The sequence below is a fragment of the Luteimonas rhizosphaerae genome, from assembly GCF_002849595.1.
Classification (GTDB): Bacteria; Pseudomonadota; Gammaproteobacteria; order Xanthomonadales; family Xanthomonadaceae; genus Luteimonas; species Luteimonas cellulosilyticus.
In genome coordinates, this window is the sequence record NZ_NRQR01000026.1 from 1 (window position 1) to 112,465 (window position 112,465).

Sequence of the window (112,465 nt, forward strand, 5' to 3'; positions counted from 1 at the left end):
GCGCCCGGCGCGCCGCCGGCACGCAGCCAGCCGTTGGTGTTGTCGCGGAACGCCGGCGACGCCTGGGCCTGGGGCGCGGCGCCGGCGCGGTTGCCGCCCATCATCTGCGACAGGAAGAAGCCCGCCATCATCGGACCGATGAAGGAATGCCCGGTCGAGGTGCGCTGTTCGGCGCACTGCTCGGCCGGATAGTCGCGCTCGCATTCGGCGCGGCTGGCGTACTGCGGTGCGGTGTCGGCGGCCTGCTGCTGGGCGTGGTCCGACGCCGCGCGGCAGGTCGACGCATCGCCGGTCGCATCGGCGCAGCGCTCCACCGAGGTGTACAGGCCTTCCTGCACCAGCTGCGACGTCGGCTGGTCGCCCTGGCAGGCGGTGAACAACAGCGGCGCGGCGCCCATCAGCAGCAGCGCGGTGGTTTTCGATCGCTTCATGTGCGTGACCCGTTCGAGATCTGCCGTCCATGATGCCCGCCGCTGCCTGTACCGGCAAAGCGCGCACGCGCGGCGGGTCCGCGTCGAGACGCGGCGCGGGCGGCCTACACTGGCCGTCGATTTCCGACGGAGACGCCGCGATGCGCCGACTGCTGAGCTGCCTGCTGATCGTCGCGGGGTCCGCGTCCGCGCAGACCCCGCCGCCCGACGAGGCGCACACGCGTGCGGTGGCGGCGGGCTACAAGGCGCTGACCCTGTGCAGCGCGAGCTTCAATGCCGCCGGACGCCCCGAGGCCGACATCGCCGCGCTGGAGCTGCGCGGCATCTATCCCGAGTACGACGCACTGGTGCAGGCCTTGCCGGCGACGATCGATGCGCAGGCGCGCGCGGTCTCGGTGCCGTTCGATGATGCGCTGCCGCCGCGGATCGCGGCATGGCGCCCGGCGCTGGGCTGCGCGCAGTTGCCGATCGGCGCCGATGCCGCCGCGATCGCGGCGCTGCCGCGGCTGGCGCAGGCCGCGCCGGATCTCGACGCGCGGCCCTGGCCGCTCGGCGAGCGCGATGCGACGGCGACGCCGTCGGGCGATGCGCCGGCGCTGGACGCGGTGATCGCCGCGGCACTCGACGCCTCGCAGTTCGGGCGCGGCCATGCGACGACCGGCGTCGTGGTGCTGCAGCGGGGCCGGATCGTCGCGGAGCGCTACCGCGACGGCTTCGGTCCGCACGTGGCGCAGCGCACCTGGTCGGTCGCCAAGAGCCTCGCCGGCGCGCTGGTCGGCGTGGCGACCGGTGAAGGCAGGCTGGACGTCCACCAGCCGGCGCCGGTGCCGGAGTGGCAGCGGCCGGGCGATCCACGCGCGGCGATCACCACCGACCAGCTGCTGCGCATGGCGAGCGGTCTGTACAGCGACACCGCCGGCAACCGCACCGATGGCCTGTACTTCGGCGGTGCCACGGTCGCCGAAGCGGCGGCCGGCTGGCCGCTGCAGGCGACGCCCGGCACGCGTTTCCGCTATGCCAACAACGACAGCGTGCTGGCGGTGCACGGCCTGCGCGCGGCGACCGGCGACGAGGCGCGCGCGCTGGCGCGGCCGTATACCGATCTGTTCTGGCCGCTGGGCATGACCCGCACCTACGCGGAAACCGACTGGCAGGGCGGCTTCGTGCTGTCGAGCCAGGTCTGGTCGACCGCGCGCGATCTCGCGCGCTTCGGCCTGCTGCTGCAGGGCGACGGCGTGTTCGCGGGACGCCGCGTGCTGCCCGACGGCTGGGTGCGCGATGCGACCACGGCGACCGGCCCGCAGCCCGAGGGCGCGTTCGGTTACGGCGCGACGCTGTGGCTGCTGCAGCGCTCGCCCGGCGTGCCGGCCGATGCGTTCGGCGCGTTCGGCAATCGCGGGCAGTACGTGATCGTGGTGCCGTCGCGCGACGTGGTGATCGTCCGCCGGGGCGAGGATCCGGCCGGGCAGCGCTTCGATGTGGCGGCGTTCGTCGCGGCCGTGCTGGCGACGCTGGACGGCGCCGGCTGAGGGCACATCCGCCGGTCGGCCTGCGCGTTGCGGGCCGCAGCGCCGGGGGTGGCCGGCACGGGCGAGGCCCGTGGTACGGACACGCGCACGCCGGCCATCGCCATTACGGCGCGGCCGGCGTCGCGCGTCGGGTCATTCCGCGGCGTCGGCGGGCGGCGGCGTGTTCGCCTTGGCCGCTTCGCGCTCGGCCTGCTTGGCCGCGTCCTTCTCGTCCTTCTTCTTTTTCTTGGCAAGTTCGCGCTGACGCTTTTCGAATGAATAGTTGGGCTTGGCCATGGGACCTCGTGGGTTGGGAAGGCGACCAGTGTAAGGAGCTTGGCCGCGAACGCGTAGCGACGCGGTCCTGCGAGCGACCGTGGCGACCCGGCGCGATGCGGCGCGCACCGCCTTCGACGGCGTCGCGCAGGCCGCGGAATCGCGTCTTGACGGGCGCCCGATCGCGCGCCTGCTGCGGGCCGATGTACCCGTCGCATCGGGCCTGGTCGCAGCGCCCGGGACGGCGGGTTGACCGTCGTCGCTGCGCCGACAGCGACGAATCCGCATCGCGCCTCGCGCCGATGCGAGCCCGGTCCAACGCGCGCGCGGACGCGTGGCACGGTTCGATCCGGCGCGCGCGCGCCGCCAGGAACGTCCGCGCATCGGCGCGGGGTGTTCGCGATGAACACGGCGCAAGGCTGGCCGCGAGCGTCCGGCCGGGGCGAAAACCCCTTGAATCCAAGCTTGAATGCGCTGCCGCTCTGAACCCGGGCTGCACGCGGACCTCCAATCGCGTGCCTTTCACTGCCTGCCAGCACCGGAGCGCGTAGCGTCCCGTGCATCGAAAGCCGTATCGCGATCCACGCGCCGCCGCGCCCACGATCAGGAGACGACGATGACGACGCGCCCGCCCGCGCAGTACGAACAGTTCGACCGCAGCAATCACCCCGACGATGTCACCGACTCCCACGCCATGTATCCCGATTTCCAGTCCCTGTACCAGGAAGCGCCCTACTACTCGGTAGGCCGCAGCTGGGACGACTACGAGCCGGCCTTCCGCTACGGAGGCGACAGCCAGCGCCAGCACGCCGGCCAGCGCTTCGAGGACGTGGAAGACGAACTCTGCGAAAACTGGGACAACGTGCGCGGCAGCTCGCGGCTGGGCTGGGTGGAGGCCCGCGGCGCGGTCGAGGACGCCTGGCACGCAGCGGCGAACGTCGCGCCGGCCGCCGGCGACGATGGCGGCCACCAGACCGGCTGAGCCGGGCGAAGATTCCGGTCGCCGCGCGATGCGACGATTCCGCGCATGACACGGCACCCACGGGCCACACCGGGTCCGGAGCGGCCGGCGCGTTAAACTGGCGGTCTTTGCGGCGTCGCCGGGGAAGTCCAGATGAGCAATCGCGATCAGCGCCACGGTGTGGACCGGGCGCAGGCCGAAGAAGCCGTGCGCACGCTGCTGCGCTGGTCCGGTGAGGATCCCTCGCGCGAGGGCCTGCTCGACACGCCGCGCCGGGTCGCCGACGCCTACACCGAGTGGTTCAGCGGCTACGCGATCGATGCCGACGCGTATCTCGCGCGCACCTTCGAGGAAGTCGCCGGCTACGACGAGATGATCGTGCTGCGCGACATCGAATACGAAAGCCATTGCGAACACCACATGGCGCCGATCATCGGCAAGGTCCACGTGGGGTACCTGCCGCGCGGCAAGGTCGTCGGCATCAGCAAGCTCGCCCGCGTGGTCGAGGCCTACGCCAAGCGGTTCCAGGTGCAGGAGAAGATGACCGCGCAGATCGCCGGCTGCATCCAGCGTGCGCTGTCGCCGCTGGGCGTCGGTGTCGTCGTCGAAGGCGCGCACGAGTGCATGACCACCCGCGGCGTGCACAAGCGCGGCGTCAGCATGATCACCTCGACGATGCTCGGCAGCTTCCGCGACGACGCGCGTACGCGCGCCGAATTCCTGCAGTTCATCGAAGTGGGCGGCGGTCGCCGCTGAGCCGGGCCTTCATCGCATCGGTGGGCCAGGGCGCGACGGCAGGGGCGCTCAGGCGAACGTGTCCCAGCCCATCTTCGCGATCAGCACGACCACCAGCACCAGGAACAGCTTGCGGATCACCGGCGTACCGCCGCGCAGCGCCAGTCGCGTGCCGAACACCGCGCCGGTGATGTTGGCGAGCGCCATCGGCACGGCGAACGCCAGCAGCACGTGGCCCGCGGGCAGGAAGAACGACAGCGCGGCGAGGTTCGTCGCCAGGTTCACGACTTTCGACGCCGCCGAGGCGCGCAGGAAGTCGAGACCGAAGAAGCGGATGAACAGGAAGATCAGGAAGCTGCCGGTGCCGGGCCCGAACAGGCCGTCGTAGAAGCCGATCGCCGCGCCCATCGCCAGCGCGATCGCGAGGTCGCCGCGGCCCAGCGTGCGTGGCCGGTGCAGCGCGCCGAAATCCTTCTTGAGCAGGGTGTAGGCCAGCATCGCGACCAGCAACGTGAGGATCAGCGGCCGCACCGCATCGCGTGGCAGCAGGCTGACCGCGGTCGCGCCGAGGAACGAGAATGCGAACGCCGTCGCCGCGGCGAGCAGCACCGGCGTCCACGGGAACCGCACGTTGCGCGCGTAGCGCCAGCCGGCCACCGCGGTGCCGAACACGGCGCTGAACTTGTTCGTGCCCAGCAGCGCGGCCGGCGCCTGCTGCGGCAGCGCCGTGAACAGCCCCGGCAGCTGCACCAGGCCGCCGCCGCCGACGGCGGCATCGACGACGCCGGCCATGAACGCCACCGCCAGCAACCACAACAGTTCGGGAAACAGCGCGTCCAACGGCGTCCGGCGGCAGGCGAGGGCGCGCAAGCATACGCGCCGGCACGCGCCGGCCGGAGAATGGGCGGTGTCGTGCCTGCGTCCGGTCGGTCGCGATGACGGGGCCGCCGCGGCGTGCGCATCGCCCCGGCGCGCCGGCAGCAGGCTCGAACGGCCTGGCCGTCGTCGCCCCGAACGCGCCTGCGTGGAACGCACCCGTCCCTGGGTCGTCCTTGCGCAAGCGGAACCCGGCGACGTTCGAGAGCCGCGGGGCGCCGGAGCACCGAGCGCCGCGTCGATGCGTACCCGCGCGGATGACGGCGCGCGATCCGCACCATGCCCGCACCATCGCGATGCGCACTGCCGGTGCGGACGTCACGCCGGACGACGCCGGAACCATCGGCCACGCAGCCACCCCCGACCGCGGCACCGCGTCGCGTTCCCACGGCCGGTCGTGGCTGGCACTCTGGCGTCCCGGCCTCAGCGTCCGTTCCGCCACCATCGTCACGCCATGTCGTCATCCAACCCCTGTCCCTGCGGCCTGCCGTCGTCCTATGCCGCGTGCTGCGGGCGCTATCACGCCGGCGTGCCCGCACCGGATGCCGAAGCGCTGATGCGCTCGCGCTACAGCGCCTACGTGCGGCGCGACGCGGATTACCTGCGCGCGACCTGGGACCCGACGACGCGGCCGGCGACCCTGGACTTCGACGGGCCGCAGCCGGTGTGGCTGGGCCTCGACGTGCGGTCGCACCAGGACACCGGCGACGACCGGGCCGAGGTCGCCTTCGTCGCCCGCTACCGCGTCGGCGGGGGCAGCGTCGTGCGACTGCGCGAGCACAGCCGCTTCCGGCACGACGGCGGCCGCTGGTGGTATGTCGATGGCGATGTCGCATGACGACGCGCGGCACGCGCACCGGCGCTGAGTCGACGATGAAGCCGCGGGCGCCGTCGACCCCGGACGGCCGACGCTTCGGGCACAGTGCAGGCCTGCCGACTGCTGGAGTGACCCGATGCCCGTGACGCGCCCGACGCTGCGAACGACCCTGACGACCCTGGCCCTCGCCGCCGCCGCGCCCGCCGCGTTCGCGGCCGAGCCCGCGCCGGTCCCGCCGGCGGATCTGGCCGCGTACGCCACGTGCATGAGTGGCATCCGCGCCGACGCGGCGACGCAGGGCATCACCGGTGCGAGTTTCGACCGGCTCACCGCCGGCCTGCAGCCGGACATGACGGTGCTCCCGCTGCTCAACGCGCAGCCCGAATTCACCACGCCGTTGTGGGATTACCTGGCGGGTCTGGTTGACCAGCAGCGCGTCGACGACGGCAAGGCGTTGCTGGCCGAACATCGGGAGCTGCTGGCACGCGTCGCCGCGCAGTACGGCGTCGATGCGGAAACCGTGGTCGCGGTCTGGGGCGTGGAGAGCGACTACGGCCGCGTGTTCGGCAAGCGGCCGCTGCTGGTGTCACTGTCGACGCTGGCCTGCAACGGCCGGCGCCAGCCGTTCTTCCGCGGCGAACTGCTGGCGACGCTGAAGCTGCTCGACGCCGGCGACCTGCGCAATCCGGGCATCACCGGCTCCTGGGCCGGCGCGTTCGGGCATACCCAGTTCATGCCGAGTACCTACGCGCGGATCGCTGTGGATTTCGACGGCGACGGCCGCCGCGATCTCGTCGACAGCATTCCCGATGCGCTCGCCTCGACCGCGAACTATCTCAAGCGCTCCGGCTGGCAGACCGGCCAGCCCTGGGGCTACGAGGTGAAGTTGCCGGCGGGCTTCGACGTGTCGCAGGCCGGACGCACCAGCCGCCGGCCGGTGTCCGACTGGACCGCGCGCGGCATCACCCGGATCGATGGCAGCGCGCTGCCGTCGGGCAGCACGCGCTCGGCGCTGTTGGTGCCGACCGGCGTCAACGGCCCGGCCTTCGTCGTGTTCCGCAACTACGACGCGATCTATTCCTACAACGCCGCCGAGAGTTACGCGTTGGCGATCGCCACGCTGGCCGACCGCCTGCGCGGCGGCAGCGGCCTCGTCGCGGGCTGGCCGACCGACGATCCGGGCCTGTCGCGCGCCCAGCGCCGCGAGCTGCAGACCGCGCTGCTCGCACGCGGCCACGACATCGGCGAGGTCGACGGCATGATCGGCACCAATACGCGACGCGCGATCCAGCTCGAGCAGCGCCGGCTCGGCCTGACGCCCGATGACGGGCGCGCCGGCACGAAGATCCTGCGCGCGCTGCAGTCCACGCCCTGAGGTCGTGACGGCAGGCCGGCCGGCGGATCAGTCGCTGCGCCGGTCGTAGCTGCCGTTGAGATCCGCGCGCATCGCGCACAGCGTGAAGTCGGTCGCGACGACAGCGGTGTCGCCGTCCAGCGTGACCGTGACCGTCGCGGGCGTCGTCGCCAGCTCGGCTGCGGTCACCGCCATGCGGTCGGTCTCGAACGGCACGACCACGGCGTCGATGCGGCCGTCCTCCAGGGGCCCTTCGGCCTGGAGGTCGCAATCGGCCGCGACGCCGGCGCCGTCGGACGGGGTGGTGCCGCCCTGCAAGGTGATCCGCCAGACGCCGTCCGCGTCATCCAGCGTCAGCGTGCCGCTGCGCGGCGCACGCAGCGCGTAGCGGCCTTCGGGCGACGGGTTGGCCGCGACCGCGGCGGTATCTGCGGTCGCGACAGGCAGAGCGGCCGGCATTGCGGCATCGGCGGGCGGTGCACCCTCGCAGGCGGCGAGGGCGCAGGCCAGCGTCAGCGTCGTGAGACCGATGCCGACTCGAGTCCCGGCAGCGTGGGCCGCCACCGGCATGCCCCGCGGGTGCGCGGACTCAGCGCCCATCGAGCATCGCGAGCGCATCGGCGCGTTCGTCGACGAAACGCTGGGCGACGCCGGCCTGGACCGCCGCCGACGAGCTGCTGAAGTGGACCAGGGTGCCGTTGGCGTCGGTGCGACCGCGCTCGGCGTAGACGGCATCGATTAACGCGCGGTCGTAGGCGATGCCGTCGTCGGGCGTCAGGCCCTGGTCCTCGACCACGCCGAGCGCGCGATTGACCAGGTTGTTGGCCGGTCCGTGCTGCACGGACGTCGACCAGACTACGTCCTGCACCGCCGGCGAACGCGCGGAAAGATCCACGCCGACCGTCGTCTGGACATGCGCCACCTGCACGTCGTAATGCGTGCGCTGGATGTAGTCGTGCTGCGCATCGCCGAAGGCCTGCGGCTCGCGCGCGGCGATCTCGCGCCAGGTCGCACTGAAGGCCGCGGTGCCAGGCGCCGCATTGCCGAACTCGGCCGCCCACTGGCTGCCCTCGTTGGCCAGGAACTGCTGCGGACGGCCCATGTTGGTCGCCAGCTGGTAGCTGCCGTAGGACACGCCACCCCGATCGCCGTTGCCGGTCGACACCGTGCCCGGACCGCGTCCGCCGGTTTCGTACTGCGACGACAGGCCACCGGGCACATGGGTGCCGTCACCGGCGACCGGCGCGGGCTGCTCGGGTGTCGGCGCGGGCGTCGGCGCCACCGGCGGGGTGCCGACCGGAGCCGGATTGCTGCCGGCGCCCGGCAGCGTCAGCGTCTGCCCGACCGAAATGAGATCGGGATTGCGGATGCCCGGATTGGCCGCGAGCAGCGCCGGCAGGCTGACGCCGTTCGCATGCGCGATGCCCGACAGCGTATCGCCGGACCGCACGGTCACCGTGTCGCGCGCCGGCACCTGCAGCGCATCGCCCGGATACAGCACATCCGGATTGGCGATGCCGGGATTCAGCGACAGCAGCGCCTGCACGTCGGTGCCGTGGCGCTGCGCGATCGCCGACAGGGTGTCGCCGCGTTCGACGGTGTACGCCGCGGTGCGCTCGTCGGTGCCGGTCGACGACGGCAGCTCGGAGGGCGATGAAGACGAGAGGGAAGAGACCGTGCTCATGACGTCACCTGGAGTGCGGGGTTCCGGGCCAGTGTCGCGACGCCCGCACCGCATGACATCCCCGGGCAGACCCTAGGCGGGCGCCGCGACCGCGCGGATCGCGTGAGGCCCGGGCCGTCGATGGCCGTCGATGCCGCGAACTGTGATCCGGCGCACACGGATGCATCGCCGACCTCGGGTCGGCACCAGCTGTGGCGGCGCGTCGGTGCTGCCTACAGTGGCGCCACGCAGACTTCTTCCGGAGATTCCGCATGAACGATAGCAGCGACGGCGTCGGTGGCGCCGGCAGTGGCAGCGGCGGCAACGCGGCAGGCAGTGCGACCTCGGCCAGCGATGCGCTGGGTTCCGCGGCCGATGCCTTCGGCGACACCGTCGACGCGGCAATGGATGCGCTGGGCAGCGCGATCGGCGCGGCGCTCGGCACGACGACCGACGCGCTCGGGCTCGACCGCGCACTCGAGGGTCTGGCGAACGCGATCGGCATCGACGCCCGCGACCTGCAGGGCATCGTCGGCGCCGCCGTCGTCGGCGCACTGACCGGCGGCCTCGCGGGTGCGGTCATGGGCGTGGTCAACGGCCTCGTCGGCGGCAGCCTCGGCGACGCCGCGCGCGGCGCGGTCGCCGACAACCTGCCGGCGGCCCTGCAGCCGCTGGCGAATCTCGCGATCGATCGCTTCACCGGCGGCATTCCCGGCGCCACGACGTCGGTGCAGGACGCGCTGACCAGTTTCGCGAGCGGCGCGCTGACCAGCGGACGTGCACCGGACATCGGCGACATCGGCGCGATCGCGCGGTCGCTGACCGAGGTGCAGAGCGCCGCCCGCGGCCTCGTCGACGGCGTGACGCGTGGCGACATCCGCAGTGCCGCCGAGGCCGCCACGACGCTCGACCGCACGCTCGGGACCGGCCTGGAACAGGCGACCGGCATCGCCCGCGGTGTCGCGAGTGCGCTGGCGCAGGGCCAGTCGACCTACGCCGCTGGCGGTCACGACGCCTTCGGCAACGCGGTCGAACGCCTGGCCGTCGACGTGACACGCCTGATCGGCAGCCGCTGACCGGTCGGCGTGTCCGAATTGCAGGCGCCGCGCGCGTCTGCAATCCTCGAACGCCCTCTGCCGCCGAGCACGCTCATGTCCCGGATCCTTGCTGCCGTCGCCGCGCTCGCGCTGCCCCTGCTGCTGTGCGCATGCCAGTCGACGGACTACCGCGATACCAACGCCGCGGTGGACGCCAATCCCCTGTGTGCGAGCCGGCCCGATCGCCCCGGCGAGCCGGTTTCACGCGATTGCGAGCGCGTCCGCGAAGGCCGTATCAGCACCGAGCGCACGTCGCAGCCGATTGACTTCACGCCGCGTCGCGACGACTGACCCCGCGCGCATCGACCGATCGCGTGGCGCACCAGGGCCGTGCGCTAGATCCGGATCGCGTCGCGCGAACGCTGCATCCTCGATCGCCGCCCACGCGACGCCCGCGTGGACCACGTCCGCCCCGCGTGTCCGCCCCCTCAAACGGGAACGCCCGGTACGCCCGGGCGTTGCGTGTCGCGGCTACCGCGGCGTGTCAGCCGCAGCGGAACCCGGTGATCTTGCCGTCCGCGTCGAGATCGATGTTCAAACGATCCTCGCGGAAATCCATCGTCGCCATGTCGGTCGGGCCGAGGGCGCGGAACTGCTTGGCACCGCTGTCCTGCTGCGCCTTCTGGTACAGCGCCTCGTTGCCGGTCTCGCCGATCAGGCTCTGCACGGTTTCGGTGTCGCAGGGGGTCGCGCCGGGGGGCGTGGCAGCGGGCGGCGTGGCATCGGGGTTGTCGGCGATCTCGGACCGGCTGGCATCGGTCTCGATCGGGCTGCCTGCGCCGGTGTCGGCGTCGGTCGCGGTGTCGGTCACGGGCGGCTCTTCCTCGAAACCTTCCTGGTCGGCGGGTGCGCAGGCGGCGAGCGTGAACAGCGACGTCAGCGCGGTGGCGAGCAGGGCACGCGGCAACGTGCGGGGGAAGCGTGGGGACATGGGGTTCTCCGGGTCGGGCACCGTCGCACTGTAGCCAATCCGAGGCGCACGTTGCCAGTTGCGGCATCATGCGGAGCCCTGCTGCCGACGGAAACCGCGATGCCTGTCTCCCGCCGTGTCCTGCTGTGCACCTTGGTGCCGGCGCTCGCCATCGCCGCCTGCGCGCACCCCGTGGTCGACGTGCCCGCGTCTCCGGACGCGGCCGCGCCCGCCGCGGGCGGAGCGCCGATTCCCGGCGGCGGCATCTCCGCCGACAACCTCGCGCACCATCTCTCGGTGCTGGCCTCGGACGAATTCGAAGGCCGTGCGCCGACGACCGACGGCGAGCGCCGCACGATCGACTACCTCAGCGCCGAGTTCGCGAAGGCCGGCCTGCAGCCCGGCGGCGATGCCGGCGGCTGGACCCAGGCGGTGACGCTCGAACGCAGTGCGATCGAGGGCCCGGTGACGGCGACGCTGCACGTCGGCGGCACATCGCGTGCGCTGGCCAACGGCGACGACATCGCCGTCGAGACGCTGCGCCCCGGCGACGCCGTCGACCTGCGCGACACGCCGCTGGTGTTCGCCGGCTACGGCATCACTGCGCCCGAGCTCGGCTGGGACGATTACGCCGGGCTCGACGTCGCCGGCAAGATCGTCGTCGTGCTGGTCAACGATCCCGACTTCGAGACCGAAACGCCCGGCAGGTTCGGCGGCCGCGCGATCACCTGGTACGGGCGCTGGACCTACAAGTACGAAGAAGCCGCGAAGCGCGGCGCGGCGGGCGTGCTGATCGTGCACGAGACGGCGCCGGCCGCGTATCCGTGGGCCACCGTGCGCAACGGGCGCAACGGGCCGCAGTACGACATCGTGCGCGCCGATGCGACGACGCATCACCTGCCGATGCGCGGCTGGATGCAGCGCAGCGTCGCCGAGCAGTTGTTCCGTGATGCCGGCCGCGACTTCGACGCCGAGAAGGCGCGCGCACAGCAGGCCGGGTTCCGCGGCGGCGCCATCGACGGCGCGACGCTCGACATCGCCTTCCGCGTGCAGCGCGACCGCATCGTCAGTCACAACGTCGTCGGCGTTCTGCCGGGCACCGCGCGCGCGGACGAGACCGTGATCCTGTCCGGCCACTGGGACAGCTTCGGCGTCGGTGCGCCCGATGCCAGCGGCGACGCGATCATCAACGGTGCCGTCGACAACGCGACCGCGGTGTCGTCGCTGATCGAGCTGGCGCGCATATTCGCAGCCGGACCGCGGCCGGCGCGCACGCTGCAGTTCATCGCCCTGACCGCCGAGGAGAACGGCCTGCTGGGCGCGACCTACTACGCGGCCAATCCGCTGCGTCCGCTTGAGACCACGGCAGCGGTACTGAACATGGAAATGTGGAGCCCGGATGGCGAGACCCGCGACATCTCGTCATGGGGCATCGGCCGGGTGTCGCTGGAGCGCGACCTCGCGACGGCGGCGGCGCAGGACGGTCGCACCTGGTCGCCGGACCCGAATCTCGAGGCCGGCTTCTTCTACCGCGCCGACCATTTCGCGTTCGCCCAGGCGGGCGTACCGGCGATCACCATCGGACCCGGCATGGACCAGCGCGACGGCGGCGTCGAAGGCGGCAAGGCCGCACGCGCCGATTATTTCGCGCAGCGCTATCACCAGCCCGGCGACGCGTTCGACGCCAGCTGGGACATGGCCGGCCCGGCCGCGGACACGCGCACCGTCTACCGGCTGGCCGCGGCGCTGGCCAACGGCGACGGCTGGCCGCAGTGGGACGCCGACAGCGAATTCCGCGCCCGACGCGACACGAGCGACGCGGCGCGCCGCTGATTGCGGATCGATCCCCGCCGCGCCCGGAAACTGCCGGGCGACGGCCCGCGCGCGCGATGTGTCGCCGGCCGGACGCCAGGCTTCGGTGCGTCCGCAGCGGGCGGCTGCGCCGCGTCGATGCGGTCGCCGTGGCGTCGCCATTCCGCTCCGCATCGTCCAATAAAAAGCCGCCCGCTCCTGGAGAAGAGCGGACGGCAAGGTGTCACGGGAGAGAGATGAATCGACGCGCTCGCGCGCGGTGCAGCGTGGATCAGGTGTTCGTCATCGTCGGCGGCGTATCCGGGGTGCTTTCGGTGTCCTGGGTGCCATCCACCGGCGGCGGCGTGGTCATCGGGTCCGTGGGTGGCTGCGTCGGATCGGTCGGCGGCATGGCGGGATCGGTCGGCGGCGGCATCGTGTCGTCCATCGGCGTCTGGCCCGGCGGCGGAGTCATCGGATCCGTCGCCGGCGCCGCGGTGTCGGTGGCCGGCACGTCGGGCGGCGGCGGCTCGTTGCTGCAGGCGGTGACGGCGAAGGCCATGGCAGCGACCAGCGGAAAGGCGATACGGCGCATCGGGGACTCCTCGTGTGTCGTACGTTGCGGGGTTGAGGGCCAGTCTCGACGCGTGGATGTAAGCGGCATGTCGTTTTTGCGCTAGCGCGGCATGACGGCGCCGGCATCCCGCCGTGGCGCGAGCGGAGGGTTCACCGAGTTGCCGATGGGGTGAGGACGGACGCGGTCGTAGGACCGCCGGGCGTTCGACCCCACGCAGCGCGTTCCGCCATGGACGATCGATCCACGGTGAGAACACCAAGGAGGCAGGGCCTTGGGCATCGGGTCGGTTCCGACATGCGGGCCGTTCGCACGCGCATCGAAACGAGCCGCGACGAAAACAGTGCGTTCGACCCGTCGCGCCAATGCGGTGGCGACCGCATTCGACGCATGCTCGGATAACACCGCCATCACGACGGTTTCTTAAGCTTTGCCGATGTCATCCCGCATGCCTGCGAACGCGTCGGTCGCATCCGACGACCTGCCCGGACGCACCGCAGCACTGCGGACGCGTTTCGACGACGTGCGCGCGCAGTCGCGCAGGCTGGCCGCGCCGATCGGCCCCGAAGACGCGATGGTCCAGAGCATGGACGACGCCAGCCCGACCAAATGGCATCTGGCGCACACGACATGGTTCTTCGAGCGTTTCGTGCTCGGCGCAGACCCCGGCTACCGGCCGATCGATCCGCAATGGGACTACCTGTTCAACAGCTACTACCAGAGCGTCGGTCCATTCCACACGCGGGCGCATCGCGGGCTGATCTCGCGGCCGTCACTGGCGCAGGTGCTCGACTATCGCGACGCGGTCGAATCGCGCGTGCGCGCGCGTCTCGACGCCGGGGCACTCGACACCGCGACGCTCGAGATCCTCGCGCTCGGCCTGCAGCACGAGCAGCAGCACCAGGAGCTGCTGCTCACCGACATCAAGCACGCGTACTGGTCCAACCCGCTGGCGCCGGCCTACCGAGACGACCTGCCGTCTGCAGGCGGCACCGGCGCGCCGCTGCGCTGGATCGCGCGCGACGAGGCGATCACCGAGATCGGCGCGCCGGCGTGGCCGCAGCACGACGCCTTCGCCTACGACAACGAATCGCCGCGGCACCGCGTGCTCGTGCCCGCGCATGCGCTGGCGAGCCGGCCGGTCAGCAATCGCGACTACCGCGAATTCGTCGCGGACGGTGGGTATCGCAAGGCCGGCCTGTGGTTGAGCCCGGCCTGGGATCTGGTGCGCAGCGCCGGGTGGCAGCACCCGCTGTACTGGGACGATGACGCCGAACGGGAATTCACCCTCGCGGGCTGGCGTGCGCTGGCGCCCGACGCGCCCGTCTGCCATCTGAGCTATTTCGAAGCCGACGCCTTCGCGCGCTGGGCCGGCGCGCGCCTGCCGACGGAGGCCGAGTGGGAGCAGGCCGCGACGGGTGTCGCCATCGACGGCAATTTCGTCGACGACGGCCTGCTGCAGCCGCGTGCGGGCGCCGATTGCGCCGGCCTGCAGCAGATGTTCGGCGACGTCTGGGAGTGGACCGCGAGCGCCTACACCGCATATCCGGGCTATCGCCCGTGGCCCGGTTCGCTGGGCGAATACAACGGCAAGTTCATGTGCGGCCAGTGGATCCTGCGCGGCGGAAGCTGCGCCACGCCGCGCTCGCACATGCGCGCCAGTTACCGCAATTTCTTTCCGTCCGATGCGCGCTGGCAGTTCGCCGGCGTGCGTCTCGCTCGAGATACCGAATGAATGCCGCCCTTGCCGTCGCCCGCGCCGAAGCGGCCCTGACCGACCTGCAGCCGCAACCCGATGACATCACCGCCGACGCGATCGCCGGCCTGTCGCGCACGCCCAAGCAGCTGCCGTCGAAATATTTCTACGATGCGGAGGGCTCGCGGCTGTTCGAGGCGATCACCCGCCAGCCCGAGTACTACCTGACGCGCACCGAGCTCGCGCTGCTCGAAGCGCGCATGCCGGCCATCGCGCAGGCCGTCGGCAGCGGCGTGCATGTCGTCGAATTCGGCAGCGGCAGTGGCCGCAAGACCGAGCTGCTGCTCGAGGGGCTCGATGCGCCGGTCGCGTACACGCCGATCGAGATCTCGCGCACCGCGCTGCTCGACAGTGTCGGGCGCCTCGCGCCGTCGTTTCCGCAGATCGAGATGCTGCCGGTCTGCGCCGACTTCACCCGCCCGGTGCCGCTGCCGGCGGCCGCGCGCCACCCGCGCCGCACGCTGGTGTTCTTCCCCGGTTCGACGCTCGGCAATTTCGCCAACGACGACGCCGTGCGTCTGCTCGCCTCGATGCGCCGCACGATGGGCGACACCGGCTGCGCGCTGGTCGGCATCGATCTCGACAAGGACCCGGCGCTGATCGCCGACGCGTACAACGATCGCGCCGGCGTCACCGCAGCCTTCACCCTGAACCTGTTGACGCGCCTCAACCGCGAGATCGGCAGCGATTTCGAGCGCGACGGCTTCCGCCACCACGCCGTGTACGTGCCCGAGCGCATGCGCATCGAAACCGCCCTGGTCAGCGCGCGCGCGCAGACCGTGCATCTGGCCGGACGCGCCTTCGAGTTCGCGGCCGGCGAGGCCATGCAGGTCGAGACCAGCCACAAGTACACCGACGAATCCTTCGCGACGCTCGCGGCGATGGCAGGGCTCAAGGTCAGCCATGGCTGGAACGACGCGCAGGACTGGTTCGGCCTGCGGCTGTTGCAGCCGGCGTGAGCGGCGGCGCACCGGGGGACGCGCGGATCGCTGCGGAGATCCGCATGCTGCTGACGGCGCGCGCGGTGGACGCGTCGATCTGCCCGTCGGAGGTGGCGCGGCGGTTGTGGCCCGAGCCCGGGTGGCGCGACGCGATGCCGACCGTGCGACGCGTCGCCTGTGCCCTGGCCTCCGACGGCGTGCTGCGGATCACCCGGGGCGACGCCGAACTCGATCCGCGCGCGCTGTCCGACGGTCCGATCCGCCTGCGACGCGGCGCGGACTGGCGGGATCCGGCGCCGGACGGTCCTGCGCCCTGAGCAGGCGCGCGCGCCGACGCGATGCGCGCATCGGCGGCCACCCGGCACGGCGCCGGCGGTCCTGCCGTATGGTGCGCCGATGACGACGTTCTCCCAGGTGCCGCACGACCGGCCGTACTCGCCGGCGTGCGAACGCAATCGCGACCCCATTCTCGAGGTGCTACGGACGGCCTTCGCGCAGCGCCGCCGCGTGCTCGAGATCGGCAGCGGCACCGGACAGCACGCAGTGCATTTCGCCGCGGCGCTGCCGTGGCTGCAGTGGCAGTGCTCGGATCGCGCGGCCGCGTTGCCGGGCATGGCGCAGTGGCTGGACGCCGCGGCGCTGCCGAACACGCCGGAACCGGTCGAACTCGATGTCGCGACCGGGCCGTGGCCCGCCGCCGCCGACGGCGCAGGCTTCGATGCCGCGTTCACCGCGAACACGTTCCACATCATGGGCTGGGCGGCCGTCGAGGCCTGTTTCGCCGGTCTCGACACCGCGCTGGCGCAGGACGCGAGCCTCGTCGTCTACGGTCCGTTCAACATCGGCGGCGCCTGCACCAGCGACAGCAACCGCGACTTCGACGCGATGCTGCGCATGCGTGATCCGCGCTCGGGCCTGCGCGATCTCGAAGCGGTCGACGCGCTCGCCGCCCGCATCGGCCTGCGACTGCAGGACGATATCGCGATGCCGGCGCACAACCGCTGCCTGGTCTGGCGGCGCCGGCGCTGATCCCGCATCGCGCGTCCGCGGACGGACGCGCGTGTCGCAACCGGGGCGTCGGCCTCAGGCCGCCTGCACGATCCGCAGCGGATTCGCCCATTCCTTGAGCAGCTCGGCCTCGCGGGCCTTCGCCGCGTGCAGGTGGGCCTCCTTGACGTGCCCGTAGCCGCGGATGTGTTCCGGCACGCTGGCGATCTCGGCCGCGAGGTCGACGTTGCCGCCGTCGAGCCCGTCGAGCAGGCCGCCGACGGTCGCCTCGTACTCGTTGATCAGGCGGCGCTCCATCTTCCGCTCCTCGGTATAGCCGAAGACGTCGAAGGTGCCGCCACGCAGGAACCTCAGCTTCGCCAGCAGGCCGAAGGCCTTGAACATCCACGGGCCGTATTCGCGCTTGACCAGCTCGCCCTTGGCGTTCTTCTTCGCCAGCAACGGCGGCGCGAGATGGAAGCGCACGGTGTAGTCGCCCTCGAACTGCTGCTCCAGCTTCCGCTTGAAATCGCCGCTGGTGTACAGGCGCGCGACTTCGTACTCGTCCTTGTACGCCATCAGCTTGAACAGGTAGCGCGCGGCGGCTTCCGACAGCGCGGTCGAACCCGGCGCTTTCGTCTGCTCGACGCCGCGCACGCGCGCGACGAAGTCGCTGTAGCGCTTCGCGTAGGCCGCGTCCTGGTAGTCGGTCAGGAAGGCGCTGCGGCGCGCGACCAGTTCGTCGAGCGAGCGCGACAGGCGCACGTCGTCGAGCGGCAGGAAGGCGACGTTGTCGCCGGCGCCGTGCGCGGGCACGTGGCGCAGGTCGGCCTCGTTGCGGGTCACGCGCGGCGCGGACGTCGCGCCCCATTCGCTGGTTTCCCACTCGCCCGGCGGCAGCACCGGCAACTCGTGGACCACGCGCTCGGCATCGGTCGGCGCATTGCGCACCAGGCCGGCCGCGGCACTGACCGCGTCGAAATCGACGACCGCCAGGCGCCCCCAGGCGAACGCGGTCTTGTTCATCTCGACCGCCGCGCCGTTGAGCTCGACCGCGCGCATGATCGCGTCGAACGAGATCGGCACGAGGCCGCGCTGCCAGGCATAGCCGAGGATGAAGAGATTCGCCGCGATCGCATCGCCCATCAGCGCGGTCGCGAGCTGGGTCGCGTCGATCTGCAGCGGCGCCTTGCCGCCGAGCGCGTGCTGGATCGCGGCGACGATGTCGGCCGCCGGGAACTGCATGTCCGGGCGCGTGGTGAACGTGCCGGGCATCGCCTCGTAGGTGTTGAGCACGACCTGCGAACGGTCGCCACGGATCTTCGACAGCGTCCAGTAGTCGTTGACGACGACCATGTCGCAGCCGAGCACGAGGTCCGCTTCGCCGGCGGCGATGCGCACCGCGTGGATGTCGGCCGGCGTCTTGGCGACGCGGATGTGCGTGGTCACCGCGCCGCCCTTCTGGGCGAGGCCCGTCTGGTCGAGCACGCTGGAGCCGCGGCCTTCGAGATGACCCGCCATGCCGAGCAGCGCGCCGATCGTCACGACGCCCGTGCCGCCGACGCCGGTGATCAGGATGTTCCAGGGCTGCGAGAGATCGCTGGCGAACGTGGGATGCGGCAGGTTGGCGAGCTTCTCGGCTGCCGAGACCTTCTTGCCCTTGCGCGGCGCACCGCCGTGCACCGTGACGAAGCTGGGGCAGAAGCCTTCGACGCAGGAGTAATCCTTGTTGCAGTTGCTCTGATCGATCTCGCGCTTGCGGCCGAACTCGGTGTCCTTGGGCAGCACCGACACGCAGAACGACTTCTTGCCGCAGTCGCCGCAGCCTTCGCAGACCAGGGTGTTGACCATGACCCGCTTCTGCGGGTCGGCGATCTTGCCGCGCTTGCGGCGGCGGCGCTTCTCGGTCGCGCAGGTCTGGTCATAGATCAGCACGCTGGTGCCCTTGACCTCGCGCAGCTGCTTCTGCACGGCGTCGAGGTCGCGGCGGTCGTGGAACTCCACGCCCGACGGGAACAGCTCGCGCTTGGACCACTTGCCGATGTCGTCGCTGACCAGCGCGATCACGTCGACACCTTCGCTGCGGACCTGGTGCGCGATCTGCGGCACGGTCAGCGTGCCGTCGACCGGCTGGCCGCCGGTCATCGCGACCGCGTCGTTGTAGAGGATCTTGTAGGTGATGTTGACGCCGGCCGCGACCGACTGGCGGATCGCCAGCGAACCGCTGTGGAAATAGGTGCCGTCGCCGAGGTTCTGGAACACGTGCGGCGTCTCGGTGAACGCCGACTGGCCGCACCAGGTGACGCCTTCGCCGCCCATCTGGGTGAAGGTGTCGGTGTCGCGGTCCATCCACGTGACCATGTAATGGCAGCCGATGCCGGCGAGCGCGCGCGAGCCTTCGGGCACCTTGGTCGAGGTGTTGTGCGGGCAGCCCGAGCAGTAGTGCGGCACGCGCGGGAACTGCGCGCGGGGCAGGGCGAGTTCGCCCTCCTTTGCCTCCATCCACTGCAGCACGTCGTGCATCTTCTGCCGCTCGCTCCCCTCGTCGGGCAGGTAGCGCAGGATACGGCGGGCGATGACGCCGGCGATGGTCGCGGGCGTGAGTTCGCCGGTGCTCGGCAGGATCCACGCGCCGCTCTCGTCGTACTTGCCGACGATGCTCGGACGCTCGCCTTCGAAGTTGTAGAACAGTTCCTTCATCTGGCCTTCGATGAAGCCGTGCTTCTCCTCGACGACGAGGATGTCCTGCAGCCCGCGCGCGAAGCTGCGGATGCCGACCGGCTCCAGCGGCCAGGTCATGCCGACCTTGTAGACGCGGATGCCGAGCGCGCGGCACGCGGCTTCGTCGAGGCCGAGATACTCGAGCGCGGTCAGCACGTCGAGATAGCTCTTGCCGGTGGTGACGATGCCGAAGCGCGCGTCGGGCGTGTCCAGCACCATGCGGTCGATGCGGTTCGCGCGTGCGAACGCCTGCGCGGCCTTGACCGCATAGCGGTGCAGGCGCATCTCCTGGTCCATCGGCGGATCCGGCCAGCGGATGTTGAGGCCACCCGACGGCATCTCGAAATCATCAGGCGTGACGATCTCCAGCGCGAACGGGTTCACGTCGACCGACATCGACGATTCCACCGTTTCGGCGATCGTCTTGAAGCCGACCCAGCGGCCGGTGTAGCGCGACATCGCCCAGCCGACCAGGCCCATGTCGAGGATGTCCTGCACGCCTGCCGGGTTGAGGATCGGCATCATCGCGCTGGTGAATTCGCCTTCGCTGCCGTGCGGCAGGGTCGAGCTGCGGCACGCATGGTCGTCGGCCGCCAGCGCCAGCACGCCGCCGTGCCGGCCGGTACCCGCGGCATTGCCGTGCTTGAACACGTCGCCGCAGCGGTCCACGCCCGGGCCCTTGCCGTACCACATGGCATAGACGCCATCGACGTTCGCGCCGGGGAACAGGTTGGTCTGCTGCGTGCCCCAGACCATCGTCGCGCCGAGGTCCTCGTTGAGGCCGGGCTGGAACTTCACGTTGGCCTCGGCGAGGTACTTCTTCGCGCGCCACAGCTCCAGGTCGAAGCCGCCGAGCGGCGAGCCGCGATAGCCGGAGATGAAGCCGCCCGTATTCAGGCCGGCGGCCGCGTCGCGCAGGCGCTGCATCAGCGGCAGCCGCACCAGGGCCTGCACGCCGGACAGGTAGATGCGTCCCTCGGTCCGCGTGTACTTGTGGTCGAGCGTGTAGTCGGTATCGAGCACGCCGTTGGTCAGACCGGTATCGGCCGAGGCGGGCGAGGAGAGTTCGGCGGTGCTGGTCATGGCGTCGGGCTCTGGCTTGCGACCGGGCGGTCGCTGGCGGGCCCCGGCACAGAGGGGCCGGAGCGCGGAAACGGGGGAAACGGCCGAAAATTGTAGCAGTGGCCCTCGCATCGCCCGCGGCGCGCCTGCACGGCCGGCCGCGCGGCGCCCGGTCCGGGGCCAGCGCACAGGTGCCCCGGACCGTGACCGGCGTCCCGGAATGCGCGCGACCGGGTGCCCTTAGAATGGGCCGGGGCTTTTTCGATAGCAGGGGACAACATGAAGTACTTCCGACACGGCATCGTTGCGATGCTGTTGGCCAGCGCGTCCGCGGTCGGCGCACAGACACTGCCGGCGCCGGCCGAATTCTATTTCGACACCGACGAGCGCGTCGCCGCGCCGATCGTTGCGATCGAAGGCGACGACGAGGCCACCTACGCGAAGCTGCGCACGGCGATCGAGCGCAACGCCCGCAACGCCGACCAGGCCACGGCCCAGCTGGCGCACGTGCTGATGCGTACCGGCCGCACCGACACCGGCCGCGCGCTGTACGACCAGCTGCTCGGCGCACTGGCGCCGCGTTCGCCGTTGCGTGCGTCGGTGCACTGGAACTACGGCTGGGACCTGTCGCGCAACGGGGATGCCGAAGCGGCGCTGGCGCAGTGGCTGCAGTCGCTCGACGGTCGCCTGGTCAAACCATCGTGGGTGCCGCCGACGCTGGCGTTCGCGCTGTGGCGCCTGGACCGCAAGCAGGACGCGGTGCGCTGGTACGCCGCCGCGGTGCGGACCGAACCGCAGCTGTGGAACGATCCGGCGCGGTTCGAATCGCTGCTGCCGGGCTGGCGCGACGACGAGCGTGCCGTGCTGGCCGAAGTGTTCGCCGCGTGGCAGGCGGATCCGACCGCCTGGCCCTGAGCCGGTAGTCGGGACCAACGCGCGACGCCCGGTGCGTCGCGCGACATGGGCGCGCGGAGATGCAGTCGCCGGGCGTCGCACGCCACGACACATCGTGAGTCTTTATCGGGGTCAGGCTGGCCGGCGCACCGGGCTGGCCGGCAGGTCCCGCCCGTCGACGCACGGAGCGTCAGTCGTTCCGCGCTTCGACCGGAATTCCGCGCTCGGTGAGCCAGGCGCGGACGGTCGCGCGATCGCGCTTGGCGTCGCCCGACAGCACCGCGTCCCGGGCCCGGAAGAACGACGGCTGGAACGTCACCCCGACACGGTCCTTCGCATTCGGATCGACGCCGGCCTCGAGCAGGCGCACGACCCAGTCGGTCGCATTGATCCGCGCGGCCTTGTGCAGCAGCGTGCCGCCGTGGGCATCGGCCGCATCGACGCGCGCGCCTGCATCGATCAGGCGCTGCATGTTGGCGTCGTTGCGCGCTTCGAGCGCGGCGTAGAGCGGGGTTTCGCCGTTCTTCGTATTCGGCGTGTCGGCATCGGCCCCGCGTGCGAGCAGGGTCTCCAGCCACGCGCCATCGTCCTGCATCGCCGCGACGTGCACCGCGGTATTGCCGCTGTCGCTGCCTGACGCGGGGTCGGCGCCCGCATCGAGCAGGGTCTCGAACCCACGGCGGTCGCCCTGCAGGATCATCCGCTGCAGCAGCGGCGTGCCGTCGGCATTGGCGGCATTGGGATTGGCGCCGTCGGCGATCAGCCGTTTCGCCTCCGCGGCGTCACCGGCGCTGGCCGCCTGGGCCAGGCGGGCGGCGGCGGGATCGGCGAACTGGTCGGAACTCATGGCAGGTCCTTGTCGGGCGCAGGCGCCACCGGTGGCGAGGAGCAGCACGGCGCAGGCCAAGGCGCGCCAGCGGTGCGAATGGGGGAACGGGGCAGCGGAATCCATCATGGTGTCGGCCCGGAAACGGCACAAGGCGACAGGCTAGCGCGCATCGCGCACGCCGGTCGTGAGCGCAGGGCGGCCTCGTGATGGACCGGTACGGCCATCAGCGAAGCGCGCCGGCTGCACCAGACGCGGCACGCACCGATCAGCGGAACCAGTTCATGGGGTTGGCCTTCTCGGCGACCCAGCTGGCGCCATCGGACACCCGGTCGCCCACCCAGGCTGCGCCCTCGGTCGCCTTGTTGCCGGTCCACTGCGCGCCCTCGACGATCCTGCCGCCGGTCCAGGCCACGCCCTCGACCACCTTGTCGGTGGTCCACTGCGCACCCTCCCCGACCTTGTCGAGCGCCCAGCCTGCGCCGTCGCCGACCTTGTCCAGGCCCCACTGCGCACCATCGCCGACGGTATCGGCGACCGTGTCGACGCTGCGGCCGGTCCATTCGACGCCACTCGCCACCGCGTCGAACGGGGCGTCGAAGCCGACCCGGTCGCCCACATCGCGCAGGACGCTGCCACCGAAGTTGGCGACGTTCTCGACCACGTCGCCGGCGGTGCCGACCGTGTTGGAGACGACGTCGCCGCCCAGCCCGACCACGCCATCGACGACATCGCCGGCGATGCCAAGCGTGCCGGCGACGTAATCGCCATTCGCGTAATCCCGGGTGACGTGGTCCGAGATGCCGTCAACGGCCCCGGTGACCGTGGCGCGCCCGTCGTTGAACAGGCTGACGCCGCCGTTGACGAGGCTGCCCAGCTGGTTGAGGTTGTGCTCGCCGATGTTCTCGACGGTACTCAGGGTGAAGCCCAGGCCGGTGCCGGACCGGTCGGTCGGTGCGTGCGCGGTGTTCTCGCGCAAGGCTTCGACATAGGAGGGGTGATCGGCGCCACCGCCGTGCAGCGCGGCCAGATCGAAGCGACCCACATCGGCCGGCGGATCGATCCGCAGCTCGTGGCCCACGGCATCCGGCGGCGAGACCGACACGATGGGCAGGATCGGCAGATCCTGCTGGGCGGCGGTCAGCGGGTCGCCGTCGACGACGTAACGCCGGATCTGGCCGCTGTCGGCGAGGTCGCCGCGCGCGCCGTTGGGGTTGAAGCCCAGCGTCGCCAGGGTCTGGTTGCTGAGGCCCGACGCGTTGAACGTGACGCCCGGCGCGCCACTGGCCAGCATCGCCGCCGAGGCGAGGCCGCCGCCCAGCGAATGGCCGGTGATCGCGACGTTGCCGTCGCCGAAGGTGTCCATCGCCAGATTGGCCAGCTCCATGGCCTGCGAGTACTGCGCGGTGTCCATGCCGATGCCCTGGCCGCCGTTTGCGCGCGAGTCGCCGCCCGGGCCGGTCAGGCCCCAGTTGTCGGTGCCGCGGTACGCGACCACGTACTGGCCTTCGGCATTCTGGAAGATCGCCGCATCGAAGCCGGTCTCGGCATCGTGCAGCTGGTCGGCCGAAATCGGGATCGCATTGCCCTGCGCATCGATCAGATGGCTGCCGTCCTCGCTCGGCGTCAGGCGGTTCCAGCCCGCAGCCTGCAGCTCGGCTTCGGCCGCGGTGCCGGTGACGCCGTCCGCATCGGCCAGCGTGTAGCTGTCGTTGGCCATCAGCGAGAAGTGCAGGTCGCGCTCCGGCTGCGGCGTCGTGCCCTGGACCGAATCGGCGAAGCTGCCGTCGCCGCGCGGCCAGCCCGCGCTGGTGTCGACGGGCGTCATCGGTGACGTGGTCGTGGCCGCCGTCCGCAGCAGCGGATCGAGCGCGGTGTCGCGGTAGGCGTCGACCGGGATGCTGTTGCCGGAAACCGGGGAAAGGCTCATGACGCGGACCTTCGAAACGTCGGATGCGTCGACCTTAAGGCGCCGCGCGCCGTGGAACAGCTGGTGCCGACCCTAGGTCGCCGGACGGCGTGGCCGTTCGCCGCGGCTCAGGCGCCGGGCGTGCCCGCTTCCAGCGGCACGTCGTGGGCCCGCAGCCAGGCGATGACGGCCGTGCGCTCGGTGCGGGCACGGTCGTTGAGCACGTTGTCGGGCACGCGGAAGTAATACGGCTGGAAGCTCGCGTCCTGGGCGTTCTTCGCCTGCGGATTCGCGCCCGCCTGCAGCAGCGCCAGCACGTGGCTGCCGGCGTTGACCATCGCGGCGCGGTGCAGCGGCGTGTTGCCGGTGCGGTCGGCGAGGTCGGGATCGGCGCCGGCGGCGAGCAGGCGGTGGAACTGCGGCGCGGTGCGGGGTCCGACGGCCTGGGCCAGCGGCGTCTCGCCGGTCCCCGCGTGGCGGGCATCGGGATCGCCGCGATGCGCGAGCAGCAGGTCGAGAAACGCGGGGTCGTCGACCAGCGCCGCGGTGTGCATCGCGGTGCTGCCGCCGTAGCCGGGCACGTTGGGGTTGGCGCCCGCCTGCAGCAGCGTTTCGAGCGCCGCGGGGCTGCCCTTGAGGATGGCGTGCTGCAGTAGCGTGAGGTCGCCTTCGCCGCGGGCGTCGGCGTTGCCGCCTTCGGTCAGCAGCGTGCGGACGACATAGGCATCGTCGCGCTCGACCGCGTCGGCGAGGCGCGCGGTGTCGGCGTTGGTGAACGGTCCAGGCGACATGGAACTCCCGTGGCAGGATGCGCAGGCGATGGCCAGGGCCGAGGCCAGCAGGACGGACAGCGGCGTGGGCGCGCTCATCGCCGGATCATGGCACGCATCGCGGCAGGCCCCTCAGGCGCGCCATGCCGCCGCGGCTCAGCGACGGAACAGCCCGGCGACGAAGTCCGCGGCCGATTCCACGCCCTGGCCGAGCGTGTCGCTGACCATCTCGACGCCGTCGCCGACCCGGTTCACGCCACCGGCCAGCAGGTCGCCGCCGCCTTCGATGACGTCGCCGGCCAGGTTGCCGATGCCGCCAAGTCCCAGGGTGCGCACGTCGGCGCCGAGTTCCGCGCTGCCGCGGTCGAGGCCCCCGGCCGCGGTCTCGGCCAGGCCGTCGACCGTGTCGCCGAGCGACTGCAACGCGCCCTCGCCGACGTCGCCCGCCAGCGCCGCGACGCCGGCCGCCACGTCGCCGTTGGCGAAGTCGCCATCGAGCGTCGCGAACAGGTCGCGCGCGAAATCGCCGACGTTGCGCGCGTAGTCGTCCTGGATCACGTCCGGAATCGCGGCGATCGCATCGCGGGTCGGGGTGGTCGGATTCTCGTAGCCGGCCTGCCACGGCTGCTGCTGCAGCATGGTGTCGATCATCAGTTGCTGCTCGTGGCTGATCGCCGCGCGCACCACGTCGCGCACGACGGGGATGCCGTCGACGATCGGCGCCAGCCACGGCGGCGCATTCGCGTAGTCCATCGCGCGGTCGACGAGGCCCGTATCGAGATCGCCTTCGGGCCGTACCACGATCGGCGCGCCGAGTGCATCGGGCAGCAGCGGCGCCGTCGCCGGCAGCGCCTCCTGCAACTGCGTCAGCACGTCTTCGAACATCGAATAGCGGCGGATCTGGCCGTCGCCGGCGATCTCGCGCGCCGCGGTCATGTCTAGGCCCAGGCGGTCGAAGGTGTCGGGATGGAGGCCCGACGCATCGAAGGTCACGGCCGGGATGCCGGTCATCAGCGAGCCGACCGTGGCCAGGCCGCCGCCCTGCGAATGGCCGGTGATCGCCAGGTTCGTCGGCGCACCCGCGGCATCGAACTGGCCCAGCGTCTGGGCGAATTCCTGCGCGACCTGCGGTGCCAGCCGGTCGAACTCGTCGGTCTCCAGCCCGCTGCCCTGCGCGTAGTTGGTCTCCCAGTCCGGACCGGTCAGCGGCGCGCCCTGCGATTCGGTGCCGCGGTAGGCGAGCACGTAGTTGCCTTGGCCGTCGGTGAACACCTCGGCGCGGAACTGGCTGCCGGGCACGTCCAGCTGCACGTCGGGATTCCAGCCCAGTGCTTCGAGTTCCTGCTGGCCGACCTCGGTCCAGCCGCAGACCGTCTGCGGGCCGTCCTCGTAGGTCGCGTAGGACATGCGCATGAAATCCACGTCCAGCGGCTGCGCCTGCGTACCGGCGACGTAGCTGGAAAATTCGCCGGGGCCGTAGGGCGTCGCGACGACCGGCCCGCACTGGGGTGCATTCGCCGCGGTCAGGGCCGCGAGCTGGGGATGCCATGCCGGTTCCTGGCGGAACGGCGTCGCCGCATCCGCCTGCCGCGGCGTGGGCACCGGGCGGGCGCTCTCGTCGACCGGCGAGCGGGTCGGGGCACCACCATCGGAAAGACGCGCGATCTGCATCGGGGTCGCCAACGCGGGAAGTGGTGTTCGAGTCTGGCGTCGCCGGCGGTGGCTGCCAGTGGGGCAGACCCTAGGCGATGGGCGCGGTGGACGGCATCGCGGCCGCGAGCAACGAAGCCGGACGCGCGTCGCGTGCGCGGCGAACGTCGCGGAACCCGAGCGTCGCCGCGAGCGCGGCCAGGCGATCGCTGGCGGCCAGCACCTGGGCCGCGCGCAGTCGCTCGCGCAGATCCGCCGGCAGCGCGGCATCGATCCGCTGCAGCGCCTCGCCGCTGCTCAGCGGCAGCAGCCAGGGACCGTCGCACCCGCGCAGCGCCGCAATGCGGGCCGGCGACAGCGTGAGCGGTTCACGCAGGTAGACATCGGCGCGCCGCAGCGACGCGCCGGCCTCGCGCACGGCATCGGCGATGCGTCCACGCCCGCCCGGCGCCGTGACCAGTCCGACCCGCAGGCCGGCGAGCGACTGCAGCGCCGGCAGCGCGAGCAGGCCGTCGCTGTCCATGCGCGTCGGCGCTTCGACCTCGCCGATGCCCGCGCGGCGCAGCGCGCGCGCGCTGCCACTGCCGACCGCGAGCCAGACCTGGCCGGCGCGCGCGCGCAGGGGCCGCAATGCCGCCGCCGCGGCGACTGCCGCAGGACTCGTGAAGACCACCCGTTCAGCGTCGAGCGCTGCATCCAGATCGCGTCGCGTCGACGTAGCGTCGAGATGCACGACGCGCCACGGCGACAACGCGAAAAGCCGCGCGCCATGCCGCGTCACCACACGCCGGAGTACGGCGTGTTCACCGGCCGGCCGCAGTGAGATCACGTAGTATCCCGCCAGAATTGGGCAGGCAGGCGCGGGTTTCATGCGTGCAAGCTTGGTGGCTGCCGATGTGCGGTGCAAGCCACGCCCGCTCACTCCCCCGAGGATGTCGCATGACGTTGGACCAATCCCTGCGTGCGCTCGAAGCGCACTACCGGTCGATGCCGCCGGTCGCCGTGATGCAGTTGCGCGTCGACGACTACGACGGCGAACGCCTGCGTCTGCACGCGCCGCTGTCGGCCCACGTCAACGACAAGGGGTCCGCGTTCGGCGGCAGCCTGATGTCGTTGATGACGCTGGCCTCGTGGGGCCTGGTCACGCTGCGGGTCGAACAGGCCGGTCTGGACGCCGACGTCTACGTCGCCGATTCCGACGTGAAGTACCGCGCACCGCTGCACACCGACCTGCTGGCCGAATCCACGCTGGCCGACGAAGGCTGCTGGGAGACCTTCAGCACGACGCTGCGCAACCGCGGGCGCGCCCGCGTGTCGCTGGTCTCGAAGATCGCGCTGCCCGACGGCGGCGTGGCGACCGAGTGCCGCGCCCGCTACGTGGCGATCGCGCGCCGCTGAACGCCGGCACGCGGCGCTTGCGCGCGGCCCGGACCGGCCCAAGAATGCGCGCCTGATTCGCCATGCCTGCAGGTCGGTTCCGATGCGTCACCCGTGTCGTTCGTGCGGTGCCTGCTGTGCCCACTACCGCGTCAGCGTGCACTGGATGGAGACCGACGCCTCGCCCGGCGGCCTCGTCCCGCAGGCGCTGACCGAAGCCTTCGGCCCGCACATGGCCGTGATGCGCGGGACCTGGGCCGCGTCGCCGCGGTGCGTGGCGCTCGATGCCGACATCGGCACGCATGCGACCTGCACGATCCACGCGCAGCGGCCGGCGCCGTGTCGCGACGTCGAGGCCTCGTGGGAATCGGGCGCGCGCAGCGACCAGTGCGATCGCGCGCGTCTCGCGCATGGGTTGCCGGTCCTGACGCCGGCGGACTGGCTACCGGTTGTCGCGATCGCGGTCACCCTGGTCGACCGGATCGACGCCCCGCTGGCCGCGGCGTTCGAGCCGGAGCGCGTCGCGAGCGCGCCGACGCGCTGAGCTCAGTCCGGCGTGTGCGGGCGCTCGTCGACGGGCGCTGCGTCCGCATCGTGCAGCGGATTGCGGTCGAGGAAAGCGCGCATTGCCGGCACCAGCACCTCGTGCTTGTCTTCCAGCACGTAGTGCGCGGCGTCCTCGAACGCATGCACCTCGGCCTGCGGCAGCGCCGCGCGGAAACCGGCGAGGAAATGCCGGTCGAACACGAAATCACGCAGGCCCCAGCCGATGAACGCCGGCCGGTCCGCGTAATCGGGCAGACGCCGCCCGGCGGCTTCCAGCAGCGGCCAGGCGCGGTCCTTCGGTCCCAGCGGAATGTCCTGCATGAAGCGGATCGTGCTGATGCGATTGGCCCAGCTGTCGTACGGCGCGACGTAGGCACGGCGTACCGCGTCGGGCATCCGTCGCGCGACGCCCTGGTAGGAGGCGCCGGCCGAAAAGGCATTGAAGCCGCGGATGATCCATTCACCGACCGTGTAATCGCGTCCGAGCGCGATCTGCCACGGCATGGGCTTGTCCTGCGGCAACGGGAACGCGGCCGTGTTGGTGATGATCAGGCGGCGCACCTGCGGCATGTGCGACAGCGCCCAGCCGAAGCCGATCATCCCGCCCCAGTCGTGCACCGCCAGCGTCACCGGGCCGGTGATGCCGAGATGCGCGAGCAGGGTCTGCAGATCCTCGACACGCGAGGCCAGCGTGTAGTCGTAGCGCGGCGCCGCGCGCGGCGCGTCGTCGGGCTTGTCGGACAGGCCCATGCCGATGTGGTCGGGCACGATGCAGCGGTAGCGGTCGCGCAGGCCCAGCACCAAATGGCGCCAGTAGTAACTCCAGGACGGGTTGCCGTGCAGCATGACGACGATCTCGCCGTCGCGCGGACCTTCGTCCAGATAGTGCATGGCCACGCCGGGACGCACTTCCAGGCGCTGCGGATTAAAGGGATAGTCAGGAAACTGCACGGCGGTTGACGCCCGGGTTTGGCGAAAATGAGCCGGCATTGTAGTCGCGGCGGAATTCGACCACTGGATATGGGGTCTGGCGCCGCGTGGCCGGCAGATAAATGCGCCGGACGTAAGCGGGAAAATGAACAGACGCGTCGCCGGGGGAAGGATATTCTGAGCGCTTGAATATGAATGCGCCAGCTCAGCGACTCCCCCGCGCCAGCGCCACCGGCGACGTCCGCCAGTATCTGCGGACCGCGACGGCCTCCCTGCATGCAGGCGTGGACGGCGCGTTTCCCGATGGCCTGCGCGATGCGCCGACGTATGCTCGATATCTGATCGGCATGCATCGCTTCGCGCTGGATTTCGAAACCGCGACCGGTGTGGTGCCCCGGCATTCGTACTGGCTGTCGCGCGACCTCGCCGCGTTGTCGCTGGCGCCGCTCGCGCCCGTCGGCATCCAGCCGACGATCCAGGACGGCGCCGAGCGCGCGGGCTGGGATTACGTGATGGCCGGCAGCAGCGTCGGCGCGCGCCACCTGGTGCGCGGTGTCCGCGCGCTCGGCCACGACGGCGCGCACGGCGCGCGCTTCCTCGAAGAACATGGCCGCAGCGACGACTGGACGCGGATCCAGGCACGGCTCGCCGCCTTCGATCTGCACAACGCGCCGCAGCTCGCGCGCGTGGTGCGGGGTGCCCGCGACGCGTTCATCAGCGTCGCGTCAAGCTTCGACCGTAGTGTTCAGACGACTCCCGCCCCCGACAAGGAGCGCCCATGAATCCAGCCCTTGAACGTGCCCTCCAGGAGTGTGCGCGCGAACCGATCCATCTCGCCGGCGCGATCCAGCCGCACGGCTACCTGATCTCCTGTCAGCTGCCGGACTGGACGATCCGTCACGTCTCGGCGAATGTCGAAGCGCTGACCGGCGCGACGCCCGACGAAATGCTGCGGCATTCGCTGCGCGAGTTCCTGACCGACGATCTGATCCAGGCCGTGGCCGAGACGATCGGTTTCGGCGAGCCGGGTGCGCCGCCGCAACGTGCGGCCGTCGGCAACATCGGTCCGATGGCGAACCTGTGCGACATCAGCGTGCACGTCGCCGACGGCCTGGTGCACATCGAGATCGAACCGCAGCCGCGCAGCACCGGCGAGCGCTCGCCGACGGTCGTCGCGCAGACGATGATCGCGCGTGTCGCCGGCAGCGACGACATCGCCGATTTCCACCAGCGCGTCGCCGAACAGGTGCGGCTGCTGACCGGCTACGACCGCGTCATGGTTTATCGCTTCCGCCACGACGACGCCGGCGAAGTGGTGGCCGAGTCGCGCGATTCCGCGCTCCCCGCATACCTCGGCCTGCGCTATCCCGCATCCGATATTCCGGTGCAGGCGCGCACGCTCTACCTGCGCAACCGCATCCGCGTGATTCCGGACGCGAGCTACGTGCCGGTGCCGATCCTGCCCGACCGCGACGCGCGCGGCGCGCCGCTCGACCTCAGCCAGCATGCGCTGCGCAGCGTGTCGCCGGTGCATCTCGAGTATCTCGCCAACATGGGCGTGGCTGCGTCGATGTCGATCTCGATCCTGTCGGGCGGTCGCCTGTGGGGTTTGATCGCCTGCCATCACCGCAGCAGGCGCACGGTACCGCCGGGCGTCCGCGCCGCGGCCGATCTGTTCGGCCTGTTCGTGTCGATGCGCGTCGCGGCCCGCGAGCAGCAGCACGCCGCCTCGCTGGAAGAGGAGGCCCGCAACATCCGCGACACGCTGGCACTGCGTCTCGACAACGCCAGCGATCCGCGGCTCGCACTGGCCGGCGAACTCGACCTGCTGGTGCGCGCGGTGGATTGCGACGGCGTCGGCCTGCTGCAGGCCGGTCACTGGCACAGTGCCGGGCGTGCGCCCGGCCCCGACCGCGTGCCGGGCCTGCGGGCCTGGCTGCAACGCGACAACACCGGCACCGGTGCGGTCAGCACCGAGCGCGCCGAGGACTGGGCGGGTTCGGTCGAGGCGGCGGACGGCATCGCCGGCGCGCTGGCGGTGCCGATGGATCTCGGCCGGGACGAGTGGCTGTTCTTCTTCCGCTGCGAAGAGATCGAGGAAGTGCGCTGGGCCGGCAGTCCCGAGACCCCGATGCTGATCAACGAGGACGGCTCGCGGATCGGCCCGCGTGCGAGCTTCGCCGCGTGGCACGAGACCGTGCGCGGCTGCAGCGCGCCGTGGCGCGACGCGGACCATCGCGTCATCGGTCGCCTGCATCTGATGCTGCGCGAGCGCTATCGCCGCAGCGTGCTGGCGGCGTCGGACGTCGGCGATATCCGCGCGCACCGCACCCGGCTCGACGTCCGCGCCCAGCGCGAGCGCCTGCTGCAGCTGTCGGAGCTGCTCGATGGCCTGGTCCATGTCAGCCCGCAGGATGCGGTGCAGCTGTCGAACCGGATCAACAAGCTCGAATCGGATCTGCAGTCGCTGATCGGCACGGTGCACGTCGCCAACGAGTGAGTTCCGGCTGCCACTGCGGCGGGTGGGTGAACAAAACAGAAGGGCGCGCATCCTGCGATGCGCGCCCTTTCCGTGTGCGGCTGCCGCGCTGCGCGCGGCTGGCCGGCGTTACCAGACCACCTCGGCCATCGAGCAGTTCAGGCCCGAGCCGATGCCGAGCAGGGCGACGCGGTTCCCTTTCTTCAGGCGACCCATCTCGCGCAGCTTGCTGAGCACGATCGGCACCGAAGCCGGGCCGATGTTGCCGTGCTCGCCGAAGATGGTCAGGACCTTCTTCGGGTCGATGCCGAACGACTGCACGAAGGCGCCGGTGTGGACCTTGCTGACCTGGTGGATCACGAACTCGTCCATCTCCTCGACGACCCAGCCCATCGCCTGCCGGGCGGCGACGAAGGTCTTCTCGGCGAGCTTCATGCCCTCGATCAGCAGCATGCGGGTGTCGGTGACCATGCGGTCGAGATTGCCGCGGCACAGGGTGTTCCACTCGGTCGCCGAGCGGGTCACGCCACCCTTGTAGCGCGGCGCGTCGGGGGCGAGGTCGGCGCGCGACAGCACCATCGCCGCCGAGCCGCAACCGAGCGTCAGCGTCGCCAGCTCGTTGCGGAAGTCCTCTTCGGTGGTTTCCGGGCGCAGCAGGCGCTCGATGGTCTTCTCGTAGGCGAGGTTCGCGGTCTCGCCATCGACGATCAGCGCGTAGTCGATCTCGCCGCGTTCGATCATCCGGGCGGCGACGTCCATGCCGTTGATGAAGGCCAGGCACGCATTCGCCAGATCGTAGTTCTGGCAGGTGTCGGCGACGCCGAGGTTGCCGCTGACAATGCTCGCGGTCGACGGTTCGAGGTAGTCGCGGCTGACCGAGGTGTTGACCAGCAGGCCGAGCTTGGTGGCGTCGATGCCGGCGTCGTCGAGCGCCTTGCGGCCCGCGAGCGTCGCGGCGTCGGACGCCAGCACGTCGTCTTCCCACAGGCGTCGGGCATGGATGCCGGCGATGTCCTGCAGCACGTCGGTCTTGATGTCGAGGCGGTCGAGCGTGGGCTTGAGGCGGGCGTTGATCTCGTCACTGGTCACGCGTCGCGGAGCATCGACATGAGCGAGGCCAGCGATGGCGACGTTGTCAAAAAGCATGGGCAGGCCGCCGAATCTGGCAAGAGAGCCGCATAGAGTACCCGCTTCGCCGGGTCGACGCATGCCGCCACTGCCCCAAAAACGGCGCAGCAGCGGGGTCGGGCGCCGGGTGCGACCCGCGGTTCAGCGTGCGCAGCGCCAGGCGCCGAAGCGCTGGCTGCCGCCGGCAGGCTCGGCGAGCGGGCTGATCGTGTCGGCGCCGAGCGCGGGGGCCTCGTTGCGCGCGAGCGTCTCGAGTTCCTCGCGGACCCGCAGTGGATTGCGGTCGACGAAGGCGATGTTGTGCTTGACCGCGACCTCGACCTCGCCGCGCTTGTCGCAACCCGTCGGCGCCGCGCTGGCGACACGGACCGCGCTCGCGCCCGGGGCCATGTGCACCCAGGTGCAACCGGCGGCGGACAGGGACAGCAGCAGGATCAACGGGAACTTGCGCATCGGGACGGCTCCAGGAACGAGGGGGGCAGGATGGCGCGGATCGCGGGACGGCGCGCCACACCGGTGCCGGGACGAGCACGGGGCCGCCATTGTGGCGGGCCCCGGCTGAGCGGGCCAACACCGGTCCGCGTGGTGCGTCACTCGGCCGGCGGCACCGGCGCGCCAGCCGCGTCGATGACCTGCACCTCGCCCAGACCCAGCGCACGCACCGGCGCCTCGATCTGGTCGAGGTCGCCGACCACGACCCAGGTCAGGGCCGACGGGTCCAGCGTCTTCGCCGCCTCGGCGATGGCCGCGGGCGTCATCGCCTCGATTTCGGCCTTGCGCCGGAACACGTAGTCGTCGGGCCGGCCGAAGCGCACGTTGCCGCCGATGGTGCTCATCACCGCCCACGCGGTCTCGTAGGCGCCGGGCAGGCTCAGCGTCTGGATCGCCTGCGCGCGGGCCAGCTCGGCGTCCGTGGCCGGGCGCGTGCCGTCGGTGAACGCCGTGAGCTCCTTGCCGATCTCGGCGATGGCATCGGCCGTCCGGTCGATCTGCACCGGCGCCGAGACCGTCCACGGCCGCTGGCCCAGCGTGCCGCTGGCCGAGCTGCGGGCGCCGTAGGACCAGTGCTTGTCCTCGCGCAGGTTCATGTTGAGGCGCGCGGTGAAATCGCCGCCGATCACGGTGTTGGCCATGTCGAACCGGGTCGAGCTCGGATCGCCGGTCGGCGGCACGACCTGCGCCGCGAAGATGTTGGCCTGGACCGCGCCCGGCTGGTCGAGCAGGAACACGCGCGGTGCCTGCGGCCGCTCGACCGGGGTGACCGCGATCGGCGCCGGGGCCGGCGTGTCCGCCCGCCAGTCGCCGAAATGGCGTTCCAGCAGCGGCACGATCTCCGCCAGCGTGGTGTCGCCGACGACGATCAGCGTCGCGCCATCGGGGCGCACCCAGTCGCGGTGGTAGGCGACGAGGTCGTCGCGGGTCAGGGCGGCGATCGACGCTTCGTCGCCGCTGCCGCTGAAGGGAATCGCGTAGGGGTGACCGGCGCCGTAGAGCAGGGGCGGCAGCACCCGCATCGCCGCGCTGGCCGGACGCGCCTTCTCCTGCGCGATGCCGGCGATCCACGTGGCCTTGATGCGCTCGATTTCCTTCTCGTCGAAGTTCGGGCGCCGCACCATGTCGGCGAACAGCGCCAGCGACGGATCCAGGTGCTCCTTGAGGGCCGACACGTAGGCGTTGCTGCCGTCGAGCGACGCACCCGCGCCGAGGCTGGCGCCGAGCGATTCGACCCGGTCGGCGAAGTCGAGCGCGCCGATGCCGGCGGCGCCCTCGTCGAGCACGCTCATCGCGAAGCTGGCGGTGCCGGGCGTGCGGCCCTGGTCGGCGGTGTAACCGCCCTGGAATTCGTAGCTGACCTGCACGACGGGAATGTCGTGGCGCTCGGCGAGGATCACCTGCGTGCCGTTGGCCAGCGTCGCGCGCTGCTGTTCGGGGAACTTCAGTTCCGGGAACGTCGTGGTCTCGGGCACGCCGGCGCTGCGATCGATCGCGGTCGGAGTGGTGCGGAACGCCGGGTCCGGGGCGGGCGGGGTGAACGGCGCCGGCGTCGCCGCGGGGGCTTCGGCCAGCGCGGTGCGCGCGCCCGGGGTGACGACGATGGTGTGGCTGCCGACATCGAGCCAGCGCGCGCCGACGCTGCGCACGTCCGCCACGGTGGTCTCCGCGATGTTGCGCAGCGAGGTGCGGAAGCAGCCGGGGTCGCCGGCGTAGACCGCGCACTCGGCCAGGGCATCGGCCTTGCCGCCGAAACCGCCGATGCGTTCGATGCCGCGCACGAAACCCGCGCGGAACGCGGTCTTGGCGCGGTCGAGTTCGTCGGCGCTGGGACCGTCCGCGATCAGGCGGGCGAGCTCCTCGTCGATCGCGGCTTCGACGACCGCCGGGTCCACGCCCTGCTTGACGGTCGCGATGATGCCGAAGCTCGAGCCCAGCTGCGACGCCCAGGCGCCGGCGCTGATGTTGTCGACCAGCTTGTCGTCGTGCAGCAGCCGCCGGTCGAGCCGCGAGGACTTGCTGCCGCCGAGCACGCTGGCCAGCACCTGCAGGCGGTCGATGTCGCCCGAGCCGATCTCGGCGACGTTCCACACGCGGTAGATGCGCGACTGCGGCACCTGGTCTTCCATCGTCTCGCGCGTGTCCGCGGGACGCCTGGCGACGTCGACGGCCGGCTGCGCCATCGTCGGGCCGGCGGGGATGTCGCCGAAATACTGCGCGACCTTCTGCTTCGCGGTCGCCACGTCGATGTCGCCGGCCAGCACCAGCACCGCGTTGTTCGGTCCGTACCAGGTGCGGAACCACTGCTTGACGTCGTCCAGCGAGGCCGCGTTGAGATCGTTCATCGAGCCGATGACGCCGTGGTGGTAGGGGTGGCCTTGCGGATACAGCGCACGCGTGAGCCTGTCCCAGACCTGGCCGTAGGGCTGGTTCTCGCCCTGGCGCTTCTCGTTCTGCACCACGCCGCGCTGCTCGTCGAGCGCGGCCTGGTCGACGGCGCCGAGCAGGTGGCCCATGCGGTCGGATTCCATCCACAGCGCCATGTCGAGCGCGGTCGTCGGCACGTTCTGGAAGTAGTTGGTGCGGTCGGTATTGGTGGTGCCGTTCTGGTCGGTCGCGCCGACCATCTTGAAGGGATCGAAGAACTCGCCGTCGTGGTGTTCGGTGGCCTGGAACATCAGGTGTTCGAACAGGTGCGCGAAGCCGCTGCGGCCCGCGGGCTCGTCCTTGCTGCCGACGTGGTACCAGACGTTGACCGCGACGATCGGCGCCTTGCGGTCGGTGTGCACGACGACGCGCAGGCCGTTGGGCAGGGTGAAGGTCTCGAAGGGGATGTCGACGCGCGCGGCGGTGCGTTCCGCGGCCGGCGCCTGCGCCAGGGCAGGCAGGGCGAGGCCCGCGCCGGCCAGTGCCAGGCCGGTGGCCAGGGCGAGCAGGGCGCGACGGGGGGCGGAAACGGTCGGTGCGCGACGGGCAGCGGTCATGGAAATCCTGGGGCGACGGAAGTGCGGACATCGTAGCCAGCGCCGCGCGGAGGCGCACCGGCCGCAGGTCATGGTCGGCGCCGTGACGGACCGCGGGCTAGAGTCGGCGGATTCCCGGACAGGCAGGAGAACGACGATGACCGACTGGACCCTCGTGACCGGCGCCAACCGTGGCCTCGGTCTGGAATTCGTGCGCCAGTCGCTGGCGGCGGGCCGCCACGTCGTCGCCACCTGCCGCCAGCCGGGGCGGGCGACGGCCCTGAATCCGCTGGCCGGCGAACACCCCGGCCGGCTCAAGGTGCTGCCGCTGGACATCACCGACGCACGTTCGCGCGCCGAGCTGGTGCGCGAGCTGCCGCTGGTGCTCGGCGCCGGCGATCGCGTCGAGCGGCTGATCAACAATGCCGGCGTGCTGCATTCCGGCGAACGCTTCGGCCATCTGTCGGCCGAGGTGCTCGACCACAGCCTGCAGAGCAACGCCGTCGGCCCGCTGCTGCTGACCGAGGCGCTGGTGGCGTCGCTGGCCGACGGCGCACGCATCGCGAACATCTCGTCGCAACTGGGTTCGATCGGCTCGACGACGCGCTTCGGCACGCCGAGCTACGCGATCAGCAAGGCCGCGCTGAACATGGCGACGGTGCTGCTGGCACGCGCGCTGGCCGAGCGCGGCATCGTCGTCGTCGCGCTGCATCCGGGCTGGGTGCGGACCGACATGGGTGGCGCCCAGGCCGATCTCGATCCCGCCGACGCGGTGGCCGGACTGCTCGCCCGGATCGACGCGCTCGGCGCCGACGACAGCGGGCGCTTTCTCGACGCTGCCGGCAAGACCCTGCCCTGGTGACGCGCGCGCCGGCGAAACCCCGGACAATGCCCGACCCGGCCGCGCCCGCCGCCGTCACCTGCGACGCAGCATGTTCGACGTCATCCTCCACCAGCCCGAGATCCCGCCCAACACCGGCAACGTGATCCGGTTGTGCGCCAACACCGGCGCGCGCCTGCACCTGGTGCGCCCACTGGGCTTCGATCTCGACGACCGCAACCTGCGTCGCGCCGGGCTCGACTACCACGAGTACGCGACGCTGCAGGTCCACGACTCCCTGGACGCCGCGCTCGCGGCCATCGCGCCGCGGCGGCTGTTCGCGCTGAGCACCCGCAACAGCGTGCGGCTCGATACGCCCGCGTTCGTCGAAGGCGATGCATTCCTGTTCGGCAGCGAAACCCGCGGCCTGCCCGATGCGGTGCTGGCGACGGTGCCGGACGGGCAGCGGCTGCGCCTGCCGATGCGGCCGGGCAACCGCAGCCTCAACCTGTCGAACGCGGTCGCCGTCGTCGTCTTCGAAGCGTGGCGACAGCAGGGGTTCGCGGGCGGCCTGTGACCTGAACGGCGCGCAAAAGTTCCTGAACTCGCCGGTTCACTATTCAGCGCGTGTTGGCCGCCGGTGCGGATGATGCACCTCTGCCGGCCCGGATGGTCGTGCTTCCCCTCCCCCTCGAAGCATCCCCTCCCTGCCATCCGGACCGGCCTCTTCTTCTTCCCTCGAACGACGATCGCAACGCCCGATGATGCGCACCCTCACGATCGCGGCCCTGACCGCCGCGCTGCCCGTCACCGCCAGCGCGGCCGAGGGCCTGTCCTACAACTACGTCGAAGGCGGCTACGCGGCCAGCAACTCCGAGCTCGCCCTCGTCGGTCGCGACGTCGATGCCGATGGCTGGGCGCTGCGCGGGTCGGCGGCGTTCCTGCCCAACTTCCACGCGTTCGGCGACTACGCCCGCGAGAGCTTCGACGACAGTCCGGTCGATCGCGACCAGTGGCGTCTCGGCATCGGCTACAACCACGAAGTCACGCCGCGGACCGACCTGCTGACCCGCGTCGCCTACCAGAGCGTCGATTTCGGTCAGGGCATCGATGCCGACGGCTATGCGGTCGAAGTCGGCGCGCGCAGCGCGCTGCTGCCGGCGCTGGAAGGCTATGCGCTGGCCGGATACGAGGATTACGGCAGCGACTTCGACAGCGAGTTCTACGGCCGGCTCGGCGCGCAGTGGAAGTTCAACGCCAACGTCGGCGTCGCCGGCGACATCAAACTGATCAAGGGTGGCGACACCCAGTGGTTCGTGGGTCCGCGTCTGACCTGGTGACCACGCAGCGCTCGTGCGGCGTTCGGCGCTTCCCCTGGCGTCTCTCTCTCCCCTGAACGTCGCACCGACCCGGCCGGAAACGGCCGGGTTTTTTTATGGCCGCGCGTCGCGACCCCGGTGTGCGGGCGGGTCGTCGCCGCCGCGCCGATGCGCGCCAAGCCGCCCGGCGCGTCGCGATTCATCCGGCCCTGCGATCGCAGGCACGCGGAGGGTCGGCGTTCCTGCCGGTCGAACAGGACATTCACGCCTGTGTGGGCTGCTGCGGCCGGACAGGAAAGGGCGCCCGGCATGGAGCGACACGAGGCGAGGTCCCCAGCGGCGGGTCGACGGGCAGTGCAGGATCTCGACGCGGACCAGCGGCGCGCGCCGCAGGCCTCAGCCGAACAGGTTGTCCGGGTACTCGGGCTTCTGTTCGCGGGCCATCAGGCGGGCGAGGCCTTCCTCCGGCGAGATCTCGCCGTGCAGCACCGCGCGGACGTTGCTGGAGATCGGCAGTTCGATGCCGTGCCGCTCGGCGAGGCGCATGACCTCGTCGGCGGTCTGCACCGATTCGACCACCTGACCGATCGCGCGGACGGCGTCGGCGAGCTGCTCGCCGCGTCCCAGCGCCAGGCCCAGGCGCCGGTTGCGCGACAGGTCGCCCGAACACGTCAGTACCAGATCGCCCAGACCGGCGAGCCCCATCAGGGTTTCCGGCCGGCCGCCGATCGCGTGGTTCAGGCGCAGCATCTCGTTGAGGCCGCGGGTGATCAGGCCGGTGCGGGCGTTGAGGCCCAGCTCCATGCCGTCGGCCGCGCCGGTGGCGACGGCCAGCACGTTCTTCATCGCGCCACCGAGTTCCGCGCCGCGCATGTCGTTGCCGGTGTAGGCGCGGAACGTCGGCCCGTGCAGCACGTCGGCCACGGTCTGGGCGAAGGCGTCGTCGTCGGACTGCACGGTGATCGCGGTCGGCAGGCCGGATGCGACTTCCTTCGCGAACGAGGGACCGGTGACGACCGCCAGCGGCACGTCGTCGCCGACGAGGCCGCCGGCCACTTCATGCAGGAACCGGCCGGAGCCGGGCTCGAAGCCCTTGGTCGCCCACGACACGCCGACGCCGTCCGGGCGCAGCGGCGCGAGCAGCTCGAGGGTTTCGGTGAAGGCATGCGACGGCACGACGACGAGGATCAGGCCGACACCCTCGAGGGCGGCGGCGAGATCGGTCGTGGCCCGCAGGGTCTCCGGCAACGCGATGCCGGGCAGATAACGCGGGTTCTCGTGGCGCTGGTCGATCGCTTCGATCTGCGCCGCGTTGCGACCCCACAGCATCGTGGGGTGGCCATTGCGTGCGATCAGCGAGGCGAGCGCGGTGCCCCAGGAGCCCGCGCCCAGCACCGCGACCGCGGGCTTGCGATCCGTCACGCTCAGGCGTTGCCGATCTGGTCGGTCGTCGGCTGCTCGCCGGCCTGCTGGCTGCGCTGGCGCACGCCTTCGGCGTAGAGCGCGTCGAAGTTGATCGGCTGCAGCAGGAACGGCGGGAAGCCACCGGCCTGGATCAGCTCGCCGATCAGCTGGCGGGCATACGGGTACAGCACGTTCGGGCACTGGGTGCCGAGCAGCGCGTCGAGCGTGTTGCCGTCGAAGCCGGCCAGGCCGAACACGCCGGCCTGCTTCACTTCCGCCACGTACACGGTGCTGCTGTCGTCGTCGCCCGAGGTGCAGGTCAGCGTGATCGCCAGGACCACTTCGTAGGCGTTGTCGCCGACGCGCTGCACGCTCTGGTTGAGATTCATGTTGAGCTGCGGCTGCGCCTGCTCGCTGAAGATCATCGGCGACTTGGGCGACTCGAACGAGACGTCCTTGACGTAGATCTTCTCGACGCTGAACTGCGCGCCGGTCGGCTGGGCCGGGGTCGCGCCATTGGCGCCGTTGGCGGCTTGGTCTTCGGACATTGCTTCAACTCCAGGAATTTGAATGAGGCGACGGGCGCCCGCACGAGGCGCCGATTATGGCATTGCGCCGGGATCGGGCCGGATCAGCCCTTGCCCTTGACCAGCGGCAGGTCGGCCTGCTGCCAGCCGCCGATGCCGCCATCGAGCACGTAGACGTTCTCAAAGCCGGCTTTCTTGAGCCGCTTGGCGGCGTCGGAGGCCGTGCTGCCGGTCTTGCAGACCAGCACCACCGGCAGCGCCTTGGCGGGCGCCAGCTGCTTGCTCTCGGGATCGAAGTGGCTCATCTGCACGTTCTTCGAACCCGGGATGTGGCCCTTGCCGAAATCGGCGGCGGGCCGCAGGTCGACCACCAGCGCGTTGTCGCGGTTGACCAGCGCGGTCAGCTCGGCCGGACGCAGGGTCTTGAACCCGCGGAACAGCCGGGAAATCTCGTTGAAGACGATCGCGACCGTGATCACGACAAGGATCAGCGACAGCACCTGGTTTCGGCCGAAAAAGGCCAGAAGTTCTTCGAAGTTCACGGATGGATCGCGGGTGGGCAGCGGGCGGCGATTGTCGCATACCGCGCGCGGGCGGACCTATCGGGCCCGGGGAGGCCCGGACGGCGCGGAGCCCGCACGCGGGCCGGACCTATTCGCCCGCCCAGAAATCCGGCAGACCGCCTTCGACCCACCAGGTCTTGGCGGCCGGGTCGTAGCGCCAGCGCTCGGTGTGGCGCAGGGTGCGCTCGGCCATGGTGTGGCGGTTGACGACGCCGATGTCGATCTCGCGCGTGGCGGTCTCGGGACCGGCGACGCTGCCGCGGTCGGTGTAGCCGGTGACCTGGATCTGCTTGTAGCGCTCGATCTCGACCTCGTTGCGCGGGTGCGCGGCGCGGTAGTCGGGATCGACCAGCTGCCAGGCGGTGTCGAAATCGTTCCAGCGGATCGCGGCCGACCACGCGGTCTGGGCGCGATCGAGCGCGCTCATCTGCGACCCGGTGCTCGCGCAGCCGGCCAGCAGACAGAGCAGCAGTGAGCCGGCGAGCCAGCGCAGGCGTGGTGCGTGCATGTCGTCCCCTTCCGGCCCCCTGGCCGGTACGGCGGTCATCCTAGCCCAGGCGCCGGCGTCGGCGCCGCGGAACGCGCGGGTATCCTGTCGCGGTGACCGAATCCCCGACCTCCGCGACCGCCGATGCGGTCAACATCGCCGCCGCCCTGCCGCGCCTGGCGCGCGAGCATCCCGACCGGATCGCGATGCGCTGCCCGGGCCGCGACGGCGGTTATGCCGACGCGCACGCGCTGACCTACGCCGCGCTCGATACGCGCAGCGATGCGATCGCGGCCGGACTCGCCGCGCGCGGCATCGTCCGCGGCACGCGCACGGTGCTGATGGTGCGGCCGACGCCCGAGTTCTTCCTGCTGATGTTCGCGCTGTTCAAGGCGGGCGCGGTGCCGGTGCTGGTCGATCCGGGTATCGACAAACGCGCGCTGAAGCAGTGCCTGGACGAAGCCCAGCCCGAGGCGTTCATCGGCATTCCGCTGGCGCAGGTCGCGCGCGTGCTGCTGCGCTGGGCAACAGCGGCGCGCGTGCGCATCACCACCGGGCGTCGGGCGCTGTGGAGTGACGCGACGCTGGCCGAGGTGGAACGCGCGGGCACCGGCGCCGGCCCGCAACTCGCCGCGACGGCCGGCGACGATGTCGCCGCGATCCTGTTCACCAGCGGTTCGACCGGCGTGCCCAAGGGCGTGGTCTACCGGCACCGCCATTTCGCCGCGCAGATCGACATGCTGCGCGAGGCGTTCGGGATCGGTGCCGGCGGCGTGGATCTGCCGACGTTCCCGCCGTTCGCGCTGTTCGATCCGGCGCTGGGGCTGACCTCGATCATTCCGGACATGGATCCGACCCAGCCGGCCAAGGCCGATCCGCGCAAGCTGCATGCGGCGATCGAGCGGTTCGGCGTCGACCAGCTGTTCGGATCCCCTGCATTGATGGGTGTGCTCGCGACGCATGGTCAGCCGCTGCCGACCTTGCGCCGCGTGACCTCGGCCGGTGCGCCGGTGCCGCCGGACACGGTCGCGAAGATTCTCGAACTGCTGCCTGACGACGCACGCTTCTGGACGCCCTACGGCGCGACCGAATGCCTGCCGGTCGCGGTCATCGAAGGCCGCGAGCTGCTCGACCTGCGTACGCGCACCGAGCACGGCGCCGGCACCTGCGTGGGCCGCCCGGTGCCGCCGAACGCGGTGCGCATCATCCGGGTCGACGACGCCGCGATCGCAACCTGGTCCGACGCGCTGTGCGTGCCCGGCGCCCAGGTCGGCGAGATCACCGTCGCCGGACCGAGCGCGACCGACGCCTACTTCAACCGCGACGCGCAGACGCGACTGGCGAAGATCACCGAGACATTGCCCGACGGCAGCACGCGCATCGTCCATCGCATGGGCGATCTCGGTTACTTCGATTCCGAAGGCCGGCTGTGGTTCTGCGGCCGCAAGGGCCACCGTGTGGTGACCGCGACCGGCACGCTGTGCACCGAACAGGTCGAACCGGTGTTCAACGTGCACGCCGAGGTGAAGCGCACCGCGCTGGTCGGCGTCGGTCCGAAGGGCGCGCAGACGCCGGTGCTGTGCGTGGAGCTCGAGGCCGGTGTCGCGAAGACGGAACAGGCGCGCATCGCCGACGAACTGCGCCACATCGGCGAAGGCTTCGTCCACACCGGGCGCATCACGCGCGTGCTGTTCCATCCCGGCTTCCCGGTCGACATCCGCCACAACGCCAAGATCGGCCGCGAGACCCTCGCCGTGTGGGCGGCGACGCGTGTCGGCTGACCCTGCGCCTGCGCAGTACCGGCTCGACGATCTGCGCATCGATGTCGCGCGGCAACGCGTGGTCCGCGATGACGGACAGGTGCTGGATGTGTCCGGCCTCAGCTTCCGGCTGCTGCATGTGCTGCTGGGGCAGGGCACACGCGTGGTCGGCTTCGACGAACTGATCGATCGCGTGTGGGCGCCCGCGCACGTGGGCGAGGAAACCGTCACCCAGCGCGTGCGCCTGCTGCGCCAGGCGCTGGGCGACGACGGCCGCCAGCCGCGCTATCTGCGGTCGGTACGCGGGCAGGGCTACCAGCTGTGCAGCGAACCGCGGATCGAAGCGCCGGCAACGCCGACGGCCGTCAAGTTCGAACGGCGACCGCATGCACCGCGCATCGCCGTGCTGCTGATGCTGACACTGTCGACGTCCGGCGCGCTGCTCTGGTGGTTGTGGCCGCGATCGGAAACGCCGGTCGTCTCGCCGTTACTGGAACGTGCGGCGTACTACGCCGCCATCGGCCAGCCCGCGAACAACGAGCGCGCGATCGCGCTGTACCGGCAACGCCTGCAGGAAGCACCGGACGACAGCACCGCGCAGCTCGGCCTGAGTCGCGCCTACAGCGCACGCCTGTGTCTCTACAGCGGCAATGCCGAGGATGCAGCGCAGGCGCTGGCGCTGGCAGACGCCGTAGTTGCGCGACAGCCGGAATCCTCCGCTGCACATAACGCGCTCGCGTATGCACACGATTGCCGCGGCGAAGTCACCGCCGCGCTGGACGGCTACACGCGCGCCGTGAAGCTGGATCCCGCGGCCGACGGCAGCCGTGCGTCGGCCGCGTACCTGCAGGCACGACAGGGCCACATCGCCGAGGCGCTGGCCGCGAACCTGGATGTGCGCGCACCGGAGCGCGTGCGTTTCCTGGAGTTGCAGATCGCGTCCAACCTCGACCTGCTCGGCTACACCGCCGCAGCCGAAGCGCGGTACCGGCGCAGCTTCCAGCTGTATCCGGACAACGTGTTCTCCAATCTCGCCTGGCCCACGTTCCTCTACGAACACGGCCGTCCGGACGAAGCGCAGGCCGCGTTGAATGAAGCGATCTCGCGCGGCACGGATCACGCCGGCCTGCATCTGCTGGCCACGGAACTCGCCCTGTTGCGCGGCGAACACATCGCGGCGGGTGAAGCTGTGCAGCAGGCGCGTGCGCGCAAACCCCACGCCAGCCTGCCCGAGACGATGGCGTGGCGCATCGGTGCAGTGCCGCCGCCCGACGTCGCCACACTGCGCGCACGCGCCGATGCATTGCGCGCCGGACTCGCCAGCGGCTCCGATCCGTTCGACGGTGTCGAAGCCGCCCTGCTGCAGGTGCAGGCCGGCGACAACGCCGCCGCGTTCGGTGCACTCGATGCCGCGATCACCGCCGGCTTCCGCAATTCCGGCTACCTGCGCGTCTCACCGCTGTTCGCCGAACTGCGCACCGCGTCGGCGTTCGATGCCGCGCTGCGTCGCATCGACACGGCGCTCGCGGCCGAACGCGCTGCGGTGCAGGCGTCCGGCCGGCTGCCCGACGATGCGGTCACGGCATCGCGCTGAGCACGTAATCGGCGAACAGCTTTTGCGACTCGGCATGCATGCCGCGCTGGTTGTAGCGGGTGCGGGTGATCACCACGACCAGCTGCGATTCCGGCACCACGAACACGTAGTTGCCGCCGTTGCCGGACATCGCCCACGCGTGCACCTGCCGGTCGCCCGCCTTGAACGGGAAGCGCCACATCTGGTAGCCGTAGTCGGCATCGAACGGCGTCTGCGCGTGCACCTGCGCCATCGCCCGCACCCAGTCGGCCGACACGATCTGCCGGTCGTGCCAGCGACCGCCATCGACGATCAGCTGTCCGAATTTCGCCAGATCCCGGCTGCGGTATTCCGTGCCGCCACCGCCCATGCCGGTGCCGTCCGAGGAACGATGCCAGCTTGCGGATGCGATCCCCAGCGGGCGCTCGAGCACGTCGGCAGCGAAGCGTTCCAGCGACATGCCACTCGCGCGCTCGACGATCGCGCCGAGCAGGAACGCGTTCGCCGTGCAGTAGGCGAACGCGCGGCCGTGGGGACTGTCAGCCGGACGCTTGGTCCAGGCGGGATAGCCGCGCTGCGGCAGATCGAGCGCGAACTGGATCCAGTCGGCACTGACGTACATCCGCTCTTCGTGCCCGGACGAGAACTCGTTGTTGTCGTCGCACTCCCACTGCGCGCTCATCGTCAGCAGGTCTTCGACCGTCGTGGCGGTCTTGAACGCGCCCGGATGGGCCGGCGTGCGGTCGGGAAAGAAGCCCAGGACCGGCGCATCGACGCCGTCGATCAATCCGCGGTCGATCGCCGCCCCGACCAGCAGCGCGGTCACGCTTTTGGCCAGTGAGCGGGTGTTGTGCAGGGTGTCGCGGTCGGCCCCGTTGAAATAGGCCTCGTGGATCAACGCGCCGCGGTGGACGACCAGCACGCTGGTGGTATCGGGCGCTTCGCCGCCGGCGATGGCGGCATCCAGCGCGGCGAGCCGGTCGGTGTTCCAGCCACGTGCACCTGCGTCGGCGACCGGCCAGTCGGTGACGGGCGAGGGTGAAGCGGCCGCAAGCGGCGCGGCGGACAGAGCAAGCAGCGCGGACAGTGCGAGGCGGGACAAGGACTGCATGGACGGACTCCGGTCGAGGGAGCCGCACTGCACGCCATGTCCGTCTGAAGTGCCTGATAGGGGAATGAAGAATTCTGAAGTGCAGGCGGATCAGCGACTTGCAGCCGTCAGTGCCATGGGCGCGTCGCCAAGCCCGGCGGGCGTCGCTATCGTGTGCGGCCCTGCAACGTGTGGAGTCGGCAATGCGGATCCTGGTTACCGGTGGCGGCGGCTTCCTCGGCCAGGCCCTGTGCCGCGGCCTCGTCGAACGCGGTCATGACGTCACCAGCTTCAATCGCGGGCACTACCCCGAGCTCGATGCGATCGGCGTGCGCCAGGTGCGCGGCGATCTCGCCGATGCGGACGCGGTACGCGCTGCCGCGCTGGGCATGGACGCAATCTTCCACAACGCGGCCAAGGCCGGCGCTTGGGGCAGCTACGAGAGTTACCACCAGGCCAATGTCGTCGGCACGCAGAACGTGCTCGATGCCTGCCGCGCGCATGGCATCGGCCGGCTGGTCTACACCTCGACGCCCAGCGTGACCCACCGGGCGACGCATCCGGTCGAAGGCGGCACCGCCGACACCGTGCCTTATGGCGAGGGCTTCAAGGCGCCGTACGCGACGACCAAGAAGATTGCCGAACAGGCCGTGCTCGCCGCGAACGGCCCGGACCTCGCGACGGTCGCGCTGCGTCCGCGGCTGATCTGGGGGCCCGGCGACCAGCAACTGCTGCCGCGCCTGGCCGAGCGGGCACGGGCCGGGCGGCTGCGCTTCGTCGGCGACGGTGAGAACCGCATCGACACCACCTACATCGACAATGCGGCGCAGGCGCATTTCGACGCCTTCGACCATCTGGCGCCGGGCGCGGCCTGCGCGGGCCGCGCCTACTTCATCAGCAACGGCGAACCGACGACGGTGCGCGAGATCGTCAACGCGCTGCTGGCCGCCGCCGGCGCGCCGCAGGTCGCGAAGACGATTCCCTTTGGCGCCGCCTACGCGATCGGTGCGATCTGCGAATCTGTGTGGCCGCTGCTGCGCCTGAAAGGCGAGCCGCCGATGACGCGGTTCCTGGCCGAGCAACTGAGCACGACGCACTGGTACGACATGGCGCCGGCGACGCGCGATTTCGGCTACGTGCCGCGTGTCACGCTCGCCGAAGGCCTGCGCCGGCTGGCGGCGTCCCATGTGGGCGGCACCGCGGCGCGGGCCTGATCGACGCCACGGTCCGGCGGCCGGCGGTTTCACGCATCCATCATCCTGCTGAAGAACATCGCGGCGAATCCGTCGCGCCGTCACCTGATCGCGACCTGACCGGGCATACCGTGACCCCACGCCGCTTCCGGCCGGAGCCCCAACGGAGACTCAACAATGCTCAGGTATGCCGGCCATCATCGCCGGCGTGCTCGGCTTCAGTGGCGTCGCAGGCGCCGCGACCAATATCGCGTGGATCCTGTTCGTCGTGTTCCTGATCCTCGCCGTCGTTTCGATGCTGCGTGGTCGACGGGTCTGACGATCCGTTCCGATCCCAGGATCGAACGCGAAAAGCCCGCCGCAAGGCGGGCTTTTTCTTTGCCTGGCGACGCGGCTGCGGGCGCGGGGCGGACGCTACAATGCCGCATGGTCGACCGTCCGTACTCTCCGTTTTCGATGTTGAAGCCGATCGCCGGGCGCGCGCTCGAGACGGCGCTCAATCGCGCGCTGGCACTCGACGCCGACACCTGCGCCGCGCTGCGCGGCCTCGACGGCCAGCGCATCGCGCTGACCCTGTCGTCGCCGCCGCTGGCGCTGGAACTGCGCGTCGACGGCGAACGTCTCGTCGTCGGGCCGGTGGATGCGGCCAGCGAACCGGACCTCGCGGTCCGCACCTCGCTGGCCGGCGTGCTGTCGCAGCTGCCGTTCCTGCGCCGCGACGACGCCCCGCCGATCGGCAAGGTCCGGGTCTCGGGCGATGCCGAACTCGCGCGGCGCCTGCAGAAGCTCGCCAGCCGTTTCGATCCCGACTGGCAGCAGCCGTTCGTGGCCGTCTTCGGCGAGGTCATCGGCGTGCAGGTCGCCAACGCGTTCGCCGCCGCGCTGCGCCAGGCGCAGGATCTCGGCCGCACGCTGGCGGGCAGCGCGGCCGAATACGTGACCGAGGAATCGCGCGACGTCGTCGCGCGCGATGAGCTCAACGCCTTCCACGACGACGTCGATGCGATCCGCGACGATGTCGAACGCCTCGCCGCGCGCGTCGCGCGCCTGGCGCCCGACCGCGGGTCTGCGGGATGAGGGGGCTGCTGCGCGCCTCGCGCATCGGCCGGGTCCTGCTGCGCTACCGGCTCGACGATCTGCTCGACGGCACGCCGGTCGAACGCTGGCTCAGGCTCGCGCGCCCCTTCGTGCCCGGCGCGTCGCACGATATCGCCGGCCGCTCGCGCGGCGCGCGATTGCGGCTCGCGCTGCAGGACCTCGGGCCGATCTTCGTCAAGTTCGGCCAGATCCTGTCGACCCGCCGCGACCTGGTGCCGGTCGACATCGTCGACGAGCTGGCGCTGCTGCAGGACAACGTCGCGCCGTTCGACGGTGCGCTGGCGCTGGCGATCATCGAGCGCGAACTGCAGATGCCGATCGCCGCGGCGTTCGCGGACTTCGACAGCACCCCGCTGGCCTCGGCGTCGATCGCCCAGGTCCACGCGGCGACGCTGCCTGCCGACGACCGCCATCCGCCGCGCGAAGTCGTGGTCAAGGTGCTGCGGCCGAACATCGAGAAGCAGATCGCGGCCGACATCGCGCTGCTGAAGAACCTCGCCGCGCTGGTCGACCGCACCCATCCCAATGCCGACAAGATCCGGCCGCGCGAAGTCGTCGCCGAGATCGAGAACACACTGGCCGCCGAGCTCGACCTGCAGCGCGAAGGCGCCAATGCATCGGTGCTGCGGCGGTTCTGGGAGGCGTCCGCGGATCTCTACGTGCCGGCGCCGATCTGGGAGCGCACCGCGCAGCGCGTGCTCACCCTGGAGCGCGTGCGCGGCATTCCCAGCGACGACATCGCCGCGCTCGACGCGGCCGGCATCGACCGCAAGGCGCTGGCGGCCAAGGGCGTGCGCGTGTTCTACACGCAGGTGTTCCGCGACAATTTCTTCCATGCCGACGCGCACGCCGGCAACATCTGGGTCGATCCCACGCGTCGCGACAATCCGCGTTTCATCGCGCTCGATTTCGGAATCATGGGCCAGCTCTCGCGCGAGGATCAGTACTACCTCGCGGAGAATTTCATGGCGATCTTCCGCCGCGACTACCGCCGGATCGCCGAGCTGCACATCCAGGCCGGCTGGATGCCCGCGCATCTGCGCATCGACGAACTCGAAGCGGCCGTGCGCTCGGTCTGCGAGCCGTACTTCACCCGGCCGCTGTCGGAGATCTCGCTCGGCGAAGTGCTCGGCAAACTGTTCCGCACGGCGCAGCGCTACCAGCTCACGCTGCAGCCGCAGCTGATCCTGCTGCAGAAGACCCTGTTGAGCATCGAGGGCATCGGTCGCCTGCTCGATCCCAAGCTCGACATCTGGGCCGTCGCGCGGCCGGTGCTCGAGCGCATCCTCGTCGAGCGCTACAGCCCGCAGCGCCTGGGCCGCGAATTCCGCGACCGCCTGCCGGAACTGATCACCCAGGCGCCGGACATGCCGCGCCTGCTGCATGCCTGGCTCAAGCAGCAGGTCGAGGGCGGCCACGAGCTCAAGATGCGCTCGCACGATCTGGCCGAACTCAACGCGACGATGCAGGGCATGCAGCGCCGTGTCGTCGCGGCGATCCTCGGTGTCGGTCTGCTGATCGTCGCGGCGGTGCTGTTCGCGCTGGAAGCGGGCGGTCCGTCGCTGTTCGGCCTGCCGGTCGCGACCTGGGTCGCGGGTGTCGGCGGGCTGTGGGCCCTGCTGGCGTCCTGGCCGCGGCGCTAGCGCGCCCGACGTCGCCCGGCGGGTGCGGGCGATGTCCTCCGTCGACTTTTTGCGTGTGTGACGGGCCGCTCGGGCCGTGACGCGGCATGTCGCGCGCGAGCGCCTTCCTATGACGGGCAGCAACTTGCGCTGCCGCTGCGGTCGGCAGCGCAGTCGACGCCCGACGAGTCCGTCGCGTTCGGACGGCGTGTCGGTAGGCGCGTGTTTGCGCGAGAACCGGGACGGCAAGAAGGCCCGTCGCGCGCGAGCGCCCTCCATTACGACGCGTGGAGGTCGGGCCGGACCATGCGGCGCGCAGCAGGCGAGGGGCGCCTGCGCAGGTTCCGCATCGCCGTTCTCTGAGAACGTGCTTGCGCGCGGGCCAGGCGGAACGCACGACCCGCGCGAACCGGCCTGCCCCCGCCGTGCGTTTCTCCGATTTTTATGCCGAACCGGCGTCGGCGTCCTGCACTGCGGACAGTCCGAAGAACGCCAGCGCCGTCGCCGTCGTCGCGGCGGCGGTCACGTCGACGGTCTCGCTGCGATCCCGCGCCAGTTCCTCGACGATATGCGGCAGGAACGCCGGTTCGTTGCGACGGTCCTTGGGCATCGGCTTGAGCGTGCGCGGCAGCAGGTACGGCGCGTCGGTCTCGACCATCAGGCGGTGCGCCGGAATGTTCGGCACCAGTTCGCGCAGATGCTGGCCGCGGCGTTCGTCGCACAGCCAGCCGGTGATGCCGATGTGCCAGTCGCGGTCGAGGTAGTCGAACAGCTCCCGCCGCTCGCCGGTGAAGCAGTGCACGACCGCCGGGCCGAGCCGGCCGTCGAACTCGCGCATGATCGCGATGAAGTCGTCGTGCGCGTCGCGCTGGTGCAGGAACAGCGGCTTGCCGGTGTCGACGGCGATCTGCAGCTGGCGCTCGAAGGCCTTGCGCTGTGCCGGGCGCGGGGCGAAGTCGCGGAAGTAATCGAGCCCGCATTCGCCGACCGCGACGACTTGCGGATGCGCGTGCAGCGCCCGCAGCTCGGCATCGCATTCGGCGGTGTATTCCACCGCGTGGTGCGGATGCACGCCGGCCGTGGCGTACAGAAATCCGGGATGCTGCTGCGCGAGTGCCAGGGCCTTGGGCGAATGTTCGCGGCTGGCGCCGGTGACGACCAGCGCCGACACGCCGGCCGCGCGAGCGCGTTCCAGCACGGCGTCGCGATCGCGATCGAAGCTGTCGTGGGTCAGGTTGGCGCCGATATCGATCAACTGCATGGCGGGGCGTGCACGGCTGCGGGGCGTGCATTGTAGAGGCTGCACCGCGCGGCGATTTCGGATCGGCGCCTGCCACTGCAACGCGCGGTGACGGGAATGGAGGCGATCGTGCAGGAGCGCGCTGGCGCGCGACAGGCGTTCGATCAACTGCCCATCGCGCGCGCGCTCCTGCAGACGCAGGCGCCGGGAATGCGGTGGTGTGCGGAACGCGCCGGCGGCGTCAGTCCGCCAGCTGGCAGCTCGCCGGCGACGTGCTGCCGAACAGCGCCGCGCTGGCCCACTCGGGATGGTCGATGAAGGGATTGCGGTTGCCCTGGAAGCTGTAGACGACTTCGTTGCGCGCGCGTTCGCGGGCATCCGGCGGGTCGGCCTGGTGCCAGGCCAGCAGCGTCGACAGCAGGCCCATGTAGGCCGGCGACGACGACGTGCCGACGATGCGGCTGCGGTCGTCGGTCAGTTCAAGGTCCGGTTCCGACTGCCCGGTCTGCGGGTGGGTGCCGCCTTCGTAGCGGATCGCCATGTACAGCACCGCGCGCGCCATGTCGCCTTGGCGGTGACGCCAGGTCTGGAAGCCGCTGGCGTTGGTCCAGCTGGAATTGCCCGGGAACTGGCCGCTGCCGCCGCCGACGCCGGCGTTGGCTTCGGTGACCAGCTCGCTGCAGTTCGCCTGTGCGGGGCAGTTAGCGTACGGCTTGTTGCCGCGCGCGGAATTGTGGCTGGTGTCGCTGAGATGCAGCATGTGCGCATCGGTATGCGGCGCGTTCGGCAGGCCCCTGTCGCCACTGGTCGACGGGAATCCGAGCGACTTCGGCCACGTGTGCTCGCGGTTGTAGGTCAGGCCGCTGCCGGTGCCGGCCCGCGCGCTGCCCTTGGCATAGCTGCGGTTGCGGTAGACGTCGAGCACGCGCCCGCCGTCGGCCGGATCCTCGTCGGCGATCTCCAGGATCGTCCAGGTATTGGTCGTGCCGCCGCTGTAGGGATACGCGGTGTGGCCGCGGATCGTGGCGTGCAGCGAGCAGCGCAGCTGCGGCGCGCTGCTGGTGTTGACGCGGCTGTAGTAGCCGGCCCCACCACCGCCGCTGCTGGCGACGGAGAACGCGATGACGGTGTCGGCGGCCGGAGCGCGTCCGTCGGTATCGCGGATCGACGCCGCGCGGATCGTCAGCGTGCAGGCTTCGCCGCCGCGCAGCGCGGTCCCGGTGCCGATGGCGAAGACGTCGCCGCTGGCGGCATGGTCGAGCGTGACCGTGCCGGAGACCGCGCATTGCAGCGCGAACGCGCCGGCGCCCAGCGTGACCGGTTCGCTGAAGCGCACCGACAGATCGCCAGCCGCCGGAAAATCGTCCTCGCCGGCGACGGGCGTCGTCGCGGCGATCGTGGGCGCGGTGTCGTCGCCGCCTCCGCCGAAGGTCTGGCCGGTGTTGCACGCGCCGAAGGTCTGCGTCGACGACGCGGCCCAGTCGAAGTCGTCGGCCGACGTGCCGCTGCCGGTCCGCTGCAGCGAACTGCCGACCGGGGCGGCGGCGCTTTCCGACACCGGCAGGCTCTGGCTGCTCATGCCGGCGGCGGCGCCGTTGCCGGCGACGAGCGTGCCTTCGTAGCTGAGGAACTGCACGACGCGGCCCGCGCCATCGACGAGGGCGATGCCGTCGTTGGGTCCGTTCTGCAGGCCGTCGCGCGGCCAGGTCACCGTCGCGATGCCGACCGCGGCGCCGCAGGCACGCGGTTGCGCGGCCGGCACGGCGACGTTGCCGTAGCTCGTCGCATTGCCCGGGGCGTTGCTGCCGTTGTAGAGCCACACCCGATACGTCGACAGGTCTTCGCCCGCGGTCGCGACGAGTTCGATCGCCTCGCCACTGTCGGCGCCGGCATTGTCGTAGTGCAGCTCGTTGATGAAGACCTCGGCCAGCGCCGCGGGGGCGACCGCGAGGCCGCAGGCGAGCAGCAGCGCGCGGGAGAGAGCAACGGCACGACGGGACATGGCGGATCCGGGCAGCAGGGACCGCACGAATCTAACGGCCGCAGATGACGCTCGATACCGGGGCAAACCCTTGCACGCGTGCGCGCGCATCGACGCCGCGGCGGCACCTCGCTAGCCTGTGCGCCGTGACCGCCGCCGCGCCCGCTCCCGTCTTCCCCATCACGCCGCTGCTGCCCGAGATCCTCGGCAGCCTCGCCGCGCATCCGCGTCTCGTGCTCGAGGCGCCGCCGGGCGCGGGCAAGACCACGCAGGTGCCGCTGGCGCTGCTCGCCGCCGACTGGTTGCAGGGGCGCCGCATCGTGATGCTGGAGCCGCGCCGCGTCGCCGCACGTTCGGCCGCGGGCTTCATGGCCCGGCAGCTCGGCGAGGAGGTCGGCGGCACCGTCGGCTACCGCATCCGCTTCGAGAACCGCACCTCGGCGCGGACCCGCATCGAGGTCGTCACCGAAGGCATCCTGACCCGGATGCTGCAGGACGATCCCGCGCTGGACGCCGTCGGCGCGCTGCTGTTCGACGAATTCCACGAACGCCATCTCGCCGGCGATCTCGGCCTCGCGCTCGCCTGCGACGTGCAGTCCGGCCTGCGCGAGGACCTGCGCCTGCTGGTGATGTCGGCGACGCTCGATGGCGCGCGCCTGGCCGACTGGCTCGACGCGCCGCGGCTGTCGAGCGCGGGGCGCAGTTTTCCGGTCGACATCCGCCATGCACCGGCGCGGCGCGACGAAGCGCTGGAGCACCAGGTCGGGCGCGTGGTTGCCGAGGCGCTGGCGACATTGCCCGGCGATGCGCTGGTGTTCCTGCCGGGGCAGCGCGAGATCGCACGGTGCCGCCAGCTGCTCGAAACCGCGCTGCCGGCCGACGTCGAACTGCTGGCGCTGCACGGCGAGCTGCCGGTCGACGCGCAGGCGCACGTGCTGCAGCCGTCGGCGGACGGGCGCCGACGCGTGGTGCTGGCGACCAACGTCGCCGAGAGCAGCGTGACCCTGCCGGGCGTGCGCATCGTCGTCGACAGCGGGCTGGCGCGCGAGCCGCGCTTCGATCCCAACAGCGGCTTCTCGCGGCTCGATGTCGTCGCGATTCCGCAGGCCTCGGCCGACCAGCGCGCGGGCCGCGCGGGCCGCGTCGCGCCCGGAGTCGCCTTGCGTCTGTGGCCGGAATCGCAACGGCTGGAACCGCAGCGGCGGCCGGAAATCGCCCAGGTCGAACTCGCCGCACTGGCGCTGGAACTCGCGGCCTGGGGCGACGTGTCGCTGCGGTTTCCGGATCCGCCGCCGGCCGGTGCGATGGCCGCGGCGCGCGATCTGTTGCGCCGCCTCGGCGCGTTCGATGCCGGCGATACGATCACGCCGCTCGGCCGGCGCATGCTCGGCCTCGGCACCCATCCGCGGTTCGCGGCGATGCTGCTCGCCGCCGGCACGCCCCATGCGCAGGCGCTGGCCTGCGACCTGTGCGCGCTGATCGAGGCGCGCGATCCGCTGCGCCCGTCGCCGGGCATGCCGCGCTCGGACGCGCTGGCCGCGCGCTGGCAGGCGCTGGCCGCGTTCCGCGCCGGCCGCACGCCGCCGGATGCGCAGCGCTCTACGCTCGCCGCGATCGACGCGGCGGCGAAGCAATGGCGACGGCGCCTGCGCACCGATGCGCTGCCGCCCCGCGACGCGCCGGCGCACGCGCTCGGCGACCTGCTGGCGCATGCGTTCCCGGATCGCATCGGGCACCGCCACGCGCGCGAGACCTACCGCTATCCGCTGAGCAACGGGCGCATGGCGAAACTGTTCGACGACAGCACCCTGGTCGGCGAGCCGTGGATCGTCGCCAGCGAGCTGCGCTTCGATGCCAAGGATGCGCTGCTGCTGCGCGGCGCGCCGGTCGACGAGGCGCACCTGCGCGCGACCTGGCCCGAGCGCTTCTCCGATGCCGACGAAACCCGCTGGGACGCGCAGAAACGCGCGCTGGTCGGCGAGCGCGTGCGGCGCTTCGACGGCATCGTGCTCGACGCGGTGGCCAGCGGCCGCGTCGATCCGGCGCAGGCCGCGCAGGCGCTGAGCGATGCGGTCGGTGCGCTCGGGCTCGAGGTGCTGCCGTGGCGCGACGGCCTGCGGCAATGGCGCGCGCGCGTGCAGGGCCTGCGCGAGTGGATGCCGGAACTCGGCTTGCCGGACCTGTCCGATGCCGCGTTGCGGGACACGCGCGACGCCTGGCTGCGTCCCGCGTTCGCCGGCTGCACGCGGCTCGATGCGCTCGACGCGGAGACGTTCGCGCAGGCGCTGCAGGCACGCCTCGACTGGACGCAGCGCCAGCAGCTCGATCGCCTCGCACCCGTGCGCCTGACCGTGCCCTCGGGGCAGGCGCGCGCGATCGACTACGCGATCGACGGCGACGGCAGCGCGCAGCCGCCGGTGCTCGCGGTCAAGCTGCAGGAACTGTTCGGTCTCGCCGAAACCCCGGCGATTGCCGACGGCCGCGTGCCGCTGACGATCCATCTGCTGTCGCCGGCCGGGCGGCCGCTGCAGGTCACGCGCGACCTGCGCGGCTTCTGGGAGCGGACCTATCCCGAGGTGCGCAAGGAAATGAAGGGGCGCTACCCCAGGCATCCATGGCCCGAAGATCCCTGGAACGCGTCCGCAACGCATCGCGCAAAGCCGCGGGGCACCTGAGGCTCGACGACCCGCATCCGTGGCGACGGTGGCCCATGGCCGGGGTCGTCGCGGGCGTGCGGGGCGCGGCCGGACGATCCCTGGAACGCATTCGCGACACACCACGCGACACCGCGCGGTACCCGGGACCCGTCGATCGGGACCGAGGTGTCGAACATGACAGGGCGCCGCCGCGCGTGTTCCGCCTGCCGTTGGCCGCCCGCCGATGCGAAACGGCGCTTGAACGCGGCGCGGCACGGCCGCAGCTGTCACGTCCGGTCGACCTCACCGGCCGCAGACTGGCTCGCCTCCCTTACCGGACTTCCAAGGAATCCATGATGAGCAAGTTCGAACAGCTGTCCGACAAGGCCATTACGCTGGTCGGCCAGGCCGGCGACAGCCTGCGCCACGCCATTCCGGATTCGGCCGAGAAGTGGCTGCAGACCGGTATCGCGATCGGAGCGGCCAAGTCGGGTGCACGCGTTGCCGGCGGCTTCCTGCGCCGCAATCCCGCGATCCTCGCTGCCAGCCTCGCCGGCGCCGGGCTCGTCTGGCTGGCCGCGCGCCAGTACAAGAAGAAGAAAGAGAACGGCACCATCGAAGGCTCGTCGCGCCGCATCGAGGCCAAGCGCGCGCCGTCGCGTCGTCGCACGACGACCCGTCGCGGCCCGGCGGCTGCGTCCTCGAACCAGGACTGACGCACCGCAGGCGTTGCCTGCAGCCCAACGAAAACGCGCGCCCCGGGGCGCGCGTTTTTTTTGGGTCATCTCGAACCCGCGAATCAGGCGTGGGCGTCGTCGTCCTGGTCCGCCTCGAGCCGTTCGACCGTGCCGTCGGCCTCGGCCGTGGCCAGGTCGCCGGAGATTTCCGGCAACTCGATGACGAACCGCGAGCCGCCGCCCTCGCGGTCTTCGTACCAGAGCTGGCCGCCGAGATTGACGACGATCTGCTTGGCCAGCGACAGGCCCAGTCCGCTGGAGCGGCCGTCGTCCTTGCCCGCATGCGCGAGGCGCGAGAACGGGCGGAACAGCGCGTGCTGCAGATCGCGCGCGATGCCCGGGCCGCGGTCCTCGACCAGCAGCTGCCAGAAGCCGACGCCGCCGCCGCGCATCGACAGGTCGACGTCGCTGTCGGGCGCGTACTTGATCGCGTTGGTGATCAGGTTCTCGGCGACCTGGCGCAATACCAGCGCGTCCACCGCGACCAGCGGCGACACGTCCGGCGCACGCATCTGCAGCGCCACGCCGCGGTCCTCGAACTGCAGGCCGTAGCGGTCGACCAGCCAGTCGAGCACGTCGCGCAGCGCCGTCGCCTGCGGCGCGTCGCCTTCCTTCTTGCGGTCCTGGGTTTCCAGGTAACGACGGATGTAGCCCAGCGCGTCTTCGGCGCTGTCATGGATCATCTTGTGATAGCGCGGCACGCGCTCGGGCTTGGTCTCGCCCTTGATCAGCATGTCGCTGGCGAACCAGATGCTCGACAGCGGATTCTTCAGATCGTGCGCGACCAGGTTCACCAGCTCCTGGCGCTCGCGCGCGATTCGCTCCAGCCGGTCGCGGGTCTGCTTGAGGCCGACGTGCGCGTTGACGCGCGCGAGCAGCTCTTCGGGCATGAACGGCTTCGTGACGTAGTCGACGGCGCCCGAGTCGAACGCGCGCAGCAGCAGTTCGCGGTCCTGGGCGACGGTCAGGAACACCACCGGCAGGCGCAGCAGGTCCGGGTTCTGCTTGATCTCGGCCAGCAGCGCGAAGCCGTCCATGTTCGGCATCAGCATGTCGAGCAGCATCAGGTCCGGCTGCAGCGTCGCCAGGATCGACAGGGCCTCGGCGCCATCGCTGGCAGTGGCGACCTCGTAGCCGTGCCGGCTCAGCAACGAGCTGACCACCCGCAGGTTGGCGGGCTGGTCGTCGACGACAAGAATGCGTCCGCTGGCGTTGATCGAAGTCGGCATGTCTCTGGCTGCGTTGCCCCATGGCGGTGATGGACATCGCGCGCGCACGCGTCCGGCGCAGACGGTAACAGAAATCTCACGATCCCCGCGCACGCTCCCAACAAGTGGCGTTAACTGAACGCAACTCCCGCCAACGTCGGACACGGAACGCGCACCTTCGCCGGGCTCATGCCGGCAACGCGCGCCACGCCCCGGGGCCCAGCGTGTCGAGCGCCCAGTCGCCGATCGCCACCCGCACCAGGCGCAGGGTCGGCAGGCCGACGGCGGCCGTCATCCGCCGGACCTGGCGGTTGCGGCCTTCGCGGAGCGTGATGGCCAGCCACGCATCCGGCACCGACTTGCGGAACCGCACCGGCGGATCGCGCGGCCAGAACACCGGCGCGGGATCCAGCAGCGCGACCGCGGCCGGGCGCGTGGGACCGTCGTTGAGGGCGACGCCATCGCGCAGCGCCTGCAGCTGCGCCGCGTCCGGCGTGCCTTCGACCTGCACGTGATAGGTCTTGGGCAGCTTGTGCCGCGGATCGGTGATGCGGTGCGCGAGGCCGCCGTCGTCGGTCAGCAGCAGCAGGCCTTCGCTGTCGTGATCGAGCCTGCCGGCAGGATAGACGCCGGTCGGCAGGCCGAACCCGGCGAGCGTCGGACGCGGCGGCTGGCTGCGGTCGGTGAACTGGCACAGCACGCCGTGGGGCTTGTTGAACGCGATCAGCATCGAGGCGGCGACAGGACGAGAGACGCGCGACGCGCATCGCCGCGACGAGCGCGCGCGGTCCGGTCGCGACGACCGGGCCCGCGCCGCGTGCCGGAGCCGGCTTACGGCTTGACGAAGCGCAGCGTCATCCGGTCGCTCTCGCCGATCGCCTGGTAGCGCGCGGCGTCGGCAGGCTCGTGGTTGTTGCCGGGCGGCAGCATCCACACGCCCTTGGGATGGTCCTTGGTGTCGCGCGGGTTCGCGTTGATCTCGCTGCTGGCGTCGACGCGGAACCCGGCCGCCTGCGCCATCGCGATGACCTGCGCCTGGCCGACATAGCCGCTGCGGTCATCCGCCGGCACGTCGTTCGCGGCGCGGTGTTCGACGACACCGAGCACGCCGCCCGAACGCAGCACGTCGTAGAAGCCCTTGAACATGCCCTCGGCCTGGCCGGCGCCGCGCCAGTTGTGCACGTTGCGGAACGTCAGCACCACATCGGCCGAGCCGTCCGGCCCGAAGCGTGGTGCGGCCGGGTCGTAGGCGGCGATGCGCGTGCGGTCGAAGCGCGTCGGCGCGTCGGCGATACGCTTGTCGAGGTTGGCGCGCTGGGTCTGCTGGTAGGTGCGGCCGCGCCCTTCCGGCAGCGCCGCGGGATCGACGATCGCGGCGACGTACTGGCCGTCCTCGCGCAGGTACGGCGCCAGGATCTCCATGTACCAGCCGGCGCCGGGCGTGATCTCGATGACGGTCTGTTCCGGACGCACGCCGAAGAAGGCCAGGGTCTCGCGCGGATGGCGGTAGACGTCGCGCGCGGTGTTCTCCGGGCTGCGCCAGTCGCCGGCCAGCACGGTGTCGAGTCGCGTGAGGTTGGCGGTATCGAGGTCGGTGGCGGTGTCGGCCTGCGTCTGCGGACCGGAGGCGCAGCCGGCGAGGGCCAGCACGAGGGTGGCGCACAACAACATGGAGCGTTGCATGGTCGGAACTCCGGTTCGCGAAAGTCGCGCAAGGGTGCCACAACCGCCGCAGCGCCGCGTGTGCAGGCAGGTGCCGGCCTGCGCGGCGATCGGCGCGCGCATCCGGAACACTGTTTCCGCCGCGGGCCATGCGCGCTGTCGTGCACGCGTGCCTATGCTGGCCGCCCTGCACAGAGGAGTGGACGATGGCGGACCGTGAACTCGGACGCTCGGGCCTGCGGATCTCGCCGCTGGCCTTCGGCGGCAACGTGTTCGGCTGGAGCGCCGACGAGGCGACCTCGTTCGCGCTGCTCGACGAATGCGTTGCGCTGGGTCTGGACCTCGTCGACACCGCCGACGTCTATTCGGCCTGGGCCGACGGCAATGCCGGCGGCGAGTCCGAAACGCTGATCGGACGCTGGCTGCAGCGCAGCGGCCGGCGCGACCGCGTCGTCATCGCGACCAAGGTCGCGAAATGGGCGTCGCGCAAGGGACTGGCGCCGGCCAACATCCAGGCCGCCTGCGAGGACTCGCTGCGGCGGCTGCGCACCGACGTCATCGATCTCTACCAGGCACACGAGGACGATCCGACGGTGCCGCTGGAAGACACCCTCGGCGCGTTCTCGCGTCTCATCGAGCAGGGCAAGGTGCGCGCGATCGGCGCGTCCAACTACAGCGCCCCGCGCCTGGCCGAAGCGCTGGACGTCGCCCGGCGCCACCGCCTGCCGCGCTTCGAGACGCTGCAGCCCGAGTACAACCTCGTGGACCGGTCGGGATACGAAGCGGAGCTCGCGCCGCTGGTGCGCGAGCACGGCATCGGCGTCATCAGTTACTACGCGCTCGCCAGCGGCTTCCTCAGTGGCAAGTACCGCAGCGAGGCCGACGGCGCGAAGAGCGCCGCGCGTGGTGCGCAGGTCGTGCAGCGGTATCTCAATCCCCGCGGCAAGCGCATTCTCGCCGCGCTCGACGATGCCGCCTGCCGGCATTCGGCGACCGTCGCCCAGATCGCGCTGGCCTGGTTGATCGCGCGCCCGGGCATCACCGCGCCGATCGTCAGCGCGACCAGCGTCGCGCAGCTGCGCGAACTGGCCGCCGCGCGCACCCTGTTGCTGACGAAGGCCGACATCGCCGCGCTCGACGGCGCCAGCGCCGGCTGAGCCCGCGCTGCGTTGACGCGCCGCCACGGGCGCGGCGCGCATGCTGCACGGCGTCGGCCTCTTTCCGACTGGAGCGTCCGTCATGAACGACACCCTCAATACCCGCATCGTCCTCGCCGCCCGCCCCCGGGGCGCCCCGACCGACACCGACTTCCGCCGCGAGCAGGTGCCGCTGGCGTCGCCGCGCAACGGCCAGGTGCTGCTGCGCAACCGCTGGCTGTCGCTCGATCCCTACATGCGCGGGCGCATGAATGCCGGGCGTTCCTATGCGGCGCCGATCGAGGTCGGTGACGTCATGGACGGCGCGACGGTGTCGGAAGTGGTGGAGTCGCTGCATCCCGCGTGGTCGCCCGGCGATCTGGTGCTCGCGCATGCCGGCTGGCAGACGCACGCCGTCGTCGATGGCGAGGCGCTGCGGCGCAAGCTCGATCCCGATGGCGTGCCGCTGTCGACCGCGCTCGGCGTCTATGGCATGCCCGGTTTCACCGCGTACGCGGGCCTGCGCGAGATCGGCAAGCCGCAGCACGGCGAAACGCTCGTCGTCGCCGCGGCCAGCGGCCCGGTCGGCGCCACGGTCGGCCAGATTGCCCGGCAGGCCGGCGCGCGCGTGGTCGGCATCGCCGGCGGCGCGGAGAAGGTCGCGCACGTGCGCGACGACCTCGGTTTCGACGTTGCGCTCGATCACCGCGCCGACGATTTCGCCGCGCAGCTCGCAGCCGCGTGCCCCGATGGCATCGACGTCTACTTCGAGAACGTGGGCGGCAAGGTGTTCGACGCCGTGCTGCCGCTGCTCAACGACTTCGCGCGCATTCCGGTCTGCGGCCTCGTCGCGCACTACAACGACACCGCGCCGCCGGCCGGCCCCGACCGCGTGCCGCAGCTGATGGGGTTGATCCTGTCGCGGCACCTGACGGTGCGCGGCTTCATCCAGCACGATTTCATCCAGCTGTATCCCGAGTTCCTGCGCGAGATGGGACGCTGGCTGCAGGACGGCAGGATCCGCTATCGCGAGGACGTCATCGACGGCCTCGACAACGCGCCGGCGGGCCTGATCGGGCTGTTGCAGGGCCGGAACTTCGGCAAGCTGCTGGTGCGCATCGCGGACTGAGGCAACGCGTCCCGGGGCGCCGGTCGACATCGTGTCGGAGAACGCGGCGCGCGCGATCGACCTCCACGTCGCGTGCTGCGGGCGTCGCTGCGTAAACGCCGCTCCCGTAACGCAGCGGGCCCGCCGAAGCGGGCCCGTGCAAAGACGTGGGACGACGCGTTTACGCCGTCAGCGTCTTCAACGCCTGATTGAGCGTCGCGCTCGGCCGCATCGCCTCACCGACCTTCGCCAGATCGGGATGGTAGTAACCGCCGATCTCCACCGGCTTGCCCTGCGCGCCGTTGAGTTCGGACAGGATCGCCGCCTCGCCGTCGGTCAGCGCCTTCGCCACCGGTGCGAACGTCGCCTTGAGGTCGGCATCGTCGTTCTGGTCGGCCAGCGCCTGCGCCCAGTACTGGGCGAGGTAGAAGTGGCTGCCGCGGTTGTCGAGTTCGCCGACCTTGCGCGCCGGCGAGCGGTTCTCGTCGAGGATGCGGCCGTTGGCGACATCGAGCGCGGCGGCCAGCACCTTGGCCTTCTTGTTGCCGTAGGCGTTGCCCAGATGTTCGAGCGACGCGGCCAGCGCGAGGAACTCGCCGAGCGAATCCCAGCGCAGGTAGTTCTCTTCGACGAACTGCTGCACATGCTTGGGCGCGCTGCCGCCGGCGCCGGTTTCGAACAGGCCGCCGCCGGCCATCAGCGGCACGATCGACAGCATCTTGGCGCTGGTGCCCAGCTCCATGATCGGGAACAGGTCGGTCAGGTAATCGCGCAGCACGTTGCCGGTGACCGAGATCGTGTCCTCGCCCTTGCGGATGCGTTCCAGCGAGAACGTCGTCGCCTCGACCGGCGGCAGCACGCGCAGGTCGAGACCGGCGGTGTCGTGATCCTTGAGATACGTCTCGACCTTGGCGATCACCTGCGCGTCGTGCGCGCGGCTCTTGTCGAGCCAGAACACGGCCGGCGTCTCCGACAGGCGCGCGCGGTTCACGGCGAGCTTCACCCAGTCCTGGATCGGCGCGTCCTTGGTCTGGCACATGCGCCAGATGTCGCCGCTCTCCACCGCCTGCTCGAACACCACGTTGCCGTCGGCATCGGTGACGCGCACGGTGCCGTCGCCGGGGATCTGGAAGGTCTTGTCGTGGCTGCCGTATTCCTCGGCCTTCTGCGCCATCAGGCCGACGTTGGGCACCGAGCCCATCGTCGTCGGATCGAGCGCGCCGTGCGTCTTGCAGTCGTCGATGACCGCCTGGAACACGTCGGCGTAGCAGCGGTCCGGGATCACGGCCTTGGCATCCTGCAGCTTGCCGTCGGCGTTCCACATGCCGCCCGAGTCGCGGATCATCGCCGGCATCGAGGCGTCGACGATGACGTCGCTCGGCACGTGCAGGTTGGTGATGCCCTTGTCGGAATTGACCATCGCAAGCGCGGGGCGCGTGACGTAGAGCGCATCGATATCGGCGCGGATCGCGTCCTGCTGGTCCTGCGGCAGGGACGTGATGCGCGCGTACAGATCGCCGATGCCGTTGTTGGCATCGAAGCCGACCTGCGCCAGTGCATCGGCGTACTTCGTCAGCACGTCGCGATAGAACGCCTGCACGACGATGCCGAACATGATCGGGTCGGAGACCTTCATCATCGTGGCTTTCAGGTGCAGCGAGAACAGCACGTCCTGCGCCTTCGCGTCTTCGATCTGCGCGTCGATGAAGCTCGACAGCGCCTTGCGCGACATCACCGCGGCATCGACGATCTCGCCGGCCTGCACCTTCACCGCGTCCTTGAGCACGGTCGTCGCGCCGTCGCTGCCGACGAGTTCGATCTTCAGCGCGCCGGCCTTGTCGAGCGTCGCGGAGCGTTCGCTGCCGTAGAAGTCGCCTTCGCTCATGTGCGCGACGTGCGACTTCGAATCGCTGGCCCACTTGCCCATGCGGTGAGGATGCTTGCGCGCGAACGCCTTCACCGACTTCGGTGCGCGGCGGTCCGAATTGCCTTCGCGCAGCACCGGGTTCACCGCGCTGCCCTTGGTGCGGTCGAAGCGCGCCTTGATGTCGGTTTCTTCGTCGGACTTCGGCGAATCCGGATAGTCCGGCAGATCGAAGCCCTGGCCCTGCAGTTCCTTGATCGCCGCCTTGAGCTGTGGCACCGAGGCGCTGATGTTCGGCAGCTTGATGATGTTGGCTTCGGGCGTGGTCGCCAGCTGGCCGAGTTCGGCGAGGTGGTCACCGATCTGCTGCGCGTCGGTCAGGCGTTCCGGGAACTGCGCCAGGATGCGGCCGGCGAGCGAGATGTCGCGCGTCTCGACCGCGATGCCGGCGGTGCGCGTGAACGCCTCGACGATCGGCAGCAGCGACTGCGTCGCCAGATACGGCGCTTCGTCGGTCAGGGTGTAGATGATCTTCGGGGTAGCGGACATGGCAGGCGTGTCTCGCAGGAAGGCGGGCGGGGGAAGGCGCCGCGGGGCGGGTCGGCGCAGCCTCCAGTGGCTGCGCAGGGACCGGGCGTCTCCGCATGCGGGATGGTCGCCGCGCGGCGCGTCGGATCGCGCGGCATTGTCGCGCGTTTGCCGGAGGGACGAAAGCCGACGCCGCCTGTCGCACGTACCGGCGGGTACGGCGTGGATGCGGACACGCACGGAGACGACATGCACCGTTGCGCCCGATCTCCGCGCGGGCGATGCGGCGCGAGTACGGAGGGCAGCGGATCGCGTTCCGCGGGTGATGCGAGGCGACCCACTACGCGTCGGTTGGTCCCGCGCGAGACGCGTTCGCGTCAGCGGATCTGGAACACCGTGCGGCGCATGCTGACGCCGTCCAGCGAGATGTCGACGCGGTAGCTGCCGGTCGGAAAGCCGGCGGGATCGCGGATCTCGAAATTGGTCCTGCCCGGCCCGCTGAAGGTGATCTGCCTGCGCTCGTCCTCGATCACGGCGCCATCCGGCCCGGTCCAGGTCGCGGCGAGTTCGCCGACCGCGGTGACGTCGCCGGTCGTGTGCGTGGACACCGACGCGATGATCGTGTCGCGCGGCGCGAAGGCGGTTGCGGGCGTGGCGATCTTGCGGTCCGGGCCGAGGTTGGTGCCGAGCTGGACCGAGGCCACCGAGACGATCGCCGGCGCCGCGGGTCTGTCGCGCGCGGCCTCGGCCGGCGTCGCCTCCGGCGCGTTGGGCGCCGTGCCACCGCAGGCCGCCAGCGCGAACGTCGCGGCGCAGACGGCGACGCGCAGCCGGGATCGCCACACGGCGCGTCGTGGGGTGTCCATCACGGCGGCGGCGGCGTCGTCGCCGGCAGCGCGGGAATCCGCAGGACCTGGCCGGCCGCGATGCGGTCGGGATCGTCGAGCTGGTCGCGGTTCGCGTCGAGCAGCGCGCGCCAGTGGCGCGCATCGCCGTAGCAGGCCTCGGCGATCGTCGACAGCGAGTCGCCGCGCCGCACCGTGTACCGGCGCGCACCGTCGGGCGTGTCGCGCGGCGGATCGAGCGGAGTCGGACCGGTCATGCCGGCGTCGCCGGCCACGGACGCAGGTCCGCCGGCCGTTCCGGGAACCGCCGGCGATGCGTCCCGGCGGGTGGCTGGATCGGGCGCAGTGCGTGCGCGGACACGGCGGCGGACGCGTCGATCAGCGGACCGCGAATTCGCGGGTCTCGACGACGGTGCCGTCGAGCAGGACTTCGATCCTGTACGCGCCGACCGGCCAGCCTTCGGGATGCTGGATGTCGAACGCGATGACCTGCGGGCCTGCCGGCACGTCGGCCTCGGTCTCGTGCACCAGCCGGTCTTCGCCGAACGTCCAGCGCGCCCCGATCTTCGCCGCGCTGCCGCCGTCGGTGGCGACCGAGGCGTAGATCGTGTCGCCGGTCGCGAAGGCCGAGGCCGGCGTGGCGACACGGTTGTCGGTGGTGACCTCGTTGCCGAGTTCGACCGCGGTCACGACCGCCGGCGCAGGCGCTTCGGGTTCGGGCGCTTCGACCGGCGCGCTGGCGACCGGCGGCGCGGCCGGCGCCGGGGCGGGCGCATCGTCGCGGCAACCGGCGAGCGCGCCGGCGCCCAGCAGCGTGGCGACAGTGACGAAACGCAGGGCGGAAGAGGTCATGGCAGCTCCGGAACGGAAGGGAATCGGGACGGACCGCATGCGCGCGCTCGCGCGCCGCGTCGCGAGGGGAAGGACGGGCGCATCGCGGGGGCGCGTGGCCGCGCGACGATGACAGGAGCCGATGGCGTCGTCATGTCCGGAATCTCGGCGAAGAAGCAGGGCTGCAGGCTCCCACGCGCCCTGTTAAGAATCCATCGCGGGTCACTGCCGCAGATCGCGACCCGCCGCCGGTGCCGGCGTACCCGGCGAGGCGCGCCAGGGATTGATGTCGAGGCCACCGCGGCGCGTGTAGCGCGCGTCGACCGACAGCCGCTCGGGCCGGCAGCGGGCCAGCACGTCGACGAAGATCCGTTCGACGCACTGCTCGTGGAATTCGGCGTGGTTGCGGAACGACACCAGGTAGCGCAGCAGGCTGGCGCGGTCGATGCGCGGACCGCGGTAGGCGATCGTCACGCCGGCCCAGTCCGGCTGGCCGGTCACCGGACAATTGGATTTCAGCAGCGCCGAGTGCAGGCGCTCGTCGACGGGTTCATCGGGATCTGCCGACAGCAGCGTGGCGTCGGGCGGGCCGTAATGGTCGATCGCGATGTCGAGGCCGTCGATCGAATCGGCGTCCGGCGCCGCGTCGAACGGGGGCAGGCCGAGCACGACGTCGACATCGGCGCCCGCCACCTGCGACAGGTCCGCGGCGATGCGCGTGCGCACCGCGTCGGCCGAATCGAAGCGCGTGTGGTTCAGCGCGTTCAGGTAGAGCTTCAGCGATTTCGACTCGACCAGCTGCGCCGACGTCGCCGGCACCGTCAGCGTTGCGGTCGCGACCACCAGCTTGCCGCGCGCCTCGAGCCAGCTGAGCTCGTAGGCATGCCAGCGGTCGTGACCGACGAAGGGCAGCGCCGCGCCGATGCCGATCTCACCGCGGCCCAGCGTGCGCGCGATCGGAAACAGCAGGCCCGCGTCGTAATGCCGGGGATAGGCGACCTCGCGGCCGAGCGGAATGCGCGGCGCGGCCGCGTCTTGAGGGGAAGACGACATGCGGCGATTTTACGCCGGTGCGACGGATCGCCGTGGGGTGGGATGCACGTGCGGTGGATTCGGGCTCCAGCACACCTGGAAGCGATGCCGTGCTCGTCCACCGCTTTTCGCACCAGGACCCCGTCGTCCCCACGCAGACGGGGACCCAGCGTCCTGCCGCATGCGAGCTGCGATCAGTGCCCCGAGTGGGCGTCGCTCCGGAACGAGTGCGGAAGCCCGTTTCCCGGACTTGTTCGACGAATCCTCGTGCTCTCGCTGGCTGGAGGCGCTTTCCAGCGGCCCAACGGGCGGATCACCCATTGCCTTGGATCGGAACCCGCCGCTGCAGCCGGCCTGTCCGCGACCGGCCATTACCCCTGCGGCCGCCTGCCCGACTTCGACGCCATCGCCCCTGCTGGCCGACCGATCCAACCCGGACCGGAATGCCCGTCATCAGCCCGCGTCGGCGTCCAGATAATCCAGGCTCACCTGCAGCAACGCGCGCATGCCGAGGTCGAGTGCGGACTCGTCGAGGTCGAACTGCGGCGAATGGTTGCTCGGCGCGGTCGACGGATCCTTGCCCGCCGCGGTCGCGCCGACGAAGAAGAACATCGCCGGCACTTCCTTCGCGTAGTACGCGAAATCCTCGGCGCCCATGTTCAGCGGCGTTTCGACGACCTGGTCGGCGCCGGCGACGGCCTGCAGGCTCGGCAGCATGCGCGCGGTCAGCGCGGGGTCGTTGACGGTCACCGGGTTGCCGGTGGTGTCGGGCACCTTGGCCTCGACGGTCGCGCCGTGCGCGGCGGCGACATGCTCGGCGACGTTCTTGAGGTCGGCGAAGATGTCGCTGCGCACGGTCTCGTCGAACGTGCGGATGGTGCCCACCAGCTCCACCCGATCGGGAATGATGTTGTAGCGGATGCCGCCCTTGATCGCGCCGAAGGTCACGACCGCCGGCAGGTCGGAGATGTCGGTACGCCGGCTGACGATGCTCTGCGCCGTGCCGATCAGGTCCGCCGCGGCGACGATCGGATCGATGCCGCCCCAGGGCCGCGAGCCGTGCGTCTGCCGGCCGATGACCTCGATGCTGAACCGGTCCGACGCGGCCATCAGCGGCCCGCCGCGCACGCCCAGCTGGCCGGCCTGCAACGTCGAGAACACATGCAGGCCGAAGATCGCCTCCGGCTCGAAATCACGGAAGAGGCCTTCGGCCAGCATCATCGAGGCGCCACCGTCCTCGTCGTCGGGCGGGCCTTCCTCGGCCGGCTGGAACACGAACAGCACTTCGCCGGCCATCTGCTCGCGCATGCCGACCAGCGCCTCGGCCACGCCCATCAGGATCGCGACGTGCGCGTCGTGGCCGCAGGCGTGCATGACGCCGGTGGTCTCGCCGCGATAGGTCGCCGTCGCGGTCGACGCGAACGGCAGGCCGGTCTGCTCGGTGACCGGCAGCGCGTCCATGTCGGCGCGCAGCGCGATCTTCGGGCCGGGGCGTCCGCCCGTCAGCACCGCAGTCACGCCGGTGTGGGCGACGCCGGTCGTCGGCTCGAGGCCGAGGCTGCGCAGATGCTCGGCGATCTTGGCCGCGGTCCGCGTCTCGCGATTGCCGAGTTCGGGGTGCTGGTGGATGTCGCGGCGCCAGTCGACGAGCTTGGCCTGCAGCGCGGTCGCGGCCTGCGCGACTTCCGGGCGCTGCGCGTCCTGGGCGAACGCGGCGGCGGGCAGGACGGAACAGGCGCACAGCAGCGCGGCGGCAAGACGTGGCATCGGTGTGGCTCCCCAGCGAGATGAAGCCCGATCCTAGGCCATTTCGCCGATGCCGGCCGACGTGGTGGCCCTGATCCCCCTGGATGGCGACAATGGTCGCGCGCGCCGGCTGGTGCGTCTTCCTTCCGCCATCCGAGGTGCCCATGTCCGATGCCGCTCGCGGTCCATCCAAGCTGGAACAGCTGCGCGACCTGTCGGTCGTCGTCGCCGACACCGGCGACGCCGAGGCGATCCAGCGCCTGAAGCCCTACGACTGCACGACCAATCCGACGCTGGTGCGCAAGGCGCTGGACCTGCCGATCTACGCCGAGCTGGTCGCCGAGGAACTCGAGCGCGCCCGCGATCTCGACGGCGATGTCGACAGCGTCGCGCGCCAGGTCGTCGACCGGCTGACGGTCGGTGTGGGCCGCAAGCTCGCCGCGCTGGTGCCGGGCCGGGTCTCGACCGAAGTCGACGCCGACCAGGCCTACGACACCGACGCGACGATCGCCAAGGCGCGCCAGTTCATCGACATGTACCAGGACGCCGGCGTGCCGCGCGACCGCGTGCTGATCAAGATCGCCGCGACCTGGGAAGGCATCCGCGCGGCCAGGGAGCTGCAGCGCGAGGACATCGACTGCAATCTCACGCTGATCTTCAACCGCACCCAGGCCATCGCCTGCGCGGAAGCGGGCGTGTTCCTGATCTCGCCGTTCGTCGGCCGCATCCTCGACTGGCACGTCGCGCGCGGCGACACGCCGGCGACCATCGATGCCGATCCCGGCGTGCGTTTCGTGCGCGACGTCTATGCCGAGTTCAAGCGCCGCGGCTCGCCGACCGTGGTCATGGGCGCGTCGTTCCGCTCGGCCGCGCAGATCGAAGCGCTGGCCGGCTGCGACCGCCTGACGATTTCGCCCGACCTGCTGCAGGCGCTGGACGCGGACCATGGCCCGCTGCCGCGCGCGCTGCATCCGGGCGACAGCGACGGCGCCGCGACCGTGCCGGTCACCGAAGAACGCTTCGCCGCCGATCTCGCCGCCGACCCGATGGCCGACGAGAAACTGCGCGACGGCATCGCCGCGTTCGCGGCCGATCTCGCCGCGCTGCGCCAGACGATCACCGATCGCCTGCCGCCGCGGTAAGCCGTTCCGCGGGTCGCGTGCGTTGCGCGCGACCCGCGCTGCTCCAGACGGGCGCGCGCGTGGAACGACATCCGCCGTCTCTTGAACCACCTTTGCCGCCTTGATCCGCGTGGACGTGGAGGCGAGCGAAGTGAGCTTCACGGCTGAGCTGCGCGACTACACCACGTAAATGATCGGTGCCGCCAGACGGCTTCGGTCTCCCGCTTTGTGAGCCCGATCTCAGGCGAACTGCAGTGTCGTCGCTGTGCCTTGCCGCGATGCCGGTGTGGATGACTGCGGTCCGGATCGAACAGGAACGCTGACCAGGAGCGCGCCGCATTCCCCTGGGTTGCCGGCATGACGAACCCGGCTGCGTCGCGTATCGAGCCGACGGAGCGTGCACTGCGAGCAAGCAGGCGGCTGTCTGTCGGAGGCGCGCCGGTCGGCGCGTGCGTGCGTGACCGCGATCACGCCGACTTGCGCGTGCAAATCGCGTGTCATCAAACATGCGGTTTCGTTGCCCAGGATGACGCGCTCCACGCGACGCCCGTGCGTCGCTGCGTTCCCCAGCAGGAAATCCCTCATGCCGAATCCTTCCCGCCTTCATGGCGCTATTGGTCGTGTCCTGATTGCCGGCAGCTTTGCTGTTTCAGTGATTTCGCCGGCGTCGGCGCAGACCGTCGGCGTCGACGATGAAGCGCGCGACCGTGCGACCGAACTCGACACCGTCGTGGTGACCGGACGCGCGGGCACGGGCCTGCGCACCAAGGCCGAGACGAGTTACTCGCTCACCAACATCGAAGAGGAAACGTTGCGACTGCAGGCGCCGACCAGCGTGACCGAAGCGATGAAGTCGGTCCCCGGGTTCTGGGTGGAGGCGTCAGGCGGCGAGGCCAGCGGCAATATCCGGGCACGCGGCATTCCGGTGGACGGGTTCGGCTCGGTGACCCTGCTCGAGGACGGCACGCCGGTCGTGCACGATCCGGCGCTCGGCTACCTCAACGGGGATCAGGCCTTCCGCCTGGACGAGACCATCGAGCGCATCGAAGTGGTCCGCGGCGGTCCGTCGTCGGTGTTCTATTCCAATGCACCGGCCGGCGCCATCAACTTCATCCCGCGCCAGGTCGGCGACGAGGCCAGCGGCATCGTCAAGTACACCGTCGGCGACTACGGCCTGAACCGCCTGGACTTCTATTACGGCGCGCCGCTCGGCAACAACTGGAAGCTGGGGATGGGCGGCTTCTACCGCGTCGACGACGGCATCCGCGAGCCGGGCTTCCATGCCAACGAAGGCGGCCAGTTCCGCCTCAATCTGGCGCGCGAGTTCGAGCGCGGCCGCATCGCATTCGACTACAAGCGCCTCGACGACAAGGTGGCGCTGTATCTCGGCATACCCATGCGGACCGATGAGGACGGCGAGATCCGCGGCGTGCCCGGTTTCGATGCCCATTACGGCACGGTCTCCGGACCGGAGACCCGCCGCCTGCAGCTGACCCAGGGCGACGGCAGCCTGTACGACTTCGACAACACCGAAGGCACCCACGTCGAGCGCGACCAGTTCACGGCCAAGCTCGACCTCGACCTGGGCGGTGGCTGGCGGCTGGCCGATTCGATGCGTTACAGCCAGACCGACACCACCCGCAATGGCGTCTTCGCCAACTCGCTGGGCAGTGCGACTGCATTCCTGGGCGCTGCCAGCCAGCAGGCGCTGCTGGCCGGGACGCCGGGCGCCACGGCGCTGCAACTGCGCTATGCCAACGGCGGGACCGTGTTCGACACCGCCAACCAGAACGGCAACGGCCTGATGATCGTCGGCGGTCTGCGCGGCCTGACCCTGCCAGTCACGGAGTTCACCAACGATGCGCGCCTGATGCGCCCGTTCCAGCTCGGCGGACAGCATGACCTGACGCTCGGCTACTACTACGCCAACTTCCGCCAGGACTACGACCGCTATTCGTCCAGCGTGCTGCTCGACGTCAAGGACAACGCCTCGCTGCTGGATCTGGTCGCGGTGGATGCGGCCGGCAACGTGCTGCGGACCTTCTCCGACAACGGCATCTGGCGCGAAGGCTACGAATGGGACCACGCCAGTGGCGAGTCCACCACGCACGCGGTGTACGTCGCGGACGAATGGCAGGTGGGTGAGCGCCTGCGCATCGATGGCGGCCTGCGCTGGGAACAGGTGGAAACCAACGGCTGGGCGGAGATCCGCGACACGGTGGATCTAGGCACGCTGCCGACATCGACCATCCTGACCGGGTCGGGCCAGTACATCCGCCACGACGAGCGCTCCAGCAAGACCGGCTGGACGATCGGCGGCAACTGGCAGTTCGACGCCCGCTCGGGCATGTTCGCGCGCTGGACATCGGCTTTCCGCCTGCCGTCGCTGGGCAACTACCTGACCCGTGGCAGCAACTGCAACCTGGCCAGCCCGGAAGCGCTGGCGTCCTGCATCGCCAGCAATACCGGACCCGCGATCACCCAGACCATGGATCTGGGCGAGGTGGGGTACAAGTTCGCCAGCGCGGGGTTCAGCGCCTACGCGACGGCCTTCTACACCAAGTACGACAACGTCGGCTTCAGCAACTACGTCTTCGATCCCAACGCCGGCGTGTCCTATCAGCAGCAGGGCTATGCCAGCACCCGCACCCACGGCCTCGAACTGGAGGGCATGTGGTCGCCCTGCAGGTCACCGCGACCTGGCAGGATCCGCAGTACCAGGACCTGACGTACAGCGAGAACTCGTCCACCGGTCCGGTGCTGCGCGATTACGTCGGCAATCAGCTGATCCGGGTGCCCAGGACCAGCTACCGGCTGGTGCCCGGCGTCTATCTGCTCGATGACCGCCTGCGGCTGCAGGTCAGTTACGAGCGCCAGGGCGAACGCTACGTGGACACCGCCAATTCCGTGCGCCTGCCCGCCTACGACCTGATCGGCGCGAGCCTGCGCTACGAGGCGACGCCGCAATGGTCGTTCTATCTGTACGGGGACAACCTTGGCAATTCGCTGGGACTGACCGAAGGCAATCCACGCGCGGGCGAGCTGCAGAGTGGTGACGCCGGCGCCAACACGTTCATCGCGCGACCGGTCCTGGGACGCTCGTTCCGGGCGGCAATGATGTACCGGTTCTAGGCCATGCCCGAACATTTCCGAGATGCCACGCGGTGCGCCAGTGGCCTGCTGTTCGCCTTGCTTGCAGCCGTGGCCGCTGCCGACGACCGGGCAGTCGCCTGCGATCTGCAGGCGTCCGATGCCGCCACGGCCGGCGCCGGCTGCGCGCAGGCCTGGATGGACGCCCACCTGCGCCTCAACGATCTCCAAGTGATCGGCACCCACAACAGCTACAAACTTCCGATGGCGCCGGACGACATGCGGGCCCTCCGCCAGCGCGATCCGGCTAGCGCCGAAAGCCTCGACTACAGTCACCGGCCGCTGGCCGAACAACTCGACCGCGGCGTGCGCGGCCTGGAGCTGGACGTCCACTACGATCCCCAGGGCGGTCGCTACACGCACCCGTCACTGCCGCCCGCGCAACGCCGAGCGATGGCGACGCCCGGCTTCAAGACGATGCATCTGTCCGACATCGATGACCAGAGCCATTGCCAACCGTTCGCGCAGTGCCTGCGCCAGGTACGCGACTGGTCGCAGGCGCATCCGCGTCATGTGCCGATCCTCATCCTGATCAACGCCAAGGACGGCGCGACGGCGCCCGGTGCAGTGCAGCCGCTGCCCTTCGATGCCGTCGCGTTCGCTGCGCTGGACGCCGAAATCCGTGCGGTGTTTCCATCCGGAACGCTGATCGAGCCGCGGACGCTGCAGGGCGCCCACCCGTCCCTGCGGCATGCCGCCCGGGCCGACGCATGGCCGACGCTGGGCGAGGCACGCGGACGGGTGCTGTTCGCGCTCGACGAGGGCCCGGCCAAGGTGGCGCGGTACCTGGACGCCCACGGTGAGGACGCGTCGCCAGTGATGTTCGTCAACGCGCGCGACGAATCGGTGGACGAGGCCGCGTATCTGACCCTCAACGAACCCCTGCAGCAGGCCGATCGGATCGCTGCAGCGGTGGCAGCGGGCGCGCTGATCCGCACCCGCGCCGATGCCGAGACCCGCGAGGCACGCAGCGGCGACGGCGCGCGTCGCGACGCCGCCTTCGCCAGCGGCGCACACGTGGTGTCGACGGACTACATCGACCCCGACCCGCGCTTCGGCCGCTATCGCGTGCAGCTGCCAGGCGGCGGCGTGGCCCGTTGCAATCCGCAACGCGCGCCGGCGCGCTGCGCCGGACTGGCGATCGAGGAATGAGCCGGGTGTACGCCGTCGCGTGGCGGGCGGGTCTGTTGCTGATGTTGGCTGTCGCATGGCCGGCGGTCGCCGAGCGCGCACCCGATCGGGTTCTGGAAGGCAGCATCGACGGCCGCGATCACCAGAGTTATCGCCTGCTGCCATTCGATGTCCCCGCCGGCACGTCGCGGATCACGGTGGCATTCGACTACGAGGGGCGCGAGCGCAAGACCGCGATCGATCTGGGGCTGCTGGGCCCGGACGGATTCGATGGCCCGGACGGCTTCCGTGGCTGGAGCGGCGGCAACAAGCCGCGCTTCACCGTGTCGGCCCACGATGCCACGCCGTCCTATTTCCCCGGTGCGCTGCATCCGGGCACCTGGTCGCTGCTGCTGGGCATTCCCAATATTCGCCAGGACGAGCGCGCCGATTACCGCGCCAGCATCTGGCTGGACGCGGTCGCGGCCGAGCCCGTCGAGGCGCCGCTGGTGCTCGACGGGACCGCGCGCTGGTATCGCGGCGATCTGCACCTGCACAGCGGCCACAGCGATGCCAGCTGCGACAGCCAGAGCGGCGCGAGGGTGCCGTGCCCGCTGTTCCTCAGTGCGCAGGCGGCCGCTGCGGCAGGTCTGGATTTCGTTGCCGTCACCGAGCACAACACGGCCTCGCACCTGCACGAACTGCTTGGTCTGCAGCCCTACTTCGATCGCCTGCTGCTGATGCCCGGCATGGAAGTCACGACGTTCCAGGGCCATGTGAATGTCTTCGGCCTCGCGCAGCCGCTGGATTTCCGGCTCGGCAGCGAGGCGGTCCCGGACTGGAACGCGCTGCTCGACGCCATTGACGAGGCGGGCATGCCGGCGTCGATCAATCATCCGGCGCTGCCGTCCGACGAACGCTGCATGGGCTGTGGCTGGACGCCGCGGCAGCCGGTGTCGATGGGCCGCTTCGCCGCGATCGAAGTCGTGAACGGCGGCGATGCCGACACCCCGGTGTCCGGCATCGGCTTCTGGCAGCGCCAGCTGGATGCCGGCCATCGCCTGACCGGCATCGGCGGCAGCGACAACCATGACGCGACACGCCGGGGCGCAGCGCTGGGCGCCGCGCGCATCGGCGCGCCCACCACCGTGATCCACGCCACGGCGCTGTCGCAAGCGGCGCTGCTGGACGGGCTGCGGCGTGGCCGTGTCTTCATCGATGTAGAAGGCAGTCGCGACCGGCATCTGATCCTGACCGCGCGGCACGAGGATCGTGCGCTCGCGATGGGTGATGTGGTGCGACTGGCGACGGGAGACTCGCTCGACATCGGCCTGGACGTGCGGGCACCCGCCGGCTCCCGCATCGAACTGTTGCTGGACGGCCGGCCGCTCGCCCTGCCGCAGGACGGCGTCCTGCACGCCGACAGCCGGACGGATGCGCTGACCTGGCGCAGCGACGGCGCCCGCCACTGGCTGCGCGCCGATGTACGTTCGGCCGACGGCCGTCTGCTGCTGGTCGGCAACCCCATCTACATCGACGTCGACGCGCCCGCCCACGCCGGTCACTGAGCGTGTGCCGTGCTCACCTGGTGTGCCCGTCCCGGTGCCGGTATGACCGGCGACACCCGTAAGGGCCGGCGGATCGAAGGGCTGGTGCCCGACTCGGCGCATTGCGTCTCGAGGTCGCGGACGGTCGCGAGGTGCGCCCGATCGATCTCCGAGGATGCATGACCGGCGTCAGGCAAGGTCCGCGCAATGTTGCGTCGCCATGCTGCTTGCGCAGGCAGTGACGAGCCGCGCCAGACCGACCCTCGCATCGTCCGGTTCATCGCCGCAAATCGCGTCATGGCGCCGCGCCGCAGCTTGTACGCCGTCGGATGGCGAGCGCTGGCTGGTCCGGGTCACCGCGTCGGACGCCGTGGTCGAACGCCATGCCAGCGCATGCCACACAATGGCGGCCGTCTCGTGCCGCACCACACGTGTTCTTCCCCCCCACGGAGCCCCCGATGAAATCCACCTTCGCCCTGCTTGCGCTCGCCCTTGCGCCCGGTCTGCTGCTCGCGCAGACGCGCGACGACACCACCACATCGCCGCGCGCGCCGCAGGGCTGGTCGCTCGGCATCGCGGTCGCCGCCGCCGACAGTCCCTATGTCGGCGAAGGCACGCGCGTGCTGCCGTTCCCGATGTTCGCCTACGAGGGCGAGCGCGTGTTCCTGCGCGGCATCTCCGGCGGCGTGCATCTGCTCGACACCGGCGCGTTCCAGCTCGATGCCCTGGTGTCGGCGCGCCTCGACGGCTTCGACATCGACGATCTCGACGCGGGCGGACTCGCGGCCAACGGCCTGGACGCGCGCCTGCTCGACGATCGCGACCACGGTCTCGATGTCGGCGTCGGCGCGGCATGGTCCGGCAGTTTCGGCCGCGTGCGCGTGCGCGCGCTGGCCGATGTCACCGATGCCAGCGGCGGCCAGGAAGTCGGCGTCGAATACGCCTATCCGGTGCCGGCCGGCGCCTGGATGCTGGTGCCCAGCGTCGGCGTGGAGTGGATGTCGGACGATCTGGCGAACTACTACTTCGGCACGCTCGACAGCGAAGTCGCGCGCGGCGTGCCCCGCTACGATCCCGGCGCGGCCGTCGTGCCGAGCGTCGGCATCGCGGTCACGCGTCCGCTCGGCGAGCGCTGGACCTTCCTCGGCGGGCTGGACTACAAGTTCCTGCCCGACGAACTCGCCGACAGCCCGCTGCTCGAACGCGGCGCCGACGGCATTCCGGCGGTGTTCGGCGGCGTCAGCTACCGCTTCTGACGCCGACGCCCGCGCGCGCCGGGAACGCGGCGCGTGTTCCGGCGCCACGGGTCCGTGCAGCGCGGCTGGCCGTGGCCCACGTGCGCGGGCATCATCGGCGCCCCGCATTCCCGAGGTCCCCGCGTGGCCACCGCCGACGACCCGCGCCCGCAACCGCCCGAACCGCCCCTGCCCAGCGACTGCTGCGACAGCGGCTGCGCGGTCTGCGTGCACGACAGCTACGCCGAAGACCTGCAGTACTACCGCGAGCAGCTCGCGGCGTGGCGCGCGCGGCACCCGGACGCGGACTGAACGCGGCACGCAGCGGCGCCCTCGCATGGGCCGGTATCATCTGGATTCCGCGCGGACGCACTCCGTGCGCCAGACAGGATGACGACCGTGGCAGCACACCAGGCACAGCAGGACAGGATCGCAGCGGGCAAGGGCTTCATCGCCGCGCTCGACCAGAGCGGCGGCAGCACGCCGAAGGCGCTCAAGCTCTACGGGATCGAGGAGGACGCGTACGCGAACGACGCGGAGATGTTCGGCCTCGTCCACGCGATGCGCAGCCGCATCGTCACCAGCCCGGCGTTCACCGGCGAGCGCGTGCTCGGCGCGATCCTCTTCGAGCGCACGCTCGACGACCAGTTCGCGGGCCAGGACGCGGCGACCTACCTGTGGGACGTCAAGGGCGTCGTGCCCTTCCTGAAGATCGACAAGGGCCTCGAAGACGAAGCCGACGGCGTGCAGCTGCTCAAGCCCATCCCGGGCCTCGATGCGCTGCTGGCGCGGGCCAAGGCCAAGGGCGTGTTCGGCACCAAGGAACGCTCGGTCATCAAGCAGAACAACGCCGCCGGCATCGCGCGCGTGCTCGACCAGCAGTTCGAACTCGGCCGCCAGGTGCTGGCCGCGGGCCTGGTGCCGATCATCGAGCCGGAAGTCGACATCAAGGCGGCCGACAAGGCCGACATCGAGACCACGCTGAAGCAGGGCCTGCTCGAGCGCCTCGACGCCCTGGACGCCGCGCACCCGGTGATCCTCAAACTCACCCTGCCGAGCGTCGACGGGTTCTTCCGCGAACTCGTCGCGCATCCGGCGGTGCTCAAGGTCGTCGCGCTGTCGGGCGGCTACAGCCGCGACGACGCGAACGCCAAGCTCGCGAAGAACCCGGGCGTGGTCGCCAGCTTCAGCCGCGCGCTGACCGAAGGCCTGTCGGCGCAGCAGAGCGACGACGCGTTCAACGAGGCGCTGGACACCGCGATCGAGTCGATCTACCGCGCGTCGATCGCCTGAGTTCCAAGGCCTTCGCTCGTTCGCCCCGGCGAAAGCCGGGGCAAATCGCGCCGGTCGTATTCGTTCGAGCGGACGAGCCGGGCGCGGGTGTGTCGTCGTCAGCGGATCTTGCGTCCGTCCGACGTCAAGCAAGGTGCGGTCAGCAACGACGCGAGCGCCGCATCTGCGCCAAGGTCCATAAAATAAGGGCCGCTGGCTTTCAGCTGGATGCGTCCTTCGCCAGAGCTCGTGTCGTAGCGGACGCGAAGGCGTATGCCCTGGACGTTGGTCCTGGCGAAGTCTCCGGTTTCAAGCACACCGGTTGCCATGTCCTGCTTCGTGACGTCGCTCCAGGTGGCGCTTCGCTGCTCGGTGATCCTGCCGCGGATACACGCGAAGACGACCGCTCGCTGTGCCCGGCTGCATCTCGAATGTGCCATTCGCAGTCGGCTCCACAAGCGCGCAACCGGCCAATAGACAGGTCGCGAATGCAGCCGCGGTCGAACAACGCCTCGTTTGCACGGATGGTCAGCCGCGCGTCTTCTGCACGAAGGCCTCGAACACCGCCAGCGTTTCCGCGCTGACGTGGTGCTCGATGCCTTCCGCGTCGCGGCGGGCGATGTCGGGCGGCACGCCGAGGGCGAGCAGGAAGGCTTCGACCGTCTGGTGGCGGGCGCGGCTGGACTGGGCCAGCGTCTCGCCCGCCTCGGTGAGGAATGCGCTGCGATACGGCTTCTGCCGCACCAGGCCGTCGCGCACCAGGCGCTGCAGCATGCGGGCGACGGTGGGCTGGGCGACGCCCAGGCGTTCGGCGATGTCCACCTGGCGGGCCTCGCCGCGATCGGCGATCAGGTCCGAGATCAGTTCGACGTAGTCCTCGACCAGTTCCGCGCGGCGCGCCTCGCGCACCTGGCGGAAGTTCTCCACGTGCACGCTGGCCTCGGGCAGGCCCGCGTTGGGCGCGACGTGCTCCGGGGCGGCAGCGTCCGGGGCATCGTCGGCGGGCGTGGCCTTGCGAGCGGGCATGGAACCGGATCCAGCGGATGAGGCGCCATTGTCGCCGATCGCCCGCAGCGGCGTCCGGCGTCCGGCGTGCGCGTGCCGCCGGTCCACGCATGCAGCCCATCCGCTGCGCGCGGGTCAGCGCTTGCGGTTGAGGAAGGTCAGCACCGCGCCGCAGACGATGCCGATGCACAGCCCCAGCGCAAGCCACTCCAGGATCGACAGTTCGTTCATGCCGCGCCTCCGGGCAGCGGTGCGACCGGCGCGGGACGTCCGCGCGTGTCCAGCGCGATCATCACGAAGCGCCCGCGCGTGCACAGCTCGCGGTCGCCGCTCAGCAGGTCTTCGGCGATCAGCTCCACTTCCACCTGCATCGACGTGCGGCCGACCTCGACCACGCGCGCGATCGTCTCGACCAGCTGGCCCTGCCGGATCGGCAGCTTGAAGTCGACCTGTTCAGACCGCGCGGTCACCACCGTGCGCCGCGCATAGCGCGACGCGGCGATAAAGGCCGCCTTGTCCATCCACGCCAGCGCGGTGCCGCCGAACAGCGTACCCAGGTGGTTGGTGTGGTCGGGGAACACCATCTCCAGCAGGCGGGCTTCGAGCTGGGGACGTTCTGGCGTGTCGGTCATGGGGTGGCGTGCCTGTGGGAGCGGAGGGAACGTGGGGGGATGTGGCACCGCGCGCAGATCGCACGCGCAACATCGCGGGTGTTGCCGCTGCGCGATGGAGGGGCGAGGAGGGTGCGCCAGGATCAGATCAGGTTGGAGTTCGATGCCTCGGAGATTGTCCCTGACGCCAGATGCTCTGGGTGTCCCGTTAAGAACGCAGCTGCGCGGGCCAGCGGCGCGGCCGAGCCGCACACGCGGCGCGCTCGTCTCCCGGGGGTGCAGGGCCGCGCGGGGGAGCTGAAATGTCGCCGCCATCGCCACCTCGCCCTCGGGTCGGCCCCAGGTGCGCACACCGGTCCGCGGCCCTTACTGTCCGCGCAGGGTTCGCCACCCGGCACGAACCCATCATCAAGGAAACCTGCCATGCAGACACGGATTGCCGCCATTGCCGTGACCCTCGGACTCACGCTCGGCCTCGCGCTGCCGCAGGTCGCGCACGCCTACGATCCCTGCCAGCGTGCACTCGAGCAGCGCGAAGTCCACCGCGATGCGATGCGCCGCTACATCGCCAACCAGTGCCCGGCCAACGCGCGTTACGTCCCGGCGGACTGCAACAATCCGAACCGCGGCTACGAGCTTCTCGGGACTCTGAACATGTGGTCGCAGCGGGTGCAGGAGCTCTGCCACTGACCGCTGCGGCGTCGCGCGTCAGCCGGCGGCGTCCAGCACGATCCTCGCGAGCCGGGTGCGCGTGCAGGGCGCAGAACGGCGCCTCGCCGACACGCCTCTCTGCGACCAGGCAGGGCCGCCGCGGCCGCTCGGACATCGGGACAACGCGGCGGGCTTCGTTCACGCGTAGCGCGCGAGCGCCTGGGCGATCTGTGCCGGCGACTGGAAGCCGGCCAGGCGCGCGGCCTCACTGCCGTCCTTGAACAGCGCGAGCGTCGGCGTCTGGCGCAGGCCCAGGTTCCGGAAGAAGTCTTCGCCGATCGTTTCCATCTTCACCTTCAGCAGCGCGACGCCCGCGGCGCCCTCGCTCGTGGCGAACTTCGCCAGCGACATGTCGAGCATCTTGCAGCCCGGACAATCGTCCTTGTAGTAATCGACGAGCAGGCGCGGATGCGCGGCCAGTGCTGCGGCGTAATCGTCAGGGGTGGAGGCGTGGAGCGTCTGCATGGGGGGTGGTCTCGAACGGTGTGTTGGCGAAAGCCAGAATGGTGTCGGTCCAGCGTTGGATCGTGGCGGCGTCGCGCTCGCCGTGGGGCATCTGTTCGATCTCCAGCCGCGGGTAGGGCGTATTGAAGAACGCGCCCATGCGCCGGGCCGCACCGCAGTAGTACTCCTCGCCCCACTGCGTCTCGCCGGTGCCGAACACCGCCACGCGGTCCGGCTTGCCGACCGCGGCGACGAGGTCTTCGATGAAACGCTTCATCTCTGGCGGCGTGCGCCCGGCGTTGATGCTCCAGCTGCCGAGCACGTAGAGATCATGCTCAGCACCGTTTGGGCAGACCTTGGCGAGCGTCTGGATGTCCGCATCGATCCAGGTGACGGCATGGCCCATCTCTTCGCACCGCGCGCAGATCGCACGCGCGACATCGCGGGTGTTGCCGCTCAGCGATGTGTGGGCGAGGAGGATGCGCATGGAGGCAGACTCTGTGCTCGATCTTTAAGGCTAACAACGCAGGTCAACTTCAGGAAAAATTCTAGCTTGGCTTCGCTAGAAGGTCTTCAAATCGTTGGCCAAACTTGATCTCTGGGTGGTCGCTGATCATTCGCTCCGCAAGTGAGAAATCACCGTTTGAAGAGAAGATGTAGCGTTCACTACGAACTATCTGAAGCGAATTGAAGTTCATTACGTTCTGAGGTTCGTACTTCAGCATCGACCCTTTGCGCAAAGACTCTGCAATAGCGAGCATTCGGGTTGGATTTTTTATCTTCGCAGCGATCAGTTGTGTTGGGAGGCGCTTGAGCGTTCCCGCAGCGTCCGCAAACTGCTGTGCCAAAGATGGGCACCACATCGCTAGAGCCCGGTTTGACGACAATGGCAGATAGATCTCAATGCCACGTACGCCCAAGCCCAAATTGCCGTAAGGAGCCATATCAATGTGGTTCTGGAGGCTGATTGGGTTGTCACTTATCAAAAAAGGCTGGGCGTCGTCCGTTTCGACTAAAAACCAAAATTTGTTAAGAAACTGTGGGCCAAAAGAAGTTGGAGCATCCAAGATCATGCGTGTCGCATCGAGCTTGACTTGGTTTGGACTAGGTTCTTGGATCAATGCTTCGGCTTGTGAGCCAGGCGCAATTGCAGACCCCATTGACTCAATCTTCTTCCGAAGAATTTGAGGTAGCCCCATACACTGCATACGAAAAGATTTGGTCCGAACTAACTGAATCGCTAGGAACGATGCCAGCGTTTCTCGTTCCTGCTGATCTAGGTTTGCAGCCGTTTCATCCTGGAGAATCTTTTCGATTACAGGCTTGGCATTCGACTCGATTCCAGAGAGGCCTGATTCGAGCGAAAAGGTCTCCCCCTCAATCTCAAAATCGTAAAATTTGTTCTCACTGGCAACATTCTTCACATGCGTAGGAAACGACCTGCCGGCTTGTTTGTCGTAGACCCAGACTTGATCATTTTTGCCGAGCCCAAAGTTCCGGAGTAGGAACTTGGGCACGTAGTGTTGAATTTTCGCGTGCGTCATGGGCAACCTGCAGGATACGGAGTAGGCCCTAGTGGATACTCTGGTCGCGCCAGCTCGCCTATAAGCGCTTATTCAAAGATCGTCGAACCCGTTATCCGAATTCGTCTTCTTGTACGACGCATTCCGCATCTTCTTCGTCTCGGTGAAGTTGTCGGCGTAGGCCTTGATCCACGGCATCACGTTGTCGGTGGTGTCGGAATACAGCTTCTCGATGCCCAGCATGCCGGCCATCTTGTTGGCGCGGTACTTCACGTAGCGGACCATCTCGTCGACGTCGATGCCGTCGATGCCGTCGAGCACCTCGGACGTCCAGCGGGTCTCGAGCTGGATGGCGTGTTCGAAGGCGTCGTGCACGTACTGGGTGAGCTGGTCGCCCTGCAGCGACTGGTTCTCGCCAACGATGGCGCGGATCAGTTCGCTGATGAACTTGCTGTGCGCCAGTTCGTCGCGGTTGATGAAGCTGATGATCTTGCCGGTGCCGGTCATCCGGTTCTGGCGGACCAGGTTGTAGAAGTACGCGAAGCCGGAATAGAAATTGATGCCTTCGAGGATCGACGACTGCACCAGCGAGCGGATCAGCGTTTCGGCCGAGCGCTCGCGCATGAAGTCGTTGTAGGACTCCATGATCGGCTGGTTGCGCGCGATGATCGTGGGATGCGTGCGCGCGAGTTCGAACACGCGGTTCTGGTCGGCCAGGCCGGTGATCGAGGCCAGCACGTAGCTGTAGCTCTCGTTGTGGATCACTTCCTGCTGGCCGATGATCGCGGCGTTGGCGTGCGCGGCCGGGTCGGTGATGTATTCGGCGACGTTGTAGATGTAGCGCGTCTGCGGCGAATCCAGCGTGGCCAGCAGGCCGATGATCGAATCGTATGCATTCTTCTCGCGCGCCGAGAGCTCGCCGTACTGCTTGGCGTCGCCCTTCATGTCGACCTCGTCCGGAATCCAGAAGTTGGTCGTGAGTTCCTTGTAGGCGCGATAGAACGACGGGTACGGAATGTCGTTCCAGTTGAGGATGCCGCTGGTCTGGCCGTTGATGATGCCGGTCGAACGGTTGGGGTGACGCGGCTCGAGGATCTTGATGCGGTCGAGCGGGGTAGCGGTCGCGGCCATGGATGTCTGTCTCGGAATTCGGTCTTGAGCCCCTCTCCTGTGGGAGAGGGGTTGGGCAGTTGGGTCGCGCGCGATCTGGAACGCGCTGGGTCTTTCGACCGTCATTCCCGCGCAGGCGGGAATCCATGGACCTGATTCCAGTAGAACAACGTCCATGGATCCCCGCCTTCGCGGGGATGACGATCAAAAGCGGGGATGACGGTCGAACGCGGCGCGCCGCTCCCTCAGCTCGAACACCATTCGCATTCCGCGATATCGATATCGTTCGAACGCACGTAGTACGTGGTCTTCATGCCGAGATTCCACGCGGTCATGTGCAGGTCGAGCAGGGTGCGGGCGGGGATGGTGCTGGGCACGTAGAAGTTGAAGCTGATCGCCTGGTCGACGTGGCGCTGGCGACGCGCGTTCTGGCGCACCGAAGCGAACTGGTCGACCTTGTAGGCGCCCTTCTCGTAGTAGGGCCAGGTCTCCAGCGACAGGCCGGGCGCGGCGACCGGGCGACGGTAGTCCTTCTTCTCTTCGTAATAGAACGCGGAGTAGATCGGATCGATCGACGCGGTGGAGCCGGCGATCTGTGCGGTCGACATGTTCGGCGCGACCGCCATCAGCCAGCCGTTGCGCATGCCGTTGACGCCGACCTGCGCGGCGAGGTCCATCCACTCGGGCGAGTTGTAGCTGCGGTCGCTGAAGTACGCGCCGGTGTGCCAGTCGCTGCCGGCGAACACCGGGTAGGCGCCCTTTTCCTTGGCGAGTTCCATGCTGGCCTGCACGGTGAGGAAATTGATGCGCTCGTACAGCGAATCACTGAAGTCCTCGGCCTGCGCGTCGTTCCACTGGATGCCCTTCTGCGCCAGCAGGTGATGCCAGCCGAAGGTGCCGAGGCCGATCGCGCGGTACTTCTGGTTGGTGATCGTGGCCTGCGGCACGGGCAGCAGGTTGAGATCGATCACGTTGTCGAGCATGCGCACCTGGATCGGGATCAGGCGCTCGAGCACGTCGGTGATCAGATCGCTCTGGCCGGCCTGCGGCATGACCGCGCGGCCCAGGTTCACCGACGACAGGTTGCAGACGACGAAGTCGCCGGCCTGCTTGGTGGTGACAATCTGATTGCCGGAGATGATCTCCTGCATCATTTTCGTCGGGCTCATGTTCTGCAGGATCTCGGTGCAGAGATTCGACGAATACACGCGGCCGACGTGCTTGTTCGGGTTCTTCCGGTTCACTTCGTCGCGATAGAACATGAAGGGGTTGCCGGTTTCGAGCTGGCTCACCATCACGCGCTTGAAGATGTCGATCGCCTTGACGGTCTTGCGCGAGATGCGCTCGTCGGCCACGACTTCCTCGTACTTGCGGCGGAAGCTGCCGTTGGGGTCGCCCTTCTTCTCGTCGAAGAAATCCTGCAGATACCAGCCCTTGATCTTGTGGACCTCGTGCGGATCGAACAGGTACCAGTCGCCGCGACGGTCGACGGCTTCCATGAAGATGTCGGGGATGCAGATCGAGGTGAACACGTCGTGCGCGCGCAGGCGCTGGTCGCCGTTGTTGAGGCGCAGGTCGAGGAAGTTCTCGATGTCGCGGTGCCAGATGTCGAGGTAGACCGCGACCGCGCCCTTGCGCTGGCCCAGCTGGTCCACCGACACGGCGGTGTTGTTGAGCTGCTTGATCCACGGCACCACGCCGCCCGAGGAATTGGGCACGCCGCGGATCGCCGAGCCGCTGGAACGCACATAGCCCATGTACGCGCCCACGCCGCCGCCGCCCTTGGAGACGCGGGCGATGTCGGTATTGGAGTCGTAGATGCCCTGCAGCGAATCATCGACGGTGTCGATGAAGCACGACGACAGCTGGCCGCCGACCTTGCCGGCGTTCTGCAGCGTCGGGGTAGCGACGGTCATGTACAGGTTCGACAGCGCCCAGTAGGCCTCGCCGACGAGCTGCATGCGACGCTCGCGGCCGCCCCTGGTCTCGTTCTGCATCAGGTACAGCGCGATGGTCAGCCAGCGCTCCTGCGGCAGCTCGAACACGGCGCGCGAGGTGTCGGTGGCGAGATAGCGCGTGGCCAGCAGGTACAGGCCGTTGTAGGCGAAGAGCTTGTCGCGCTCGGGCTCGATCATGCGGCCGGCTTCCTGCAGCTCTTCCTTGGAATAGGCGCGCAGGATGTCGTTGGAATAGATGGTGCGGTCGGCCAGCGATTCCTGCAGGCCGACGTAGGAGCCGTACTTCTGCTCGGCGTCGTAGAAGCGGTTGCGGCTGGCGCGCTTGTACAGGCGGTGCAGGTACAGGCGGGCGGCGAAGAATTCCCACTCCGGCGCGGTGACATCGACGCGGGCTTCGGCCTCGCGGATCAGATGGTCGACCAGGTCGTCGGCGTTGACGGCCTCCTTGCGCTCGACGAAGCCGAACACGCTGCGCTTGTAATCGACGATGTCGAGCTGCGGGAACTCGGCATGCGTGCGGTCGATGCTGCGCTCCAGGCGCGCGCGGTCGTAGGGAATGCGGCGGTTGCCGGCTTCCTTGGTGATCCAGTTGGAGACGTCGGCCTCGACGTCGGGGGTGTCGGCAATGGCGGTGTGCATGGCGGCGCTCGGCGGTGGCGGCACCACGTCGTCGGGCTCGACGGCGGGCGGCGCAACGGAAAGGAGGGGGGCGGCGGTCGCGGGGGTCGGGGTGGCGTCTGCGGCGGCCGGTGCCTTGGCCGTGATGTCCTGTGTGGTCATGTGGTTTCTCGTTCGTCCAGTGCATTCGCGCACACCCCCGGCCCGCCCGCGTCGGGTCCGGCGGCTGCGGAACGGTCCAAGGATCGGCGGGCGGCGTCGCAGGGTTCGCGATCCGACGCCATGCGCCATCGCCCCCACTCCGCAAGCCCGCTCCCCTCGGAGCGACTGCAGCCGGCACCGCGCGTCGTGCTTTCGCGCGGCTGTCGGCAGGTCTTCGGACTCATGGGCGCGAAGGCACGGCCTTCTCCTGGCCCGCCGCTTCCCGGATCGCTCCAGTGCGTGTGGCGGGTTCGTTCCCAATTACCGCTGCGGGGCAGTGCCGGAGTGGGCCCGAAGGCGTCACCGGCTTCCCGTTTTAATCCGTGCGCCCGGGGGCGTCGGAACCGACAGGCCCAAGATAGTGGGGTGCCCGGGCGCGGTCAACGCTAAATGTGGTGAATACGCTCGGGGCCGCGTGGCGCCTGCGTTTCCCGTCCGTCAAGCCCCTCGTTGCCCGCCGGGCATGCCGATCCGGGTGCGCGATGCAAGTCCCGGACGGACCTTCCGTTCGGTTTCGGGCGCCCTGCGCGTCGCCCTGGATGGACCTGGCGAGCACCCGGCGGACAGGTTCCGACGAACGGCACCGCCGCCCCGCGGGCGTCGGGGCACGCTCGCGCCAGCGGCGCCGCCGTGGCCCGCCCCCGTCCAGGAGACTTCGCGATGCCGGCGCCCATCCGTCCCGTTCTCGTCCTCGCCACGTCGCTGTCGCTGTGGGCGGGCGTTGCCGCCTGGCCTGCCGCGGCGCAGGCACCCGCGCGCGATCTGGGCGGACTCGAAGGCCGCGACGCCGCCGCGGCCCGGCGCACCCTGGACGAACGCGGCTACGTGCGCACCTCGGGCTCGGGCGAGTACGGCAACTGGTGGCAGGCACGCGACCGGCGCTGCGTCACCGTGCGCACGGTCGGCAACCGGGTCGCGTCGGTGGTCACCGCGCCCGCGCCCGACTGCGGCCAGCAGGCCGGCAGCAGCGGGCACGACGGCATGAGCGACGGCACCAAGGCGGCCATCGCCGCGGCGGCGATCCTCGGTATCGCCGCGCTCGCGCACCAGTCGCACCACCACGACGACGGCGACCATCGCGACGACCCGCGCCACGAGGCCGATTACGAGCGCGGCTATCGCGATGCGCTGCACGGCTACCGCGCCGAGTCGGACCGCGGCGCCTACAGCGAGGGCTACGGCGCCGGCCTGCGCGAACGCTCGGCGCAGGTGCCGTGGCAGTCCGGGACCCGCAGCCCCGGCGGCAGCGGCCGGCTGGACGATCTGATCGGCGCCCGCGCGGCAGGTGCGGACACCCAGCTGCGGGCACGCGGCTACGTCGACCGCGGCGCGCGGCAGCGCGACGGCCGGCCGGTCGTGACCTGGTGGAACGCGGGGGCGCGCGACTGCGTCGATGTCGTCACCGAGGACGGTCGCATCGCGTCGATCCGCCCGGTGGACGCGGGCCGCTGCCGCTGAGTACGGCGCGGCGGCACTAGGCCGGCGGCGGACCGGCCGGCGATGGGGCCGGGGCCGGCGGTGGCGGCGCGGGGTAGACCGTGCCGGCCGCATGCGCCAGGCCGATGCCGCGGGCCAGCAGGCCGTCGTAGAGGCGCGCGACCAGGGCGCTGCGGATCGTGCCGGCGTCCTCGTACTCGTGGGTCCAGGCGCGCACGACGAATTCCATCGCCACCGTGCCCAGGCCGTCGAACAGCACCACCGGCGCCGGCGATGTCGCGACCCCGGGCGTGGCGCGCGCGACCTCCGACAGCACCGCCTCGACCTCGCCCGGCGCGCTGCCGTAGGCCACGCCGACGCGGACTTCCAGCCGCCGGCTGCGGTCGCGCAGGGTCCAGTTGACCAGCTGCTGCGAGATCAGCTGGCCGTTGGGCACGACCACGCTGGCGCCGTCGAAGGTGGCGACCCGCGTGGCACGCATGCCGATGTCGACCACGCGTCCGGTGGTGCCGCCGACCTCGACCACGTCGCCGGGCTGGAACGGCCGCTCGAAGATCAGCACCAGGCCCGAGACGAAGTTGTTGACCACGTTCTGCAGGCCCAGCCCGACGCCCACGCCCAGCGCGCCGAGCACGAAGGTCAGCTGGCTGGCCTTGAAGCCCGCCGCCGACAGCGCACCGACCAGGCCCAGCAGCAGGACCGCGTAGTAGCTCAGCGAGGCGACGCTGTTGGCGACGCCGTGCGGCAGCGACATCCGCGACAGCACTTCGGTGTCCAGCACCAGGCGCACGGTCTTCGCCAGCCAGAACGCGATCACCACCGTCAGCACGAACAGCAGCACGTGGCCCAGGCTCAGCCGCAGGTCGCCCAGCGCCCAGCCGTAGGACAGCAGCGCCGACAGCGACGCGTGCACCGGCGCCAGCACGCGGAAGCGGTCCAGCGTGTAGACGACCCAGCCGACCACCGCCACGACCACCAGCAGGTGCAGCAGCACCTGCACGGCGGGGCCGGCGTGGTCGCGCGCCAGCCGGAACCGGGACACGCCCGGGCGCTTGAACAGCAGCTGGATCCACGTCGCCACCACCGTCAGGCCGGCGCCCAGCAGCAGCGCGAAGTAGATCGCGTCGATGACGCCGCCGGTGAGCGTTTCCGCCAGCGACACGTTGCCGGCCACGTTGGCGACCAGCGCCACCGCGAACAGCAGCGCCCCCACGTGCACCGCGCCGCGCAGCGCCTGGCCGAGCCGCCCGGTGTGCGCCGCGTGTCCGGTCCGACGCGCGCGCCACAGCAGCCAGCCGGCCGCGGCCAGTCCCAGCAGGGTCAGGCCGAGGATGTAGAGCCGGTAGGCGGTGGCGCTCGACAGGAACACGAAGCCCACCCGCAGCAGCAGGAACAGTGCGCTGGCGACGTAGGGCGCGGGCCCCAGCAGGCTCCGGCGCGACGCCGGCAGCAGGCGCAGTACCGGAATCACCGCCAGCAGCAGCGCGACCTGGTGGGTCAGCATCGGCGCGTCGGGCTGGAAGGCGAACACCCCGATGACGATCACCAGCATCCAGCACGAGACCGGCCGCGCCAGCACCGTGGCCTCGGTCGCGCTGACCTGGCCGGCGCGGATCGGGCCGCGGCTGTGCCAGGCCAGCCACAGCAGCAGCGGCAGGCTGCACACCAGCAGGGTCTGCAGCGCACGCAGGCCACGGCTGCGATCGGCCTGCAGGTATTCGCGGGCGAAGCGGGATTCGATCTCCAGACCGCCGCGGATCACGTCGGCGGTCGCGTCGTCGGGCCCGGCCACCGTCCCGGTCATCCGCCACAGCGGCGGCGCGTCCTGGCGCAGCAGGCCGATGTCGTAGGCGGCGATCGCGGCGGCCACTCGATCGCGTGCCGCCTGGATGCGTGCATCGACGGCATTGCCGCGCCGGCCCAGCGAGATCAGCCGCGACAGCGGATCCGACAGCGCGCTCTCAGCCCGGGCCAGCTCCGCGCCGACCTCGTCGACGCGCTGGCGCAACGCGGCCGGCAGTTCCTGGCCCGCGGCCGCGGTCGCTTCCCAGGCCTCGCGACGCGCGGCCAGGCCGGCGGCGTCGCCAGCCTGGCGCGCGGTCGCATCGGCCAGGTCCGCCCGCCACCGCGCCAGCCGCCGGGCCTGGAACAGCCAGTGCCGCGACAGGCTTTCCAGACGCGGCACCGGCAACGTGCGCAGGCCGGCCGGCGACAGGCGCCAGAACGGATCCTCGACCGAGCTTTCGATCGCCGCGAGCCGCTGCGCGAACGCCTCGGCCGGCGCGGCGGCGTTGGCGCGCGCCGCCAGCGTGCGTTCGGCCAGGCGCTGGTCGGCATCGGCCTGCGCGGGGATGTCGGCGACGTCGACCGCGGTGGGCGCGTCGTCGGTTGCAGGCGGTGCCGCGTTCGAGGACGCCGCGCCGGCACCCGGCAGCAGCGGCGATTGCGCGGCCGCGGTCGTCGCCAGGGCGAGCGCCGCGAGCAGCACGCTGGCAATGCGGAGGACGGGGCGCATGGGCATTCCAGTGCCGGCGGGACGGTTCGCCGCATGCTACCCGGCTTGCGGCGGGCCGCGCGTCACGCGATCAAGCCACGCGTGTCGCGCGCACCGTATCCCGCCAGGTGGACCACTCGGGCGTGGCCGCGCCCAGCGGCTGGCCGTCGGCGATCAGGCGGCGCAGATCGACCGGCGCGTGCTGCGGCGCCAGCGCGGCGAGCAGGGCGAAGCCGAAGTCGCGCAGCACGCGCGTGGGCGGCAGCAGCAGCCACGTGGTGCACGCCGGCAACAAGGCGTCTTCGAGTACCGGGGCGACGAGATCCTCGCCCAGCTCCAGCGCCATCTCCGCCACGATGCCGATCCCCAGGCCCGCCCGCGTATAGGCCTGGATCAGGTCGCCGTCGCGCGCGGTCACGGCGACGTCCGCCTGCAGGCCGCGCTGCGCGAACGCGCGCTGCAGCGACGAGCCGGGCAGACGGCTGGAGGCATAGCTGACCAGGCGCCGGCCGGCGAGATCGTCGAGTCGCAGGGCACGGTCGAGACCGCCCAGCGGATGTCCGGCGGGCAGCACCACGCGCCGGCGCCAGCGGTACAGCGGCACGGCGATGCAGTCGGCGGGCGGCGCCCCGGTGCCGCTGAGCAGGGCGAGATCGGCATGGCCGTCGGCCAGCGCCTGCAGTCCGTCGGCGTCGTCGCCGGGCACCACGTGCACCGCGACCTCCGGCCAGTCGCGCTCCAGCGCCTGCAGGCCGGGCGCCAGCGCATGCCGGGCCTGGGTGTGGGTGGTCGCGATGCGCAGCGCGCCGCGGCGTTCGCCGCGCAGGTCGTCCGACAGCGCCTGAATGTTGTCGGCCTCCGCCAGCAGCCGCCGCGCATGCGCCAGCACGCGCTGGCCCGCGTCGGTCAGGCCCGCGAGTGCGCGCGCGCGGCGTTCGAACAGCGGGCAGCCGAGCGCGGTCTCGAGCTGGACCAGCTGCTTCGACAGGCCCGACTGGGTGGCGTGCAGGTGCTGCGCGGCCAGGGTGATGTTGTGCCCGTTCTCGACGATGGCGAGAAATCCGCGCAGCTGGGTCAGGGTCACGGGCGTGATGCGCCGGGGGCGGCGCGGCGTGGGGCATCGGTCATGCGCCCGATCTTGCGACAGCGCGTCCGGGCCCGTGTCCCGTGGCGGGCAACACTGTGTGCCGGCGTGCAGGCCGGGTGCGGGCCGGCGGCGGGGCGTGCGGTCGATGTGGGGGGCTCGCAGGCGCGGCACCGGAGGCCGTGCCGCGTGGGACGTCAGCGCCGCGGCGGCGCCGGCGCCAGGTGGTCGGCGAAGAACAGCGCGTTGACCAGCATGCGCTCGGTGCCGAGCCAGTACTTGCGGTGCGCCGGATCGTCGGCGAACAGCACCACGTTGCCGCTGCCCACGCGCGCGACCTGCGCCCAGACGGTGCCGGCGAGCGCGGCGCGCAGGTCGGCGCCGAGGTAGCCGTTGACCAGCGGGTCGTCGTCGATGCGCACGACGTTGGAAAACGCGTCGGGCAGAGGTGCGAGCGTGACGTCGGTTTCCTTGTGCACGAAGCCCGCGCGCTGCGGTACGCCGAAGGCCAGCGGATGCGTGGTGTCGACATCGACCGAGACCAGGTTGCCGGCGCTGCGCTGCTCGGCCAGCGTGTCGCGGCGCGACGCGAAGTCGAGACGCTCCGTCGCGACAGGTGCGTCCTTCGCGGCCGGCGCAGGCGCGGCGCCGGTCAGGCCCTTGGCCTGCGCCCAGCGTGCGGCGCTGCCGAAGGTCACCAGCGAGCCGCCAGCTTCGATCCATTGTTTGAGCGCAGCCACGGTGGCCTCGGGCAGATCGTCGTAGCGGCCGCCGGCGAGCACGATGCTGGTGTAGGGGCCGAGTGGGACGCGGCCGAGCTGCGCGGGATCGAGGCGCGTCGCCGGGTAGTGCAGACGCTCGCTGAGCGCGAACCAGGTGGAGCCGATCTCGGTCGCGTTGACGCCTTCGCCCATGACCAGCGCGATCGCAGGCTTGCGCACCGGTTTGATGCCGTCGCTGCCCAGATCGATGCCGGATACGCTCTGGCCGCTGGCTAGGCCGTGGGCGACCACGCCCGCGTCGCGCGCTGCCGTATCGACCGCCGCGCGCAATGCCGTGGCATCCAGCGTCTGGCCGGCGACCGGAATCACCAGCGTGCCTTCGCCGAATGCGGTGTCACCAGCGGCGGTGCGCGTGGTGAACGGCGAGAACGCGGTGCGCACGCGCACGTTTTTGGTGAGCAGGTCGGCGAGCGCGCGCTGCGCACCGAGATCGCGCCAGTCGATCGCCCAGGCATAGGCGGTCTCGCCGCGCGCGCCGCTGTCGAGCGCGGGGACTTCGGTGACCGCCGCGCCGAGACTTGGCGCGCGACGCAGGCGATCGTTGCGCAGCCCATACGCATGCGCAATCGCATACGAAGTGCTGCCGTAGACGCCGCCGCCGGTGTCGGGCGTTTCCTCGAAGATCGAATGCACCAGCCGGAACTGCGGCTGCGCGGCCGGCACCGCCCAGGCGCTGCCGGGCGTGTAGGTGCGGCCGTCGACGGTCAGCGCCGCATCGAGCGCGTGCACCTGGATGCGGTGGGTCAGCAGCAGATCGAGCAGACGTCGCGAGGTCGTCGCATCGGCAGCATCGCCGAAGACATAGGCCGCGTGCGGATTGCGCCGGCCCTGATCGCGCGCCGAACGGAAGAAGTCCTTCTGCAGCTCGAACAGGCCCGCATGCTCGTCGACCGCGCCGCGGATCGTCGCCAGGCCCACGGCCAGCTGGTTGCGGATCGTGAAGCGGAACTCGAGCGGCCCGTTCGCGGTGTCCTGCACCAGGCCGCGCGAGCTGGCCTGCTCGACGGTGACGCCGACACCGCCGTGGAAATCCGGATAGGTCGAGCCGTAGACCGGCGAGAAGTTGTCGAAGTTTTCCTTCGTGTAATAGAGCGAGCCGAGGCTGTCGAGCGCCTGCGCGTGGTAGCGCGCGAGCCGCACGTTCCAGTCGTAGGAGGCCTGCGGCAGCAGCGGGCTGTGCATGCTGCTCGGCGAGGGTTCGAAGTAGTAGGTGCTGTTCGAGCCCATCTCGTGGAAATCGATCTGGATGTTCGGCAGCCACGCATGGAACACGTCGAGCTTGGCGCGCGTCTCGCGCTGGCTCACGGCCAGCCAGTCGCGGTTGAGATCGGTGAAGTAGTGGTTGCTGCGGCCATTCGGAAACGGCTCGACGTGTTCCTTGTCGAGCGGATCGGCGATCGCCGGATTCGACTTCCAGGCGTTGTGCCAGTTCGCCGCGCGGTCGCGGCCGTCGGGGTTCTGCGCCGGGTCGATCAGCACGATCGCGTTGTCGAGCCAGCGTGTGACCTCGGGATCGGTGCTCGCCGCGAGATGCCAGGCCGTCAGCAGCATCGCTTCGCCGCTCGAGGTCTCGTTGCCGTGCACGCTGTAGTACAGACCGACGACGACCGGCACCTGCGCCGGATCGACGGCCGGCGCATCCGGATCGGCCAGCGTCGCGTGCGCGGCGCGCAGTTGTTCGCGGCGTGCGTGGTTCGCGGGGGATGTCACCAGCACGGCGAGCAGCGGACGCTCCTCGTAGCTGCGGCCGATCTCCTCGACATGCACGCGGTCCGACAGCCGCGCAAGTTCGCGCAGGTAATCGACGATGCGGTCGTGGCGCGTGTAATGCGTGCCGATCGGATAGCCGAGGAACTGCTCGGGTGTCGGGATCGTCGGATCATGCGAATCCGGCGCGGCGTCGGGGAAGTAGTACGCGGTCTGCGCGGCGACCGGCAGGGCGAAGCAGGCGAGTGCGAGCAGCAGCACGCGCGCGGCGTGGCGGATGGATACGGACATCGGGTTTCCCATCGTCGATGCCCGCGTGCGACGGCGCTGGAGAGGACGCCACTGCACGCAGGCGGATGAAACGGAGTGGCGCGGAGCCGCGCCTCGCAGCGTCAGAACCGGTAATCGAACCCCACCTGGAAATACCGCCCCCGCAGGTCGTACTGGCTGAAGTCGTAGGGCGCGCGGATGCCGGGGAACGACGCGTCGTGCGGCGGTTCTTCATCGAGGATGTTGTCGACCTTGGCGTACAGCGTCAGGTCTTCGATGCCCGACCAGCCGGCGTAGAGATCCAATTGGTCGTAGGCATCGACGCGCGACTGCACCGCGGTCGCCGCGACGCTCGCCTTCTGGTCGTAGCCACCGGTGCGGTACCAGGTCAGCGCGGTCTCGACATCGCCGATCGACCAGCCGAAGCGCGAGGTCAGCTTGTTGCGCGGCAGCGACGGGCCGAGGTTGCTGCCGGCGTAATCGACCAGCGGACCACCGACGACCTGCGGGCGGCTGTAGTCGAGCACGTGGGTGTAGACGCTCGCGATCCTGAAATCGCCCGCGCCGGTGCGGAAGGTCTGGTTGAACTCCGCGTCCAGGCCCGAGGTCTCGAGTGCGGTGAGGTTCTGGTAGCGGTTGTAGACGGCGACCCGGGATCGTTGTTCTGCACGATCGTCGTCGAATTGTTGGTGCCGATCAGGTTGTCGAGTTCGATGCGGTACCAGTCCAGCGACAGACTCGTGTCGGCCCACGGCGAGACGACGAAGCCGACGTTGTAGGACCTGGTGCGTTCGGGATCGAGTTCGGTGTTGCCGACGGTGAAGAAGGTCGGGCTCTGGCGCGAGCCGGCGATGTCGGGGTCATACGGATCGACGACGGTGCCGTAGGAGATGTTGGTCGAGGCCGAATTCTCCGACAGCGACGGCGCACGGAAGCCACGCGACGCGGATGCGCGCACCAGCAGGGTGTCGAGCGCCTGCCAGCGGAGGCCGGCCTTGGGCGAGAACGCGCTGCCGAAATCGCTGTAGTCGTCGCCGCGGCCGGCGAGCTGCAGGTCCAGGCCCTGGACGATGGGCACGTTGAACTCGGCGTAGAGCGCGGCAACGTCACGCTCGCCATCGACTGCGGCGATCGCTGGACGCACCTGCAGGCCCGCATCGATCTGCCAGGGATTGCGCGAGGTCAGCGATTCGGTGCGCGCCTCGATGCCGGCGGCGAACCCGACAGGACCGGCCGGCAGGTCGAACAGATCGCCGTTGAACTTGAAGTCGAAGCCGTGCAGCGACGACTGCGCCGTGCGCACCGTCGACAGGCGGATCGCATCGAGCACCGCCGGCGCGGTCGCGCCCGGCTCATGCAGGTTCAATGATCCATCGGCCAGCGATTGCGCCAGCGGCCAGCGGTTGGCGAAACCGCCGGCGACGGTTTCCTCTTCGGTGCTCTTGGCGAAGAAGCCGGTGAATTCCCAGTCGAAGCGTTCGCCGCGGCCGCGTACGCCTCCGAGGATGCGGAACGCATCGGAGCGGTTGGTCTTCAGCGACTGGCCGAGATCGAAGAACGTGTATTCGATCTGCGTCGGCACGCCATAGGGGTTGTAGGGATTGCCGGCCGGCAGCAGGTTCGACACCGGCTCGGCGAGGCCGGTCTGCGCGTTGAGCGCGAAGCGGCCGCCTTCGAGGGTGAAGTAGGGACTGGAGCCGAAGATCGACGCGCCGCGGATCCGGCTGACCAGCGCTTCGCCGAACAGGTCGACATCGTCGGTCAGGCGCACGGTGCCGTTGAGATACGCCTGGTAGCGCTCGGTCGACGGAATCAGTGTGGTGTAGGGCGCAAGGTTGATCGCGCAGGTATCGCCGGCGAGGCCGTCGATCGGCGCGCTCGGCGTCAGCGTCATGCCCTCGGGGCAGTTGCCTGCGGCGTCGAGGAACGGCACCGAGCGGCCGCCGACGAGAAAGCGCGCGCCCTTCGCCGACCAGCCGTTCCAGCGCCCGCCGGGCAGATCGTTGTAGATGCCGGATGCGGTGAGATCGCGCTGGTCCTGGTCGAGGCGGTCGCGGTCGTAGGCCTCGACGCTGAGCAGCAGGTTGTAGCCGTCGGTGTCGAGATCGCCGACGCCGCCGACCAGTCGCGCGCGGCGCGTGTCGAGACCGCCCTCGTCGGAGGTGCCGACGCTGCCACCGACTTCCAGGCCCTGAAAATTCTGCCGGGTGATGATGTTGACCACACCCGCGACGGCATCGGACCCGTAGACCGCCGACGCGCCGTCCTTGAGCACCTCGATGCGTTCGACCGCGACCAGCGGCAGCGCATTGAGATTGACGAAGGTGTCCGACAGGCCGTTGGCGGGAAAGCCGTAGTTCGCCAGGCGCCGGCCGTTGAGCAGCACCAGTGTGTTTTTCTGCGACAGCCCGCGCAGGCCGATGCCCGCGGAGCCCGACGCCCAGCCGCTGTTGCTGGTCTCGTTGGTCGCGTTGCCGGTGTTGGCCGAGATCGAGCGCAGCACGTCGGCGACGGTGACCTTGCCCGAGGTCGCCAGTTCCTCGGCGTCGATGACCTGCACCGGGTTGCTGCCCTCGGCCTCGGCGCGGCGGATGTTGGAGCCGGTCACCGTGACCGTGTTGAGCGTGCGCGGCGCATCGCCGGCACCGGTCTGCGCCGTGGCGGCGACGGGAAGCGCCAGCGCCGAGACGACGGCCGCGGCAAGGAGAGAGCGTGTCGACATCTGCTGCACCGCAATAAATGAACGGGCAGCGAGTACGCCATGCGGCGTCGGCGTTAAAAAACGGTGATTCGGAATACCGAGAGTCCACGACGGACTCTGCAGGCGTGCTCAGCAGACGTGTTCGCGGGTCATGTACTCGGTGCTGCGCATCTCGATCAGGCGCGAGGCCGTGCGTTCGAACGCGCCGGCCAGCCGCTCGCCGGTATACAGCCGCGGGGGCTCCGCGTCCGCGGTGCAGACCAGGTTGACGTTGCGGTCGTAGAGCTCGTCGATCAGGGTCACGAAGCGGCGCGCGGCGTCGTCGCGACTGCCGTCCATGACCGGGATGGCGCCGAGCAGCACGGTGTGGAATTCGCTCGCGACCTCGATGTAGTCGCTGGCGCCGCGCGGGCCTTCGCACAGCGCGTCGAAGTCGAACCAGGCCATGCCCTTGCAGCGCGCGCGCACCGCGATGCGGCGGCCGTCGATGTCGATGCCGGCATCGCGATGGGCGTCGTCGCCGCCGAGCTCGCGCCAGCGGGTGTCGAGCCAGGCGTCGGATGCCGGGTCGACTGGCGTGCGATAGACCGGCGAGCGGGCCAGCGCACGCATGCGGTAGTCGGTGTCGCTTTCGAGGAAGACGACGCGGCAATGCTGTTCGATCAGCGCGATCGCCGGCAGGAACCGCACGCGCTGCAGGCCGTCCTTGTACAGCGCGTCGGGCGCGGCGTTGGAGCTGGTCACCAGCACGATGCCGTCGGCGAACATGCGGTCGAGCAGGCGCGCGAGCAACATCGCATCGCCGATGTCGCTGACGAAGAACTCGTCGAGCACCAGCACGCGCAGGCCGGCGTCGCGCCAGCCGCGCACGATCGCCGCCAGCGGATCGCTCTCGCCGGCATGCACGCGCAGCTGCGCGTGGACCTCGCGCATGAAGCGGTGGAAATGGGTGCGGCGCTTGCGGCCGAGGGCGGGATCGGGGGCGGAAGCAGCAGCGTTAGCAGAAGCCGGCTGTGCTTCCCCGGAGGGGGCGGATGCGGGCGCGCCTTGCGGGTCAGGCGCGCTGGTCGCCGCGCCCTCACTCCCCCGTTCGCTCTGCGGACGGCCCCCCCCCGCTTCGCGCCCCGGCCCGCGCTCGCTGCGCGGGCGCGCCGTCATCCGCGCGGCAGCGCCGCGCAAGCCTTCTGCCGTCGCCCCGTCTGACGGGAGAGGGGCATTGGTCGGGCCTTCGGCCCGCAGTATCTGGAGGGGCAATCCGTCGTGGAACAGGTCGATCATGAAGGTCTTGCCGCGCCCCACGCCGCCCCAGAGATACAGGCCGGCCGGCGCGTCGACCGGTTCGTCACGTCCGAACAGGCGACCCAGCAGGCTGCGCCGCGGCGGCGCCGCCCGCAGCGCGCGGTGCAGGCGGTCGAGCTCGACCAGCGCGGGTCGCTGTGCGGGATCGTCCTGCCAGTCGCCGCTGGCGATGCCGGCGTCGTAGCGCTGCGACGGCAGCGGCGCGGCCGTCATCGGCGCATCGCCGGCGGCCGGGCCGCGCACACCGCGCCGGCCAGTGCCGGCATCGAACCGCGACACGGCATCAGGCGACGGGGTCCGGCAGATAGGCGCGCACGCCGTTCTTCACCGCGCCGCGCAGGTCCATCAGCTTGCGGTGGAAGAAATGGCTGGTGTCGGGCATGCGCACCAGCTCGGCCGACGCCTTGGTGTCTTCGAGCCACTGGTAGACGGCCTCGGGATCGACGATCTCGTCGGCCTCGCCCTGGATCACCAGCCAGGGGCAGGTGGGCAGCACGATGCGATCGAAATCCCAGCGTCCGGCCGGCGGCGCCACCGAGACCAGCAGATCCGGCTGCCGCGCATCGGTCGCGCGCCGCGCCACGTAGGCGCCGAAGCTGAAGCCCGCGAGCCACAGCGCATGACCGGGGCGCGTCGCGCGCACCCAGGCGGCGACGGCGGCCAGATCGTCGATCTCGCCAATGCCGTCGTCATAGACGCCGGCCGACGCACCGGTGCCGCGGAAGTTGAAGCGCAGGGTGGTCACGCCGAGTTCGCGCAGCGAGCGCGCGACCATCGTCACGACCTTGTTGTGCATGGTCCCGCCCTCGGTCGGCAGCGGGTGGCAGATCACCGCGACGACGGGCAGTGCGACCCCATCGGCCTCGGGCAGGTCGAGGATGGCTTCGAGATCGCCAGCGGGGCCGGCCAGCGCGAGCGGACCGGAGGCGGTGGGGAACGGGGGAGACGTCATGCCGACGATGATAAACGGCGCCACGTTCAGTCCGTGCGCAGGCGCAGCCCGACCAGCAGCGGGTCGTGATCGGAACTGCGCCAGGGCGACCCCGTGCCCGTGTCGCCGGCCGCGCCGCGGTACCCCGCATCCGGCGCCTCGTCGGCATTGCTGTGCCACTTCGCCGCGCCGGCCACGCGCCCGGCCAGCGCCGGGCTCAGCAGCAGGTGGTCGAGGCGTCCGGCCTGGCCGTCGAAGACGAAACTGTGCGGGGGTGCGTCCGCGCCGCCGGCGAAGGGATCGCGCCAGCCGGCGTCGAAGAACACGCGCAGCGGATCCTCGCGGGCATAGGCATTGAAGTCGCCGACCACCGCGACACGTTCGCTCGCGCCGGTCGGCGCGGTCGCCAGCCAGTCGCGCAGGCGTTGCGCGGAGTCGGTGCGGGTCGCGTTCCAGCAGGCCTGGCCGTCGCCGCGGTCGGCGTCGGCCCCGGCCGCGGTGCCGCAGCCCTTTGACTTGAAGTGCACGGCGACGACGGTGAAGTCGGCGCCGTCGGCGCGGCCGCCGCGCACCGGCACGAAGGCCTGGGCCAGCGGCACGCGGCTGCGGTCGTCGAACGGGCCGCCGCCGAGCGTGGCCGGCGCGCCCTGCGGTCGCACGCGGGTGTCGCGATAGAGGAGGCCGACGCGGATGGCGTCGGTGCCGGGGCCGTCGCCGGCATCGATGAAGCGCCAGTCGCGCGCGGGACCGGCCGCGTTCAGGGCGTCGACCAGCTGGGCGATGCTCGACTCCGGCCCCGAGCCGTCGTTCTCGAGTTCCATCAGCGCGGCGACATCCGCCTGCAGCGGCGCGATCGTCGCGACCAGGCCGGCCAACTGCCGGGCGAATTCGTCCGGCGTGCGCGCGCCGCGCTCGGTCGGGAAACCGCCGCCCCGGCCGTCGCCGTTGAACAGGTTCTGCAGGTTGAACGCGGCGATGCGCACATCGCCGTCGACCTGCGGCGGCGCCGGGCGTGGTGCCGGCTGCACCTGCACGGGCGCGGTGAGCTGCAGCCGCCAGGCGCCGTCGCGGTAATCGACGAAGCCTTCGACCCCGGTCAGCACGCTGCCGCTGCGCAGCGCGCGCGCGGTCTCGGGCAGATACCAGGGCACGCCGTCCAGCGGCGCGTCATCGCGACCGTCGTCGAGCAGGATGCGGCTTTCAGCATTGGCGGCCTCGACCAGGGCGGCCTCGGCGCCCGGCGACGCGATCTCGGTCGGGGTGTAGAGGCGACCGTCGAAGCTGGCGACCAGGGTGCCGCGACGCGCACGCTCATGCTGGCCGCTGACGGTCAGTGGCACCTCGATGTGCACCTTGCGCCCGGCAATCTTCGACCAGTCGTACGGACCGGGCAGACGCAGCGGCGCCAGCGCACGCGCCGGGGTCGGCAGCGTTTCGATGTGCGCCGGACGCACAGTCCGAAGACCGTCGACGCTGCGCATCGGGCCGGTGACGCGCACGTGCGCGCCTGTTGGCGGCGCCCGCGCTCCGTCCTCGGCGACGACGAACACGCCGGTCGGCATGCCCGGCTCCAGCGTCATGGACTCCATGAACCAGCCACCCATGCCCTCGACGAGATCACCGGTCACGTGTCCTTCGATGACCCGGTCCGGGTCGCTGAACACGACTGGCGAGGCGTCCACGACGGGCGAGCCGTCGGCCGGGGGCGGTGCGTCCGGCCCTGGCGCCGTCGCGCGGCATGCGGTGAGCAGCATGCAGACGAGCAGGCCGGGCAGCAGGCGGTTGGAGGTGGGTGGCAGAAGCATCGGGCGGATCTCCAGCGGCCACGACAGGCCGGATACGACGACGCCGCCCGGGGAGGCGGCGTCAGGGGCGGGCGAATGACCGGCTCGCGTTATTGGAGGTTGTCGACCATCCAGTCAACGGCGGCGTGCATCTGCTCGTCGCTGAGGGCGGGGTTGCCGCCGCGCGCCGGCATCACGCCGGCTTCGCCGGTGAAGCCTTCGATCGAGTGGCGGTACAGCGTCTCGGTGCCCTGGGCGATGCGCGCATCCCAGTGCTGGTGGTCCAGCGTCGGCGCGCCGCCGGCGCCCGAGGTGTGGCAGCCCGCGCACAGGTTCTGGTAGATGGTCGAGCCGTCCAGCGTGCCGCCGTAGGCGACCTGCGACGCGGCCGCTGCGGCCGCCGCTGCGGTGGCGGCGGCCTGCGAGGCCGCGCCGGTGGCGCCCGCGTAGACGGCGCCCGTCGGGGCGATCCGCGCCTCGGTGCGCTTCACGGTGCCTTCGGAAACTTCGGGCGGAATCGTCTGATGCAGGAACCACGCACCGATCATCAACCCCAACGTGACGATGGTCAGGAACACCAGCACCATCGAGAAGCGCTTCAGGAACTCAAGGTCGTAATTGCGCACGAAACACCTTTGGCGACATGGCGCGTGGCCACAGCTGAAGCCGGAGTATAAAGGCACCTCCGCGCAAATGCCTGCCCGTCGCGGTGCGGCCTGCACGCCCCATCCACCGGGCCGCGCGCATAAGAGGCGCATGCCCGCAACGACCGCCCCGCCCGCCGCGATGCACCGTCGATGGCGCTGACCGAATACCGCCGCAAGCGCGATTTCGCCCGCACCGGCGAGCCCGAGCCCGGCAAGCCCGCCCCCAAGGGCCGGCGTCCGCAGTTCGTCGTGCAGCTGCATCACGCCAGCCACCGGCACTACGATTTCCGCCTGCAGGTCGGTGACGCGCTCAAGAGCTGGGCGGTGCCTAAAGGACCGAGCTACGACCCCAAGGTCAAGCGCATGGCGGTCGAGGTCGAGGACCATCCGCTCGACTACGCGACGTTCGAAGGCGCGATTCCGAAGGGCGAATACGGCGGCGGCCACGTCGCCCGCTTCGATCACGGCGTCTGGAGCACCGACGGCGATCCCGAGGCGCAGCTGGCCAAGGGCCATCTGCGCTTCGAACTGTTCGGCGAGAAGCTGCGCGGTGGCTGGCACCTGGTGCGCTCCGGGCGCGCGTCGAAGAAACCCCAGTGGCTGCTGTTCAAGGCCGACGACGCCTATGTCGGCACGCTGGAAGCCGACGACCTGCTGGCGGACGTCACCGCGCCGCCGGACGACGATGCCGCGCGCGCGGGCCGGGGCAAGGCGCGCCCCAAACGCCGCGCGACCGTCGCCGCGCCGGTGCCCAGCCGCACGCGCGACTGGACGAAGGCGGCGTCCAGGCTCCCCGGCGCGCGCCGGGCCAAGGCGCCGGCCGGGGCGTTCCCGCCGCAGCTGGCGAAGCTGGGCGCGGCGCCGCCGACCGGCGACGGCTGGCTGCACGAACTCAAGTGGGACGGCTACCGGATCCTGGCGACGATCGCCGACGGCGCGGTGCGGCTGTGGTCGCGCAACGCGATCGAATGGACCGCGAAGCTGCCCGAGGTCGTCGACGCGCTGCAGCGCCTGGGGCTCGCGTCCGCCGCGTTCGACGGCGAGCTGATCGCCGGCGACGGCACCCGCGACGACTTCAACCTGCTGCAGGGCACGCTGTCGGGCGAGCGCCAGGGCGCGATCGCCTACGTGCTGTTCGATGTGCTGCATCTGGAGGGCGTCGACACCACCGAGGCGCCGCTGCACGCGCGCAAGGCGCTGCTGCAGGCACTGCTCGACAGCCCGCCGCCGCACCTGGCCTTCAGCTCGCACATCGACGGCGACGGCGCGCAGGCGCACGCGCTGGCCGACGCGCGCGGCTTCGAAGGCATCATTTCCAAGCGCGCCGACGCGCCCTACGTGCAGGGGCGCAGCGACGACTGGCGCAAGACCAAGACCGTCGCCAGCGACGAGTACGCGGTCGTCGGGTTCACGCCGCCGAAAGGCAGCCGCAGCGGCTTCGGCGCGCTGCTGCTGGCCCGGCCCGACGGCGCGGCCGGCTGGACCTATGCCGGCCGCGTCGGCAGCGGGTTCACCGACGCGATGCTGGACGAGCTCACCCGCCGCATCGGCAAGGCCGGTCGCACGGCGCCGACCGTGCACGTGCCCGAGCACGACACCGATCTGCGTGGCGCGCGCTGGTTCGCGCCGAAGTTCGTCGTCGAAGTCTCGGCGCGCGGCATCGGGCGCAGCGGTCTGCTGCGCCAGCCGTCGCTGAAGGCCCTGCGTCCCGACAAGGACATCGCGGACCTGCGCAGCGCCGACCACGCGCCGCCTGCCGCCAACGAGAAGGACACCGCCATGCCCTCGAGTCCGCGCGCCCGCAAGAGCGCGAAGACGCCGGCCCCGTCGGCCACGCCATCATCGAAACGCCCCCGCAAGACCGCCGCGCCGGACACGCGCGAGGCGCGCACGCCGCCGACGCTGACCAGTCCCGAGAAGGTGCTGTTCCCGGCCGACAAGATCCGCAAGCGCGAGGTCGCCGCCTACTACGAGGCGGTGATGCCGTGGCTGCTGCCCGAGATCGTCGGGCGTCCGCTGTCGCTGGTGCGATGCCCGTCCGGCATCGCCGGCGCCTGCTTCTTCCAGAAGCACCACACCGCCGGCATGCAGCTGGTCGACGCGGTGCCGATCGACGAGGACAGCGGCACCGCCGATTACCTGGTCGTGCGCGATGCGGCGTCGGTGCTGGAACTGGTGCAGTTCAACGCGCTCGAGTTCCATCCCTGGGGCGCGCACGCGGATGCGCCCGATCTCGCCGACCGCATCGTGTTCGATCTCGACCCCGGCCCGGGCGTCGCCTGGCGCGAGATCGTCGCCGCGGCGCGCTACGTCCGCGACCTGCTGACCGAACTCGGGCTGGTGTCCTATGTCCGCACTTCGGGTGGCAAGGGACTGCACGTGGTCGTGCCGCTGGCGCCGATGGTCGACTGGGCGCAGGTCAAGCCGTTCGCCCAGGCCTTCGCCACGAGCATGGCGGAGACCGATCCGCTGCGTTTCGTCGCCAGCGCCGCCAAGCGCCTGCGCAAGGGCCGGATCTTCGTCGACTACCTGCGCAACGGCCGCGGTGCGACCAGCGTCGCGTCGTTCTCGCTGCGCGCACGCGCCGGTGCGCCCGTCGCCATGCCGCTGTGCTGGGAGGACCTCGGTCGGGTCAAGAGCGGCGCCGCCTTCGATATCGCGAGCGCACCGCGCCGCCTCGCGCGGCTGAAACAGCATCCCTGGGACGGCATCGACGCGATCCGCCAGGATCTGTCGAAGTTCGCGTGATGCGATGGCGTGTCGCGCGGCGACGTGCACGACTGCCATGCGGTGACGACGCGGAGCGGTCGGCCACAACGTCGATGGCCGGCGGGAAGGAAAGACGATCGACGAGCCATGCCTAGCGGCAGGCATTGACGAGAGCGACAGCGCGGGCATTGCACGGCTCCGGTCCGTGAACTACGGCGCTGAAGCTGCTGGGCTTGCCGGTACGAGATTCAACAGGCGCCCGGCGATACGTCGGGGAATGCGGTCGCTCTACCGGATCGACGCCGCCGGCTGCTGCGCGTGCGCATCGCGGAGCGTCTGCCGCATGGCGCTGCCGGCAGAGGCCCCGCGCAATCGGTACTTCAGGGCCGGTCCGGATCCGGCAGCTTCGCGGGGACGAACGGCGACGTCGGGTCGCTGGCCGGGAACGTTTCCTCGAGCGCTTCGTCCTGGTTGTCGCTGTCGCGCTGCTTGCGCGTGGGGTCCGGGTCGGGCGATCCGGCGGGCGTCGTCATGGCAGGGGCCACGGGGGTGCGTCGGTTGGTCATGGGGTGGCTCGCAGACAGGGGGAGGCCGACCTTACGGCGGCCGCGCGCGCCGCCGCGTGAGGAACGCGGCGCGCGGTTGACGCCTCCGCGACGAGGCCTGTGCAAGCGTGCGCATTCACTTCGGAGCACGCGCATGGCACGTCCCATCTGGACCGGTTCGATCTCCTTCGGTCTGCTCAATATCCCCGTGGCGCTGATGTCGGGCGAGCGGCGGACCGATCTGAGTTTCCGCATGCTCGACTCGCGCGACAAGAAGCCGATCCGCTTCGAACGCGTGAACGCCGATACCGGCGAGGAAGTGCCGTGGAAGGACATCGTCAAGGCGTTCGAATACGACAAGGGCAGTTACGTCGTCATCGAGAAGGAGGACCTCGCGTCCGCCGCGCCCGACACGCACGAATCCGTCGACATCGAGGCCTTCGTCGAGGCCGACAGCATTAGCGAGCGCTTCTACGAGAAGCCCTACGTGCTGGTGCCGGGCAAGAAGGCCGACAAGGGCTACGTGCTGCTGCGCGAGACGCTGAAGGCCAGCGGCAAGATCGGCATCGGCCGCGTCGTCGTGCGCACGCGCGAATATCTGTGCGCGCTGATGCCCGAGGACGATGCGCTGATCCTCAACCTGCTGCGCTATCCGCAGGAACTCGTCGATCCCACCGACTACAAGCTACCGGCCGGCGGCACGTCGAAGTACAAGATCAGCGCCCGCGAAACCGAGATGGCGACGCAGCTGATCGAGTCGATGTCGACCGACTGGGCGCCGGACGGCTACCACGACGAATTCCGCAAGCGCCTGACTGCGCTGATCACCAAGCGCATCAAATCCAAGGGCAAGAAGGCGAAGATCGAGACCGACGACGCCCCGCACCGCGAGGATGCGGCGACCAACGTCGTCGACTTCATGTCGCTGCTGCAGAAGAGCCTCGACAGCAACCGCCGCACCCCGGCGAAGAAGGCGGACAAGAAGACCACCAGGGCGGCGAAGACCAGCAAGGCCGCGAAGAAGGCACCCGCCAAGAAGGCCGCCAGCAAGGACACGAAGAAGGCCGCCAAGCCGGCGCGCAAGCGCGCCTGAGGGCGCGTCTTCGCAGCTGACGTGCCGCGCGACGCGTGCCCTGCAGACGCGTCGAAGGCGTCGCGTCCGCCGCGCGATGCGCGCGGTACGCGTGTTCCGAAGCAGTCGCATCGCGCGCCGGTCGGGCAACGCCCGGGCCGCGACAGGCGAAGCGACTGCGGGTTGGCGACACGCGAATCGAATCACCGCATCGCGCGGTCGCGCTCGTGCAGGCGCGACCCGGGTCGCGACAGGCGGCGGCCGTGGGTGACGCGGCCGCCCGGTGACGTCCAGCGCGAAACGGGTTCGCGCGCGAGCGCGCTCCTACGGAGCGACGTTGGCCGGACGTCGCTCCGGGCGGGGTCGGGTGCGAGCCTGGAGACAGGCCAACGCGCCGCGACCCGCGCACGTCCGCGGGGCAACCCAGACGATGTTCTGGGTCGGATCCTTGATGTCGCAGGTCTTGCAGTGCACGCAGTTCTGCGCATTGATCTGCAGCCGCGGGCCCTGCTCGCCTTCGATGAACTCGTAGACGCCGGCCGGGCAGTAGCGCGCCTCGGGGCCGGCGTACTGCGCCAAATTGATGTCGACCGGCACCGATGCATCCTTCAGCGTCAGGTGCGGCGGCTGGTCCTCGGCGTGGTTGGTGCTGCTGAGATAGACCGAACTCAAACGGTCGAAGGTCAGCGTGCCGTCCGGCTTCGGATAGACGATCTTCGTGTGCTGCGCTGCCGGCTCCAGGCACGCGTGGTCGGGCGTGTCGCGATGGATCGTCCACGGTGGCGTGCGGATGCCGAGCTTCGGCAGCAGCCACTGCTCGATACCCGTCATCAGCGTCGCCGTGGTGCGGCCCTTCTTGAACCACTGCTTGAAATTCTTCGACTGCGACAGCTCGGCATGCAGCCAGCTGGCTTCGAACGCGGCGGGATACGCGCTGAGTTCATCGCCCGAGCGCCCCTCGCCCAGCGCGGCGAACGCGGCCTCGGCGGCGAGCATGCCGGTCTTGATCGCGGCATGGCTGCCCTTGATGCGACTGGCGTTGAGCGTGCCGGCCTCGCAGCCGACCAGCGCCCCGCCGGGGAACACCAGCTTCGGGATCGACAGCAGGCCGCCCGCGGTGATCGAGCGCGCGCCGTAGCCGATGCGCTTGCCGCCTTCGAGATACCGGCGGATCGACGGATGGGTCTTGAAGCGCTGGAATTCCTCGAACGGGCTCAGCCACGGATTGTGGTAGTCGAGACCGACCACCAGGCCGATCGCGACCTTGCCGTCTTCGGCGTGATACAGGAACGAGCCGCCATAGGTGTCGTCGGTCAATGGCCAGCCGGCGGTGTGCACCACCAGGCCCGGCTCGTGCACGGCCGGATCGACCTGCCACAGCTCCTTGATACCGAGTCCGTAGCTCTGCGGATCGCGGCCTTCGTCGAGGCGGAATTTCGTGATCAGCTCGCGTCCCAGCTGGCCGCGCGAGCCCTCGGCGAAGACCGTGTACTTCGCCAGCAGCTCCATGCCGAGCTGGAATTCGCCGGTCGGCTGGCCGTCCTTGCCGATGCCGAGATTGCCCGTCGCCACGCCGCGCACGACGCCGGCGTCCGTGTAGAGCACTTCGGCCGCGGCGAAGCCGGGGAAGATCTCGACGCCCAGCGCCTCGGCCTGCGTGGACAGCCAGCGCGTCAGCGCGCCGAGGCTGATGATGTAGTTGCCGTGGTTCTTGAAGCAGTCGGGCAGGAAGAAATCGGGCGTCGACTTCGCGCCGGTCTCGTCGAGGAACAGGAACTCGTCGCGGGTGACCGCCTGCGTCAGCGGGGCCCCTTTTTCCTTCCAGTCCGGGATCAGCTCGGTCAGCGCGCGCGGATCGACGATCGCGCCCGACAGGATGTGCGCACCGGGCTCGGAGCCCTTTTCCAGCACGCAGACCGACACCTCGCGGCCCGCCTCGGCGGCCATCTGCTTGAGCCGGATCGCGGTCGCCAGGCCGCCGGGGCCGGCGCCCACGACGACGACATCGTACTCCATCGATTCGCGCGGGCCGTGGGTGTCGAGCAGTGCCTGGGGAGTCGTCATCGTTGCCTTGGGCGGTACGCCCGGGTGTGAAAGGGAGCGCGCGTCGGTCCGCGCGATGCCGGGCAGCATCGCAGGCCGCCCGCGACGATGCCGTCGTGGCGCGCACTGCGCACGGCGAATGCACGGCCTGGCGGCGCGGGGAGTCTACCGTCTGCCTCCGCGCAAGCCGAGACGCGCCGCGGCAACACCGCCGGCCGGTGCCGCGGTCCCGACACGCGGGCGGTGCGGATCATCGTCTCTGAGGAGCGCGCCTGCGCGCGCAGATCGCCAGCGCTGCATCCGCGGCGGCGGCCTCGGCGGTCGCGAGGATCAAAACAAGGAGTCAGAACAGGAGATGGTGCGCCTGGAGGGATTCGAACCCCCGACCAATGGCTTCGGAAGCCACTACTCTATCCGGCTGAGCTACAGGCGCCCGGTGCTGTCAGCGCGACGCCACGCGGAGCATGGTCGAAGCGGCCGCAGAGTGTAGCGGAAACTCCGCGGGCGCGGTGCAGGCCACCGGGGTCGTTGCCGGGTCGTGGGCGACGGCGGGCAGGGCCGGGGCCGCGCGGCGTGCGCTGCGCCCCCGGCCGATGCCGTAGTAGGCGAGGCCGGCGGCCTCGACCATGTCCGGCGGGTAGAGATTGCGGCCGTCGAACACCACGCGGTCGTGCAGCGTCGCGGCCAGCCGGGCGAAATCGGGGCTGCGGAACTGCTTCCATTCGGTCACCACGATCAGCGCGTCGGCGCCGGCCAGTGTGGCCTGCGCATCGCCGCACAGGACCAGATCGTCGCGCTCGCCCCACAGCCGCGCGGCCTCGCGCCCGGCTTCGGGATCGAAGGCGCGCACGCGGGCGCCCGCGGCCCACAGCTGGGCCAGCAGCGTGCGGCTCGGCGCTTCGCGCATGTCGTCGGTGTCGGGCTTGAAGGCCAGGCCCCACACGGCGAAGGTCTTGCCAGCCAGCGCGCCGTCGTAGTGGCGCTGCACCAGCGCGAAGAGATGTTGCTTCTGCCGGGTATTCACCGCTTCCACCGCCTGCAGCAGCTGCGGCTCCAGGCCGTTCTGTTCGGCCGTGCGCGCCAGCGCGCGGACGTCCTTCGGGAAACACGAACCGCCGTACCCGGCGCCGGCGTAGATGAAGTGGAAACCGATGCGCGGATCCGAGCCGATGCCCAGGCGCACCTGTTCGATATCGGCGCCGACGCGCTCTGCGATGTTGGCGATCTCGTTCATCGTGCTGATGCGCGTCGCCAGCATCGCGTTCGCGGCGTACTTGGTCAGCTCGGCCGAGCGCCGGTCCATGACCACGATGCGGTCGTGGTTGCGGTTGAACGGCGCGTACAGCCGCCGCATCGTCTCGATCGCCTCGGCGTCGTCGCCGCCGATGACGATGCGGCCGGGCCGCATGCAGTCGGCGACAGCGCTGCCTTCCTTGAGGAATTCCGGATTGGCGATCACCGAGAACGGCACGGCGACGCCGCGCGCCGCCAGTGCTTCGTCGATCGCCCGGGCGACGCGGTCGCCGGTGCCGACCGGCACGGTGGACTTGGTGACCACACAGGTGCGGCGGTCGATGTGCTCGCCGATCGTGCGGGCCACCGCGAGCACGTGCTGCAGGTCGGCGCTGCCGTCCTCGTCGGGGGGCGTGCCGACCGCGATGAAGACGATGTCGGCATGGGCGATCGCCGCGGCCGCGTCGCCGGTGAAGCGCAGGCGACCGGCGTCGAGATTGGCCCGCACCAGGGCCGGCAGGCCGGGTTCGTGGATCGGGATGCGGCCGGCACGCAGCCCGGCGATCTTGATCGCGTCCACGTCGACGCACAGCACGTCGTGGCCCATGTCGGCGAGGCAGGCGCCGGTGACGAGACCGACGTATCCGGTTCCGAAGACACTGACATGCATGGCAGGCGGCTCGTCGGCGGGGTCTCCAGCATCGCGCCGGCACGTGGCAGTCCGTCGACGTTCCGGTGACGGATCGGCGACAGCGGGCGACGTGCGGCCGCGGGCGGCGCTGCTACCCTGCGCGCCATGCACGACTACGAACGCTTCTCCGCGCCGTACCGCCCGCGCTGGCGCGAGCGGCTGGCGGTGTACTGGACGCTGGTCCGCGGCGACCGGCCGATCGGCTGGCTGCTGCTGCTGTGGCCGACGTGGTGGGGCCTGTGGCTCGCCGCCGACGGCGTGCCGCCGTTGTGGATCCTCTTCGTGTTCACCGCCGGTGTGTGGCTGACGCGCTCGGCCGGCTGCGTCATCAACGACTATGCCGACCGCTGGCTCGATCCGCTGGTCGAGCGCACCCGGGACCGGCCGCTGGCGACCGGCGCGGTGCGCGGACGCGAGGCGCTGGCGGTGTTCGCGGTGCTCATGCTCGCGGCCTTCGCGCTGGTGCTGACGCTGAACCTGCTGACCATCGCGATGAGCGTCGTCGGCGTGGCGCTCGCGGCCACGTATCCGTATCTCAAGCGCCATACCTACCTGCCGCAGGTCTATCTGGGCCTGGCGTTCGGCTGGGGCATCCCGATGGCGTTCGCGGCCGTGCAGGGTGCGGTGCCCCCGGTCGCCTGGGTGCTGTATGTGGCCAACATCTTCTGGGCGACCGCCTACGACACCTGGTACGCGATGGTGGATCGCGACGACGACATCCAGGCGGGGTCGAAGTCGACGGCGATCCTGTTCGGCGAACTCGATCTCGTCGCGCAGGGCGTGCTGTACGCGCTGGCGTTCGCCGCGCTGGCGCTGGTCGGCCGGCAGGCGACGCTGGGCGGCTGGTACTGGATCGGGCTCGGCATCGCCGCGCTGCTGGTGCTGTGGGAATTCGCGCTCGCCCGGCATCGCGACCGCGAGGCCTGCTTCCGCGCGTTCCTTCACAACCACTGGGTCGGCATGGCGATCTTCGCCGGCATCGCCGCGCATTACGCGCTGCCGGCGCCGTCGGTGCTGCTGGCGGGCTGAGCGCGCCGCTCAGCGCACCCGCGCGCAGACCCAGGCATCGACCCGCGCCACACCGGCCCGGCGCAGGGCGATGGCGGCGGCGTGCAGGGTCGCGCCCGTGGTCATGACGTCGTCGACCAGCACCACGTGGGCCGGCAGTCCGGACGCGGCGGCGACCTCGAACGCGCGACGGACGTTGCGCCGCCGCGCGGCGGCATCCAACCGGGATTGCGGCGACGTGGCCCGGCTGCGCCGCAGTAGGTCCGCGCGCAGCGGCACGCCGGTGCGGCGTGCCAGCGGACGCGCCAGTTCCAGTGCCTGGTCGTAGCCGCGCTGGCGCAGGCGTGCGGTGTGCAGCGGCACCGGCACCAGGGCATCGGGGCGCGGCAGCGCCGCGACGGCGCGCGCCAGGCACCCGGCCAGCAAGGCGCCCGCGGCCAGATCGCGGTGGAACTTGAAGCGGGGCAGCAGGCGGTCGACCGGGAAGCCGTAGACGAAGGCCGCGCGCACCTCGGTCAGCGGCGGCGGGCGGCGCAGGCATGCGCCGCAGCAGGCGTCGTCGCCCGGCAGCGGCATGGCGCAACGCCGGCAGGCGTTGCCGGACCAGGGCAGGGCGGCCGCGCAGGCGAGGCAGAGATCGAGACCGTTGGCGCCGCGTTCGCGGCAGATCAGGCAGCGCGAGGGGGCCATGGCCCGCAGCCAGCGTCGCCAGCGTTCGTCAACCGCGGCGGGCGGATCTCGGTTGACAGCCTGCGACATGCTTTCCAGACTGCCGGTCTCGATCCGCCCGATCTGTCGGAATTCCGCCATGTCCCCTGTCAGCCACGCCCCTTCGGAGGCCGGCCAGCCCGTCCTGCGTCACGACTGGAGCCGCACCGAGATCGAAGCCCTGTTCGATCTGCCGTTCCCCGAGCTGCTGTTCCGCGCCGCCGGCGTGCACCGGCAGCACTTCGATCCCGCCGAGGTCCAGGTCAGCACGCTGCTGTCGGTCAAGACCGGCGGCTGTCCCGAGGACTGCAGCTACTGCCCGCAGGCGCAGCGCTATCACACCGGCGTCGAGGCGACGAAGCTGATGGAGGTCGAGGCGGTGCTGGAGAAGGCGCGCCAGGCCAAGGCCGCGGGCGCGTCGCGCTTCTGCATGGGCGCGGCGTGGCGCTCGCCCAAGGATCGCGACGTGCCGAAGGTCGCGGCGATGATCCGCGAGGTCAAGGCGCTGGGCCTGGAGACCTGCGCGACGCTCGGCATGCTGACCGGCGACCAGGCCCAGGCGCTCAAGGCCGCGGGCCTCGACTACTACAACCACAACATCGACACCGATCCGGAGTATTACGACGCGATCATCCACACGCGCGAGATGCAGGACCGCCTGCAGACGCTCGAGCACGTGCGCGACGCGGGCATGAAGACCTGCTGCGGCGGCATCGTCGGCATGGGCGAGACCCGGCGCCAGCGTGCCGGCCTGCTGAAGACGCTGGCGAACCTGCCGGCGCATCCGGATTCGGTGCCGATCAACCGGCTGGTGCAGGTCGCCGGCACGCCGCTGCACGGCACCGCGGAACTCGATCCGTTCGAGTTCGTGCGCACGATCGCCGTCGCCCGCCTCCTGATGCCACGCTCGATGGTGCGCCTGTCGGCGGGCCGCTCGGACATGAGCGACGAGATGCAGGCCCTGTGCTTCGCCGCCGGCGCCAATTCGATCTTCTACGGCGAACAGCTGCTGACGACCGGCAACCCGGACACCGAGCGCGACCTAGCGCTGTTCGCGCGCCTGGGCCTGCGGCCGATGCCGGTCACCGTCGACGCGGCGGGGCACGACCGCCCGGGCACCGTGCACGCCGACATCGTCGAGCATCCGGCGCTGGCGCTGCATCCCGCGAGCCGCGCTGCATGAACTCCCGGCGTGGCCGCAGGACCGGGGGGCGTACCGCGCCCGGGGCCGACCGTGGCCGTTGACCGCCCCGACCTGCGCACGCGCGTG

General features: G+C 70.5%; 97 protein-coding genes, 1 tRNA gene, 4 pseudogenes and 1 riboswitch (1 of these 103 cut by a window edge). Of the genes and pseudogenes, 45 read left to right on the forward strand and 57 right to left on the reverse strand.

Translation table 11 applies throughout. From position 1 onward, the window contains the following. The coding region (locus CJ022_RS13430; RefSeq protein WP_101927149.1) for a DUF1190 domain-containing protein at positions 1-431 on the reverse strand (431 nt) is incomplete at its 3' end. A gap of 140 nt (positions 432-571) precedes the next feature. On the opposite strand from CJ022_RS13430, the gene CJ022_RS13435 reads away from it, so the two are divergent. Continuing rightward, positions 572-1,960, forward strand: a complete 1,389-nt coding sequence (locus CJ022_RS13435) for a serine hydrolase domain-containing protein (RefSeq protein ID WP_101927150.1) — start codon at positions 572-574, stop codon at positions 1,958-1,960. A 132-nt stretch (positions 1,961-2,092) separates the two neighbouring features. Here CJ022_RS13435 and CJ022_RS17285 read toward each other — a convergent pair whose 3' ends face one another. Continuing rightward, entirely contained in the window at positions 2,093-2,236 is a 144-nt protein-coding gene (locus CJ022_RS17285; RefSeq protein ID WP_199171553.1) for a hypothetical protein, read from the reverse strand. Between the two features lie 595 nt (positions 2,237-2,831). On the opposite strand from CJ022_RS17285, the gene CJ022_RS13440 reads away from it, so the two are divergent. After that, positions 2,832-3,197, forward strand: a complete 366-nt coding sequence (locus CJ022_RS13440; protein ID WP_101927151.1) for a hypothetical protein — start codon at positions 2,832-2,834, stop codon at positions 3,195-3,197. 132 nt (positions 3,198-3,329) lie between these two features. Beyond that, positions 3,330-3,932, forward strand: a complete 603-nt coding sequence (folE, locus tag CJ022_RS13445) for a GTP cyclohydrolase I FolE (RefSeq protein WP_101927152.1) — start codon at positions 3,330-3,332, stop codon at positions 3,930-3,932. Between the two features lie 48 nt (positions 3,933-3,980). Here folE and CJ022_RS13450 read toward each other — a convergent pair whose 3' ends face one another. Continuing rightward, positions 3,981-4,703 carry a sulfite exporter TauE/SafE family protein gene (locus tag CJ022_RS13450; protein WP_101927546.1) on the reverse strand — a complete coding sequence of 241 codons (723 nt, stop codon included), beginning with the start codon at positions 4,701-4,703 and terminating at the stop codon, positions 3,981-3,983. A 538-nt stretch (positions 4,704-5,241) separates the two neighbouring features. On the opposite strand from CJ022_RS13450, the gene CJ022_RS13455 reads away from it, so the two are divergent. Both CJ022_RS13455 and CJ022_RS13460 read left to right on the forward strand, forming a co-directional pair. Then, positions 5,242-5,625: a YchJ family protein gene (locus tag CJ022_RS13455; RefSeq protein WP_101927153.1), complete on the forward strand. Its 384-nt coding sequence runs from the start codon at positions 5,242-5,244 to the stop codon at positions 5,623-5,625. Positions 5,626-5,740: 115 nt separating this feature from the next. Continuing rightward, positions 5,741-6,979, forward strand: a complete 1,239-nt coding sequence (locus CJ022_RS13460; RefSeq protein WP_101927154.1) for a lytic murein transglycosylase — start codon at positions 5,741-5,743, stop codon at positions 6,977-6,979. Between the two features lie 27 nt (positions 6,980-7,006). On the opposite strand, the gene CJ022_RS13465 is transcribed toward CJ022_RS13460, so the two are convergent. Together CJ022_RS13465 and CJ022_RS13470 are read right to left on the reverse strand one after the other, a co-directional pair. Further along, positions 7,007-7,417: a hypothetical protein gene (locus CJ022_RS13465; RefSeq protein WP_101927155.1), complete on the reverse strand. Its 411-nt coding sequence runs from the start codon at positions 7,415-7,417 to the stop codon at positions 7,007-7,009. A gap of 130 nt (positions 7,418-7,547) precedes the next feature. After that, the gene (locus CJ022_RS13470) at positions 7,548-8,642 is read right to left on the reverse strand and encodes a LysM peptidoglycan-binding domain-containing protein (protein ID WP_158238426.1); all 1,095 of its coding nucleotides are present in this window, start codon (positions 8,640-8,642) and stop codon (positions 7,548-7,550) included. Positions 8,643-8,893: 251 nt separating this feature from the next. On the opposite strand from CJ022_RS13470, the gene CJ022_RS13475 reads away from it, so the two are divergent. Then, positions 8,894-9,697, forward strand: a complete 804-nt coding sequence (locus CJ022_RS13475) for a hypothetical protein (protein ID WP_101927157.1) — start codon at positions 8,894-8,896, stop codon at positions 9,695-9,697. Between the two features lie 9 nt (positions 9,698-9,706). Then, complete coding sequence (locus tag CJ022_RS13480) at positions 9,707-10,009, forward strand: hypothetical protein (RefSeq protein ID WP_143703989.1); 303 nt, start codon at positions 9,707-9,709, stop codon at positions 10,007-10,009. Between the two features lie 193 nt (positions 10,010-10,202). Here CJ022_RS13480 and CJ022_RS13485 read toward each other — a convergent pair whose 3' ends face one another. Next, positions 10,203-10,649, reverse strand: a complete 447-nt coding sequence (locus CJ022_RS13485) for an I78 family peptidase inhibitor (RefSeq protein WP_101927159.1) — start codon at positions 10,647-10,649, stop codon at positions 10,203-10,205. Positions 10,650-10,748: 99 nt separating this feature from the next. Between CJ022_RS13485 and CJ022_RS13490 the strand changes: the two genes are divergently transcribed. Beyond that, on the forward strand, positions 10,749-12,461 hold the full coding sequence (locus CJ022_RS13490) for a M28 family metallopeptidase (RefSeq protein ID WP_101927160.1): 1,713 nt from the start codon (positions 10,749-10,751) through the stop codon (positions 12,459-12,461). Positions 12,462-12,711: 250 nt separating this feature from the next. Here CJ022_RS13490 and CJ022_RS13495 read toward each other — a convergent pair whose 3' ends face one another. Continuing rightward, positions 12,712-13,014, reverse strand: coding sequence for a hypothetical protein (locus CJ022_RS13495; RefSeq protein WP_101927161.1), 303 nt, complete (start codon positions 13,012-13,014; stop codon positions 12,712-12,714). A gap of 427 nt (positions 13,015-13,441) precedes the next feature. Here CJ022_RS13495 and egtB point away from each other — a divergent pair, with 427 nt between their 5' ends. The 4 genes from egtB (at position 13,442) to CJ022_RS13515 (ending at position 16,719) form a co-directional block, all read left to right on the forward strand. Beyond that, complete coding sequence (gene egtB / locus CJ022_RS13500) at positions 13,442-14,728, forward strand: ergothioneine biosynthesis protein EgtB (RefSeq protein WP_101927162.1); 1,287 nt, start codon at positions 13,442-13,444, stop codon at positions 14,726-14,728. Beyond that, positions 14,725-15,708 (forward strand): L-histidine N(alpha)-methyltransferase, encoded by a 984-nt coding sequence (gene egtD / locus CJ022_RS13505; protein ID WP_101927163.1) that lies wholly within the window; start codon positions 14,725-14,727, stop codon positions 15,706-15,708. The genes egtB and egtD overlap by 4 nt, the downstream gene beginning before the upstream one ends. After that, the gene (locus tag CJ022_RS13510) at positions 15,705-16,007 is read left to right on the forward strand and encodes a DUF3253 domain-containing protein (protein WP_255407574.1); all 303 of its coding nucleotides are present in this window, start codon (positions 15,705-15,707) and stop codon (positions 16,005-16,007) included. The genes egtD and CJ022_RS13510 overlap by 4 nt, the downstream gene beginning before the upstream one ends. Positions 16,008-16,086: 79 nt before the next feature. Then, a complete protein-coding gene (locus CJ022_RS13515; RefSeq protein WP_101927165.1) occupies positions 16,087-16,719 on the forward strand; it encodes a DUF938 domain-containing protein in 633 nt (210 codons plus the stop codon). Positions 16,720-16,773: 54 nt separating this feature from the next. Here CJ022_RS13515 and CJ022_RS13520 read toward each other — a convergent pair whose 3' ends face one another. Next, positions 16,774-20,481: an indolepyruvate ferredoxin oxidoreductase family protein gene (locus tag CJ022_RS13520; protein ID WP_101927166.1), complete on the reverse strand. Its 3,708-nt coding sequence runs from the start codon at positions 20,479-20,481 to the stop codon at positions 16,774-16,776. 258 nt (positions 20,482-20,739) lie between these two features. On the opposite strand from CJ022_RS13520, the gene CJ022_RS13525 reads away from it, so the two are divergent. Beyond that, entirely contained in the window at positions 20,740-21,375 is a 636-nt protein-coding gene (locus tag CJ022_RS13525; protein ID WP_101927167.1) for a tetratricopeptide repeat protein, read from the forward strand. Positions 21,376-21,544: 169 nt separating this feature from the next. Here CJ022_RS13525 and CJ022_RS13530 read toward each other — a convergent pair whose 3' ends face one another. The 5 genes from CJ022_RS13530 to CJ022_RS13550 form a co-directional block, all read right to left on the reverse strand. Beyond that, the gene (locus CJ022_RS13530) at positions 21,545-22,201 is read right to left on the reverse strand and encodes an ankyrin repeat domain-containing protein (RefSeq protein ID WP_158238427.1); all 657 of its coding nucleotides are present in this window, start codon (positions 22,199-22,201) and stop codon (positions 21,545-21,547) included. A gap of 247 nt (positions 22,202-22,448) precedes the next feature. After that, positions 22,449-24,110: an Mbeg1-like protein gene (locus CJ022_RS13535; RefSeq protein ID WP_101927169.1), complete on the reverse strand. Its 1,662-nt coding sequence runs from the start codon at positions 24,108-24,110 to the stop codon at positions 22,449-22,451. Between the two features lie 107 nt (positions 24,111-24,217). Then, complete coding sequence (locus CJ022_RS13540; protein WP_158238428.1) at positions 24,218-24,880, reverse strand: ankyrin repeat domain-containing protein; 663 nt, start codon at positions 24,878-24,880, stop codon at positions 24,218-24,220. A 135-nt stretch (positions 24,881-25,015) separates the two neighbouring features. Further along, complete coding sequence (locus tag CJ022_RS13545; protein ID WP_101927171.1) at positions 25,016-26,530, reverse strand: alpha/beta hydrolase family protein; 1,515 nt, start codon at positions 26,528-26,530, stop codon at positions 25,016-25,018. Between the two features lie 70 nt (positions 26,531-26,600). Continuing rightward, the gene (locus CJ022_RS13550; RefSeq protein ID WP_101927172.1) at positions 26,601-27,380 is read right to left on the reverse strand and encodes a uroporphyrinogen-III synthase; all 780 of its coding nucleotides are present in this window, start codon (positions 27,378-27,380) and stop codon (positions 26,601-26,603) included. A gap of 68 nt (positions 27,381-27,448) precedes the next feature. Here CJ022_RS13550 and CJ022_RS13555 point away from each other — a divergent pair, with 68 nt between their 5' ends. Both CJ022_RS13555 and CJ022_RS13560 read left to right on the forward strand, forming a co-directional pair. Further along, on the forward strand, positions 27,449-27,907 hold the full coding sequence (locus CJ022_RS13555) for a YiiD C-terminal domain-containing protein (RefSeq protein WP_101927173.1): 459 nt from the start codon (positions 27,449-27,451) through the stop codon (positions 27,905-27,907). An 82-nt stretch (positions 27,908-27,989) separates the two neighbouring features. Further along, positions 27,990-28,430: a YkgJ family cysteine cluster protein gene (locus CJ022_RS13560; RefSeq protein ID WP_101927174.1), complete on the forward strand. Its 441-nt coding sequence runs from the start codon at positions 27,990-27,992 to the stop codon at positions 28,428-28,430. A gap of 2 nt (positions 28,431-28,432) precedes the next feature. On the opposite strand, the gene CJ022_RS13565 is transcribed toward CJ022_RS13560, so the two are convergent. Then, the gene (locus CJ022_RS13565; RefSeq protein ID WP_101927175.1) at positions 28,433-29,383 is read right to left on the reverse strand and encodes an alpha/beta fold hydrolase; all 951 of its coding nucleotides are present in this window, start codon (positions 29,381-29,383) and stop codon (positions 28,433-28,435) included. Between the two features lie 170 nt (positions 29,384-29,553). On the opposite strand from CJ022_RS13565, the gene CJ022_RS13570 reads away from it, so the two are divergent. Next, positions 29,554-30,144: a biliverdin-producing heme oxygenase gene (locus CJ022_RS13570; protein WP_143703990.1), complete on the forward strand. Its 591-nt coding sequence runs from the start codon at positions 29,554-29,556 to the stop codon at positions 30,142-30,144. Then, a complete protein-coding gene (locus CJ022_RS13575) occupies positions 30,141-31,862 on the forward strand; it encodes a GAF domain-containing protein (RefSeq protein ID WP_101927177.1) in 1,722 nt (573 codons plus the stop codon). The genes CJ022_RS13570 and CJ022_RS13575 overlap by 4 nt, the downstream gene beginning before the upstream one ends. Positions 31,863-31,970: 108 nt before the next feature. On the opposite strand, the gene CJ022_RS13580 is transcribed toward CJ022_RS13575, so the two are convergent. The 3 genes from CJ022_RS13580 to CJ022_RS13590 form a co-directional block, all read right to left on the reverse strand. Next, positions 31,971-32,987, reverse strand: coding sequence for a 3-oxoacyl-ACP synthase III (locus tag CJ022_RS13580; protein ID WP_101927178.1), 1,017 nt, complete (start codon positions 32,985-32,987; stop codon positions 31,971-31,973). Between the two features lie 123 nt (positions 32,988-33,110). Then, complete coding sequence (locus CJ022_RS13585) at positions 33,111-33,422, reverse strand: DUF4156 domain-containing protein (protein WP_101927179.1); 312 nt, start codon at positions 33,420-33,422, stop codon at positions 33,111-33,113. Between the two features lie 137 nt (positions 33,423-33,559). Then, complete coding sequence (locus tag CJ022_RS13590) at positions 33,560-36,445, reverse strand: M16 family metallopeptidase (RefSeq protein ID WP_101927180.1); 2,886 nt, start codon at positions 36,443-36,445, stop codon at positions 33,560-33,562. A gap of 136 nt (positions 36,446-36,581) precedes the next feature. Here CJ022_RS13590 and CJ022_RS13595 point away from each other — a divergent pair, with 136 nt between their 5' ends. The 3 genes from CJ022_RS13595 to CJ022_RS13605 all read left to right on the forward strand — a co-directional run bounded on the left by CJ022_RS13595 (position 36,582) and on the right by CJ022_RS13605 (position 38,584). Next, positions 36,582-37,286: an SDR family oxidoreductase gene (locus CJ022_RS13595; protein ID WP_101927181.1), complete on the forward strand. Its 705-nt coding sequence runs from the start codon at positions 36,582-36,584 to the stop codon at positions 37,284-37,286. Positions 37,287-37,356: 70 nt separating this feature from the next. Beyond that, positions 37,357-37,821, forward strand: coding sequence for a tRNA (cytidine(34)-2'-O)-methyltransferase (locus CJ022_RS13600; RefSeq protein WP_101927182.1), 465 nt, complete (start codon positions 37,357-37,359; stop codon positions 37,819-37,821). A 184-nt stretch (positions 37,822-38,005) separates the two neighbouring features. After that, positions 38,006-38,584, forward strand: coding sequence for a porin family protein (locus tag CJ022_RS13605; RefSeq protein ID WP_101927183.1), 579 nt, complete (start codon positions 38,006-38,008; stop codon positions 38,582-38,584). Between the two features lie 375 nt (positions 38,585-38,959). On the opposite strand, the gene CJ022_RS13610 is transcribed toward CJ022_RS13605, so the two are convergent. The 4 genes from CJ022_RS13610 to CJ022_RS13625 all read right to left on the reverse strand — a co-directional run bounded on the left by CJ022_RS13610 (position 38,960) and on the right by CJ022_RS13625 (position 41,565). After that, positions 38,960-39,985, reverse strand: a complete 1,026-nt coding sequence (locus tag CJ022_RS13610) for an NAD(P)H-dependent glycerol-3-phosphate dehydrogenase (protein WP_101927184.1) — start codon at positions 39,983-39,985, stop codon at positions 38,960-38,962. A gap of 2 nt (positions 39,986-39,987) precedes the next feature. Beyond that, complete coding sequence (secB, locus tag CJ022_RS13615; protein ID WP_101927185.1) at positions 39,988-40,515, reverse strand: protein-export chaperone SecB; 528 nt, start codon at positions 40,513-40,515, stop codon at positions 39,988-39,990. A gap of 83 nt (positions 40,516-40,598) precedes the next feature. Continuing rightward, the gene (locus CJ022_RS13620) at positions 40,599-41,036 is read right to left on the reverse strand and encodes a rhodanese-like domain-containing protein (protein WP_101927186.1); all 438 of its coding nucleotides are present in this window, start codon (positions 41,034-41,036) and stop codon (positions 40,599-40,601) included. Positions 41,037-41,145: 109 nt separating this feature from the next. Continuing rightward, positions 41,146-41,565: a hypothetical protein gene (locus tag CJ022_RS13625; RefSeq protein ID WP_101927547.1), complete on the reverse strand. Its 420-nt coding sequence runs from the start codon at positions 41,563-41,565 to the stop codon at positions 41,146-41,148. A gap of 92 nt (positions 41,566-41,657) precedes the next feature. On the opposite strand from CJ022_RS13625, the gene oleC reads away from it, so the two are divergent. After that, the gene (oleC, locus tag CJ022_RS13630) at positions 41,658-43,325 is read left to right on the forward strand and encodes an olefin beta-lactone synthetase (protein WP_101927187.1); all 1,668 of its coding nucleotides are present in this window, start codon (positions 41,658-41,660) and stop codon (positions 43,323-43,325) included. Continuing rightward, positions 43,315-44,898, forward strand: coding sequence for a winged helix-turn-helix domain-containing protein (locus CJ022_RS13635; RefSeq protein ID WP_101927188.1), 1,584 nt, complete (start codon positions 43,315-43,317; stop codon positions 44,896-44,898). The genes oleC and CJ022_RS13635 overlap by 11 nt, the downstream gene beginning before the upstream one ends. Here CJ022_RS13635 and CJ022_RS13640 read toward each other — a convergent pair. Further along, on the reverse strand, positions 44,882-45,988 hold the full coding sequence (locus CJ022_RS13640) for a serine hydrolase domain-containing protein (RefSeq protein ID WP_101927189.1): 1,107 nt from the start codon (positions 45,986-45,988) through the stop codon (positions 44,882-44,884). The genes CJ022_RS13635 and CJ022_RS13640 overlap by 17 nt on opposite strands. 182 nt (positions 45,989-46,170) lie before the next feature. Between CJ022_RS13640 and oleD the strand changes: the two genes are divergently transcribed. From oleD to ubiB, 4 genes are all read left to right on the forward strand, one after another. Beyond that, a complete protein-coding gene (gene oleD, locus CJ022_RS13645; RefSeq protein WP_101927190.1) occupies positions 46,171-47,181 on the forward strand; it encodes a 2-alkyl-3-oxoalkanoate reductase in 1,011 nt (336 codons plus the stop codon). 166 nt (positions 47,182-47,347) lie between these two features. Beyond that, positions 47,348-47,479, forward strand: a complete 132-nt coding sequence (locus CJ022_RS13650) for a DUF1328 domain-containing protein (RefSeq protein ID WP_101927191.1) — start codon at positions 47,348-47,350, stop codon at positions 47,477-47,479. A gap of 107 nt (positions 47,480-47,586) precedes the next feature. Continuing rightward, positions 47,587-48,237 carry a ubiquinone biosynthesis accessory factor UbiJ gene (locus tag CJ022_RS13655; protein ID WP_101927192.1) on the forward strand — a complete coding sequence of 217 codons (651 nt, stop codon included), beginning with the start codon at positions 47,587-47,589 and terminating at the stop codon, positions 48,235-48,237. Beyond that, positions 48,234-49,901: a ubiquinone biosynthesis regulatory protein kinase UbiB gene (gene ubiB / locus CJ022_RS13660; protein ID WP_101927193.1), complete on the forward strand. Its 1,668-nt coding sequence runs from the start codon at positions 48,234-48,236 to the stop codon at positions 49,899-49,901. Before CJ022_RS13655 ends, ubiB begins: the two co-directional genes overlap by 4 nt. A 421-nt stretch (positions 49,902-50,322) precedes the next feature. Here ubiB and CJ022_RS13665 read toward each other — a convergent pair whose 3' ends face one another. Both CJ022_RS13665 and CJ022_RS13670 read right to left on the reverse strand, forming a co-directional pair. Continuing rightward, on the reverse strand, positions 50,323-51,141 hold the full coding sequence (locus CJ022_RS13665) for a TatD family hydrolase (RefSeq protein ID WP_101927194.1): 819 nt from the start codon (positions 51,139-51,141) through the stop codon (positions 50,323-50,325). Between the two features lie 220 nt (positions 51,142-51,361). Beyond that, positions 51,362-53,122 (reverse strand): endonuclease, encoded by a 1,761-nt coding sequence (locus CJ022_RS13670; RefSeq protein ID WP_101927195.1) that lies wholly within the window; start codon positions 53,120-53,122, stop codon positions 51,362-51,364. A gap of 125 nt (positions 53,123-53,247) precedes the next feature. Here CJ022_RS13670 and hrpB point away from each other — a divergent pair, with 125 nt between their 5' ends. Both hrpB and CJ022_RS13680 read left to right on the forward strand, forming a co-directional pair. Further along, entirely contained in the window at positions 53,248-55,776 is a 2,529-nt protein-coding gene (gene hrpB / locus CJ022_RS13675; protein WP_233198796.1) for an ATP-dependent helicase HrpB, read from the forward strand. Positions 55,777-56,093: 317 nt separating this feature from the next. Beyond that, positions 56,094-56,453: a hypothetical protein gene (locus CJ022_RS13680; RefSeq protein WP_101927197.1), complete on the forward strand. Its 360-nt coding sequence runs from the start codon at positions 56,094-56,096 to the stop codon at positions 56,451-56,453. A gap of 83 nt (positions 56,454-56,536) precedes the next feature. Here CJ022_RS13680 and CJ022_RS13685 read toward each other — a convergent pair whose 3' ends face one another. The 3 genes from CJ022_RS13685 to CJ022_RS13695 all read right to left on the reverse strand — a co-directional run bounded on the left by CJ022_RS13685 (position 56,537) and on the right by CJ022_RS13695 (position 59,365). Beyond that, positions 56,537-57,703, reverse strand: coding sequence for a hybrid sensor histidine kinase/response regulator (locus CJ022_RS13685; protein ID WP_101927198.1), 1,167 nt, complete (start codon positions 57,701-57,703; stop codon positions 56,537-56,539). 166 nt (positions 57,704-57,869) lie between these two features. After that, positions 57,870-58,412 carry a pseudouridine synthase gene (locus CJ022_RS13690; protein ID WP_101927199.1) on the reverse strand — a complete coding sequence of 181 codons (543 nt, stop codon included), beginning with the start codon at positions 58,410-58,412 and terminating at the stop codon, positions 57,870-57,872. A 101-nt stretch (positions 58,413-58,513) separates the two neighbouring features. Continuing rightward, a complete protein-coding gene (locus tag CJ022_RS13695) occupies positions 58,514-59,365 on the reverse strand; it encodes a class I SAM-dependent methyltransferase (protein ID WP_101927200.1) in 852 nt (283 codons plus the stop codon). Between the two features lie 185 nt (positions 59,366-59,550). On the opposite strand from CJ022_RS13695, the gene CJ022_RS13700 reads away from it, so the two are divergent. Together CJ022_RS13700 and CJ022_RS13705 are read left to right on the forward strand one after the other, a co-directional pair. Then, complete coding sequence (locus tag CJ022_RS13700; protein WP_101927201.1) at positions 59,551-60,501, forward strand: aldo/keto reductase; 951 nt, start codon at positions 59,551-59,553, stop codon at positions 60,499-60,501. An 82-nt stretch (positions 60,502-60,583) separates the two neighbouring features. Next, positions 60,584-61,609, forward strand: a complete 1,026-nt coding sequence (locus CJ022_RS13705; RefSeq protein ID WP_101927202.1) for an NADP-dependent oxidoreductase — start codon at positions 60,584-60,586, stop codon at positions 61,607-61,609. 160 nt (positions 61,610-61,769) lie between these two features. Here the strand turns inward: CJ022_RS13705 and CJ022_RS13710 are convergent, their stop codons facing one another. The 6 genes from CJ022_RS13710 to CJ022_RS13735 form a co-directional block, all read right to left on the reverse strand. Beyond that, positions 61,770-64,001 carry an NADP-dependent isocitrate dehydrogenase gene (locus CJ022_RS13710; RefSeq protein WP_101927203.1) on the reverse strand — a complete coding sequence of 744 codons (2,232 nt, stop codon included), beginning with the start codon at positions 63,999-64,001 and terminating at the stop codon, positions 61,770-61,772. A 356-nt stretch (positions 64,002-64,357) separates the two neighbouring features. Continuing rightward, positions 64,358-64,846 carry a hypothetical protein gene (locus CJ022_RS17130; RefSeq protein WP_158238429.1) on the reverse strand — a complete coding sequence of 163 codons (489 nt, stop codon included), beginning with the start codon at positions 64,844-64,846 and terminating at the stop codon, positions 64,358-64,360. Next, on the reverse strand, positions 64,846-65,082 hold the full coding sequence (locus tag CJ022_RS13720) for a LysM peptidoglycan-binding domain-containing protein (protein WP_101927548.1): 237 nt from the start codon (positions 65,080-65,082) through the stop codon (positions 64,846-64,848). The genes CJ022_RS17130 and CJ022_RS13720 overlap by 1 nt, the downstream gene beginning before the upstream one ends. Positions 65,083-65,203: 121 nt before the next feature. Beyond that, the gene (locus CJ022_RS17290) at positions 65,204-65,677 is read right to left on the reverse strand and encodes a hypothetical protein (RefSeq protein WP_199171554.1); all 474 of its coding nucleotides are present in this window, start codon (positions 65,675-65,677) and stop codon (positions 65,204-65,206) included. Between the two features lie 201 nt (positions 65,678-65,878). Continuing rightward, positions 65,879-66,709 (reverse strand): NADPH-dependent 7-cyano-7-deazaguanine reductase QueF, encoded by an 831-nt coding sequence (gene queF / locus CJ022_RS13730; RefSeq protein WP_101927205.1) that lies wholly within the window; start codon positions 66,707-66,709, stop codon positions 65,879-65,881. Between the two features lie 432 nt (positions 66,710-67,141). Further along, entirely contained in the window at positions 67,142-68,455 is a 1,314-nt protein-coding gene (locus CJ022_RS13735; RefSeq protein ID WP_101927206.1) for a M20 family metallopeptidase, read from the reverse strand. Between the two features lie 143 nt (positions 68,456-68,598). Between CJ022_RS13735 and CJ022_RS13740 the strand changes: the two genes are divergently transcribed. Further along, a complete protein-coding gene (locus tag CJ022_RS13740; protein ID WP_101927549.1) occupies positions 68,599-69,576 on the forward strand; it encodes a transaldolase in 978 nt (325 codons plus the stop codon). Between the two features lie 219 nt (positions 69,577-69,795). Here CJ022_RS13740 and CJ022_RS16915 read toward each other — a convergent pair whose 3' ends face one another. Beyond that, the gene (locus tag CJ022_RS16915; RefSeq protein ID WP_143703992.1) at positions 69,796-70,140 is read right to left on the reverse strand and encodes a hypothetical protein; all 345 of its coding nucleotides are present in this window, start codon (positions 70,138-70,140) and stop codon (positions 69,796-69,798) included. 67 nt (positions 70,141-70,207) lie between these two features. Between CJ022_RS16915 and CJ022_RS13745 the strand changes: the two genes are divergently transcribed. The 7 genes from CJ022_RS13745 to CJ022_RS13770 all read left to right on the forward strand — a co-directional run bounded on the left by CJ022_RS13745 (position 70,208) and on the right by CJ022_RS13770 (position 77,890). Continuing rightward, positions 70,208-72,283 carry a TonB-dependent receptor gene (locus tag CJ022_RS13745; protein WP_304442105.1) on the forward strand — a complete coding sequence of 692 codons (2,076 nt, stop codon included), beginning with the start codon at positions 70,208-70,210 and terminating at the stop codon, positions 72,281-72,283. After that, entirely contained in the window at positions 72,229-72,687 is a 459-nt protein-coding gene (locus CJ022_RS17660) for a TonB-dependent receptor domain-containing protein (RefSeq protein WP_255407575.1), read from the forward strand. The genes CJ022_RS13745 and CJ022_RS17660 overlap by 55 nt, the downstream gene beginning before the upstream one ends. A gap of 3 nt (positions 72,688-72,690) precedes the next feature. Continuing rightward, positions 72,691-73,857, forward strand: a complete 1,167-nt coding sequence (locus tag CJ022_RS13750; protein WP_101927207.1) for a Ca2+-dependent phosphoinositide-specific phospholipase C — start codon at positions 72,691-72,693, stop codon at positions 73,855-73,857. Then, a complete protein-coding gene (locus CJ022_RS13755; RefSeq protein WP_233198804.1) occupies positions 73,854-75,383 on the forward strand; it encodes a CehA/McbA family metallohydrolase in 1,530 nt (509 codons plus the stop codon). The genes CJ022_RS13750 and CJ022_RS13755 overlap by 4 nt, the downstream gene beginning before the upstream one ends. Before the next feature lie 437 nt (positions 75,384-75,820). Next, positions 75,821-76,618 carry a MipA/OmpV family protein gene (locus tag CJ022_RS13760; RefSeq protein ID WP_101927208.1) on the forward strand — a complete coding sequence of 266 codons (798 nt, stop codon included), beginning with the start codon at positions 75,821-75,823 and terminating at the stop codon, positions 76,616-76,618. Between the two features lie 123 nt (positions 76,619-76,741). After that, entirely contained in the window at positions 76,742-76,909 is a 168-nt protein-coding gene (locus CJ022_RS13765) for an oxidoreductase-like domain-containing protein (protein WP_101927209.1), read from the forward strand. A gap of 87 nt (positions 76,910-76,996) precedes the next feature. Beyond that, entirely contained in the window at positions 76,997-77,890 is an 894-nt protein-coding gene (locus CJ022_RS13770) for a fructose bisphosphate aldolase (protein ID WP_425490768.1), read from the forward strand. 98 nt (positions 77,891-77,988) lie between these two features. On the opposite strand, the gene CJ022_RS13775 is transcribed toward CJ022_RS13770, so the two are convergent. From CJ022_RS13775 to CJ022_RS13785, 3 genes are all read right to left on the reverse strand, one after another. Beyond that, on the reverse strand, positions 77,989-78,198 hold the full coding sequence (locus CJ022_RS13775) for a hypothetical protein (protein WP_143703993.1): 210 nt from the start codon (positions 78,196-78,198) through the stop codon (positions 77,989-77,991). Positions 78,199-78,397: 199 nt separating this feature from the next. Further along, complete coding sequence (gene mntR / locus CJ022_RS13780) at positions 78,398-78,895, reverse strand: manganese-binding transcriptional regulator MntR (protein WP_101927212.1); 498 nt, start codon at positions 78,893-78,895, stop codon at positions 78,398-78,400. A 206-nt stretch (positions 78,896-79,101) separates the two neighbouring features. Next, complete coding sequence (locus tag CJ022_RS13785) at positions 79,102-79,506, reverse strand: acyl-CoA thioesterase (RefSeq protein WP_101927213.1); 405 nt, start codon at positions 79,504-79,506, stop codon at positions 79,102-79,104. 402 nt (positions 79,507-79,908) lie between these two features. Here CJ022_RS13785 and CJ022_RS13795 point away from each other — a divergent pair, with 402 nt between their 5' ends. Next, complete coding sequence (locus tag CJ022_RS13795) at positions 79,909-80,175, forward strand: hypothetical protein (RefSeq protein WP_101927214.1); 267 nt, start codon at positions 79,909-79,911, stop codon at positions 80,173-80,175. 159 nt (positions 80,176-80,334) lie between these two features. Here CJ022_RS13795 and CJ022_RS13800 read toward each other — a convergent pair whose 3' ends face one another. The 5 genes from CJ022_RS13800 to CJ022_RS13820 all read right to left on the reverse strand — a co-directional run bounded on the left by CJ022_RS13800 (position 80,335) and on the right by CJ022_RS13820 (position 86,011). Next, positions 80,335-80,661 (reverse strand): thioredoxin family protein, encoded by a 327-nt coding sequence (locus CJ022_RS13800; RefSeq protein ID WP_101927215.1) that lies wholly within the window; start codon positions 80,659-80,661, stop codon positions 80,335-80,337. Next, positions 80,633-81,127, reverse strand: a complete 495-nt coding sequence (locus tag CJ022_RS13805) for a flavodoxin (RefSeq protein ID WP_101927216.1) — start codon at positions 81,125-81,127, stop codon at positions 80,633-80,635. The genes CJ022_RS13800 and CJ022_RS13805 overlap by 29 nt, the downstream gene beginning before the upstream one ends. 61 nt (positions 81,128-81,188) lie before the next feature. Next, positions 81,189-82,184 carry a DUF4238 domain-containing protein gene (locus tag CJ022_RS13810; protein ID WP_101927217.1) on the reverse strand — a complete coding sequence of 332 codons (996 nt, stop codon included), beginning with the start codon at positions 82,182-82,184 and terminating at the stop codon, positions 81,189-81,191. A 72-nt stretch (positions 82,185-82,256) separates the two neighbouring features. Next, positions 82,257-83,294 carry a ribonucleotide-diphosphate reductase subunit beta gene (locus CJ022_RS13815; RefSeq protein WP_101927218.1) on the reverse strand — a complete coding sequence of 346 codons (1,038 nt, stop codon included), beginning with the start codon at positions 83,292-83,294 and terminating at the stop codon, positions 82,257-82,259. A gap of 224 nt (positions 83,295-83,518) precedes the next feature. Further along, complete coding sequence (locus CJ022_RS13820) at positions 83,519-86,011, reverse strand: ribonucleoside-diphosphate reductase subunit alpha (RefSeq protein ID WP_101927219.1); 2,493 nt, start codon at positions 86,009-86,011, stop codon at positions 83,519-83,521. Positions 86,012-86,199: 188 nt separating this feature from the next. Beyond that, positions 86,200-86,414: riboswitch (cobalamin riboswitch) on the reverse strand. A gap of 296 nt (positions 86,415-86,710) precedes the next feature. Here CJ022_RS13820 and CJ022_RS13825 point away from each other — a divergent pair. Further along, on the forward strand, positions 86,711-87,508 hold the full coding sequence (locus CJ022_RS13825) for a hypothetical protein (RefSeq protein WP_101927220.1): 798 nt from the start codon (positions 86,711-86,713) through the stop codon (positions 87,506-87,508). A gap of 16 nt (positions 87,509-87,524) precedes the next feature. On the opposite strand, the gene CJ022_RS13830 is transcribed toward CJ022_RS13825, so the two are convergent. The 10 genes and pseudogenes from CJ022_RS13830 to CJ022_RS13870 form a co-directional block, all read right to left on the reverse strand. Beyond that, the gene (locus CJ022_RS13830) at positions 87,525-90,002 is read right to left on the reverse strand and encodes a mechanosensitive ion channel family protein (RefSeq protein WP_158238430.1); all 2,478 of its coding nucleotides are present in this window, start codon (positions 90,000-90,002) and stop codon (positions 87,525-87,527) included. Positions 90,003-90,072: 70 nt separating this feature from the next. Continuing rightward, positions 90,073-91,065 carry a LysR substrate-binding domain-containing protein gene (locus tag CJ022_RS13835; RefSeq protein WP_101927222.1) on the reverse strand — a complete coding sequence of 331 codons (993 nt, stop codon included), beginning with the start codon at positions 91,063-91,065 and terminating at the stop codon, positions 90,073-90,075. A 197-nt stretch (positions 91,066-91,262) separates the two neighbouring features. After that, the gene (locus CJ022_RS13840; protein WP_101927223.1) at positions 91,263-93,845 is read right to left on the reverse strand and encodes a M14 family zinc carboxypeptidase; all 2,583 of its coding nucleotides are present in this window, start codon (positions 93,843-93,845) and stop codon (positions 91,263-91,265) included. Positions 93,846-93,946: 101 nt separating this feature from the next. After that, positions 93,947-94,576 carry a TonB-dependent receptor domain-containing protein gene (locus CJ022_RS17575; RefSeq protein WP_233198806.1) on the reverse strand — a complete coding sequence of 210 codons (630 nt, stop codon included), beginning with the start codon at positions 94,574-94,576 and terminating at the stop codon, positions 93,947-93,949. After that, positions 94,543-96,546, reverse strand: a pseudogene (locus tag CJ022_RS13845) (TonB-dependent receptor plug domain-containing protein); the annotation flags it as partial. The gene CJ022_RS17575 and the pseudogene CJ022_RS13845, both read right to left, overlap by 34 nt. A 108-nt stretch (positions 96,547-96,654) precedes the next feature. Then, positions 96,655-97,488 (reverse strand): annotated as a pseudogene (gene zapE, locus CJ022_RS13850) (cell division protein ZapE); the annotation flags it as partial. 291 nt (positions 97,489-97,779) lie between these two features. Then, positions 97,780-98,037 (reverse strand): annotated as a pseudogene (gene zapE / locus CJ022_RS13855) (AFG1/ZapE family ATPase); the annotation flags it as partial. 70 nt (positions 98,038-98,107) lie between these two features. After that, positions 98,108-98,776 (reverse strand): alpha/beta hydrolase, encoded by a 669-nt coding sequence (locus CJ022_RS13860; protein WP_101927552.1) that lies wholly within the window; start codon positions 98,774-98,776, stop codon positions 98,108-98,110. 26 nt (positions 98,777-98,802) lie between these two features. After that, positions 98,803-100,560, reverse strand: coding sequence for an ExeM/NucH family extracellular endonuclease (locus CJ022_RS13865; RefSeq protein ID WP_101927224.1), 1,758 nt, complete (start codon positions 100,558-100,560; stop codon positions 98,803-98,805). Positions 100,561-100,649: 89 nt separating this feature from the next. Further along, positions 100,650-101,165, reverse strand: coding sequence for a c-type cytochrome (locus tag CJ022_RS13870; RefSeq protein WP_101927225.1), 516 nt, complete (start codon positions 101,163-101,165; stop codon positions 100,650-100,652). 171 nt (positions 101,166-101,336) lie between these two features. Between CJ022_RS13870 and ligD the strand changes: the two genes are divergently transcribed. Further along, positions 101,337-103,934 (forward strand): DNA ligase D, encoded by a 2,598-nt coding sequence (gene ligD / locus CJ022_RS13875; RefSeq protein ID WP_101927226.1) that lies wholly within the window; start codon positions 101,337-101,339, stop codon positions 103,932-103,934. 341 nt (positions 103,935-104,275) lie between these two features. Here the strand turns inward: ligD and CJ022_RS17295 are convergent, their stop codons facing one another. Further along, positions 104,276-104,428, reverse strand: coding sequence for a hypothetical protein (locus CJ022_RS17295; RefSeq protein ID WP_199171555.1), 153 nt, complete (start codon positions 104,426-104,428; stop codon positions 104,276-104,278). A 166-nt stretch (positions 104,429-104,594) separates the two neighbouring features. Between CJ022_RS17295 and ku the strand changes: the two genes are divergently transcribed. Continuing rightward, positions 104,595-105,533, forward strand: coding sequence for a non-homologous end joining protein Ku (gene ku / locus CJ022_RS13880; RefSeq protein WP_101927227.1), 939 nt, complete (start codon positions 104,595-104,597; stop codon positions 105,531-105,533). A gap of 303 nt (positions 105,534-105,836) precedes the next feature. Here the strand turns inward: ku and CJ022_RS13885 are convergent, their stop codons facing one another. The 3 genes and pseudogenes from CJ022_RS13885 to CJ022_RS13895 all read right to left on the reverse strand — a co-directional run. Further along, on the reverse strand, positions 105,837-107,576 hold the full coding sequence (locus CJ022_RS13885; protein WP_101927228.1) for an electron transfer flavoprotein-ubiquinone oxidoreductase: 1,740 nt from the start codon (positions 107,574-107,576) through the stop codon (positions 105,837-105,839). Between the two features lie 335 nt (positions 107,577-107,911). After that, positions 107,912-107,988 (reverse strand) — tRNA-Arg (locus CJ022_RS13890). A gap of 144 nt (positions 107,989-108,132) precedes the next feature. After that, positions 108,133-109,458: pseudogene (locus CJ022_RS13895) on the reverse strand (UDP-glucose dehydrogenase family protein); the annotation flags it as partial. 126 nt (positions 109,459-109,584) lie between these two features. Between CJ022_RS13895 and ubiA the strand changes: the two are divergent. Then, positions 109,585-110,508 (forward strand): 4-hydroxybenzoate octaprenyltransferase, encoded by a 924-nt coding sequence (ubiA, locus tag CJ022_RS13900; RefSeq protein ID WP_101927230.1) that lies wholly within the window; start codon positions 109,585-109,587, stop codon positions 110,506-110,508. Positions 110,509-110,517: 9 nt separating this feature from the next. On the opposite strand, the gene CJ022_RS13905 is transcribed toward ubiA, so the two are convergent. Then, positions 110,518-111,246, reverse strand: a complete 729-nt coding sequence (locus CJ022_RS13905) for a ComF family protein (protein ID WP_101927553.1) — start codon at positions 111,244-111,246, stop codon at positions 110,518-110,520. 49 nt (positions 111,247-111,295) lie between these two features. Here CJ022_RS13905 and bioB point away from each other — a divergent pair, with 49 nt between their 5' ends. Together bioB and bioF are read left to right on the forward strand one after the other, a co-directional pair. After that, positions 111,296-112,378 (forward strand): biotin synthase BioB, encoded by a 1,083-nt coding sequence (gene bioB, locus CJ022_RS13910; RefSeq protein WP_101927231.1) that lies wholly within the window; start codon positions 111,296-111,298, stop codon positions 112,376-112,378. A gap of 51 nt (positions 112,379-112,429) precedes the next feature. Then, on the forward strand, positions 112,430-112,465 hold the beginning of the coding sequence (gene bioF, locus CJ022_RS13915) for an 8-amino-7-oxononanoate synthase (protein ID WP_101927232.1). Its footprint extends 1,191 nt past the window's final position; 36 of the gene's 1,227 nt are visible here — the first part of the coding sequence; it begins with the start codon at positions 112,430-112,432; its stop codon lies off the right edge, out of view.

Excerpts from the sequence above, each read along its gene's own strand:
- CJ022_RS13435 (WP_101927150.1), top strand. The coding sequence starts at position 572 with ATGCGCCGACTGCTGAGCTGCCTGCTGATCGTCGCGGGGTCCGCGTCC.
- CJ022_RS17285 (WP_199171553.1), bottom strand. The coding sequence starts at position 2,236 with ATGGCCAAGCCCAACTATTCATTCGAAAAGCGTCAGCGCGAACTTGCC.
- CJ022_RS13440 (WP_101927151.1), top strand. The coding sequence starts at position 2,832 with ATGACGACGCGCCCGCCCGCGCAGTACGAACAGTTCGACCGCAGCAAT.
- folE (WP_101927152.1), top strand. The coding sequence starts at position 3,330 with ATGAGCAATCGCGATCAGCGCCACGGTGTGGACCGGGCGCAGGCCGAA.
- CJ022_RS13450 (WP_101927546.1), bottom strand. The coding sequence starts at position 4,703 with ATGGCCGGCGTCGTCGATGCCGCCGTCGGCGGCGGCGGCCTGGTGCAG.
- CJ022_RS13455 (WP_101927153.1), top strand. The coding sequence starts at position 5,242 with ATGTCGTCATCCAACCCCTGTCCCTGCGGCCTGCCGTCGTCCTATGCC.
- CJ022_RS13460 (WP_101927154.1), top strand. The coding sequence starts at position 5,741 with ATGCCCGTGACGCGCCCGACGCTGCGAACGACCCTGACGACCCTGGCC.
- CJ022_RS13465 (WP_101927155.1), bottom strand. The coding sequence starts at position 7,417 with ATGCCGGCCGCTCTGCCTGTCGCGACCGCAGATACCGCCGCGGTCGCG.
- CJ022_RS13470 (WP_158238426.1), bottom strand. The coding sequence starts at position 8,642 with ATGAGCACGGTCTCTTCCCTCTCGTCTTCATCGCCCTCCGAGCTGCCG.
- CJ022_RS13475 (WP_101927157.1), top strand. The coding sequence starts at position 8,894 with ATGAACGATAGCAGCGACGGCGTCGGTGGCGCCGGCAGTGGCAGCGGC.
- CJ022_RS13485 (WP_101927159.1), bottom strand. The coding sequence starts at position 10,649 with ATGTCCCCACGCTTCCCCCGCACGTTGCCGCGTGCCCTGCTCGCCACC.
- CJ022_RS13490 (WP_101927160.1), top strand. The coding sequence starts at position 10,749 with ATGCCTGTCTCCCGCCGTGTCCTGCTGTGCACCTTGGTGCCGGCGCTC.
- CJ022_RS13495 (WP_101927161.1), bottom strand. The coding sequence starts at position 13,014 with ATGCGCCGTATCGCCTTTCCGCTGGTCGCTGCCATGGCCTTCGCCGTC.
- egtB (WP_101927162.1), top strand. The coding sequence starts at position 13,442 with ATGCCTGCGAACGCGTCGGTCGCATCCGACGACCTGCCCGGACGCACC.
- egtD (WP_101927163.1), top strand. The coding sequence starts at position 14,725 with ATGAATGCCGCCCTTGCCGTCGCCCGCGCCGAAGCGGCCCTGACCGAC.
- CJ022_RS13515 (WP_101927165.1), top strand. The coding sequence starts at position 16,087 with ATGACGACGTTCTCCCAGGTGCCGCACGACCGGCCGTACTCGCCGGCG.
- CJ022_RS13520 (WP_101927166.1), bottom strand. The coding sequence starts at position 20,481 with ATGACCAGCACCGCCGAACTCTCCTCGCCCGCCTCGGCCGATACCGGT.
- CJ022_RS13525 (WP_101927167.1), top strand. The coding sequence starts at position 20,740 with ATGAAGTACTTCCGACACGGCATCGTTGCGATGCTGTTGGCCAGCGCG.
- CJ022_RS13530 (WP_158238427.1), bottom strand. The coding sequence starts at position 22,201 with ATGAGTTCCGACCAGTTCGCCGATCCCGCCGCCGCCCGCCTGGCCCAG.
- CJ022_RS13535 (WP_101927169.1), bottom strand. The coding sequence starts at position 24,110 with ATGAGCCTTTCCCCGGTTTCCGGCAACAGCATCCCGGTCGACGCCTAC.
- CJ022_RS13540 (WP_158238428.1), bottom strand. The coding sequence starts at position 24,880 with ATGTCGCCTGGACCGTTCACCAACGCCGACACCGCGCGCCTCGCCGAC.
- CJ022_RS13545 (WP_101927171.1), bottom strand. The coding sequence starts at position 26,530 with ATGCAGATCGCGCGTCTTTCCGATGGTGGTGCCCCGACCCGCTCGCCG.
- CJ022_RS13550 (WP_101927172.1), bottom strand. The coding sequence starts at position 27,380 with ATGAAACCCGCGCCTGCCTGCCCAATTCTGGCGGGATACTACGTGATC.
- CJ022_RS13555 (WP_101927173.1), top strand. The coding sequence starts at position 27,449 with ATGACGTTGGACCAATCCCTGCGTGCGCTCGAAGCGCACTACCGGTCG.
- CJ022_RS13560 (WP_101927174.1), top strand. The coding sequence starts at position 27,990 with ATGCGTCACCCGTGTCGTTCGTGCGGTGCCTGCTGTGCCCACTACCGC.
- CJ022_RS13570 (WP_143703990.1), top strand. The coding sequence starts at position 29,554 with ATGAATGCGCCAGCTCAGCGACTCCCCCGCGCCAGCGCCACCGGCGAC.
- CJ022_RS13575 (WP_101927177.1), top strand. The coding sequence starts at position 30,141 with ATGAATCCAGCCCTTGAACGTGCCCTCCAGGAGTGTGCGCGCGAACCG.
- CJ022_RS13580 (WP_101927178.1), bottom strand. The coding sequence starts at position 32,987 with ATGCTTTTTGACAACGTCGCCATCGCTGGCCTCGCTCATGTCGATGCT.
- CJ022_RS13585 (WP_101927179.1), bottom strand. The coding sequence starts at position 33,422 with ATGCGCAAGTTCCCGTTGATCCTGCTGCTGTCCCTGTCCGCCGCCGGT.
- CJ022_RS13590 (WP_101927180.1), bottom strand. The coding sequence starts at position 36,445 with ATGACCGCTGCCCGTCGCGCACCGACCGTTTCCGCCCCCCGTCGCGCC.
- CJ022_RS13595 (WP_101927181.1), top strand. The coding sequence starts at position 36,582 with ATGACCGACTGGACCCTCGTGACCGGCGCCAACCGTGGCCTCGGTCTG.
- CJ022_RS13600 (WP_101927182.1), top strand. The coding sequence starts at position 37,357 with ATGTTCGACGTCATCCTCCACCAGCCCGAGATCCCGCCCAACACCGGC.
- CJ022_RS13605 (WP_101927183.1), top strand. The coding sequence starts at position 38,006 with ATGATGCGCACCCTCACGATCGCGGCCCTGACCGCCGCGCTGCCCGTC.
- secB (WP_101927185.1), bottom strand. The coding sequence starts at position 40,515 with ATGTCCGAAGACCAAGCCGCCAACGGCGCCAATGGCGCGACCCCGGCC.
- CJ022_RS13625 (WP_101927547.1), bottom strand. The coding sequence starts at position 41,565 with ATGCACGCACCACGCCTGCGCTGGCTCGCCGGCTCACTGCTGCTCTGT.
- CJ022_RS13640 (WP_101927189.1), bottom strand. The coding sequence starts at position 45,988 with ATGCAGTCCTTGTCCCGCCTCGCACTGTCCGCGCTGCTTGCTCTGTCC.
- oleD (WP_101927190.1), top strand. The coding sequence starts at position 46,171 with ATGCGGATCCTGGTTACCGGTGGCGGCGGCTTCCTCGGCCAGGCCCTG.
- CJ022_RS13650 (WP_101927191.1), top strand. The coding sequence starts at position 47,348 with ATGCCGGCCATCATCGCCGGCGTGCTCGGCTTCAGTGGCGTCGCAGGC.
- CJ022_RS13655 (WP_101927192.1), top strand. The coding sequence starts at position 47,587 with ATGGTCGACCGTCCGTACTCTCCGTTTTCGATGTTGAAGCCGATCGCC.
- ubiB (WP_101927193.1), top strand. The coding sequence starts at position 48,234 with ATGAGGGGGCTGCTGCGCGCCTCGCGCATCGGCCGGGTCCTGCTGCGC.
- CJ022_RS13665 (WP_101927194.1), bottom strand. The coding sequence starts at position 51,141 with ATGCAGTTGATCGATATCGGCGCCAACCTGACCCACGACAGCTTCGAT.
- CJ022_RS13670 (WP_101927195.1), bottom strand. The coding sequence starts at position 53,122 with ATGTCCCGTCGTGCCGTTGCTCTCTCCCGCGCGCTGCTGCTCGCCTGC.
- CJ022_RS13680 (WP_101927197.1), top strand. The coding sequence starts at position 56,094 with ATGAGCAAGTTCGAACAGCTGTCCGACAAGGCCATTACGCTGGTCGGC.
- CJ022_RS13685 (WP_101927198.1), bottom strand. The coding sequence starts at position 57,703 with ATGCCGACTTCGATCAACGCCAGCGGACGCATTCTTGTCGTCGACGAC.
- CJ022_RS13690 (WP_101927199.1), bottom strand. The coding sequence starts at position 58,412 with ATGCTGATCGCGTTCAACAAGCCCCACGGCGTGCTGTGCCAGTTCACC.
- CJ022_RS13695 (WP_101927200.1), bottom strand. The coding sequence starts at position 59,365 with ATGCAACGCTCCATGTTGTTGTGCGCCACCCTCGTGCTGGCCCTCGCC.
- CJ022_RS13700 (WP_101927201.1), top strand. The coding sequence starts at position 59,551 with ATGGCGGACCGTGAACTCGGACGCTCGGGCCTGCGGATCTCGCCGCTG.
- CJ022_RS13705 (WP_101927202.1), top strand. The coding sequence starts at position 60,584 with ATGAACGACACCCTCAATACCCGCATCGTCCTCGCCGCCCGCCCCCGG.
- CJ022_RS13710 (WP_101927203.1), bottom strand. The coding sequence starts at position 64,001 with ATGTCCGCTACCCCGAAGATCATCTACACCCTGACCGACGAAGCGCCG.
- CJ022_RS17130 (WP_158238429.1), bottom strand. The coding sequence starts at position 64,846 with ATGGACACCCCACGACGCGCCGTGTGGCGATCCCGGCTGCGCGTCGCC.
- CJ022_RS13720 (WP_101927548.1), bottom strand. The coding sequence starts at position 65,082 with ATGACCGGTCCGACTCCGCTCGATCCGCCGCGCGACACGCCCGACGGT.
- CJ022_RS17290 (WP_199171554.1), bottom strand. The coding sequence starts at position 65,677 with ATGACCTCTTCCGCCCTGCGTTTCGTCACTGTCGCCACGCTGCTGGGC.
- queF (WP_101927205.1), bottom strand. The coding sequence starts at position 66,709 with ATGTCGTCTTCCCCTCAAGACGCGGCCGCGCCGCGCATTCCGCTCGGC.
- CJ022_RS13735 (WP_101927206.1), bottom strand. The coding sequence starts at position 68,455 with ATGCCACGTCTTGCCGCCGCGCTGCTGTGCGCCTGTTCCGTCCTGCCC.
- CJ022_RS13740 (WP_101927549.1), top strand. The coding sequence starts at position 68,599 with ATGTCCGATGCCGCTCGCGGTCCATCCAAGCTGGAACAGCTGCGCGAC.
- CJ022_RS16915 (WP_143703992.1), bottom strand. The coding sequence starts at position 70,140 with ATGAGGGATTTCCTGCTGGGGAACGCAGCGACGCACGGGCGTCGCGTG.
- CJ022_RS13750 (WP_101927207.1), top strand. The coding sequence starts at position 72,691 with ATGCCCGAACATTTCCGAGATGCCACGCGGTGCGCCAGTGGCCTGCTG.
- CJ022_RS13755 (WP_233198804.1), top strand. The coding sequence starts at position 73,854 with ATGAGCCGGGTGTACGCCGTCGCGTGGCGGGCGGGTCTGTTGCTGATG.
- CJ022_RS13760 (WP_101927208.1), top strand. The coding sequence starts at position 75,821 with ATGAAATCCACCTTCGCCCTGCTTGCGCTCGCCCTTGCGCCCGGTCTG.
- CJ022_RS13775 (WP_143703993.1), bottom strand. The coding sequence starts at position 78,198 with ATGGCAACCGGTGTGCTTGAAACCGGAGACTTCGCCAGGACCAACGTC.
- mntR (WP_101927212.1), bottom strand. The coding sequence starts at position 78,895 with ATGCCCGCTCGCAAGGCCACGCCCGCCGACGATGCCCCGGACGCTGCC.
- CJ022_RS13785 (WP_101927213.1), bottom strand. The coding sequence starts at position 79,506 with ATGACCGACACGCCAGAACGTCCCCAGCTCGAAGCCCGCCTGCTGGAG.
- CJ022_RS13795 (WP_101927214.1), top strand. The coding sequence starts at position 79,909 with ATGCAGACACGGATTGCCGCCATTGCCGTGACCCTCGGACTCACGCTC.
- CJ022_RS13800 (WP_101927215.1), bottom strand. The coding sequence starts at position 80,661 with ATGCAGACGCTCCACGCCTCCACCCCTGACGATTACGCCGCAGCACTG.
- CJ022_RS13805 (WP_101927216.1), bottom strand. The coding sequence starts at position 81,127 with ATGCGCATCCTCCTCGCCCACACATCGCTGAGCGGCAACACCCGCGAT.
- CJ022_RS13810 (WP_101927217.1), bottom strand. The coding sequence starts at position 82,184 with ATGACGCACGCGAAAATTCAACACTACGTGCCCAAGTTCCTACTCCGG.
- CJ022_RS13815 (WP_101927218.1), bottom strand. The coding sequence starts at position 83,294 with ATGGCCGCGACCGCTACCCCGCTCGACCGCATCAAGATCCTCGAGCCG.
- CJ022_RS13820 (WP_101927219.1), bottom strand. The coding sequence starts at position 86,011 with ATGACCACACAGGACATCACGGCCAAGGCACCGGCCGCCGCAGACGCC.
- CJ022_RS13825 (WP_101927220.1), top strand. The coding sequence starts at position 86,711 with ATGCCGGCGCCCATCCGTCCCGTTCTCGTCCTCGCCACGTCGCTGTCG.
- CJ022_RS13830 (WP_158238430.1), bottom strand. The coding sequence starts at position 90,002 with ATGCGCCCCGTCCTCCGCATTGCCAGCGTGCTGCTCGCGGCGCTCGCC.
- CJ022_RS13840 (WP_101927223.1), bottom strand. The coding sequence starts at position 93,845 with ATGTCCGTATCCATCCGCCACGCCGCGCGCGTGCTGCTGCTCGCACTC.
- CJ022_RS13860 (WP_101927552.1), bottom strand. The coding sequence starts at position 98,776 with ATGACGTCTCCCCCGTTCCCCACCGCCTCCGGTCCGCTCGCGCTGGCC.
- CJ022_RS13865 (WP_101927224.1), bottom strand. The coding sequence starts at position 100,560 with ATGCTTCTGCCACCCACCTCCAACCGCCTGCTGCCCGGCCTGCTCGTC.
- ligD (WP_101927226.1), top strand. The coding sequence starts at position 101,337 with ATGGCGCTGACCGAATACCGCCGCAAGCGCGATTTCGCCCGCACCGGC.
- CJ022_RS17295 (WP_199171555.1), bottom strand. The coding sequence starts at position 104,428 with ATGACGACGCCCGCCGGATCGCCCGACCCGGACCCCACGCGCAAGCAG.
- ku (WP_101927227.1), top strand. The coding sequence starts at position 104,595 with ATGGCACGTCCCATCTGGACCGGTTCGATCTCCTTCGGTCTGCTCAAT.
- CJ022_RS13885 (WP_101927228.1), bottom strand. The coding sequence starts at position 107,576 with ATGACGACTCCCCAGGCACTGCTCGACACCCACGGCCCGCGCGAATCG.
- ubiA (WP_101927230.1), top strand. The coding sequence starts at position 109,585 with ATGCACGACTACGAACGCTTCTCCGCGCCGTACCGCCCGCGCTGGCGC.
- CJ022_RS13905 (WP_101927553.1), bottom strand. The coding sequence starts at position 111,246 with ATGTCGCAGGCTGTCAACCGAGATCCGCCCGCCGCGGTTGACGAACGC.
- bioB (WP_101927231.1), top strand. The coding sequence starts at position 111,296 with ATGTCCCCTGTCAGCCACGCCCCTTCGGAGGCCGGCCAGCCCGTCCTG.